Below are 113,721 nucleotides of genomic sequence, written 5' to 3'. Positions count from 1 at the left end.
ACGGCCTGATCCTGCTGCGTCTCGGTCAGCGCAAGCCCGCTCGGCAGATAGAAACCGCGGCGACCCATACGCTCGGCAACGGGATAACGTTCTCCCTCGAACAGACCTTGCTTGCGAAACACGGGCTGCTCGTGCATAGGCCAGAAGAACGGCCGCGCGCTGACGCCCGCGTCGGCCAATATGGCGCGCGCTTCGTCGGCATCGATCGGCAACGCGTCATCCAGCATGACGCCAAAGACCCAATAGATATTCTCTGCAAAGGCGCATGTCACCGGCGCCAGTTCCAGTCCCCGCACACCGCGCAGCAGCGCGTCGTAACGCCGCCCCAGCTCCCGCTTTCTGGTGACATGCGCATCGAGCTTCTCGAACTGCGCGAGACCTACCGCCGCCTGGAGGCTGCTCATGCGATAGTTCCAACCCAGTTCTTCATGAACAAAGCGCCTTTCCGGCTTGAAGCACAGGTTTCGCAGACTTCTTGCGCGCGCGGCGAGCGCGTCGTCGTCGCAAAGGATCATGCCTCCTTCGCCGGTCGTGATGTGCTTGTTTGCATAAAAGCTGAAGCACGATATCTCGCCGAAGCTGCCGCACGCCTTTCCGTTATAAGTCTGCCCGATGGCCTGCGCGGCATCTTCGATCACGGCCAGGCCATGTTTCTTCGCGAGCTCAAGCACGGGCGTCATGTCCACGGGCAGACCGAAGATATGCACCGCCATGATCGCGCGGGTACGGCTCGTGATGGCATCCTCGATTTTCGTGACGTCCATGTTCCACGTATCCGCGCTCGAGTCCACGAATCGCAGACGCGCGCCGGTGCGAACGATCGCCGATGCGCAGGAGATGATCGTATGCGTGGGGATGATGACTTCATCTTCCGGACCGAGTTTCAGCGCCGCTGCGGCGACGTCGAGGGCCGCGCTGCCGTTGGCCACGGCGATCGCATGCTTGCGACCCACGTATGCCGCCATCGCGTGCTCGAAGCGCTCGACGAATGCACCATCCGATGAAATCCAGCCGCTCTCAATGCATTCGTTCAGGTAGATCCTCTCGTTTCCGTCGAGCAGGGGTTCGTTTACCGGAATCATCGTGTGCTTCTCCTGGTTTCAGGCCCGACGCCCATTGACTGGTCCGAGCCGGTCCGCTCGGCGAACAGGATGCTCACGCGAGCGGGCTGCACGCGTTCACGCAGCATAGAAGTCACCCGAGGCTCGTCTGCCGGGCTGGCCGAATATGCCATGACGTTGGCCGGATCAGGTGCCGCGTAAGACGTCGCGCCACGCATGCTCTCGAGACCATGACAATGCCGGTGCGAAAGCGCGGACCGCGCCAATACCTTGGCACCGTCCGCCACCACCTGAAAAATGTCGATGGCGATCGCTAATCTGGGAACCGCACATCGTGCCTCCCGCATCCCGTGTCTCTCGGGAAATGACGGTCCGACAACGCATCCCAATGGACGATCGAGCACCAACATGAACAAAGGCTCTCGCATCTATGTCGCCGGACACAATGGCATGGTCGGCTCAGCCCTCGTCCGGTGTCTTGCCAGTCACGGCTATCACCACCTGGTCACGCGATCCCGACCGGAGCTCGACCTGCTGGATCAGCGTGCAGTGAGGGACTTTTTCGCACAGGAGCACATCGACGTCGTGCTCCTCGCTGCCGCGAAGGTTGGCGGCATACACGCCAACTCGACCCAGCCGGCGTCGTTTCTCTATGAGAACCTCGTCATCGAAACCAATGTGATTCACGCAGCGTTTACGAGCGGCACGCCCGAACTGGTCTTCTTCGGCTCCTCATGCATCTACCCGAAATATTGCCCTCAGCCGATCAAGGAAGAGTACCTGCTCACGAGCGCCTTCGAGCAGACCAACGAAGCCTATGCGATCGCGAAGATCGCCGGGCTCAAACTGTGCGAAGCCTATAACCGGCAGCACGGCATGCGCTACCTGTCCGTGATGCCCACCAATCTTTACGGTCCGAACGACAACTATGATCTTCAGAACGGGCACGTTCTGGCCGCGCTCATTCGCAAGACGCACGAGGCAAAGCTGAACGGACTGAAATCGGTCGGCGTCTGGGGATCAGGTTCGCCACGACGCGAATTCCTGCATGTGGACGACCTCGCGTCGGCGGTGCTCGCGTTGCTAGAAAGCGGTCGGACCGACGGCGTGTTCAATATCGGCACCGGACGTGACATCACGATCGCGGACCTCGCCCGTCTCGTCTGCGACATCATAGGCTTTACCGGAACGCTGGATTTCGACGGATCGAAACCCGACGGTACGCCGAGAAAATTGCTCGATGTGTCGAAGCTGGCCGAACTGGGATGGAAGCCCACGATCGCGCTCGGAGACGGCATCGCGGCCACGTATGCCGACTTCGCAAAGCGGGAACAGCGCACCGGTTACGTCAACGCGTGATTCGCGGCAGACGTTCTTCGGCCTGCCGCGTTCCCCCTATTGCGGTTCTCATGCCGACAGGATCGGCGACAGTGTGCGCCTCAGCGCCCCTTGCGAGAGCAGCGCCGCTGCCGCCTCTATTGCCCTCTCTATCTCCGTGCGCTTGCGCAGATACATCTGCTCCGCGCCCGCCAGCGCATCGGCAATGGCAGCCGCTTCCGGCGCCGCGAAGCATATTGCTTCGTGAATCTCCTTCATGCTGATGGCCGGAAGTTCCGTAGATATGACGAGTCTTCCGGACGCGACATACTCGATGACCTTGAAGGGAAAAACACCGTTGCCCATCTTCTCGATTGAAGCGTGCGGATTGACCAGCACATCGCACTCGGAGATCAACGTGAGCAGCGTCTCGTCGTCCACCCGGCCGTGAAAGTGCACCGCGTGCCCTTCGGCACCGAGGTTCGCGAACGCTGATGCCAGCGGGCCCGCCCCGCACACATGAAAGGTGAAGCGTCCGCGCGAAAGGCGTATCAGATCGAGAACGATGTCCGCACCTTTTTCCGCGCTCAGGCCGCCAAAGTAGCCGATCACGGTTGGCGCGCCTTCGCGTGAGAATGGCCGGCGCCGTCTGCATACCTCGACCAGTTCGTCGGACACCACGCCTGGACACAACACGACGGGGCAGCCGCTGCGTCGGTGCTCGCGCGCGGACAACGACTCGTTGACGGCAAGGCATACAGTCGGAGCCGGCAAAAGAAAGCGCCATGCAATGAAGTCGAGCATCGGCTTGGGATGCCAGCGCCGCCGCGAGAACAGCCAGTCTTCGAACTGAAGAACGAGACGCGCGCCGAAGCGTTTGGTCAGCTCGCGCGCCAGCATCGATTCGAACGCGTAGGGGTTGTAAATCCATACGGTATCGGGTTTGCCCAGCATCGAAATCTCGCGGCTCACCGCGGCCACTTCGAACAAGTTGAGCATCTTGCCGATGGTTCGCACCGGATACCGGCGCAGTGCAATCTCACGAATGGGCCTGTCGCCAATGCGCGCGTCGCGCACTTCTCTCGGCAACCATTCCTGCTCTTCGTGCGCGGAGTTGATCAACACGACATCGCGCGCCAGATGGACTGCCAGCGTCAGGAAGAATTCGACTTTGCGCGCAGCACCCAGATCGCGGTTCCTCTCGCGATTGGCGGCGCTGTACGGTGCGATGAACACTAACATGTCGACTCCCAGATCACATGTTCAGGAAAGGCGCTTCGTCGACGCCGACTTTGGGTCGCGCGCGACCGGGCGCTGCCTGAAGGCGCACGCCCGTCTTATGAACCGCGCGCCAGTACGTGTCCCCGAAACAGACGAACAGCGTCGTCACGAGCGGATATTGCTCCAGCAGATTGATATCCATGCAAGCGCCTAATGTGATGCCCACGAACACCAGATGACGCGCCCGCAGATACCCTGAATGGCGCGGACGCAGCCGCCACAGGAAAGCCGCGGCGCCCGTGACGAAGAGCAATGTTCCGATCGTCCCAAGCTGAAACTGCATCGTGACAAAGGCATTGTCGATGAGCAGGTTGAAACGATACTGCTCGGGTTCGGCGCCTGCTTGCTGCACCATCGAGTACGCGGTGTTCGTGCCCACGCCGAGCCCACGTCCGATCAGCAGCTCCGGCACATTCGCTTGCGACAGCTGATCTGCGATCTGCACGAGGTTGTACAGCCGCCCTCCTTCGGCGATCTGGTTGTCCAGAACGTCGCCACGGCCGACCGCGTCGACCATGTGTGCGTAGCCGCCCGTCACCAGAGACGCAGCGATAGGCAACGCGCTCATCACGAGCAGCATCCGGGCACGTCGATCGAGCCTGCCCGCCAGCACTTCCCAGAACACGAGGCCGGTCACCGGCGCGACGCACAGCATCGCGAAACGCGTACCGGACGACACTGCAATCCCCACCGCCAAGCCGATCAGCAGGAGCCGAAAGAGAAGCCGCGCCCGGTCGAGAATCAGCGTCATGCACGCGAGGGAAATCGCATACATGCCTGCCAGCGTTGCGTTGCTGAGAAGACCCGTGTAGCGATCGCCCGCAAATGAAACCACCCGCCCCTGCCCAAGATCCATCCATTGCCGCAGCACGACGTAGAAGTCGAGCGCGGCGAGCGCGAGCAACGCGATCACGAAGGCCGTCTGCCCCCGTACACCGTCGGGCAGCCATCGCCCGAACAGGAACAGCCCGAACGACGCATGAAGCAGCAGCACCCAACGCATTCCTGCTGCAAGAAAGAACAGCGGGGTCCAGCCCAGGATGAACGGCACGAGTCCGATCGATATCACGCAGAAAAGCCAGACAAAGTACAGAAGAACTAACTTGCTCATGTCGTATGGAAAGCGGCCCCTTCCCAGCGCGATGGGCCAGCCGACACCGATGACGACCGTGAGCACGTCCTTCACATACCGGACCGCGCCGGCCTCGTTCATTCCGGCCGTGCTCATGTTCCATACGTCGATGGAGCGGGTTCCAAGCGCACTGAACGCCTGGTCCGCGTATTGCGCCAGCGCTGCGGCGAAAAGCGTGTAGACGACGAGTGCGAATACCCAACGGGTCCACATGGCATACGCTCCGGTGCTTGCCGTTCGGCTCAACGCAGGCTCGTCCTCATTCGTGATGCTCCAGCGCGCGGTATCCGGCCAGCGTGATCAGCGCATCCCGCTTCGCGATCTGATAATCGGACAGCACCATCTCCTTGACGAGCGCGGCGAATGTCACCGTCGGCGCCCATCCGAGTTTCGCGTGAGCCTTCGACGGATCGCCGAGCAAGGTCTCGACCTCGGTTGGCCTGAAATAGCGCGCGTCCACTCGCACGATCACCGTCCCCGGGGCGACCCGGCATTCCTTGCTCGTGATGCTGTCCACGATGCCGACCTCGTCGACGCCGCTGCCCTCGAAGCGAAGCGTGATGCCGAGCTCCGACGCCGCCTGCTGCACGAACTCCCTCACGCTGTATTGCACGCCCGACGCAATGACGAAATCTTCCGGCTCCGGCTGCTGCAACATGAGCCACTGCATCTGGACGTAATCGCGCGCGTGTCCCCAGTCGCGCATCGCCCCGAGATTGCCGAGGTACAGGCAGTCCTGTGACCCGATCGCAATGCGGGCGATGGCTCGCGTGATCTTGCGCGTTACGAATGTCTCTCCGCGAACCGGCGATTCGTGATTGAACAGAATCCCGTTGCATGCATATATGTCGTACGCCTCGCGATAGTTCACCGTGATCCAGTATGCGTATAGCTTCGCGACGGCATAAGGACTGCGCGGATAGAACGGCGTGGACTCGCGCTGAGGCACTTCCCTGACCAGTCCATACAACTCGGATGTGGAGGCCTGGTAGAAGCGCGCGCTCTTTTGCAGGCCCAATATGCGTATTGCTTCGAGAATTCGCAGAGCGCCGAGGCCGTCTGCGTTGGCCGTGTACTCGGGTTCTTCGAAGGACACCGCTACGTGGCTTTGCGCCGCCAGATTGTAGATTTCGTCGGGCTGCACGCGCTGGATGATGCGCAGAATGCTGGTCGAGTCCGTCAGGTCGCCGTGATGCAAGTGAAAACGCCGCTTTGCGACATGATCATCCTCATAGAGATGATCGATCCGGTCGGTATTGAAGAGCGAGGAACGGCGCTTCACGCCATGCACCTCGTATCCTTTGTCGAGCAGGAATTGAGCGAGATAGGAACCATCCTGACCGGTGATCCCGGTGACCAGCGCGACCTTCTTCGACATCGCTTCTTCTCCTCGTTTGCGTACGCGACTTTCGAAATGCATCAGGCAGGCTTGATGTTGCTCTCGCCGCGGTCCTTGCCATACCCGTAGGTCGTGACGTAGCCGGAGCCATAGCGGGATCTTTCGGCGGGAACATCGGTGAACAGGATGCCGCTCACGCTCACGTCGCTGTTTTGCAGTCGGCTCAGCGCCTCGTGCACTTCGGCGACGGACTGCCGCCCGTGCCGCACCACGAGCAGCGTGGTCCCTGCCTGCCGTCCGATGAGCGAGGCGTCGGTGACGGCGAGCACTGGCGGCGTGTCGATGACGACGGAGTCGTAACGCCGGGACGCCGCGTCGAGCAGTTCGTTGAGGCGCCCGCTCATGAGAATGTCCGCCGGATTGGCCGAGTCGGCGCCACGCGGAATCAGATCGACGCCTTCGATGACGTCGCGCCTCACCACGTCGTCGAATGGCGCGCCGTTGAGGAGCTCGCGCAGTCCGGGTCCGTCGCTCGGTCCGAAAGATGCATGCATGTTGCCCATGCGCATATCCGCATCGATCAGCAGCACCCGCTTGCCGCCGGCCGCCTGAACGGCCGCGAGATTGGCCGAGAGGAACGACTTGCCCGCGCCAGGCGTCGAACTCGTGATCATGATCACGTTGTTTCTGTGCGCTCCGCTGATCGATTGCAGCACGGTGCGCAGACTTCGCACGCCTTCGACCGCCACGTCGCCAGGCGAGCGCGCCGCCAGCACATGCACGCCAGGGAGCTTGCGGCGCATGTCCTCCTGCAACCTGACTTGCCGGACGCTGTGCGGCACGACCGCGCAGACCGGAATGCCGAGGGCGCGCTCGATCTCGACGCTGCGCTCCACGCCACCGAAGAGCGCCCTTCGCAAGAATGCGGCGACGATGCCGAGCACGACGCCGAGCACCGCGGACAGCGCCAGCAGGACACGCCAATTGGGCTTGATCGCTTTCTCGGGCGGCATGGCGCGATCGACGATGCGCACATTGCCGACGTTGCCCGCCTTGATGACGCGTAACTGCTGCGCGCTGTTGAGGAGATTCGTATAGAGGTCGGTGTCCACGCGAACGTTGCGCATAAGGCGCAGCGCCGTCTGCTCGGTATCCGGCAATGAAGCCACGCGCCGGCTCAGGGCGTCGCGATCCTGTTGCAAGCGGCTGATCTTGGCATTGATCGCCGTGAGCGACGGATAACCCGGCTGATAATGCCCGGCGATATCGTCGCGCTGCTGCATCAGCGCGCGCATGCTGGTGTCGAGTTCGATAACTTGTTGCAATAGCAGGCGGCTTTCGATGCCGAGATCGACGGTGCCCTTGCTGTTGCGAAACGCGTTGTACTGGTCCTCCGCCTGCTGCAACTCCTCGCGCAGCTTCGGCAACTGCTCCTCGAGAAAGAGCAGCGAATGTTCGGCTTCGGATGATCTCCTCGCGAAATCCTGAGCCAGATACTCTTGCGCGATCGCATTCACGACATTGGCAACGCGCGTCGGATCGGAGCCTTCGAGCGCCACGCCGATCATGCCCGACTGTGTCTTGCGCTCCGCGATGGCCAGCTTGCTCTGGAGCGCCAGAGTGGTCGCCTGGCTCGATTGTGCCGTCAGCGTGAATTCGCAGCCGGGAGGCGCCTCGAGCGTGTTGACGAGGACGCGCGCCTCGCCATTGTCGTAGGGCACGGTCAGTTCCTGACCGACCGCTCCTCGTCCGAGGACGATGCCATCGGGCGATAGCAGTTCGAATGAACCGCCCTCTCCCGCCTTGATCGTGAATGCGCGACCGAGGGCCTTGCGCGGCACGTCGAACACCTTTACGTCAATGTTCTCGTCGCCCCATGCGAAGCGCCGCAAGCCGAAGAGCGGTTTTGAGTCGCCCATCCCCCTGTTCAGCCTGGCTATCCAATGACCGATGAGCGGAAAGTAGCGCGGCTGCGCGGTTACTTCCAGATGCAATTGCCGCACCGCCTCACCTACGACGAGCCGCGAGCGGATCAACTCCATTTCGGTGTCGGCGCCCGCCTTGACTTTCGAATCGAAGATCGATGCGAGCCGCCCCAATGCTTCGGCTTCGGGAGAACTCGAAGTCTGCGCGCCGATCTGAACCAGCGCGTCGGCACGGTACACGGGCTGGATGACCGCTCCATATAGCGCACCGAGCGCGAGCGTGCCGAGCGCGACCACGCATACGAGACGACGGCCATCGATGATGACCCGAACGTAGTCGGATATCGACACGCCATCCCCGTGCATCGAATCGTCGTGCATGCCTTGCTTCATCGAGGTCATGTGTTTGCCGATAAGGTCCATTGCCCCCGACAGCGGTGCTCGCCCGGGAGGCGCGATTTCATAGGAGCGACGCATCCGGTGTGCGTCCGTTCTGACTGTTACCCTTGTTCTTATCAATGGACAAACAAAGCAGCGCAGCACGCCTGGTTCGAGAAAGCCCCCGGGTCTCCCGTGTCCGTCGCCGTTGAGAACTTTACATACGCCTCTGTCATGCAGGACATCGCGACGGAAATCGCCAAGATGTTGTCGGTCGCCTGAGTCATGTCGGTAAGAATGGAACCCGGTGTCGAAGCGGTGGCGTGTCTCGGCAAGCCTTTGTCGGCTGGAGTGAACAAGTGGCTTGTACCATTCGCCGGATAGCTTGATGCCGATTTCTTCTACGCGCGCATGCGAGCAAGAAATTTCATTCAATTCCAATACAGGCTATCGAATGAAGATCCTCATGATTTCACTGAACTATGCTCCCGAGGTTTCCGGTATCGGGAAGTATTCGTCCGAGCTGGCCGAGTGGTTCGCAAGAAAGGGGCATATAGTGCGCGTGATCACGGCATCGCCCTATTATCCTGGCTGGCGCGTGCAGGAAGGTTATAGCGCGCGCAAGTTCTCCACCGAATCGATCAACGACGTGTCGGTAACGCGCGTGCCGTTCTGGTGTCCGCGCCGGCCGAATGGCGTGAAGCGTCTCATTCACCTGATGAGTTTCTCCCTCGCTGCCGCGCTGCCAGCCATCGCCCGCGTACGCTGGCGTCCCGATCTCGTGTGGGTGGTCGAGCCGCCTTTGTTCGCGAGCCCGTTTGCACTGCTCACTGCGCGCTTGAGCGGCGCACTGTGCTGGCTGCAGATTCAGGACTATGAAGTCGACGCTGCATTCAAGCTCGGCATGCTCAAGGGTAATGCCGTGAAGAAGCTTTGCCTCAAGTTCGAGCGATCGCTTCTCGCACGCATGGACGGAGTGTCGGCCCCTTCGGCTGCGATGACGCAAATCGCAGCCGCCAAAGGCGTGCCTAACGAAAAGCTGTCTCTCGTACCGAACTGGGTCGACACCGGGCGCATCCGCCCGCTCGGCAGAGCCAGCGCTTTTCGCGCCCGGCTGGGTATTGGCGAAAATGTCATCGTCGTGCTGTATTCCGGAAATCTCGGCGCCAAGCAAGGACTCGAACTGCTTCCTGAAGCCGCGCACAGGCTGGTGCATCGTCGCGACATCGTGTTTGTCATTTGCGGCAATGGTCCTGCAAAGGACTATCTGAGCGCCAAGGCGGCGGAGCTTCCGAACATCAAACTGATCGACATGCAGCCGAACAAGCGCTTCAATGAATTGATGGGGCTTGCGGACATCCACGCTCTTCCGCAGCGCGCGGACGCCGCCGACATCGTGATGCCATCCAAGCTCGGCGGCATGCTGTCGAGCGCACGCCCGGTCATCGCGACCGCCGCGGAACATACGGAGCTATGGAACATCGTTCGGTCGGTCGGCGTCGTGACCGAACCGGGCAATGCGACCGCCCTGGCGGAAGCGATCGTCCATCTGGCGAACGATCCCGCGCTGCGCGAGCGACTCGGCTCGCTCGGACGCAGCTATGCCACGACCCATCTCTCGCGGGAGAAGATTCTCGCTGCATTCGAGAGCCGCGTCGTCATCGAGCTGCAGAAAAAGCGCGACGTGTCGGACCGCGTCATTACCTGAGCCCTTGCTCGCGCCACGCGCGCCGCTCGCCTGCGCACCGATGCGGCTATTCGAAAGGGCGATTGCCGAGCATGAGCGCGCGATGCGCGCCCGCGGTCGAGGCGACGAGTCCAAGCGTTCCTTTCTGGGTCACCGAGAAGCGGACCAGGTCGCTTCCCGATACCAGCGTTCGGGCGGGCTCGCCAGCGCCGCGTCGTGGCAGATGGAGCAGATACAGACCCGACAAAGCCTGATGTGACCGGTCCGCGTTACGCGACACGAGCACGATCACGGCATGGGCCTTGTCGTCGCGTGGAAGCGTCAGACCGGTGTCGAAGCTCGCGCCGTCGAAATCCATGCTGAAGAGGCCGAGCCCGCCGATCTCATGCCTGACCTCCTCCACGGCGCGGAACGCTCCACGCTGTATCGTCACATCGTCGGCGAACGTTGCGGCGCCCAGGGCAAAGTGATCCTGCGCATTCGTGAGCGTGCAATCCCACGACTGCACGGGCGCGACCGGACCGTCCGACGCCACGGCCGATGCGCCGTAGGCTTGCTGGACGTTGACGCCGAAGACGGAGGAAGCGCCGTCGAGTGTCCCGACAAATGCCGGAACGAGTACACCGTCGCCCAGATACGGGTCGTTCCAGCCGGCGCCGACGGGTCCCGTGCGAGCCGGACTGTCGCGATAGCCGACGCGCTCCAGATAAACGCCGTTGAAGACGGCGGACTGACATGCATCGACGAGCACGGCGGGTCGCGGCGACATCGCGTGCGATATCTGCATGAAGACGTTGGCGTTCGACGGGCGCGCATAACGCGACATGACCCTGATGCAGAAACCGCAGATGCCCCTGTAGGGATAAGCCTTCGCCTGCGACGCGGCGTTGAGTTGCGCACTCAGTCTCGACTCGTTGTTTCGCGTCTTGAAGAACGCGGCGTCGAACCAGGTGTCGATACGCCGCTCGTCATCGCCATAGGCCCGGCTGTAGATGTTGCGCACGTTGATGAAGGTGCACTTGTCCGCAAAGCCGCCTCGCTCGTTATAGTCGTCGTTGCGGTCCGCCCATTGCCCTCCGACGAGAACCGGCACGCCCGTGCCCTGGGCCTCGATATTGCTGAACATGCATTGCTCCAGCACCGCTGCATAGATGCCGATGCCGCAGCCGAGAAAGCGAAGCTTGTCGAAGATGCAGCAGGCGAGTGTCGCGGAAAGCGCACCGAAAGCCATGAAGCAATCGATGAAAGTCAGGTTCTCCAGGCCCGCTTCGAACGCGGTGTCGTGTCCATCGAGTAGGCCGAAGGTGATCGGCTGACGCGCGTCCGCCATGCCGTAGCGATACCCTCCCTTCACCACGGCGTTGATGCCGCATACCTTGACTCCGGGCCACGCGCCCACGCAGTAAGCCTGGCGCAATGCCGGCTCGGGCGCAAGCCGCTTGTCCTTTGCGCTTCTCGTGCGGCCGTCGTCGTGACAAGGAATGGCGAGCGTCCCCGATGCGGCTGCGATGCGGAACGTGCCGTTATCGAGCACCACACGCTGCGCGCGTCCTGTCGACGCATAACATGCGCCCGCGAAAGCGACGGCGCGGTTGATGGCGTCGGCGTCATCTGCGATGCCGTCACCTTGCGCACCGAACCAGCGCGCGTAGATGTCGCCCTCGAACACGCGTTTCCAGCGCTTTCCGGACTTCGACACGATAATCGTGCCGCCATTGTCCGCACTCGACGCATCGTCCGGATCGAGCCGATAACACGCGATGTCCGACGCGCGACGGCCTGCCGGATGCTGCGACACGAGCAGGCGCGTGAGCGTTCCGGTGTACTGACGCAACATCGCGTAGCCCTGGATCGGACCTTCGTTCAGGATGAAGCCGGACACATCTGCGATGCGCGCCTGAAGCAGCGCCCCCCTGATGACGACCATCCTGTCGTCGGGTGCAAGGCTTTCCGCAAGCTGCATCGAAGCGGCTGCACCCTGAATCTGCGTGGGCTCGCTTTTCGCGGCCTGCGCACGACGCGCCTCGCCGGCCACGCCCGAGACGCCGCAGCAGGCGACGATGATCTTCTTGAGCGCCCGTCGTCTCGTCTTGAGCGCCTCGCCGGCGGCCTGCCACTTGCTCCGGAGCTGGACCATGACGTCTCGAGGCCTGTGGGAAGCGCTACGACAGCGGCTTCAGCGAAGCATGGGCAAAAATCTGCTTTCTGCAGATGCCGATATACACGGAGTAGTCCACCGCGACGCTGGCAATGATGGTCGACCAGATCACCCAGTCCACCGTGCCGAACTTCGTGAGCAGATAAACCTTGAGCGGAATGGAAACAGTGCAAAAGACCAGCACGGCGAGCAACTGCGGACGCAATTCCTTCACGCCGTTCAGAAAGATGGCGAAGGCGCTGGCCATCGCGTCGACCACGGCGAGCACCGCCGCGGCGCAACGCAACTCGAACGGCACGTCGAGCTGATTGCCCGTCCATATCTTCAGGAGCCACGGCGACGCTATCAGGATCAGCGCGCTCATCAGCAGGGCGGTACCTGTCGTCACGCACATGGACAGCTTCAGCGTGTTCCTGATGAAGGTCCTTTCACCTCGCGATCGGGCATCAGCGTACAAGCCCCACAATGGTCCCGACAACATCGACATTGCAACGGTGACCACCTGAAACAGCCGTTGTGCGACGGCCAGTCGCGCGACTTCCTTGGCGCCGAGAATGTTCGAGACGATCAACGGGTCACACGCGCTGCCACATATGAAGCCGAGTTGAACGATGAGAAATATGCCCGCCGTCTTCGTCAGCACGGAATAGTCGAGCCAACCGGTGCCGGCCCAGATGCCGCGATGGAATCTGAAGATCCCCTCCCGGCGCAGGCGCACGAGCAGAATCATCGCGCTCGCGACCTGAACGCCATAGGTGGACAGGACGAGATAGGGCATGGGTGCGCGCACGCGCGCACAGAGATAGAGAAGCGGCAACGAACACAGGTATCCGATTGCCGCGGCCGTATGCGGTTCCCATGCGCGCTGCAAGCCCACGAAGACCTTTCTAACGCCACCGAGCGGAATGTTCAGGCAGAACAGCCCGATGAACGTGAGCGTCGCCAGCACGGTCTCTTTCGCGACGATCGTCGACTCGACCTTGAGCAGGCGCTGAAAATCCAGCAGCAAGACGAGCCCGACGAGTACCCCCGCCGCGGCGACGCCGATCACGGCGAGCAGCATGATGCCCCGCGTAACGATGGTCTGCAGCGCGTCGCGGTCGGCGGACGATTCCGCATCCGCAACGAGATTCACGAGTCCGTTCGCCACGCCGAGATCCAGCACCGATAACATCACCGCGAGGCTCGATATCGTCATCCAGATGCCGAAGCGCTCTTGTCCCAGATATGGCAGCGTGAACGAGACCGAGAGCAGGACGACCGCGAAGCCCAACGCCGCACTCACCGAATTGCAGGCGACCGACCGTGCTGCGCGGACATAGCGCTCCCGGTCGCGCGCCTCGGAGCTGCCGACGCCGAATGGCAGGTAACGAAAGCAGTGCCTCAGGAAGAAGGCGGGGGCGCGCGCAAAAGAACGCTCTGAAGGCGGCATGGGGCGTTTCATCCTTTAGCTGATCGCCGGAAACGCTGTGGCCTAAACGCGCGGTTCGAATCGCACCTTGTCCTGATCGCCCACGTAGGGTCCCTGCTTCACTTCGATGAACGCCGCGTCTTCGAGTATCTCGAAGCCATGCCCGCCCGAGGACAGCAAGATGACGTCGCCGGGCCCGAGCGTGCGGCTCGTCACATAGTGCAGATTCGAGCCGTAAAAATCGACACGCACGCGGCCTTTCTTGATGAACAGAACCTCTTGCGTCAACTTGACCTCGCGCACCACGACGTTGTGTACGTGAGCGGGAATCTTCTTTCCGGCCGGATGCGTCATGTGCGCGAGTTGCTGCGAGTACTCATGCGGCGTAAAGAAGTTGATGCCTTCTTTTGAGAACGAGTCCCGGACGATCAGAGCCAGTGTGACGCCGTCGTGAACGATGGTTTCCAGCTCCTTATCGACCACGGTGTCCTGTTCGGCTACGAGTAGCGTCATGATGTGCCCCGGCGGGATTGTTCGACATGGACCGCTGCATGCGCAGCGGCATGTAAGCATGATTTCCGATGAATCGCCTTGAGACGCGACAAAGGCGCAGGCCCGATACGCCGTGTAGTCCGAGCATAGCGGCGAGCGCCCTTCGCCGGTCAGCCGGTGACGGAATCTGGCAAGGTGTTGACCGATTCGCGTCGCGGTCCGTATAGCAATGCGATATAGCTTTGCGCAACGTGGGAGATATGAAAGCGGCTATCGAAACACTGCTTCGCCGCCGCCCTCATCGTCGCCTTCGCCTCTTCTGGCAAGTTCGTCCATTTCAGAAAGAGCCGGGTTATGCCTCGCTGTGTGTCTTCGTCCGCGAATCCCGCGCCGTCGGCGACGACCTCCTGCCAGATGCCGACCTTGTCGGTCAGAAGCACCGGGACGCCACACGCGAGCGCTTCGGCCACCACGATGCCGAAATTCTCCTGATGCGAGGGCAAGACCAGGACGTCGGCTGCTCGCAACAAGGACCACTTGTCGTTACCCGTGACGAGATCGAGCCAGCTGATTCGCCCACCAAGCCCGAGCTGCTCCGCTTCGCGACGCAGCTTGGGAGCAAGGCCGTTATTGTCCGGCCCCGCAATGACGAGTTGATAATCGTCCCTCGCGTCCTTCAGATCGTGAAACGAGCGGATCAGCAGATCGCAGCCCTTCTTTTCATGGATGCGCCCGAGGAAAAGAATGACTTTCCTGCCTCCCCAATCCGCGCGGGTGCGCCATTTCCCCGGGTCCGAATTTGCTATCGAAGGCGCCGGCGCGGTTCCGTACGTCACCGTGAATTCCTTTGCCCGGTATAGCGGAAAAGATTTGCGCGCGAGTTTGCGCTCGCTATCGGCGGTGAACAGAACGCCTTGCGCATTGCTGAGAACGTGACGTTCCACCAACATCCAATAGAGAAGCTTCTTTGTGTACTTCAGCGGACGACCGACGTTAAACCACGGATCGAGCATGCCGTGCGGTATCACGTAATAAGGAACGCCCTGCGAGCGCAGTGCGATCATCGCCGCCGCGCTGTGAAACTGCCAGATGCCGTCCACGACGATCGCATCATATTGCCTGCCGTGCTGCATCAGCCACCGCACCAGACGAAAGCTGAATGAATACTTGCCTGCATGGTGTCCCAGACGGATGACACTGTCGAACGCCGCGTCATCGGACTTATCCGGATGCGCCGAAGAGTCGAGGCAGACGACATCCACGGCGTGCCCGCAACGCCGGATTTCGGCCGCGATTCTCTTGATGGCCTCGGCCGGCCCGCCAGACCGGGCCTCGATCGTCGGAATGATGTGGAGCGTTTTCAATGAAAATCCTCCGATGAACCATGACGCGTGCGCGAGCCGCGTGAACGCGCAAGACAGCTTCATGGCGGTTGCCACGGGGCGTCACGACCCGCGCTCGAATCGCAATCGTAGTGGCTCGTCTGACGCCGCCCGTTCACTTGGCGGAAATCATCAAGCTTTTGGCCGGCTGTCCGCGCGCGCAATGCATGATCCGATCGAGCCGCCACGCTCATCGTTCAGCCAACGTCTTGCCGAGTTCCGTCAGAACGAGCTGGTCCATATCACACGGGCTACCGTTGGACAAACGTGAAATCGCTGTCAGCGTCTACCTGTGCATCCTTTTCCGGGGGCTGAGAATATGCTGTTCAACAGAGTCGCTTCAAATCCCGAATACGACAGTAGTCTTGCAGAGCCGGGCCCCGCCCACCACGGCGCCGGCGAGCACGGGCAAGCGAACGACGTGGATCGCGTGGTTGACCGCTTTCGGGTTCGGCCGATCCGGATCGTGGTGCTTCTCGAGCAGGACAATTCGACGGGCGGAGGATTTCAGCAGGCAATAAACGCCGCGCTGCTGTTCAGGCGTCTGCCGCCTGAGCTCTGCGACGTAACCTTCGTCACGACGCGGCAATCGGCAATCGAGGAATTGCAGAGGAGCGGCCTCGACGCACATTACCTTCCGGTTCGAAAATGGCAACGCGCGCTCGCCCGCTTTGAGGTGCTGTGGCGGCAGCTCAGTGTGTCCCGCCCGCTCATGGGAAACCTCCACTCCAGCTGGCTGGACCGGTCGCTGCGGGATATGGGCGCCGATCTCGTCTATTTCACGTGCCCGTCCTATCTTGCGCTCGTGACCACGCAGTTCAGCTATCTCTTCACTGTCTGGGACCTTTCGCACCGGGACGACCCGGACTTTCCCGAGGTGCGTGCCAACGGCGAGTTCGAGCGTCGTGAACAGATCTATCAACATGCGTTAAAGAAGGCGACAGGCATCGTCGTCGATTCGCAGGCGGGGCGCGATAACGTGGTCCGGCGCTATGGCATCGATGAGGAACGCGTGCATGTGATTCCCTTCTGTCCCGCCGTCGGCACGATGCTATCGGAGGAAGAGTTGTCCCGGCCCGAGCGCTTCATCGACGTCAAACTCAAATATGACCTGGCCTGCGACTACATCTACTATCCCGCGCAGTTCTGGCCGCACAAGAACCACGTGTACATCTTGCGCGGACTCCGCCGTCTGGAAGACCGCTTCGGGATCAAGGCCGGTGCCATCTTCTCGGGACGCGACTTCGGCAATCTGGCTTACGTTCGTTCCGTCGCCTCGGACCTCGGGCTGACCGACAGGGTCCGCTTTGCCGGCTTCGTGCCCGACGGCGAAGTGCCCTGCCTCTATCGCCAGTCGATCGCCCTCGTCATGCCCACTTATTTCGGTCCGACGAACCTGCCGCCCTACGAGGCGTTTCAGCTCGGTGTCCCGGTTCTGTATTCCGATCTCGTGAACCTGCGCGACCAGGTCGGCGACGCGGGCCTTCTCGTCGACCTGCTGAGACCGGACACGATGGCCGACGCGCTTCGAAGACTCATCACGGATGTCGAACTGAGGAATACGCTCGTCGAGCGAGGCAAGCGGCGTATCGAATCACTCACGGACGAGCAGCGGCTCTCGACACTCAGAGGCGCACTGGAAGCATTCCAGGCACGGCGCATGTGCTGGGCGCCCTCCACGCAGACTTCTCGCAACCGCAATTCCTGAACCCAACGGGAACTCTAAATGGCCTCGGAACTCTTTCGCGACGAGCATGTGTCGCCGCCTGAAACTCCTCCGCACGACATCGAGCGCGATCGCGAACCTGGCGGCGTCATCGATCTGAGTCGCGCCGACCAGGGCAACTATGTAAAGGTCCGTTCGACGTTGATCGAGACGCTATGGTTCATCGCCGAAGCCACCATCATCAGTAACAAGCTCGTGCCGTTCTCGGCTCTGCGCGTGGCGTTGTTGCGGCTCTTTGGCGCGAAGATCGGCGTGGGTTGCCGGTTCCTGCACGCTGTGCATGTCAAAGCGCCCTGGAATCTCGTGGTCGGCGATCACTCCTGGTTCGGCGCCGATGCGTGGATCTATAACCAGGCGCCCATTCGGATCGGCTCGAATGTCTGCATCTCGCAAAGGACTTTCCTGACGACCGGCTCACATGAGATGAGCACGACGATGAACCTGCGCGTCGCGCCGATCGTCATCGAAGACGGCGTGTGGATCACGGCGAACTGCGTCGTGCAGATGGGCGTGACGATCGGCCGTTCCACCGTGGTCACGCCGCTGTCCGTCGTGCATCGTTCGCTCGCGCCTGAGGGCGTCTATGGTGGCAATCCATGCCGATTCATTCGCAAGCGCTTCGACTGAAGAAAGGCAGCCTCAGGGGTTCACTGCACGCCCCGCTCCGAAAATTGGGAGTATCAGCTTACCTTACTCAAGGTATCGAAAAGCGAATCAGCGGTTAGCAACTGCTTTACATAGGCAGCTTGATTACTACACTTGGTTGTTGTGGCGACGGCCGGTCTTGCCGTGTTCGTAGCCGCTACTGAGCAATGATGAGACGGAATGCATCGTTGTATGTTCTCGGGCGCCTTATCTTGCTGAATTGGAGGAACCAATCATGCAAACTGTTCTAAGACGATATTCCGGAAAGGGCGCGACAGAATTGTTTGATTTGCTCGAGAAGCATAACGCTGAGGTCGAAGAATGGATGGGTGGTGTCAAAGGCTTGGTCACATACACGCTCGTGCGCACCGGCGAGGGCGGATTTTCCGTGACTGTGTGTCGGGACAAGGCGGGTATTGATGAGAGCGTGCAAAAAGCGAAGGAGTGGATCGCGAAGAATGCGGGAAGCATTGGAGCGGCCGCGCCGGACGTGACGGAGGGTGCGGTCATTGCTCATTTGAACAAGTCTTAGTTCTGACGCTTACGACGCACGCGCCAGATGGCTGCATGGGCGTGCGTCGCTCATGGCGTCGAGAGAATCAACCGGTTTGAATCACTCATCGCCTTTATCGAGTCGTCTTGTTCGCCAGGCGCAGGAACATCGCTCTCATTCGTAAGTCATCACCGCTGTCGCATTGAGCACGACCGGACCTGTCAACGCCTGAACACTGATCCCAGCATCAAGCCCCGATAGGTATAAGAAATTCGAACCGTGAGTGTATTTCCCGGACTGGTCCCGCTTGCATTGTTCACGGTAACGCTTGGTGAATTGCCTGCGTTCCCGAAACTGAGAAGCTCATTGCAATTGGCGCTAGCGACCGCGGAAATCTGGGTCGCAGAGAGCGCAGGCACCGCCACCATCGTCCCGGCTCTGGCTGCCGCGCGCGCTGCGGCGGCAAGCGCTGCCTTGTCGTAAATCATCAAGCCGACATCGACGATGCCAACTAGCACCATGAGCAAAAACGGAAGCAGGATGGCGAATTCCAGCGCGACACTGCCCGCTTGTGTGGCAGACCGCCGTCCACCTCTCCGGATTTGCAAGTGACTGGAACGGTCCTCATTTCTTCGCATATTTTTTTTGATAACTTTGGCGCGCTCGACACAACGTTCTGGGAGCGTGAATGTATCGCGTAGAAAATTATGAAATGCTTAAGGATTGCGATCCAGCCAGCTGAAATGACCGCAGTACATGTTGTTTTAGAAGTTACAGTTTTAAAGCTCACGGTTACAATCGTCGGACGATTTCAAAGCTAAGCTTCCGCCCACCTCGAATAAAAAAACAAAGGGTGCGAAGATGACTAGAAAAATTTGGAAAGCGCTGGTTCTTGCAGCGCTGCTGCCTTTGGCGCTCGCGGCTTGCGGCGGAGGCGGGAGTGATGGCGCTTCTAGCACGCCGTCCGGCACGCTGCACGTCGCGATAACGGACGCGCCGTCTTGCGGTTTCGATCACGTCTACGTGACCGTTTCAAAGGTGCGCGTCAATGCGAGCGCACAGGCGGGCGACAACGACGCGGGTTGGACTACAGTCGCCTTGCCCGCGCCGCAGAAGATCGATCTGCTGTCATTGACCAACGGCGTGCTCGCCGATCTCGGCCAAAGCGCGCTGCCCGCCGGCGAATACCAGCAGGTTCGCCTGGTGCTCGCCTCGAACGCAGGCAACACGATTGCCAATTCCGTGGTGCCCTCCGGCGGCACCGAGCAGCCGCTCGATACCCCGAGCGCGACGCAGAGCGGCTACAAGATCATCCAGCCCTTCACTGTTCAACCAAACACGCTGGTCGACCTCGTGCTCGACTTCAACGCGTGCAAGTCGGTCGTCACGCGCGGCAACGGCTCCTACGCCCTCAAGCCGGTCGTGACAGCAACGCCGACGACCGTGAGCGGGCAAATCGCGGGTTATGTCGCGCGCGCGCAGGCAGGCGCCACCGTCTATGCCGAGCAGGGCGGGAAGGTCGTCAAGGGCACCCTCGCCGACAGCACCGGCAAATTCGTGCTGTCGCCGCTCATTCAAAGCTCCACACAAGGCAACTACGATGTAGTCATCGTCCAGAACAACGTGGCCACCGGTGTCATACGGTCCGTGCCGGTCGTCGTCAACACGAGCACGGCTGTGTCCACCTCTGACGCACCCATCGCGCTGCCTTCGTCGTCGATGAGTACGGTAAGCGGGAAGGTGACGCCGACCGCCGATGCCCTCGTCCGTGCGTTGCAGCCGGTCAATGCGGCCGCGTTCGAGATCGGCTCCATCAACGCGAATCTCGACACGGGCGTCTACGCGCTATCGTTGCCGGCCGCTGCGCCCATCGTCAGCACCTACTCTGCTGCGCTGCCTCTGAGCTTCGCCGCCGCACCGGCCGCAGCCGGCCAATACACGCTCGAGGCAGACGCCGCATCGGGCGCCACGCAATCGACGGGTGTCACCGCGACAACCGGTCAGGCCAACGTGAATTTCAACTTCTAACGCATCCAACGTGGCGGCGATGAACCGCCAGGCCCCCTTCAACCAGGAGAACATGATGAAGAGAGTCGCAGCCCTCGCTGCGCTGTTGATCGCCGCCGGCGTCACAAGCGCATGCGCCGTGTACGTTCCCGACCCCGCACCTGTTGCAGTCAAGCCGCAAGGCGGTGTCGGCAATGGCTTTTGCCCGCCCGGTCAAGGCAAGAAAGGCAACTGTTGAGCGATGACCGATCTGCGACTAGCTCGCAAAAAAAGCCCGCATGACAAAGAACAGCTCGCTCGGCTCGCGCCGATCGGGCTGTTTTCTTGCGTGGCGCGCTTCAGGGCCAACGATGCCGGTTTAGCTGGACCGGGACGTGGGACGCCCCAAGAATGGAACTCGGGCGCCGCCCATTGTGGGTTGTCAGCGCGCCAGCCGGGGCGGGACGTATGCGCCATAGTAAGGTCCGACCTGACCGGCAGACGCCGTGATCTTGTAGCCGGCGATGAAGTGGCCCTCGATGTACTTGCCGCTTCCGCCCGTCGCATTGTCAATGTGGAAAGCTGCGAAGGCGATGACGGGCTGACTCGACGTCGTGGCCTGTTCGACCACCGGCACCAGTACATCAATGTTGGATGGCACGTTGGCGTAGATGGAAGTCTTTACGCCCGGCTCGATCCAGATCGCATCCCCGATGCTCAGCCCGGTCGGATTGCCGCCGCTGATCAGTCCCCGCACCGTCGTGACATCGTTGTTATCGGTCTGGAACGAAGTCCACTGACCGGCTTCGCAGCCGCGGTAGGTCGCGCCATTGCCGATCTGGATTGTGAAGGGCTTGCCCGTAGCGGGATCGATTGCGGGCGTACCCGACTGGACGTTCCAGTACTGGCTGTAAATGCACTTGCCGATCGCGACTGGAAAATGCCCGCCGGGGGCGACATAGCCGGGTGCCGCCACGATGGCTACCGCCGTCGCGCTCGCCGGTCCACTGCCGACGCCGAATAGCTTGGCAAACCAGAAACCAATAGCGCCGCCGTTGAGTCCCGCGGCTCGGGACACGATAACCTGCACGGCGGGGGCGTCGTAGGCGCCCGGTGTGATGTTCGTCGCCTTGAGGCCGGATGACGCGTTTGCAAGATTCCAGAACCCGGTCTGCACCGATGCATTCTTTAGAGTGACGCCATCTGACGAATTCAGGCTCACCGCAGTCGCAGCCGATGCGCTGGCGGAACTCCAGTTCGGGGTCGAACCGCCGGCCAGCAGCGTGCCAGCGCCCGTCAGCGCGGACGCCTCGGCCGCTGTTTGCAGTTCGGTCCTTGCCAGAAAGACATGCCCCAGATCGACCGCGAAAGCACCGAAGGCGAGCGCTGCAATCAATGCGAAAGGCATGGTGATCGCCATCGCACCACGCTGACGCTCAAGAGATGAGGCAGTCACTCGGAGTCTGACAGCGGACATTTCCATGATGTGTCGTCGGCAGTAGAAGATGAGATCGGCGGTGCCTTGCAGACGTGCGATCGGTAAGGAACAACTACGACCGAAGTCGACGAAACTTTAGGATGGTCCGAAAATTTGCGAAGCTCGCGCCATGTCGTATCGCTCTTGCGTGGTCCTTGCAATATCAGCGATAGCGGCTAAAGCTCGCTCGGAGTTCCTGCGTGAAGGCTTGCGGCTGCTCCCACGCTGCGAAGTGACCGCCCTTTCGAAGGACGTTGTATCGAATCAGCTTCGGACAAGCCTTTTCCGTCCAGCTTTTCGAAGCGGCGTAGATCTCATCGGGTATGCGCGCGATCTCCGATGATCTGGCCGAGCTATCACGAGGTATGCGTGGCGCCGCTCGAAAGCTGCTCGATGGTTGGCGCACGCAGGCTCGTACGATGCTACGCCGGACGTTGACCGGATGCCCCCTTCACGCGCGTGCGCTTCGCCGGCGCGACGACATCAGCCAGCAACTCTTCATGCAGTCCGCGCAACACCTCGACGAATGCCGACGCCAGCCGCTCACGCGGCCTGTGCGGAGGAAACAGCAGATAGGTGGGAAAGCGCGTCGCCGGCAGAAACGGACGGATGGCGGTATCCGGTCCCCTGTAGTCGCGCGCGACGATCGGATGCGCGAGCGTCACGCCCATGCCGTGCCGCACCATCTCGCAGCACATCGCCGTGTACTGCGCCTCGATGGCGAGCACACGCTTCACGCCCGCGCGCTGAAACACTTCGTCCATCAATGCGCGCGTGCCGTCGCCGTGACACAGCGAGATGAACGACTCGCCTTCCAGATCCTCCGGCCTGATCACGCGCTTCGCCGCGAGCCGATGCGCCGCCGGCATCACGCACACCGCGGCGACGCTCGACAACTGTTCCACTTCGCAATCCGACGCCTCGCTCACGTACACGGCGACACCCAGATCGCAGAACTGCGAAGCCGTCCAGTGGTTGACCGTGCCCGACGTGTTGACGTGCAGCGACACCGTGACTTCCGGATACAGCTCGACGAAACGCTTGATGGCGTGCGGCACGAGCGTGATGCCCGCCGAAGGCATCGCCGCGATGCGCAGACGCCCGCTGCCGAGATTGCGGATCTGCGCGGCCGCATTGGCCAGTCCCTGCAAGCCGACGAATGCACGTTCGACCTCGCGGAAAAAAGCGGTGCCCTCGCTCGTCGGAATCAGCCGCACGCCGCTGCGCTGAAATAACTGCAAGCCCGTTTCGCGCTCGAGTTGCGAGATGAGACGGCTCACGTTGGGCTGCGACGTGAAGAGCGCCTTGGCCGCGGCGGTCATCGATCCCGACACCATGACGGCGCGAAACGCCTCGATGTGCTTGAGATTCATTGCGTGTTTTCCCTATTCTCGCTGTCCCCAGTCCATATCAACCAGGTATGGGTTTGTATTTTATTCGTATTGGACGATATGAATCGCCCGCGCGACACTGCTTTCATCGACGGGCCCTCAGCCCGCGCCCCACGTACCGGAACACTGGAGATCATCGTCATGAGAAGCACGCTGCATCGCCGTCTGTCCTGCCTGTCCCGCACCGCTTTCGCCGGACTGTCGATTACCGGCGCGCTCGCCGTGCCGCTTCTGGCCCACGCTGAAACCACCCTCTATGTCGCCAATGTCGGCGGCTCGAACGAGCAGCTTTATCGGCAGAAGATCATTCCGCCGTTCGAGAAGGCGCACAACGTCAAGATCGTCTACGTCGCGGGCAATTCGAGCGACACGCTCGCCAAGCTGCAGGCGCAGAAGGGCCATCAGCAGATCAATGTCGCCGTGATGGACGACGGCCCCATGTATCAGGCGATGCAGATGAACCTGTGCGCGAAGCTCGACGATGCGCCCATCATGAAAGACGTCTATCCGCTCGCGAAGCTCGGGGAGACGTCGGTGGGCGTGGGCATGGTAGCGACCGGCATCGGCTACAACGAGGAAGCGTTCAAGAAAGCCGGGCTGCCGCCGCCCGATTCGTGGAAGGCGCTCACCGACAAGCGCATCAAGGGCAAGCTCGGCGTGCCGCCGATCACCAATACCTACGGCCTGCATACGCTCGTGATGCTGGCGCGCCTCTCCGGCGGCGGCGAGAAGAACATCGATCCGGGCTTCACCGAGATGACGAAGCAGGTTGCGCCCAACGTGCTCTCCTGGGCGCCGACGCCCGGCGAGATGGACGGCCAGATGCAGTCCGGCGACGTCATCCTCGCGCCCTACGGCAGCGGCCGCGCCGTCGCATTGCAGAACACCGGCTTTCCGCTCAAGTTCATCTACCCGAAGGAAGGCGCGGTCGCGTTGCAGGTGGCGGCGTGCGTCGTGGCGGAGAATGCGCAGCCGCAGTTGTCGCAACAGTTCGTGCAGTACCTGCTCACGCCTGAAGTGCAGACCTTGCAGGCGCAGAACATCGGCCTCGGTCCCGTCAACAAGACGGTGAAGCTCACACCCGATGTCGCCGCCCGCGTGCCGTACGGTCCCGACCAGATCAGCAAGCTCACCGCGATGGACTGGGCCACGATCAACCAGCATCGCACCGAATGGACCGAGCGCTGGAATCGTTCGGTCGAGCGCTGATTCGCGGCCCGGCATCCGTTGACGTGACGAAGGAGCAAGGCGCATGGCCTTTCTGACTCTGCAAGGCATTTCGAAACGCTACGGCGATTTCACGGCGATCGAACGGCTCGATCTTTCGGTCGAGCGCGGCGAGCTGTTGTCGCTGCTCGGCCCGTCCGGCTGCGGCAAGACCACCACGCTGCAAATGGTCGCGGGCTTCGTCACGCCGACCACCGGCCGCATCCTGCTCGATGGCCGCGACATCACGAACGAGCGCCCGGAAAAGCGCGGCATCGGCGTGGTGTTTCAGAGCTACGCGCTCTTCCCGCATATGACGGTGGCGGGCAACGTCGGCTTCGGGCTGGAGATGCGCAAGGTGAAGCGCAAGGAACGCGGAGAGCGCGTCGAGGAAGCGCTCGCGCTCGTGCGCCTGAAGGGGCTCGGGCATCGCTTTCCGAAGGAACTGTCGGGCGGCCAGCGCCAGCGCGTCGCGATCGCGCGCGCCATCGCGATGCAGCCCGAGCTGCTGCTGCTCGACGAACCGATGTCCAACCTCGACGCCAAGTTGCGCGAGGAAATGCATATCGAACTGCGCGCCATCCAGAAGCGCCTCGGCATCACGACGATCCTCGTCACGCACGATCAGGTGGAAGCCATGACCATGAGCGACCGCATCGCGGTGATGCATCGCGGGGCCATTGCACAGCTTTCCACACCTTACGACGCCTACGAGCGCCCCGCCACGCAGTTCACCTCGACCTTCCTCGGCCGCACCAACGCGTTCGCCGGCGAAGTGTTGCAGCGCAATCCGCGCTGCGCGATCGTCGATGTCGCCGGCACGACGCTGCACGTGCCGCACGAAGGCCGTCACGTCGATGGCGCCGTGAACGTCTATATCCGCCCGGAGAAGGTCCACCTTGCGAACGGCAATGGGGCGAACGCCCGCGTGCGCGGCCGCATCGCGACGCGTGTTTTCGTCGGCAATCAATGGCTGCTCGAAGTCGAAACCGGGCTCGGCAAGCTGCGTGTCGCACAGCCGAATCATGGCGCGCCGCCGCCCGAGGAAGGCGACGAAGTGGGCCTCGACTGGACCGATGACGATCTGCGCGTGCTCACGCAGGATATCCGGGAGAACGCGAATGGCCACGCTTGACGACGCCCGTCCCGGCGCCGCGCCGTGGCTGTTGTCGGGGCCCGCGCTGCTGCTGTTCATCGGCTTGTTGCTGGTGCCGCTGCTGCTCACGCTGCTGCTGTCGTTTCGCGTGTTCAGCGACACGGCCGGCGTGTTGCCGAGCTTCACGCTCGGAAACTACTGGGAAGTGGTGAGCGACCCGTACTACGGCACCATCTTCCTGCGCACCGCCGGCCTCGCCTTCGCGGTCACGCTGTTGTCCATCGTGCTGGGCGTGCCGGAAACCATCGTGCTCGCGCGCATGAAGCGGCCGTGGCAATCGCTGTGTCTGTTGATCGTGCTCGGCCCGCTGCTCATTTCGGTGGTCGTGCGCACGCTCGGCTGGCAGATCCTGCTCGGTAACAACGGCGTCCTGAACAACGTGCTGCAGGCGCTACACATCACGGACGAGCCGGTGCGCCTCGTCTTCACGATGACCGGGGTCATCATCGCGCTGACACACGTGCTCGTGCCCTTCATGGTGATGTCGGTCTGGGCGACGATGCAAAAGCTCGACCCGCAAATGGAATGGGCCGGCCGCTCGCTCGGCGGCTCGCCGCTCGCGGTGTTTCGCCGCGTGATCCTGCCGCAGATCATGCCGGGCGTGCTCTCGGGGTCGATCATCGTATTCGCGCTGTCGGCTTCCGCGTTCGCGACACCGGCGCTGATCGGCGGACGACGCTTGAAAGTGGTCGCGACCGCCGCCTACGACGAATTCCTCGGCACGCTCAACTGGCCGCTCGGCGCGAGCATCGCGGTGTTGCTGCTGATTGCGAACGTCGCGATCGTGATGGGCTGCAGCCGCCTCGCGGAACGCCGCTTCCGGCACATTTTCGATTGAGCGGAGAACGAACATGAAAGAAAACGGCTGGCTCGGGCTCACTTTCAACGCCTGCTTCCTGACCTTCATTCTCGCGCCGCTGGTCGTGGTGATGCTCGTGGCTTTCACCGACAAGGGCTTCATTTCGATGCCCTTCGACGGCGCGTCGCTGCGCTGGTTCCGCGCGATCGTCGAGAACGGCGACATCGTCTCTGCGTTCTGGCTGTCGGTCCGTCTTGCCTTCGCCGCGGCCACCATCGGCGTGCTGCTCGCGGTGCCCGCCGCGCTCGCCATCGCGCGCTACCGCTTTCCCGGCCGCGCCGCGCTCACGAGCTTCTTCCTTTCGCCGATGATGATTCCGGCCGTCGTGCTCGGCATCGCGTTTTTGCGCTTCCTGTCGCTGCTGCATCTGTCCGGCTCGTTCTGGTCGCTCGTCGCGGCGCACGTGATCATCGTGCTGCCGTATGCGCTGCGGCTCGCGCTGTCGTCGGCAGTCGGCCTCGATCGCGATGCCGAGCGCGCGGCGCTCTCGTGCGGCGCGAGCCGCTTCACCGCGTTTCGCCGCGTCGTCCTGCCGATGATCCGCACCGGCGTCGCGGGCGGATGGGTGCTGTCGTTCATCCAGAGCTTCGACGAGCTGACGATGACGATCTTCGTCGCGACGCCCGGCACCACCACCTTGCCCGTCGCCATGTACAACCAGATCGCGCAGACGATCGATCCGCTGGTCGCATCGGTGTCGGCGGTGCTGATCGTCGGCACCGTGTTGCTGATGATGCTGCTCGACCGCATGGTCGGGCTGGATCGCATTCTGATCGGAGAAGCCCGATGACCCTTTCAAGTTCCGCCAGCCCCGACGTGCTCGTGCTCGGCGGCGGCCTCGTCGGCTCGGCCGTCGCTTACGGACTCGCCCGCGAAGGCGCGCGCGTGACGGTGCTCGACGAGGACGACGGCGGCTTTCGCGCTTCGCGCGGCAATTTCGGCCTCGTGTGGATTCAGGGCAAAGGCTACGGCCTCTCGCCTTACGCGCGCTGGTCGCGCTCGTCGGCCGTGCGCTGGCCCGGTTTCGCCGATGCGTTGCTCGCGGAAACGGGCATCGACGTGGCCTTGCGTCAGCCGGGCGGCTTTCACTTCTGCTTCAACGAAGCGGAACTCGCCGATCGCGAGAAACGCCTTTCGACGCTCAATGCCGAGCTTGGCGACTACCCGTATCAGATGCTCGACGCCGCCGAAGTGCGCGAGCGGATTGCGCAGGTCGGGCCGGCCGTGATCGGCGCGAGCTATACGCCGATGGACGGTCACGTGAATCCGCTCAAGCTGCTGCGCGGCCTGCATGCCGCGATGCAGACACGCGGCGTGCGGCTCGTTCCGGGCGAGCGCGCGGAGCGCATCGTGCCGGACGCGAACGGCTTCACGGTCCACGCGAGGCGCGGGACATATCGCGCGGCCCGCGTGGTGCTGGCCGCCGGCCTCGGCAATCGCGCGCTCGCGCCGTTCGTCGGGCTGAATGCGCCCGTCGCGCCCAATCGCGGCCAGGTGCTGGTGACCGAGCGCGTCGCGCCGTTTCTCCACTATCCGACCCTCAACGTGCGCCAGACCGACGAAGGCAGCGTGCAGTTCGGCGATTCGATGGAAGAAGTCGGCCTCAACGATTTCACGACGACGCACGTGCTCTCCGACATCGCCCGGCGCGGCGTGCGTGCCTTCCCGATGCTGAAGGACGTGCGCCTCGTGCGCATGTGGGCCGCGCTGCGCGTCTACAGCCCCGACGGTTTTCCGATCTACGACCGCTCGCAGACGCATCCGGGTGCGTTCGTCGTCACCTGCCACAGCGGCGTGACGCTCGCGGCCGCGCATGCGCTGCGCGTGGCGCCGTGGATTTCGGGCGCGCCGATGCCCGACGAACTGCCCAGCTTCTCCGCGCGCCGCTTTGAAAACGCCGCGGAACTGACTCCCGCTCACTGAATTCGCCATGACTTCCCAGACGATCCATACGCTCTTCAAACCGCTGCCGGGCGAGCAAGGCGCCGCAGCCATCGAAATCTGGTTCAACGACCGACCGCTCACCGTGGCCGCGGGCCGCTCCGTCGCGGCGGCGCTCTTCGCGGCGGGCATCTCGCGCTTTCGTGCGACGCCCGTCTCCGGTGCGCCGCGCGCACCCTACTGCATGATGGGCGCGTGCTTCGAATGCCTCGTCGAAATCGACGGCGTGCCGAGCCGCCAGAGCTGCATGGTCGAAGTGAAAGCCGGCATGCGCGTGCGTTCGCAGGAAGGCGCACGCGATCTGCCGCCCGCGGCGCCCATCGACGCCTCGCTGGAGAACGCGCATGGCCGCTGATTTCGCTTCGGAAGCCGTCGATGTCGTCGTGATCGGCGCCGGTCCCGCCGGCATGAGCGCCGCGACACGCGCCGCCCGCGCGGGCCTGAAAACGGTGCTGATCGACGAGCAGGACGCCGTCGGCGGACAGATTTATCGGGCGATCGGCAAGGCGGACGCGCGCCGCAAGGAGATTCTCGGGCCGGACTACGCGGCGGGCGCCGCCATCGCGGAAGCATTCGCCGCATCCGGCGCGCGTCACCTCACGAACGCGAGCGTCTGGCAGGTCACGCGCGAGCGCGGCGTCAATTTCCTGAAAGACGGCAAGATCGGCTCCTTCGACGCACAGCGCGTGATTCTGGCGAGCGGCGCGCTCGAGCGCCCCTTCCCGATTCCCGGCTGGACGCTGCCCGGCGTGCTGACCGCGGGCGCGGCGCAGATCCTTTTGAAGAGCGCGGGCGAAGTGCCCGCCGCGCCGCCGGTTCTCGCGGGCTGCGGCCCGCTCCTGTATCTGCTCGGCTGGCAATACGTGCGCGCCGGCGTGCCGATCCGCGCGCTCGTCGATACCACGCGCCACGAAGACCGCTGGCGCGCGAAGCGCCACCTGCTCTCGGCGCTGCGCGCGTGGCCGTTTCTCTCGAAGGGCCTGCAACTGATCCGTACGCTGCGCGAGGCGGGCGTGCCGATCTTCGAAGCAGCCGACGATCTGCGCGTGGAATCGCGCCTCGGCGCGGATCGGGTCGAACATGCGGCGGCGCTCAGTTTCACGACGCAGGGCACGGCGCACCGCATCGAGGCGGACGTGATACTGCTGCATCAGGGCGTCGTGCCGAATACGCAGTTCACGCAGGCGTTGCGCGCGTCGCATCGCTGGGACGACGCCCAGCTGTGCTTCACGCCGAACGTCGATGCGTGGGGCGAGCTCGATGTACCCGGCATCTTCGTCGCGGGCGATGGCGCCGGCATCGGCGGCGCGCAGGCGGCGGCGCTGCAGGGCACGCTCGCGGGGCTCGCGGCGGCGGCGCAACTGGGCGCGGTCGAACGTGCGAAGCGCGATGCCGAAGCGGCCGGACTGCGCCGCGCGCTCGCGGATGTCACGCGCATCCGCCCGTTTCTCGACAGCCTGTATCGCCCGCGCGACGTCAACCGCATTCCGCGCAGCGAGACCATCGTGTGCCGCTGCGAGGAAGTCACGGCGGGCGAGTTGCGCAAGTTCGTCGAACTGGGTTGCGTGGGACCGAATCAGGCGAAATCGTTCGGACGGTGCGGCATGGGACCGTGCCAGGGCCGCATGTGCGGCCTCACGGTGACGGAAGTCATCGCCGATGCGCGCCAGGTGTCGCCCGCCGAAGTCGGCTATTACCGCATTCGTCCGCCGATCAAGCCGCTCACGCTCGGAGAACTCGCCGGTGAATGACGCAACCGAATCGCAGGAAGCGGACGTGCTCGTCATCGGCGGCGGGCTGCACGGCACGAGCAGCGCGTTTCACCTGGCGCGGCGCGGCGCGAAGGTGATCGTGCTCGAAGCCGATTACGTCGCGCGTCATTCGTCGGGCGTCAATGCGGGCGGCGTGCGCACGCTCGGGCGCCCCGTGCCGGAGATTCCGCTCGCGCTGATGTCGCGCGAGATATGGCACGGCATGACCGATCTGATCGGCGAGGACGGCGGCTTCGTTGCCTCCGGCCAGTTGAAGATCGCCGAAACCGATGACGAACTCGAAGCGTGCCGCGCGCGCGTCGCGCTGCTCGAATCGCACGGCTTCACGCATGAGAAAGTAATCGACCGCGAAACCGTGCTCGAACTCGAACCCGCACTCGCGCGGCACGTCACGGGCGGCATCTGGGTCGAGCGCGACGGCTACGCGCTGCCGTTCAGAACCACGACCGCCTTTCGCCTCGCCGCGCAGAAGCTCGGCGTGCGCTTTCTGGAAGGCACGCCCGCGCGCCGCATCGAGCAGCGCGGTGCGCGCTGGCTCGCGCACACGCCGCGCGGCACCTTCAGCGCGGAAAAGCTGCTCGTCACGGCGGGCGCCTGGTCCGGCGAGCTTGCGAAACAAGTGGGCGAACCGGTCCCGGTGCATCCCGAAGGCCTGATGCTGATGGTCACGCATCGCGTCGCGCCGTTCTGCCGCGCGACGCTCGGCGCGACCGGCCGGCCGCTCTCGTTCAAGCAATTCGACAACGGCACCGTGGTGATCGGCGGCAAGCTGATCGGCATTGCGGATCTCGCACATCGTCACGGCGAAGTGGATTTCATCCGTCTCGTGAAGAGCGCGCGCACCGTGACGGAGCTCTTTCCGCATCTGCGCCATCTCGGGGTGAATCGCGCATGGGCCGGTGTCGAGGCCTTTACGGAAGACGAACTGCCGGTGATCTCGGCAAGCCGCCGGGCGTCGAATCTCTACTACTCGTTCGGCTATTGCGGCAGCGGTTTTCAGCTCGGGCCGGGCTGCGGCAAGCTCGTGTCGGAACTGATGGTCGACGGCGCGCCGTCGATTTCGATCGATGCCTTCGCCATCGATCGCTTCGGCCTCGACACCGCATCGTCGGATGTCGGCGGCTCGCAACTCGTCACTCACTGAACCCGTTTTCTTCTTGCCGCGCGCGGACCGGTCGGCCCGTGCGGCGCTTTCATTCCTTTATCGGAGAGATTTTCATGAGCGATATCGTTCGCATCGACACCAATCAGCGCATGAGCCGCGTCGTCAAGGCGGCGGGCCTCGTCTTCATCGGCGGGCAGACCTGCGCCGATCCGACGCCCGATGTGAAGCTGCAAACCGCGAAAGTGCTGGAGAAGATCGACGGCTTTCTGGAGAAAGCCGGCATCGACAAGACGCGCCTCGTATCCGCGCAAGTGTGGCTCGCGGATATCACGCGCGATTTCGCCGGCATGAACGAAGTCTGGGATGCGTGGGTGCCGCAAGGCTGCGCGCCGACGCGCGCGACCGTCGAAGCGAGACTTGCAGCGCCTCATCTGCTGGTCGAGATTGCGGTGGTTGCGCTTGCGTAACGAGTGAAAACGCGGCGCTTCGAAATCGAAGCGCCGCGCGGACGGACGTGAGGCGCAGCGCCTGCGTGCGCTGCGTGGAATGTGATCCGCTTACTTCGCGCCCAGCAGATGCGGCAGGAACTGCGGAATATGCGGGAAGAAGATGATCAGCAACAAGTCGATCACCAGCGCCAGGATGAACGGCAGGATCGCGCGTGTTGCCTTCTCCACCGATACGCCGCCGATCGACGCGGCCGTGAACAGACAGAAGCCGATCGGCGGCAGATTGATGCCGATGGCCGAGTTGATCAGCACGATCACGCCGAACACGATCGGGTCGATATGCATCTGCACGACGAGCGGCAGAAACACAGGAATCACCACCGCGATGCTCGAGATCGTTTCGAGCACGGTATGCGCCGCGATCAGGAACAGGTTGATCAGGATCAGCAACACGATTGCGCTCGTCGTGATTGCAAGAAAACTGTTCGCCACGTGGAGCGGAATCTGCGCCTCGATCAGATAGCGCCCGAGCACGAACGCCAGCCCGAGCAGGAACGACACGCGCGTGGTGTTCACCGAGGTGCGCACCAGAATGTCCTTGAAATGCGAGAGCTTGAGCGTACGGAAGATGAACGCGCTCACGAGCGTCACATAGACCGCCGCGACCACACCCGCCTCGACGGGCGTGAAGATGCCGCCGAGAATCCCGCCCAGAATGATGACCGGCGTGAGCAGCGCCCAGAAAGCCTCGCGGAAGGTCGTCCACAGCTTGCGCCCATCGAACGGCTCGACTGCGCTGTAGTCGTTCCTGACGGCGGTCACGTAATTGACGATCATGAACGACGCCACGACGAGCAGCATCGGAATGATGCCGGCGATGAACATCGTGCCGACCGAAACGTTGGCCGTGTACGCATAGACGAGCATGCTCATCGACACCGGTGAAAGCAGCCCGAGCGAGCCCGCCGCCGATTGCAGCGCCACCGCGAACGCGCGGTTATAGCCTTTCTTCACCATCCCCGGAATCATCACCGAGCCGATCGCGGCTGTGTCCGCCGTGGCCGAGCCGGAGAGGTCCGCGAAGAACATGCTCGCGACGATCGTCACCTGACCGATCCCGCCGCGCATGAAGCCCACGAGTGCCTGCGAGAACTCGATGATGCGCTTCGACACGCCGCCCGAGTCCATGATCGCGCCCGTCAGCATGAAAAACGGAATGGCGAGCAGACCGACGTTGTTCAGGTTCGAGAACAACTGCTGCGGAATCACGAGCAGCGGCGTGCCGTTGATCGACAGCGCGAGCGTCGCCGCAATGCCGATGCAGATGGCCACCGGCACGCCGAGCCCGAGCAGTCCTGCTCCAAAAGCGATTGCCCACATGATGTTTATCCTAGAGATGTTCCGACACGCCCTCGACCAGCGTGGCGTCTGTCTGCGCCTGCGGCGCGAGATGCGAGACGACGATGCGCACCAGCGAGTGAAACGCGAGCAGCGCTCCGCACACGGGAATCGAGAGGTACGGATAGACCATCGAGATCGGAATCGACGCGGCGGTTTCGGTGCCCATCAGCGCCAGCATGTCGGTGCCGTACAGCATGAACACCGCGCCGAGCGCGAGAATCGCGCAATCCGTGAAGTCCTTGAGCAACGGCGCGAACGCGGCCGGCACGCGATCGGCCAGCACGCGCACTTCCGGATGCGCGCGCAGCTTCACGCCCGCTGCCGCGCCGAGGCACGTGAGCCATACGAACAGATAGGCCGAGACCTCGTCGGACCACGACAGCGAATCGTGCAGCACGAAGCGGAAGATCACGCCGAGGCCGGCCACGATCACCGCCCCGAGCAGCAGGCAGCTACAGACGAACAGATTGATCTTCAGCACGATGTCGTCGACCGACATCAAGCCGCGCGCGAGCTTTTCCATGCGTGTCATCTCCGATGCCGGGTTCGAGCCTCGACCGTCGTTCGCGTCCGTCATTTCGATGCGACCGCGGACGCTTGCCTCGCCGTGTTGATCTCCTGATAGAGCGCCGGGCCGTCCGGAATCTTCGCGACCAGTTCGTCGCGCGCGGCCTTGGTGGCTTGCGCCCACGGCGCGGTATCGACGACCGTCACCTGTATGCCCTTGGACTTCATCGTGGCGATCGCGTCGTCGTATTCGTGCTTGTATTCCTTCAGGTCGTAGTCCGCCGCAATCTTCGCCGATTCCTGGAACGCCTTCTGATCCGCGGGCGACAGCTTGTCCCATGACGCCTTGCTCATCGCGAGCACGACCGGCAGATAGTTCACGTGCGTCACATAGAAATGCTTGGCGATATCGGAGAACTTGTCCTGCACGAACTGCTCGGGCGAGGTGTCGGCGCCATCGACGAGACCTTGCGAGAGCGCGAGGAACAACTGGTTATAGGCGAGCGGCGTCGGATTCGCGCCCAGCGCCTTGTAGCCCGCGATATACCCGGGGCTCTGCATCACGCGCACCTTGAGGTCTTTCATATCGGCAAGCGAGGTGACGGGGCGCTTGGTCGTGAAGAGGTTGCGCTCGCCCACCGCGAGCCAGGTGAGTCCGATCATGTTCACCGGCTTCATCATGTCGAGATACTTGCGGCCGACCGGACCTTGCAGCACGCGATTGGCTTCGTCCATGCCGGAGAAAAGATACGGCATGTCGAAGATCTGCCATTGCTTGATGGTGTTGTCGATCGGCGCCTGCGCGGAAATCATCAGGTCCTGCGTGCCGGTGCGCAATGCCTGCGCCATCTGCACTTCGCCGCCGAGCTGCGACTGCGGAAACAACTGGATCTCGATGTGACCATGCGTGCGTGTCGCCACTTCCTTCGCGAACACCTGCGCCGTGAGCTGATAGTGATTGTCGGGCGCGAGCGTATGGCCGAGTTTCATCACGACCTTGTCCTGCGCGATCGCGCTGGACGATGCGGCCACGCACATCGCGGCGAGCGCTGCGCTCATCGCCACGCGCAGCATGTTCTGCGCTTTGAAAAGCGAACTCATGTTGTCTCCTTGCTCGATATGGACACCGCCTCGCGTGTGACGTGCATCGCCCCGATGCTGACTGACGATGAACTTTCACAGGCCGGCGGGTTGAGGCAAGTATTTGTGATCGTGGCGATGATGCGTTAGGACCAGTCTTCGAATTTCTTGGACTTTTTAACGGTGCGCTCGCGCCTCGTGCGAAGCGCTGCAAAAAAGTCCAAAAGATCGCGCGAACCGTCCTACCGGTTCGCCGTGGCCTCTCTTTAAAGTGACTTCCATGCTGGCGGCACGGTGCCGGAACGCACCGTGTCACGTTCATCTCCACCGACAACGAAGACTCATCGACATGGCCAAACGTCCTCATATGGATTGCTATGCAATCGGCGACACCGCCGATTTCGCCAAGACCGTCTCCGAATACGACATCTACGGCTTTGCCGGCATCGTCGGCGATTTTTACGCCGTGCATCTCAACGAGGAATATGCAAAGAGCACGCGCTTCGAGAAGCGTATCGCGCAGGGCTGCCTGTCGGTCGGATTTCTGTCGACGGTGATGGGGTTGATGGCGCAGAAAGCGCCCAGCCCCGGCGCGGTTTCGTATCGCTATGACATCACCTTCAACGCACCGGTGTTCATCGGCGATACGGTTACCGCACGCCTGACGCTCGAGGACAAGGACGAGGAACGCAACGTGTGCGTGTTCGCCGCCGACGTGACCCGCCAAGACGGCGTGGTCGTCGCATCGGGCAAGACTTACCTGAAAGTGCTGTGAAGGCCATGGAGAACAACACGGACCCCGTCCTCGCCTCGCAGCACGGCACCTTGCGGCTCCTGACGCTCAATCGGGCCGACAAGCTCAACGCATTCACGCCCGAGATGCTGGCCGCGCTCACGGCCGCAATCGACGACGCCACGGCCGACGACGCCACGCGCGTGATCGCCGTCACCGGCCGCGGTGCGAAGGCATTCGCGGCCGGCAACGATATAGAACGGCTCGTCTCGCTCGATGGCGTCGCCGCCTATCGCGACATGGTCGCCGGTCAGCGCGCCTTGCTGCGCCTGCACGAGTGCGCGAAGCCGACCATCGCGATGGTCAACGGCTATGCGCTCGGCGGCGGCTTCGAGCTGGCGCTCGCGTGCGACTTCATCGTGGCATCGAATCATGCGAGCTTCGCGTTTCCGGAGATCACGCTCAACACGATGCCCGGCTGGGGCGGCACGCAACTCGCCGTCGCCAAGATGGGGCTCGCGTGCGCCAAGCGCTTCATCATGAGCGGCAGGCGTTTTTCCGCGGCGCAATGCGAGGCGTTCGGCTTCATCCATGAGCTTGCGGCCCCCGATGCGCTTTTCGATGCGGTGCAGTCCCTTGCTGCGACGCTGGCATCCTACGATCCGTTCGCAGTCGAGATGGCCAAACGCGCGTTGAATCGCGCGAGCGACATGCCGTTGTCGGCGGGACTCGATTTCGAAGCCGCGCAATACGCGGTCAACTTTTCGAGCGAAGGCGCGCGCGCCGGGCTGCGCCAATTCATGGAACAGAAGCTCACCCGGCGCACGGCGCGCCCCAACCCGGCACCGCTCACACCATGATGACAAGCCTGAAGCAGCCGCACTGGCTCGGCGAACAGCACGCGATGATCCGCGAAGCGGTGCGACGCTTCGCCGAAAAGGAAATCGCGCCGCAGTCGGAAACGCTCTGGGAACAGGAGGCGTTTCCCTACACGCTATGGCGTCAGGCTTGCGAACTCGGCTTCACGGGTTTGCCCTATCCCGAACAATTCGGCGGCGGCGGTGGCGACTGGCTGTCGTTCGTCATCGTGCTGGAGGAACTCGCGCGCGTGGATTGCGCCGTCGCCAATGCGCTGATGGCCAATGCGACGGTCGCGAGCCTGCTGACCAACTATGGCACGAGCGCTCAGAAAGAGCGCTTCCTGAAGCCCATCCTCGATGGCACGCAGATCGGGGCCATCGGCCTTTCCGAGCCGGACGCCGGATCGGATGCGGCCAACATCGCCACGCGCGCGCGTTTCGACGGCGAGCGCTGGGTCATCGATGGCGCGAAGACGTTCATCAGCAATTCGGGCACGGAGATAGGCGGCCCCACGGTGATCGCGGCGGTGACGGGCACGCGTCCCGATGGCCGCAAGGAGATTTCCAACTTCGTCGTGCCGCAGGGAACGCCGGGGTTCAGCAAGGGCCGCAAGCTGCGCAAGATCGGCTGGCGCGCTTCGATCACGCATGAGCTGTTCTTCGAGCAGTGCGCGATTCCCGCCGATCAACTGCTCGGCGAACGCGGCGCGGGCCTGCGTCAGACGCTCGCGCAGATCAGCACGGGCCGCATTCTCATCGGCGCGCTCGCGCTCGGCATCTTGCAAGGCTCGCTCGATCGTTCCATCGCATACATGAAGGAGCGTCGCGCGTTCGGGCGGCCCCTGGCCGAGTTTCAGGGACTGCAATTCAAGGTCGCCGACATCGCGACCCATGCGCATGCTGCACGCCTCATGCTCTACGACGCGGCCGCGCTCAAGGATGCGGGCGCGCCCTTCGATACGCAGGCGTCGCAGGCGAAGCTCTTCGCCTCGGAACACGCGATGACGGCGGCGCACCAGGCCTTGCAGATCCACGGCGGCTACGGCGTGATGGCCGAGTTTCCGGTCGCACGCGCGTTCGGCGATGCGAAGGTGCTCGAGATTGTCGAAGGAACGTCGGAAATACAACGCATGATCATCGCGCGCACGCTGCTCGCGTGAATTCGCGCTGAAACATCGAGGGGAGTGTTTATGCTGGAAGGCATCAAGGTACTGAGTTTCACGCACTTCTTGCAAGGCCCAGCCGCCGTGCAGATGCTCGCCGATGTCGGCGCCGACGTGATCAAGATCGAGCCGCCCGGCGGCGCATTCGAGCGTAGCTGGACCGGGGCGGATGCGTTCGTCGAAGGCGTGAGCGTCTTCTTTCTGCTCGGCAACCGCAATCAACGCAGCATTTCGCTCGATCTTCGCGAGCAAGCCGCGCGCGAGATCGTCTGGCGCCTGATTCGTGAGGCCGATGTCCTGATCGAAAACTATCGGCCGGGCGTGCTCGACAAGCTCGGCTTCGGTTATGCGCAGGTACATGAGGCCAACCCGCGTCTCGTCTACTGTTCGTGCACGGGGTACGGCTCGTCCGGACCTTATCTGAAGCGTCCGGGCCAGGACTTGCTGCTTCAGGCGATGAGCGGCATGACCATGCTTTCCGGCGATGCGGAGTCGCCGCCCACGCCGGTCGGCTCAGCCATCGTCGATCAGCATGCCGCCGTGCTCGCCGCGTTCGGCGTGGTCGCCGCGTTGCAGTCGCGCGAGCGCACGGGCGTCGGTACGCGCGTCGAGAGCAACCTGCTCAACGCCGCGCTCGATCTTCAGATCGAGCCGTTCACGTACTACATGAACAAGGGGCCGCTGTGGCCGCGCACGCATCCGCCTACCGGCAGCCGTTTCCACCCGGCGCCGTATGGCGTGTACCGGACGCGGGACGGCTACATTGCGATGTCGCTCACGCCGACCCAGAAGCTCGCCGGTGCGCTGTCTTGTCCCGCACTCGCCGGGTTCACGCATCCGAAGGACAATGTCATGCGCCGCGAGGAAATCAACCGCCTTGTCTACGACACGCTCACGACGCGCACGACCGAAGAATGGATGCGCATCTTCGAGGAACACGACATCTGGTTCGCGCCGGTCAACGATTACGAACAGGTCGAGCACGATCCGCAAGTCGCGCACAATCAGATGATCATGTCGTTCGAGCACGAGCAGGCCGGCCCGGTGCGCGTGCTGGCGCATCCGGTGCGCTATGACGGCGAGGCGCCGCCTCTGCGCCGGCATCCGCCGAAACACGGACAACATACCCGCGAGGTGCTCGCGGAACTGGGATATACGCCGCAAGAGATCGACGCCTTTGTCGAGGGGCGCATTGCACTGACTTCGAGGAGAGACGCATGAGCGCACAACCGAACAACTGGCCGGCGCTCCTGCGCTTCGACGATATCGAAATCGGCCGCACGCAGGTGGTCGTGCATACGGTCACCGAAGCCGAAGTGAACGCGTTCGGGCATCTGTCCGGCGACCTGAATCCGCTGCACATGGAAGACGCGTTCGCCGAATGCTCGCCCTTCGGCCGGCGCGTGGTGCATGGTCTTCTGACGGCGGCGCTGGTGTCGGCGGCGCATACGGAACTGACGGGGCCGGGTTTCGCGTATGTCGGACAGGAGCTGCGATTTCTCGGGCCGGTGTATATCGGCGATACGGCGACGATCAACGTCTGCGTCGTCGAGAAAAAGCCCGCCAAGCATATTCTCGTGATGGACACGACCGTTCGAAATCAGCACGGCCACGTGGTGTTGAGCGGGCTTTCCGCGTTGAAGGAACTGCGCTTCGACGAAGCAATGATGGCGCGCAACGTCGCGGCATGACCTCGCACGTCGCGCGTCGCATGGTGTAAGTGCCAATTACGCCCCGCTGGCTGCGCGGCTACGCTCGTGCAGCGGCCCGCGATCGCGCGGGCATGCTGCAGGCGCGAAGACACATCGCCGACGACGAGGAGGAGACAGTTGGATACCGCATGTTGCTGCCACGTTCCGGTCATCAGGATCGAGGACTACGAATACGGCGCGCACGTCAAGACGCCGGACTTTCATCTCGCGCCGATCGAAGCGCTCAAATCAACGCTCGTCTATCCGCATCGCCATGACTTCTATCACGTCATGTGGGTGATCGCGGGCAGCGGCTCTCACGTGATCGATTCGGTGCGCTACGAAGTGCGCCCGCATACGCTCTATTTCATGACGCCCGGACAGATCCACGATCTCGACCTGTCCGCCGACACGCTCGGCTATTCGATCAGCTTTTCGTCCGAGTTCTTTGCGTTTCGGGTGCAAAACCGTCATACCGCGACCGATGTACCCGTCTATGACTTCGAGCAACTCGGTGCCTGCCTGCATCTGAGCGATGCACAGGTGCGCGAACTGACGCGCGTGATGGACGGCATCCGCCAGGAGTATCAGGAGGAGCAGGTCGGCTACACGGATGCGATCTGGGCCTGGCTGCATGTATTTCTGATCAAGGTTGCGCGCATGTGCGATGCCGCCGCCATGCGCGATGCCGCCGCATCGCGCAGCGTGCTGCTGTCTCGTCGCTTCAAGAGCCTGCTCGAGAAGCACTTTCGATCGGTCAACGAAGCGGCGGACTATGCGCGCCTGCTCAACGTGACCGAACGCGCGCTCAACGAGTCGACCCGTCAGGCGCTCGGCAGCACGGCGCCCAAACTGATCCGCGAGCGCGTGATGCTCGAGGCAAAGCGTTTGCTGCTGCACTCCGAAGTGAATGTCGCCGAGATCGCCGCCATGCTCTCCTTCGACGATCCTGCCTATTTCAGCCGCTGCTTTCGCAAGCACACCGGCCGCTCACCGATCGACTATCGGCGCAGCCTCGAGAAGCTGCATATCTGATTCGTCACGCGCGCCGCGCCGGTGCGGAAATGTCCAACAGTTCACGCGTTTCATCCTAACGCCGTTGCGCAGGGGCTTTTTACAATCGTCCTGCGCATGACGAACTCAAGGAGACACCGTGTCGAACGCAACGCAAACGCTGGCGCTTTCCGACGAACAGACGAGACTGTTTCGCCAGACTCTCGATAAGACCGCGCAGAAAGTCGCCGCCGACGAGCTGACCTTCGGCGTCGAATTTCCGCAAGTGACCGGCCCCGATGGCCAATGGGTGCGTCTGCCCGCCTCGCTTTCCGCAGGCTACGACGGCGACGCATGGAGCCACGGCAACTGGTTCTGCGGCTTCTGGGTAGGGCTCCTGCTGACCTCGTATCTGCATACGGGCGAGACGCGTTTTCTCGAATGGGCGCGTGCCCGCATGTTGCTGGTCGAGCAGCGCGCACAGGACCCGAACACGCACGATATCGGCTTCATCTTCGACAGCAGCGCGGTGCCCGGGCATCACATCACGGGCGACGAACGGTTCGCGCGCATCGCGCTCGAAGCGGCCGACAAGCTGCGTGCGCGGCTCGTGACGACACGCGACGGCGCGTATCTCGCGTCATGGGGCCCGCTTTCCGATGCGCGCGGCCGAAGCGCGTCCGCGATCGACACGATGGCGAATCTGTCCTTGCTCTACTGGGCCGCAAATCACGCCGGCGACGGCAGCTACCGGCACGCCGCCGATGCTCATGCCGAGATGACCGCGCGCGCATTCGTGCGCAATGACGACTCGACTTATCACGCCGTCGAATACGACGTGGAAAGCGGCGCACGCAAGCGCGGCTACACGTTTCAGGGCGCCTTCGACGAATCCGCGTGGAGCCGTGGCCAGGCATGGGCGATCTACGGCTATGTCAACTCCGCGCGCGAGACGGGCAAGCGCACGTATCTCGATCTCGCCGAGCGTCTTGCCGATTACTACCTGCGCCGCCTCGATGGCCGCCAGGTGCCGCCGTGGGACTTCGACGCGACGGGCCGCGATGCGGAGATCAAGGATACGGCCGCTGCTGCGGTAACGGCATCGGCGCTGCTGGAAATGGCGCGTCTGCATCCGGATGCGCAAGCCGCCGCGAAGTGGCAGCGTCACGGTGTGGCGATGCTCGAAGCACTGTGCCGCGACGAGTTCACGAAGGACGGCCAACATGGCCTGCTGCATAACTCGTGCTATTCGAAGCCGCATAACATCGGCGTGGACGGCGCAACCATGTTCGGTGACTTCTTCTTTGTCGAAGCCTTGTGCCGCGTCGTGCATCCGGGCAAGCTGCGCCCGCTCGATGATGCGCGCATTCCGCTTGCCTGAAGGATCAGATGCAAATCCGCCGGGCCGGCCGAACCAGCGAATCGCCGCTCACTGGGCCGACAGATAGAACGCCTGGTCTCGTTGCGGGGTTACGCCGACGACCGTGAGCAGGCCGTTTATGACGGTCGCTTCGACGGACATCGACACGTTATTGAGCGCGCACGACGAACCCGCGAAATTCAGCGTGCCGTCGAGCAGGTGCTTGCCCGTCGATCGCGGTTTGAAGCTGCCGGTGAACGTACAGGCACTTTGCGCGCCTTTCGCTGTGCCGTCCGTGGCGAACGTGATAGTTGAGACCGGCGCAACGCCCGCCCCACTGTTCCACGTGCGCGCGACGTCGCTGATGGCGATCGGCGTGTCGTACGTCGCATTGTAGTTGCCGTTGAAGTTCGTGGCGGTCGTATCCGGCGCGACGAAGAGGCTCGTGGTCGCCGTGAGCGCGCTCTTCGTGGTGAAGTTGCCGGAGAGGGATCCAGCGCGAATCGCGCCAAGTGTGTGGAAGCCGACGGTCGCCGGATCGCTGAATGCGCCGTCGGTTGCCGTCATGATGCCCTCGATCAGCCAGACAAACGAACCGCCCTGCGTAAAGATGCTGTAGTACTGACCGGTTTCGAGAACGATGGTCTGCGCCGCAACCGACTGCGACGAATTCACCGATCCGTACCAGACGCCTTCCGGCAACGCATGGGAAGTCGTAGCGACGCAAGTTTTCTTCAGATTGCTGAGGTCGGACACGCAAGTCTGGTCGTCATTCCCGCCGCCGCAGGCAGCGAGTATCGGCAAAGCGAGCAGCGTGAGCTTCGATACGAGTTTCATGGCGTGTTTTTGGTATTCGGAGTGTGTTCAGGCCGCAACCCTTCGGGACGCGCCGACAATGAGATAACGGAAGATCGACGGAAAACTTTAGTGCGGGAGAACGCGTTGACGGGTTCAGGCATTGGCCATCAACTGAAGCGGCGACGTCACCGGAGCCGTGAGCGGCACGACACGCCAGGCGATCGACTCACGAAGGCGTCACCGCCCGTGCTCGCGTTTCATTTGCCGTTCGAAAGCGCACGGCGAACCAGATGCATCAGCAAGAAGAGCTTGCGCGGCGAGCCTTTCGCACGGTTCACGGCAAGCACGCGAGAAAAATCGGATTCATGTGGCAAGCGACGGATCGTTGGCGGAATCGCGGCAATTGCCGCACGCTTTCTTGAGCGATGCGCCGAAGCAGAGCCACAGCGCGAGCGAGCCCGTCGATACGGCGCCCAGTGCGAGAAACGCCCTCACATAGCCGAAATGTTGTGCGAGCGCGCCGCCCAGCGCGGGGCTGAGCGCGGCACCGATGCCCTGCACCGTCATCACGACGCCCTGCCCGACATTGACGCGCCCGGTGCCTTGCAGCAAACGCACGACGAGCGCGGGAACAGCCACGCTTTGCAGCCCCGCGCCGATGCCGTCGAGCGCCTGCACGGGCCACACCCCCCATGCCGTGATGAAGATCGCCGCGACGAGTCCGCGCAGCGGCAGCGCAAGGAAAGTGATCAAAATGACGCCCCAGTAGCCGGCGCGTTGAATCAGCCGGTTCGCGAAGAATGCCGCGGCGACCATCACGAGTTGCGCGACCACGATCGTCTGCGCGGTGAAGGCGCTCGGATCGCCCTGATGCGCGGCGACGACGGCGAGGCCATAGAGCGGCAGCATGGCCGCATTGCCGAGGTGGAACATCGCGAGCGCGGCGGCGAGCAACAGCAACGGCCTGCACGCGAGCAACATGCGAAAGCCGCTCGCGTGCTCATGCTCCGAAGAAGACGACGAAGACGACGAGGCGACGAGGCCGCGCGCGCTGTCGTGATCGATCGAATCCCGGCTGATGAGCAGCGTCGAGAGGACCGTCATCGCACCGAATACGCCCGCGAGCGCGAACACCGCACCGAATCCGAAGCGCCAGCCGAGCCAGCCCGAAAGCGCCGCGCCCACGACGTTGCCGGCGTGATTCGCCATCTGATTGCGCGCGAACTGCCGGTCGAAGCCGCGCTCGCGCACGATGCCGAGCGTCACGCCCGCGACCGCCGGCCCGAGCGCGGCACCGGTCACCGCCGTGAGGACCTGCGAGGCGGCGACCATCCAGAAGTCGTGCGACACCCACAGCGCGAGCGAAGCGAGCGTCGTCATGACGCCCGCAGCCACGATGAGGCGGCGCTTGTGATGCGTCGCATCGACGAGTGCGCCCGCCGGCGACGTCGTGAGCATGCCGGCGATGCCGCCGAGGGTCATCACCGTACCGATCGACTCGGGATGCCAGCCCTGCGCCTGCAGAAAGACGCCGAGAAAAGGGCCGATCCCCGCCTGGACATCGGCCATGAAGAAGTTGAGTCCTTCGAGTGCATAGAGAGGATTCATGGGCCGGTCATCCGCGACGTCTGTTCTTGTCGGGCTCGAGTTGCAAGCCTGTTTGCTTCGGGTTGCCCCCGGACGCGCTCACGGCCGGCAGCTTGTGTTGCGTCAGCCGGCGACCGGTGCGTCGATGAGCTCGGCGATCTCATCCACTTCGATCGTCCGCCCATGACGGTTCCGAATGCCGTGCCCCCACGCGTGTACGTGCGCGCCCGGCGCGAGATACGCCGCGAGTTCGGCGGCGGCATGCGGCGGCATCCGCAGCGATGTGCCTTCGTCGAGCAACGCGCCGCGCAGCTCGCCCTTCGGCCCGAAGAGCGACAGCACCACTTCGCCGAGCGCGTCCATCGGCTTGTGTTCGACGTACGGTTTGTGATGCTTTTCGCCGTCGTGATGCGGGCCTTCGTCCAGAATGACCTTGCCGTTCTTCGTCGCGAGCGAGACCGCCGCGATCATGTCCGCGCCGCGCGGCTTCACGCCGCGCACGCGAACCTCGTCGCCCACGGCGACCTGTCGCGCGATCTGTGGCGACAGATGAGGCGGAAAATGAACCTGCAGCGCCTGCCGCGCGCCGAGTACGATCCCGTCGATTTCACCGTGCGGGTTCAATAGAAAACGCGTCACCGTGCCGCGCGTTTCGGGAAGGCTTTCGGGGTCGATCCAATGCATGTCGTTGATCCTCGGTTGATGTCGATGAAAGCGTGTCGGCAGCCGACGCGCTCATGGGCCGGGCGCAACGCGGTCGTAGAGCCGGGTCAGGTTGCCCGGCGAACCGAACGACGTCGCCTGGAGCGCGGTGCCGTACTGGTTGCGCGTGCCGTAGCCTTGCGCGGACACGCGCGCGCCCGATTGAACGAGCCTCGGGAATTGCTGGGCGACGGGAGGCGTGAGCTTGATGACGGTGCCATCCGCGAGAATCACGCCGTCGGGCTCGCCGCGTGGCGCGGTGGTGATGTGCGCCACTTGTCCCTGCGCGCTCAGGCGTGAAAGGCCGGCGCCGCGCAGCTCACGCGGCAGCGTGCCCGGCAAGGGCGGCTGATCGGTGAGTTGCTGGCCGCTGCGTGCATCGGTGATGCGTTGCGCCTCGAGATTGCCGCCCGCAACGCGCCATCCGTCGATCTGCACGCTGTCACCCGGGCGTATCGCCGACGTGAGCTGGGCGCTCATATGCGGCGGGAAGTGAACGAGCGCGCCGTCGCCGGTCAGGAAGCCGTCGACATCGCCGTCCGGGTTGATGAGAAAGCGCGAAACCGTGGCTTGCGCGCTGACGGCCGTCCCTTCCACGAGCGGAGCCGCGCCGATGCGGGGCGCAGGCGGCGGCGCCAAGCCCGCTGCCGCAACAGGCGGTTCAGTCTGAGCAACGCAGCCCGCGCTCGTCGCCAGCAGCGCGACGAGATTGATCGCGCTCAGGACGCGTGCGGTGTCGCGGCGGACTCGCTTCGTCGATGTCGATTGCATGATTCACTCCCTCACATGGCGTGGAGGGATGTGCAAAGGCTATGCCATGGGACGAAAAACGTTGCTGGTCAAGGAATCGGCGGGATGAGGCAAGGAATGGTGTCAAGCGATCGGACGCCAGGTGTCCGATCGCTTGACACTCGCTCAGGCATCGGCGCCGGATATCCCGAGGCTCGCGAGCCGCGTATAGAGCGATTGACGGCTGATGCCGAGCCTGCGTGCCGCCTCGGCGCGATTGCCGTCGGTGAGCGCGAGGGCGCGCGCAATCAACGCGCGTTCGAGTTGCGCGAGTGCGTCGTTGAGCGGAAGTTCGGCGAGGCTGACTGGGATTGCGTCATTGCCGCCGGCGGTCGTGTCGACGAGGAAAGCGAAGTCCTCGCGCGTGAGCAACGCACCCGGCGCGAGTGCGCTCGCCCGCTCGATCGCGTTCGCCAGTTCACGCACGTTGCCGGGCCAGCCGAAGGTGACGAGCATGCGCTGCGCATCGGCTGAGAGCCGCTTGTGCGCCGCATCGGGCGATGCCCCCCGGAGTAGACAGGAAATGCTCCGCGAGCGGGAGGATATCCGCTACGCGCTCTCGCAGGGGCGGCAAGTGCAGCGGGATCACGTTCAGCCGATACAGCAGATCCTGCCGGAATGTTCCCGCCGCGACCATCGCCGCCAGATCGCGATGCGTCGCGGCGACAATGCGCACATCGACAGCGACGGGCCGGTTCGTGCCGAGCGGCGTGACCTGCCGTTCCTGAAGCACGCGCAGCAGCTTGGCCTGCATGGCGAGCGGCATGTCACCGACTTCATCGAGGAAGAGCGTTCCGCCGTGCGCCTCCTCGAAACGCCCTCGCCGCTCCGCATGTGCGCCGGTGAACGCGCCTTTGCCATGCCCGAAGAGCTCGCTTTCGAGCAAGTCCTCCGGTATCGCCGCGCAGTTCACGGCCACGAACGGCCTGCCCGCCCGCGCCGATGCGCGATGCAGCACGCGCGCCGCCACTTCCTTGCCCGTGCCCGTCTCCCCGGTGATGAGCACGGTCGAGCGGGTTCCCGCCGCGCGGCCCAGGCGCTTTTGCACGTCGCGCATGGCATCGCTCACGCCGAGCAGTTGCGGCTCGCAGGACGACGGTTCGTCCGCGAAGGCCGACGTTGCGGCGACAGGCGCATCGGGATGCGCCGCGAGCATGCGTCCGAGCAGCACCGCGATCTCGTCACGGCCGACGGGTTTGGTCAGGTGCTCGAACGCGCCGAGCCGCATCGCGCCGATGGTGTTGTCGCTCGTCGCATGCGCGGTCAGCATCACGACAGGCACGTGCTGCAGGCCCTCCATGCCGCGCAGCGATTCGAGCACGGCGAGACCGTCCGCGCCCGGCAGACGAAAGTCCAGAAAGATGCAGTCGGGCGCTCCGCGCTCGCGCAAGTGTTCCAGCGCCGCTTCGCCCGAGCGCGCTTCGAGCGGCGTGTGGCCGAGATCCTGCACGGTTTCGGCGAGGCCTTCGCGAAAGGCATCGTCGTCGTCGATGATCAGTATGGTCGCCATGGCAAGTCGATCACGAAGCATGTCACCTCTGAATCCTCGGCGAGATACGCGCGGCCTCCATGTGCCGACGCGATCTCGCGCACCACGGCGAGGCCGAGACCGGAGCCATCGGGCCGGCCCGTCACGAAAGGCTCGAAAATACGCTCGCGCTCGGCTGCGCTCACGCCGGGACCATCGTCCATCACTTCCAGCCGGAGGCGTTCGCCCTCTGTCCATCGTGCGCCCGTCGCGCGCACCGTCACGTGACCGCCCGGCGGCGCGTGGCGCAGCGCATTCACGATCAGGTTGTCGAGCGCACGCGCCAGTTGCGCGGGATCGAAGACGGGCTGCATCGCGCCCGTTTCGATCACCGCCCGCAACGCTATGTCGCGGTTCGCCGCGCCCGGTTCATGCGTATGCACGATGTCGCCGAGCCACGCGTGCAGATCGACTGCGCGCGCGTTCACGGTCACCGGCTGCGTGAGCGCGAGCAGACTGGTCACCTGCGCCTCGATGCGCCCCACCTGCTCGATGATCGTTCGCAGCGCGGCTTCGCGGCGCACGCTGTCGCCGGCGAGCGCGTTTTCTGCCTTGAGACGCATCGCGCCCGCGGGGTTGCGGATCTCGTGCGCAATCTGCGCGGCCATCTTGCCGAGCGCGCCGAATCGTTCGGCCTGCGCCAGCTGCGTGCCAAGCGCACTCGCCTCGCGCTGGAGGCGCTCGGCGCGCTCGACATAGCGATTGAGCGCATCGACGATAAGGTCCAGATCGCGCTCGCCGAGCCGTTCGAGCCGCCTGCCCTGCTCGAATCCGCCATCGGGCGCGAGCGCCTGTTCCAGCCGCGCGAGGTTGCGTCTCCAGCGCCTGAGCGCTACGGCCAGAAACAACGCCAGCACGACGATGATTGCGAGCACCCCGACCAGAATGGTCGCGGCACGCTCGCCGTACGGTCCGAGCGGCGGCCGCGCGCGCGTGAGCATCCACGCCAGCAGGCCCGCGTGGCGCGGCACGGGGCAAGCGACGGCGATGACGGCATCCGCACCGCTCGATACGACATCGACCTGCATCTGGCCCGCGCCCCCCGCTTTCCTCAGCGTGCGCAGAATGAGCGGCGTCTCGGCCTCGGGAATATCGCGCTTCACGCCGCTGCCTTCGTAGGTAGGAAACGCATAGGCCAGAAAGCCGCTGGGCGTGCCGGCCGCCGCCGTGCCGTTCCAGAAACCGCCTTCGATGCCATCGGTGCGGATCAGCACGAGATCAAGCACGGCGTGCATGAGATCGATGTTGGTTTCGCCGGGGCGCTGCATCGACAGATCGTAGCGCGATGCGACCGCCGTGCAGGCCGCAGCCGCCTGCTGCTTCGCGGTCGTGACGCGCTCGCCGAGCGCTGACGAAAGCATGAGCCACACGACCGCCGTCAGGAGGCCGCACAAAATGGCGACGAGAATCCAGAGCGCGAAGAGCTGAGTCGAGAACGACGGTCGCGGCATGAAGAGCCTGAACGCTGAGGGAGTTGGCGACTGTGCAAGCAAGTCTCTCGCCACCGTCTCGCCTTTCATCGTGTGAATACGGGCGGCTGACAGCGCTCCGAAAGTAAAAAAACGCCCGCGGGAAGCGGGCGCTCACGCTGCGCCGGGCCGCGCCATCGACGCGGCCCGGCTTCACGGGCCGGCAAGTCAGGGCTTCGCCGTGTCGTCAGTGGCGTCCTTCAGATCCTCTTTGGCGTCACCGAGATCCTTGCGTGCTTCGCCCTCGACCTGCTGGGCGTCGCCTTTTGCCTCCTGCACGGGGTCATCCGTCACCTTGCCGACGCCTTCGTTGATCTTACCTTTGACCTTCTCCCCGACGCCCTTCACCTGATCCTCATTCATGATCGCTCTCCGATATGCCCGCAATATGCAGGCGTAACCCTCCCCGCGCAAAAAGGATGCCGCGTCGTGGCCGGCAACGATCGTCGAATCAGGCTAGCGCCGGTCCGTACCGCGCACCCCGGCGGGAAAGCACGCCAGCAGCCAGTCGACGAACACCCGAAGCCTGTGTGTCACGTGACGGTTGTTCGGATACACGACATGGAACGGATAAGGCGGCGGACGCCATTTCTTCAGGATCTCCACGAGCGACCCATCGCGAATAGCCGGATTGGCGGCGTAGGCAAAGGTTTGAACGATGCCCAGTCCCGCGATGGAAGCCGCAAGATGCGCGTTGCTTTCGTTGATCCCGATATGACGCTGCGCCTGTATCTCGATCCTGTCGCCGTCACGCTCGAACCGGAATGGCATTGCCTTGCCGTTTTGCGGTGACAGGTAGCTGATCAATTTATGCCCGTTCTTCAGTTCCTCGGGGTAGGCGGGAACGCCGAACTGCTTAAGATATTTCGGCGTGGCGCATGTGACCATCACGGCATCGCCGATATGACGCGCGATGAGCGACGAGTCGTCCAACGGCCCGCCACGGATGACACAGTCGACGTTATCGCTTATCAAGTCCACCGGGCGATCGGACACGCCCAGATCGATCCTGATGTCCGGATAACGCGCGATGAAATCCGAAAGCAATGGAATCAGCACGTTTCGCGCGGGCAATCCGCCTACATCGACGCGCAGACGGCCGCGCGGATTGCTTCGTGCAACACTGAACGACGAGTCGATATCTTCGAGGTCTCTGAGAATACGCGTCGCCTTCGCGTAATAGTCTTGGCCTTCCGGCGTTACCGTGACCCGTCGCGTCGTCCGCTGTAACAGCCGCACGCCCAGATGCGCTTCGAGTTCCTGAACCAGCTTGCTCATCGTCGCGTTGGGCATATCGAGCGAGTCCGCCGCGCGCGTGAAGCTGCCCGCCTCGACCACGCGGGAGAAAGCGCGCATTGCCAGCAATTGATCCATTCGATTCGCGTCCCGTAGATGATCCGCGCCGATTATACATACGCGTGCATAGTCAATTCATTATTCACCATTTATCAAAAAACTCACCGCCGCTAAAGTTCACCCATGCCCAACGCGACTCGCATCGGAAGACCTTGAAGGCGCGACGCAACGGGCAAATCCTGGCACTTTCTAAAACTTCGAACTGGAGCAAGTCATGAACACGCAACTGAACGGAAAGATCGCGCTCGTCACCGGCGGCAGCACGGGCATCGGTCTCGCGGCGGCAAAGGAACTCGTGGAGCAAGGCGCGCGCGTATTCATTACGGGTCGCCGTCAGGCCGAACTGGATGCAGCCGTAGCCGCCATCGGCCCGTCGGCCACCGCGATTCGCGCGGATGCATCGGTGTTGTCCGACCTGGATGCCGTGTACGCCCAAATCGCCGAAACAGCGGGCAAGCTCGATGTCCTGTTCGCCAATGCGGGCGGTGGAGACATGATGCCGCTGGGCGCGATCACCGAAGAGCACTTCGATCGTATCTTCGACACGAATGTGCGCGGCGTGCTGTTCACCGTGCAGAAGGCGTTGCCGCTGCTCGTCGACGGCGCATCGGTCATTCTGACTTCGTCGATCACGTCCGTCACGGGGACCGCCAGCTTCAGCGTCTACAGCGCCAGCAAGGCGGCAGTCCGGAATTTCGCCCGGTCGTGGGCGCTCGATCTGAAAGATCGCGGCATCCGCGTCAACGTCGTCAGCCCCGGACCCGTCCGGACGCCGGGCCTGGGCGGTCTCGTGCCCGATGAAGCGCGTCAAGGCCTGTACGACGCGCTCGCCTCGCAAGTGCCGCTCGGCCGCCTCGGCGAACCCGAGGAAATCGGCAAGGCAGTCGCCTTCCTCGCATCCGAATCGGCGAGCTTCATCAACGGCATCGAACTTTTCATCGACGGCGGCATGGCTCAGGTTTGAGACACGGCTCGCGCGGCCCATGCGCTCGCTGATTCGCCGCGACTCATCGAGTGAGCGCGTGCAACACGAAGCGCATGGGCTTGCTGCCTTGCCGTTCGTGCCGGGCTCAAGATCCGCGTGCGTCGTCCGTTAAACAGGAGCAGGCCCGCACAACGGGTTCCCTCGTTGCACTGATCGAGCACCACGCATGACGAAGACGTCCGACGCAAGCATCCCTGAAATATTGGCTCCGAACCGTGGCTGTGCCGGTTGCAAAAGCGACACAGCCACGCCGTTCGAGTTCGCATTCGCCTTCCAGCCGATCGTCGATATGGCCGCCGGCCGCGCATACGCGCACGAAGCGCTCGTGCGCGGGCCGAACGGCGAGTCGGCGGGATCGGTGCTCGCGCAGGTCGACGCGACCAATCGCTATCACTTCGACCAGCGGTGCCGGACAACCGCGATCGCCCAGGCCGCCGCGTTGAGCATGGACGGGTTTCTGTCGATCAACTTCATGCCGAACGCCGTCTACCGGCCGGAAGCCTGTATCCGCAGCACGCTCGAGGCGGCCGAGCGGCACGGCTTTCCGATCGAGCGGATCATCTTCGAGACGGTCGAGGGCGAGAACATCATCAGCCGGCCGCATCTGGTCGACATATTCCGCGCGTACAAGCGCTTCGGCTTCCAGACCGCCATCGACGACTTCGGCGCGGGCTATTCCGGCCTCACCCTGCTGGCGGACTTTCAACCCGATCTGATCAAGCTCGACATGGAGCTCGTGCGCGGAATCGACACGGATTTCGTGCGCCAGCGGATCGCGTGCGGCGTGCTTGCAATATGCCGCGACCTGGGAATCCGGGTCATTGCCGAAGGGATCGAAACGCGTGGAGAGCGAGATTTCTTCGCAGCGAACGGCGTGACGCTGATGCAGGGCTATTTTTTTGCGAGGCCTGCGTTCAAGGCGGTCCCTGATATCGACCCGGCGATGTTCGCGGCTTGAGGAAGACTGACGCGTCAGCGACGGCCCGTCGGCGCGAATTCTGTGGCCTTCACGGCTTCGGCAAGATAGTCCACGAACGACGCGATGCGCGCGGAGATCGCCGTGTTGCGATAGTAGACGGCGCTGATCGGTTGCCGTACTTCCTGCGTTTGACGCGCGAGGATCTGCACGAGCTTGCCGTCGCGCCGATCGCGCAGCGTCATGAAGTCAGACAGACACACGATGCCCGCGCTCTCCAGCGCGAGATGCCGCAGCGTCTCGCCGCTCGATGAAGCGATGCTCGGCGTGATCCGGTATGGCTCGTCGTCGTGCCCCGAAAGCGGCCAGACATTGAGCGATTCGGGCTGCGTGAAGCCGAGCAGAGAGTGATTCGCGAGTTCGTCGACGCGCTTCGGAAGACCGTGAGTCTCGAGATACCGCGGCGTCGCGAGCACCCGAATGCGGCTGCTGCCGATCGGGCGGCTGTGCAGCGTCGAATCCTTCAGCCTGCCGATGCGAATTGCAACATCGGTGCGGCGCTCCAGCAGATCGATCACGCCTTCATTGCTGTTCAACTCGAGCTCGACATGCGGATAGCGCTCCCGATATCCCGCGACGAGCGGCACGATCACATGCAGCATGAACGGCGTCGCGGCATCGACGCGCAGCAGCCCCGAAGGCCGCTCGCGGCGCGCGGCGATCTGTTCCTCGGCGCTTTCCACCGCGCCGATGATCTCGCGCGCACTCTGCAGGAAGCTCTTGCCCTCCTCCGTCAGCTCGAGACGCCGCGTGGTTCTGCGCAGTAGCGTCGTCTGCAGCTTCTCTTCGAGCCGTCCGAGCGTGCGGCTCGCACCGGATACCGTCTGATCGAGTTGTTGCGCCGCCGCCGTGATGGAGCCTGTGTCGACTACCGTCGCAAAGGTTTGAAGCTCGTCGAGAGTGACTTTCATCGTTGACTTTAATTCAAGAGTAATCCCTTTATATCGCGGGTTTTACGCAAGAGTAAAGTCGGCGTGTCGTGGTGAGGGCGCTAAAAGCCTGAAGACGTTTCGGGCCCGGGACTTTCGTTCCCGGGCCCGCCTTGCTACTACCACTTCGCGCTCTTATGGCGATTGCGTCCGATCGCGTCCCACAGCTTGCGCGCCTGCTTCTGCACCGACTTCGCGTGGTCCTCGTGGTGAGGCTCCGCGTCACCGGTGTGAGCAGCCGTGGCGCCGCGTTTCGGGCGCTTGAACATGTCGGCGAATCTCATCGCAACCTCCTTTCGCGGCAAGCACACCGCAAAAACAGTTTACTCCGGCTAGCGCCGGCTTCGAAGGGGTAGCGGTACTTCGTGAGTCGGGCCCCGTCCGTCTGCGCGTTCTGCTCGCGGCCCCGGCTCCTTTCAGGCGGCGTGAGCCGCTCTCGTGCCGATCAGCGCGCACACGGCATCGGTCACTTGCGCGGTCGTCGCGACGCCGCCGAGGTCGCGCGTGTGCAGCGACTTGTCGGAGGTCACGGCTTCGATCGCCTGCATCACGCGTTTCGCGGCGTCGAATTCGCCGAGATGTTCCAGCAGCATCACCACCGACCAGAACGTGCCGACCGGATTCGCCAGGCCGTGGCCCATGATGTCGAAGGCGGAACCGTGAATCGGCTCGAACATCGACGGATAGCGGCGCTCCGGATCGATGTTGCCAGTCGGCGCGATGCCGAGGCTGCCCGCGAGCGCGGCGGCGAGGTCGCTGAGAATATCGGCATGAAGGTTCGTGGCGACGATCGTATCGAGCGACTCGGGACGGTTGACCATGCGCGCGGTCGATGCGTCGACCAGTTCCTTGTCCCATTTGACGTCGGGAAATTCTTTCGCGATTTCGCCGGCAATCTCGTCCCACATGACCATCGCGTGACGCTGCGCGTTGCTCTTCGTGATGACCGTCAGCAGCTTGCGCGGACGCGCCTGCGCGAGTTTGAATGCAAAACGCATGATGCGTTCGACACCGGCGCGCGTGAGGATCGAAACATCGGTCGCGGTCTCGATCGGATGGCCCTGATGCACGCGGCCGCCGACGCCCGAATATTCGCCTTCCGAGTTTTCGCGCACGATCACCCAGTTCAGGTCCTCCGGCTTGCAGCGCTTGAGCGGCGCGTCGATGCCCGGCAGGATGCGCGTCGGACGCACGTTGGCGTACTGGTCGAGCCCCTGGCAGATCTTCAGACGCAGGCCCCACAGCGTGATGTGATCGGGCACGTCCGGGTCGCCCGCCGAGCCGAATAGGATCGCGTCCTTGTCGCGAAGGGCGTCGAGGCCATCGGCGGGCATCATCACGCCGTGCTCGCGGTAGTAGTCCGCGCCCCAGTCGAAATTCTCGAACTGGAATGCAAAATCATGCGTGCTGCGTGCCAGCGCCTCCAGCACTTGACGGCCAGCGGGCACGACCTCCTTGCCGATGCCGTCGCCAGGAATGGTCGCGATGCGATAGGTCTTCATGTCTCCGTCCTCCAGATGGGTATGTCACCGGACTTTACTCACATCCGGGCGCGGAAACCGGCGCGAAACTTAAAGCATTATTAAGTTTTGTGCACGAATGAGGACTACCAGTTCGAACTGACGCGCGTCGGGCCGTCGGCATGCTGGCCCAGATAGTCGCGCAGGTGATCGACGAAGCACGCGACCTTGGCCGAGAGATTCAGGCGTTCCGGATAGACGGCGTAGACGTCGGCGGGCGGCGTGTCGTAGTCGCTCAGGACCTGCACCAGACGACCGCTGCGAAGGTATTTGGCGACGTCCCATTCCGCGCGCATAAGAATGCCGTGTCCTTCCAGCGCCCAGTTGAGCGCCACTTCGCCGTCGTTGGTGCTCAGCTTGCCGTGCACCTTGATCGTCTCCGTGCGCCCGCCGCGGCTCAGGCGCCAGTTGCCATAGGCGGATTCGTTCTGCCGCAGCACGATGCACTGATGATGCGTCAGGTCATGCGGATGAGCGGGTTCGCCCGCGCCACGGAGATAACCCGGCGACGACACCAGCAGCCGCCGGTTGGACGCGATCTTCTTCGCGATGAGTCGCGAATCCGGCATCTCGCCGAAACGCACGGACACGTCGATGCTCTCGTCGGGCAGGCCGATGGGCCGGTCGGTGAGATGCAACTGCACTTCGACATCGGGAAAACGCTGGCTGAACAGCGAGATCGACGGACCGATATACGAGCGCCCGAATCCCAGCGGCGCATTCACCCGCAGCAGTCCTTTCGGCGCGGCCCGGCTGCTGGAAACGAGCTGTTCCATGTCGTCGATGTCGCTCAGGATGCGCTGCGCATTCGCGAAATAGACCTCGCCCTCGCTCGTCAGGCTGATCCGCCGCGTCGTGCGGTTGAGAAGGCGCACGCCCAGACGATCTTCCATCGCCGAAAGCCGGCGGGAAACCGCGGGCGGCGTGAGGTTCAACTCGCGCGCGGTGGCGGCCAGACTGCCCTGCTTCACGAGCAGGCAGAAGAAGCCCAGTTCCGAGTCCATGTTCATTCGTGATTTTTTTGCAAGGATGTATTTAGTCTAGATCGATTCATACGCGATTCCATCGGTTTTAACCTTGGTTCCGACTAGAGCAAGGCCGCAAAAGACGGCTAAGACATTCGACTGGTCATCGGAATCAAGGAGACATTCGATGGATATCGATCTGGAAAAACGCACCCTGCGCAGGATCACCTGGCGCATCGTGCCGTTCATCATGCTGCTGTACTTCGTCGCTTATATCGACCGGGTCAACATCGGCTTCGCGTCGCTCACGATGAAGACGGACCTGGGCTTCACCGCCTCGATGCTCGGCTTCGGCGCCGGCATCTTCTTCTGGGGCTACTTCATGTTCGAAGTGCCCTCCAACATCATTCTTCACAAGGTCGGCGCGCGACTGTGGATAGCCCGCGTGATGGTCACGTGGGGCGTCATTTCCGCGGCGATGGCCTTCGTCGAAGGGCCGACCAGCTTCTACGTCATACGTTTTCTGCTCGGCGCGGCGGAAGCGGGTTTCTTCCCCGGCATCATCCTGTATCTCAGCTACTGGTTTCCAGCGCGGCATCGGGCGGGCGTGACGGCATTCTTCATGGCCGCCGCGCCGATCTCCACGGCGCTCGGCTCGCCGCTCTCCGCCGCTTTGCTCGAAATGAACGGCGTGATGGGTCTGCGCGGCTGGCAATGGATGTTCATTCTCGAAGCCGTGCCCGCGCTCATTCTGGGTGTCGTCGTGTTCTTCTACATGACCGACAGGCCCGAAAAGGCGAAGTGGCTGAAGGACGACGAGCGCGCATGGCTCGTCAACGTGATGAATGCGGAAACCGCGAGCAGAGCCACGGCGGGCGCCGCGCACGGCATCATCAGCGGCCTTGCGAATCCGCGTGTGCTGGCTTTGTCGCTGATCTACTTCGGCACGTCGGCGGGCCTCTACACGCTCGGCATCTGGGCGCCCCAGATCATCAGGCAACTCGGCGTTTCGTCGATGACGACAGGCCTGCTCAACGCGATTCCGCCGATCGTGTCCGTAGTCGCGATGATCTTCTGGTCGCGCCATTCCGACCGCACCGGCGAGCGCACCTGGCACGTCGTGCTGGCGTGCGTGGCGGCGGCGATCGGCCTCGTGGTGGCGGCTATGGCCAACAGCGTCGTCGGGCTCATCGCCGCGCTGACGCTCGTGAATATCGGCATCAGTTGCGCGAAGCCGCCCCTGTGGACCATGCCGACGATGTTCCTCTCGGGTGCCGCGGCCGCGACGGGCATCGCCACCATCAATTCGATCGGCAATCTCGGCGGCTTCGCCGGCCCGGCGATGATCGGCTGGGTGAAAGATCAGACCGGCAGCTTCACCGGCGGACTCTATTTCGTGGCGGGCCTGCTCATGCTCTCCGCCGTGCTCACGCTCTTGCTGGCCCGCACGCAGAAATCGCCGGTCGCGCCCGGCAATGCGGCCGCGCATTGAAAACACGCCTCCCCCAATCTCGTTACGTTGTCAGAGGAATGCAACATGGATAAGGAACTCGCCATTCAGTCCGTGACGGACACGATGGCCAAATTCACCGCCTATATCGGCAAGCGTCTGCCCCGCGACGTGACGGCAAAGCTCGCCGAGTTGCGCACGCTGGAAACCAATCCGCTCGCCAAGTCGATCTACGACTCGATGGACGGCAATCAGGAAGCGGCCGACAAGCTGGATCGCCCGAGCTGCCAGGACACCGGCGTCATTCAGTATTTCGTCGAGGCCGGCGCGAACTTTCCGCTGCTCGGCGAGCTGGAGGAAATCCTGCGCGAAGCCACCGCGGGCGCCACGCGGATGGGGCCGCTGCGCCACAACGCCGTCGAGACGTTCGACGAAAAGAACACCGGCACCAACACGGGCACACAGATTCCGTGGCTGGACTGGCGCATCGTCCCGGAAAAGGATAGCTGCACCATCGACGTCTACATGGCCGGCGGCGGTTGCACGCTGCCCGGTGCGGCCAAGGTGCTGATGCCGGGACAGGGCTACGAAGGTGTGGCCGAATTCGTGATGGATGTGATCACGGAGCGCGGCGTCAATGCGTGTCCGCCGCTGCTGGTCGGCATCGGCGTGTCGACTTCGGTCGAGACCGCGGCGCGCCTGTCCAAGCTGGCGATCCTGCGGCCGGTCGATTCGAAGAGCGACAACCCCCGCGCCGCGCTGATGGAGCAATTGCTGGAGGACGGACTCAACGAGATCGGCATCGGCCCGCAAGGCCTGAAGGGCAATAACAGCGTGATGGGCGTCAACATCGAGTCGTCGGCGCGTCATCCATCGACCATCGGCGTCGCCATCAATACCGGCTGCTGGGCGCACCGGCGCGGCAAGATCCGCATTCATGCCGACCTGTCCTATGAAATCCTTTCCCACGAAGGAGTGGTGCTGTGAAAAAGATTCTGACGACCCCCATCAAGAGCGAAGATCTCGAGGATCTCCAGGTCGGCGATGTCGTCTATCTGACGGGCCGGCTCGTGACGTGCCGCGATGTCGCGCATAGGCGACTGATCGAACAGGGCCGGCAACTGCCTGTCGATCTCGAAGGCGGTGCGATCTTTCACGCGGGTCCGATCGTCCGGAAGAAGGACGACGGCAGTTTCGAAATGGTGTCCATCGGCCCGACGACGAGCATGCGGATGGAGAAGTTCGAGCGCGAGTTCATCGAGCAGACCGGCGTGAAGCTGATCGTCGGCAAAGGCGGAATGGGCCCTGAAACGGCTGCGGGATGTGAGGAGCACAAGGCGGTGCACGCCATTTTTCCCGGCGGCTGCGCAGTGCTGGCAGCGACGCTGGTCGAGGAAATCGAAGGCGCGGAGTGGCAGGATCTCGGCATGCCCGAAACCCTGTGGATCAATCGCGTCCGCGAATTCGGGCCGTTGATCATTTCCATCGACACGAAGGGCAACAACCTGATTCAGCAGAACAAGGCCGCGTTCAACGAAAAGAAGAAGCCCGTTCTCGACAGGATCAGCGCGCAGCTCGGCTTCATCAGGTAAGCCGCGCGCCGCCGCCTAGTTCACCGGACGCAGGTACGCGAGCAACATGTCGAGATGCATGGCGGAAATCGACGCCTGATGGCGTTGCTCGACGTAATTCCGGCCCGTGAACATATCGATAGTGAAGCGGTTGGACACGATGTAGTAGCCCATGCCAACCAGCGTCACGTAGAAGTCCAGCGGATCGACGCCCTGACGGAACTGCCCCGCTGCCGCGCCACGCTCGAGCGTGACGCGCAGCAGGTCGACCACCGGCGAGATGGTCTCGCGCAAGTGGTTCGAACGCTCCAGATAGCGTCCTTCGTGCAGATTTTCATTATTGATGAGGCTCAGCCATTGCGGGTTTTCCCGCAAATGCGCCCAGATGGACTGCGCCAGCTCGCGGATCGCATCGGCCGGCTGCATGGCGGTGAGTTCGAGGCTTTGCTCCCGCTGCGCGAATTGCGCGTACATCGATTCGAGCACGGCGACGTACAGCCCTTCCTTGCTTGCGAAGTAGTAGTAAAGCATGCGCTCGTTCGTGCCCGCCGCCGTGGCGATGGCGTCGACCCGCGCGCCCGCGAGGCCGAATTTCGTGAATTGCTCGGTGGCGGCTTCGAGAATGCGCCGTCGCGTGCCTTCCGGGTCTCGTTTTGCTCGTTGTTCGCTCATATGTTTGCGGTTGCCGATCGTATTGCGATATTCATTTGATGGTCCACATTATGCCGACGGTCACGGGCACGGGATAGCTCCGAGTATAGGCATTGTTGCCGCCTTGACGACAAGAAAATGAAACGCTAGCGAAAATCTTCGAATTTTAGCGGCAAGTCGCCGTCTTTTGGCGGCTCGTCGCATGACTGGCCGAATTGTGGCGATGACATATTCCGTTTGAAGGCGGCGCGAATGAGAGACAGTTAGTTGCGTGAGAAACGAATAATAGTTAGTCTTCCGATTTATTCGATTCGGCACGCGCTATATCGCGCCGTGCCGATCCCTAGCGATGACGTTACTTTCCGTGCAGCGCCTCGCGATGCGCGTCCGCCAGTTCGGCCATGCTGTTGAAGCGGAAGTCGATTCTCGGCTGAGAACCTGGGTCCATCGTCGCGCCGAAGCCGGGCTTTGAATGACGGCGATAGATCCAGCACGACGCAAGACCGAAACCGTTCGCGGGTTTGTGATCGTGGAAAAGGCTTTCGGCCGTGTGCAGAATCTTTTCCTTCCGGATACCGCGTGCGCCTAGCTTTTCCAGCATGTATTCGAAATTGCGCGGCGAAGGCTTGTACGATCCGACATCCTCCGCCGTAATGATCGCGTCGAAATCCACCTGTAGTCTTGCGTTGCTATGGGCGAAGCTTTCGTTATCGACATTCGACAGGATCACGAGTTTGTAATGCTGCTTCAGATATCGGAGCGCATCGGCGGAATCCGCGAAGGCGGGCCATTCGCGAATCGAGCGACCATAGGCAATGCATTCTTCCTGAGTGAAGGGCACGCCCCACTCTTCGGCCAGCCGCTTATAGACGATGGCCAGAAGCGCCTGATAGCGTTTGCCCGGCGTGTACTTCTGTTGCGATGACTCGTGACGCGCATGGGCTTCCAGAACCTGATCGCGCGTCAATGCGGGCGCTACGCGCTCCAGCAACGGGCGCAGTCCTTCGAAAATTCCCGTTTCCCAGTCGATCAGCGTGCCGTAGCAGTCGAACGTCAGTGTGTCGAAGTCGGTCAGTTTCACAGTCGCTCCTGTCAGTCAAAAGGATGCTAAGGATCACAGCGTCGCGCTCGGCCTGATGTTACAAAGCCATGCCTTGTGAAGTGTTCGTTGCATCGAGTTGGTGTATCGTCAGTCCACTGCTTTCGCTCAAAGCGCGTGGAATACGTGAGCATATAATCGTATAAATCTTCAGGTTGCCTTTATCGCAGCCTTGATCCGCATCGGAGGACCAGATGGAATCTGCCTTTGACGTCTATGCGGGATTCGAAATCTCGGTTGCGGCGCGACGCAACGAACGCGGCGCATGGGTCGCGGACTTGTCGGTGAATCGCGATGGCAAGCCCGTGCTCGCTCCCTGGCCCGAGACCGTGCAACCGGAATGGCGCACACCGGACGAGGCGATACGCGACGGCATCGAACGGGCCCGGCGCGTGATCAGGCAGCACCTCGACGACCGCGCCCATCATTCCTGGGTTGCCACGCGCCGGCACGCCCAAACATGGTTCACCACCGAAACGGAACGACTTTCCGGGCACACCTTTACGCCCGGTCGATAAGACATTCGCTCGAGCCGGATGCTTCTTTTCCAAGGCGCCGGTGCCTCCGCTGGGATCCTGCGCGCGTCGCTTTTCAAAAAGCGACGCGCGCCGTGACTTGCAAATCGTTTTGACCAACCGCCTCACGCAATCGAACTCTTCAGATGCCCAACAACACACCCGAACCACAAGCCGTCTGTAATCCGATTTCCCGAAGCGCGATCTTCATCGTCGCGACCGTGGCCCGCGGCAAAGACAAAGCCGATGTCGTGCGCTCATGGTGCGGCGATATCGCGGCGCTGGTGCGCGCGGTCGCCACGCGTGCGCCTGCCGCGAACCTGTCATGCGTATGCGGCTTCGGCGCCGATGCGTGGGACCTTCTCTTCGGCGCACCGCGTCCCGCATCGCTGCATCCGTTTCGCGAGTTCGGCCAGGGCGATCGCCGCGCGATTGCAACGCCCGGCGACATCCTCCTGCATATCCGCGCCGATCACATGGACCTATGCTTCGAGCTTGCATCGCAAATGCTAAACAAGCTGGGCGATGCAGTCACGGTCGTCGATGAAGTGCATGGCTTTCGCTACTTCGATTTGCGCGACATGGTGGGCTTCGTCGACGGCACCGAAAATCCGACGGGCAAGAGCGCTGCGCATTACACGATCATCGACGAAGAAGATCCCGAGTTCGCCGGCGGCAGCTATGTGATCGTGCAGAAGTATTTGCATAACCTGGATGCATGGAACGGCCTCACCGTCGAACAGCAGGAGCGAATCATCGGACGCGAAAAGTTATCCGATGTCGAGCTCGACGAATCGATCAAGCCTTCCTGCTCGCACAGTTCGCTCACGACGATCGACGAGAACGGCAAGGAAGTGAAGATCCTGCGGCACAACATGGCTTTCGGCCGGCCGGGATCGAAGGAGTTTGGCACGTATTTCATCGGCTATGCGCGCACGCCCGCGCCGATCGAACAGATGATGGAGAACATGTTCGTCGGCAGGCCACCGGGCAACTATGACCGGCTGCTCGACTACAGCCGCGCGGTCACGGGCGGCCTGTTCTTCGTGCCGTCCAGCGATTTGCTCGACGAGCTTCCCGACCGGAACCCGGACGCCGCGCCGTCGTCCATCGGCGAAGGCCAGCAAAAGGATGAGCGAGAAGGCACGTTGAACATTGGCTCACTCAGAGGAACATCACAAGATGAATAACTTGCATAGAGAGCTTGCGCCGATCTCCGGCGCCGCATGGTCGCAGATCGAAGCGGAAGTGGCCCGCACCTTCAAGCGCGCGCTCGCGGGCCGCCGCGTCGTCGACGTGAAGAGTCCCGGCGGCGTCGCGTTGTCGGGCATCGGCACGGGACATCAGACGAACATCGCAGCGCCGAAGAAAGGCGTCCTGGCAAGCCTTTACGACGTGAAGCAACTCGTGCAACTCACCGTGCCCTTCACGCTGCAGCGTGAAGCTATCGACAGCGTGGAGCGCGGCTCGAACGACGGCGACTGGCAACCCGCGAAGACCGCCGCGAACGAGCTCGCACTCGCCGAAGACGCCGCGATCTTCGACGGCTTCGCGGCCGCCGGCATCACCGGCATTCGCGAAGGCAGTTCGAACGCCCCCACGCTTCTGCCCGCGGATGTGGCCGACTACCCCGCCGCGATCAGCCAGGCACTCGAAAAACTGCGGCTCGCCTGCGTCGATGGTCCCTACTCCGTGCTCCTCGGCGCAGATGCCTATACCGCGCTCGCCGAAGCAAGCGATCACGGATATCCGGTCATCCAGCACATCAAGCGCATCGTGAGCGGCGACCTCGTATGGGCGCCCGCGCTTCAGGGCGGCTGCGTGCTCTCGACACGCGGCGGCGATTATGAACTGCACATCGGACAGGACGTGTCGATCGGTTATACGAGCCATACGGATACAGCCGTACAACTCTATTTGCGCGAAACGCTCACGTTCCTTATGTTGACGAGCGAGGCCTCCGTTTCGATCGCGGCCGTCGAATAGCCGCATCAGAAGAATGGCCGATAAAAGACCTATGAAGGGGAATGCACTGCTCATCTGGCGGTGGTGCGGCCTGAGTCGACGATTGCATCGCGTGGCGCGTGATCGTTCGGGCCGGACATCGACCGTCCTGAACATGGAGATACTCGATCATGCCAGCCCTTTGCGAAATCTGTCATGCCCGGCCCGCGGTTGCGCAAGTGACCGTCGTGCAGAACGGCCAACGCAAGTCGATGTCGATTTGCGAGTACGACTACCGCCAGTTGATGCGGCATCAGAGCATGTTGAACCCGTTCGACTCGCTATTGGGCGGCGGCGGCCTGTCGCGCCTGATGGGCGGCATGCCCGACCACGGCGATGAGAACGATACCGAAGACATGGTGGCCTCGGTGCCGCGCGAATCCGTCGATGTCACCGACGCCTTCAGCGAACAAACGATGGAACTGCTGCAGCGTGCCGCAGAAAAAGCGCACGAACTGCAGAAGACCGAGCTCGACACCGAACAGGTGCTATACGTGCTCGCCGACACCGATGTCGTTCAGGCGCTCTTCAAGGAGATGAAGCTTTCGCCCGACGACATCAAGCGCTATATCGACGAGCACGCGCAGAAAGGTAAAGCGGAGCCCGACGCGCCGGTCGAGAAGATGACAATCTCGCCGCGTCTCAAGAAGGCGTTCCAGTTCGCGTTTCAGGCGTCACGCGAGCTCGGCCATTCTTATGTCGGTCCCGAGCATGTGCTGATCGGTCTTGCTTCCGTGCCCGACAGCATTGCGGGCACGCTCCTGAAGAAATACGGTGTTACGCCCGAGGCCTTGCGTCAGAAGGTCGTGAAAATCGTCGGCAAGGGCGCGGAAGACGGGCGCGTCGACACACCCACCGGCACGCCGACACTCGACAAGTTCGGCCGCGATCTCACCGCGATGGCGCGGCAAGGCAAGCTCGATCCGGTGCTCGGACGCGCGCAGGAAATCGAGAGCACGATCGAAGTGCTCGCGCGACGCAAGAAGAACAACCCCGTGCTGATCGGCGAGCCGGGCGTCGGCAAAACGGCGATCGTCGAAGGACTCGCGCAACGCATCGTCAACGACGACGTGCCCGAGGATCTGCGCAACAAGCGGCTCGTCGAGATCAACATCAATTCGATGGTCGCAGGCGCGAAGTATCGCGGCGAATTCGAGGAGCGCGCAAAGCAGCTCATCGACGAGATCACGGCCAAGCAGGATGAACTGATCGTGTTCATCGACGAGCTGCATACGATCGTCGGTGCGGGCCAGGGCGGCGGCGAAGGCGGACTCGATATCGCAAATGTGCTGAAGCCGGCGCTCGCGCGCGGCGAGCTGAGCTTGATCGGTGCGACGACGCTCAACGAGTATCAGAAGTACATCGAGAAGGACGCGGCGCTCGAGCGGCGCTTTCAGCCGGTGCTCGTGCCCGAGCCGACGGTCGAGCAGACCATCGTGATCCTGCGCGGCTTGCGCGACAAACTCGAAGCACATCATCAGGTGACCTTTGCCGACGATGCATTCGTCGCGGCGGCGGAGTTATCGGATCGCTACATCACGTCGCGTTTTCTGCCGGACAAGGCTATCGATCTTATCGATCAGGCCGCGGCGCGGGTACGTATCCGTTCGAAGTCGCGCCCGCCCGAGATGCAGGAGCTCGAAGCGGAGATCGCGCAACTGAAGCGCGAGCAGGATTATGCGTCGTCACGCAAGCGCTTCGACGAGGCGAAGGGGTTCGAAGAGCGCATCAACGAGAAGCAGGCGAAGCTCGATGAACTGACCGAAGCGTGGCAGCGCAAGACCGGATCGGAGACGCTCGAAGTGACCGTCGCATCGGTGGCGGAAGTCGTGTCGCGTCTCACGGGCATTCCCGTTACCGAACTCACGCAGGAAGAGCGTCAGAAGCTGCTCGACATGGAAAACAAGCTGCGCGAGCGCGTCGTCGGGCAAGACGAAGCCGTGGTCGCCGTCAGCGATGCGGTGCGCCTGTCGCGCGCGGGCATGGGCCAGATACATCGGCCGATCGCGACGTTCCTCTTCCTCGGCCCGACCGGCGTCGGCAAGACCGAACTCGCAAAGGCGCTCGCGGAAACCGTGTTCGGCGACGAACAGGCGGTGATTCGCATCGACATGTCGGAGTATATGGAGCGGCATGCCGTGGCGAGACTCATCGGCGCGCCGCCGGGGTACGTCGGTTATGACGAAGGCGGTCAGTTGACCGAGCGCGTGCGCCGCCGTCCGTATAGCGTGATCCTGCTCGATGAAATCGAAAAAGCGCATCCCGATGTGAACAACGTGCTGCTGCAGGTTTTCGACGATGGCCGCCTCACCGATGGCAAGGGCCGCGTGGTCGATTTCAGCAACACGATCATCATCGCGACGAGCAATCTCGGCGCGTCCATCATCATGGACAATCTCGAGAAGAGCGAGAAGGACCGCGAATCTGAGAAGGCGATGCGCGCGAAACTGATGGACGTGCTGAAAGGCCACTTTCGTCCCGAGTTTCTCAATCGCATCGACGAAATCATCGTGTTTCATGGGCTCTCGCGCGAGGTGATCCGCTCGATCGTCGAGATCCAGCTCGATCGCGTCACGCGCACCGCCGCGGCGCAGGACATCACGCTCAAGGTCGATGATTCGGTCATCGATCATCTCGCCGATGTCGGTTATCGGCCTGAGTTCGGCGCGCGTGAACTGAAACGCCAGATTCGTCAGGAACTGGAGACGCGTCTCGCGAAGGAAATCCTCGGCGACAAGCTCAAGTCAGGCGACACGGTCAACGTGAGCTTCGACAAGGAAACCGATAAGGTCAAGTTCACCAGGCTGGACGCACAGGCGCAACCGAAGGAAAAGAAAGGCCGGCCCGCCGCAAAGAAAAACGCGGCGAAGGGCGAAGGCAAGAAGGAATCCGCGAAGAGCGAACACTGATCGCCTGCATGGAGCGTGGCGGCACTATCGGCCGCCCCGCTTTCAACCATCCGTTTCATGGAGCATGACCATGGCCAATCAACAAAGCGGCTTGAGCGACGACTTCATCGCGACGCAGCGAGAACGCCTGCTCACGCTGAAGCGCGAACTGCTCGGCAACGAAGAAGGCGGTATCGCGGCCGAGCGTCGCTTGCAGGAAGAGCGCGGTTCGGAAGCAGAAGAGTACGAGGACGATGCTCAGCGCATGGAGCAGGACATCGCGAATCAGGCATTGCGCGATGTGAACGATCGGCGCATCGGCGATATCGAGCGCGCATTGCAGAAGATCGCGGAAGGCACCTATGGTCTTTCGGACGAAAGCGGCGTGCCCATTCCGAAAGCGCGCCTCGACGCGATGCCCGAAGCCATACTTACGGTCGAAGAACAGGAAAAGCGCGAAGCGGGCCGATGACGCTTCGGCATGCCCGCTCTATCGTCGAACGTGCCGTCGCTTCCGGCCGCAACTGCGGCGGCGCCACGCTAGGGCTGAACGGTTGCGCGATGGACGCTGGCTCATTCGTTTCTCCTCGTGGCATGCAGCGCGGATTGTCCAAGGCCCGGTCGAGCACGTTTGCGGTCGAACTGCTAACCTCGGGCGAATTCAATCCAATTGCAACGAGGAGCGTGAAGCATGAGCGCATTGCCCGAATACGTGCCGCCGGCCGTGTGGACATGGAGCAAGGAAAGCGGCGGACGCTTTGCCAGCATCAATCGGCCGATCTCCGGGCCGACGCATGAGAAGGCGTTGCCGGTCGGCCGTCATCCGCTGCAGCTCTATTCGCTGGCGACGCCCAATGGCGTGAAGGTCACCGTGATGCTCGAAGAACTGCTCGCGCTCGGCCATCGCGGCGCCGAGTACGATGCCTGGCTCATCCGCATCGGCGAAGGCGAACAGTTCGGCAGTGGCTTCGTCGAAGTCAATCCGAATTCGAAGATACCGGCGCTCGTGGATCGCAGCGGCGCGACACCCGTGCGTGTGTTCGAATCCGGCGCGATCCTGCTCTATCTCGCGGAAAAGTTCGGCGCGTTGGTGCCGACGGACCCGGCAACGCGTGCCGAATGCCTGTCGTGGCTCTTCTGGCAGATGGGCAGTGCGCCGTATCTCGGCGGCGGCTTCGGGCACTTCTATGCGTATGCGCCGAGCAAGATGGAGTATCCGATCGACCGCTTCGCGATGGAGGTGAAGCGTCAACTCGACGTGCTCGACAAGCGTCTCGCCGACAGCGCTTATATTGCCGGCGATGCCTACACGATCGCCGATATCGCGATCTTTCCGTGGTATGGCGGGCTCGTGAACGGCTGGCTGTATGACGCGGCCGAGTTCCTTTCCGTTCAGGAATACACGCACGTGCGACGCTGGGCCGACGTGATCGGCGCGCGTCCCGCCGTGCAGCGCGGCCGCATGGTCAACCGGACTTTCGGCGAGCCTTCGATGCAGTTGCACGAGCGCCACGATGCGTCGGACTTCGCCGCGCGGACGCAGGACAAAGTCGCCACGGAAAAGTGAGGCAGGGAACTGCGCCGTCTGCGCTGCTTCATCGCGGTGCGGAAACGGCGCAGCGTGCGCGGCGCGTCCATAACGACTTAATAAATTCCCGCAAGCCGCGCCGACTCATAAAAACAAATGCGCGTCACCATTTTCAAAAATGATTTCGCCGCTGCGGCGCGCAAAACGCGATTGACGCCGCCCCGGTGATGCTGTCACGATTCGTAGACCGTAAGATCCGCCGAAATATTTGTTACTGTACGACGAATGGCTGATCGATCCTGAGACTCTTAGTCGAGCGCCCCTACAACGCGATAGCCGACACACGGGAGAACGTCCATGCTGAACGCTCGGACTGGCGCCAGATCCGCTGACAATGTGCGGATCATTGCAGCTCTGCTCATGCTGGTCGCCGCAGGGTTTCTCGCAATCCGCATGGTCATCATCTATCACTATACGCTGACCTATGTGTCCGATCACCCACGGGCCTTCAGCGATTTCAACTTCTACTATTACGCGTTCAGCACCGTGCTGAACGCGCCGCACGATCCGTCGCTCATCTATAACAACGAGCATCTCGTTGCGTATCTGTCGAAACTCGGCGCGAATCTGGACGATATCCTCATCTACTGTTATCCGCCGCAGTTCGCAGTGATCTTTTCTCCATTCGCATTGCTTCCGTCGTTCACTGCAAAACTCGTCTGGGTCGCGATGTCCGTCGTACTGTGCATCGTCGGCGCGATCCTGCTTGCAAAGATGGCCTATCGCGGTGAAGACAGGCGCGTGACGGCGCTGCTTATCGCGGTGACCCTGTTGAGCTTTCCCGTGCTGCATGACGCGTATCTCGGGCAATCGAATCAGCTTCTGTTCTTTCTGCTCGCGACGTCGTTCTTCCTGATCGAACGTGGCAATCGCTGGCTGGCGGGTCTCTTTCTCGCGTTCGCAGTCGTATTCAAGGTGACGCCGCTCGCGGTCGTCGGCCTGCTTCTGTTGCGGCGTGAATGGCGCACGGTGATATCGACGGGCGTCTGCGCCATCGCAATCACGCTCTTCACCGCAAGCCGGCTCGGCTTTCGCGTGATCTGGGACTACCTGACCGTCGAGATCGGGCGGGCGCAGACGCAGATCCTGAGTGCGGGCGGCCTGCCCGGCAATAGCTCGGTCCGTGGCGCCCTGCAGACGATATCGGAGAAGCTCGGCATGCCCGCGTCCGAGGCAACGCTTCACGCAACATCGACGATCTTCGCCGCGATCATCTGTGTGTTCGCATGCTATCTCGTGCTCCGCCGCAGTCGCGAGAGGCGCATGGACTACGCGCTTGCCTGCATCACGATGCTGCTCGCCGCGCCGATCCTCGAGCCGATTCACATGGTCGTCGCGCTGATCCCTCTGGTGATTCTTCTCGGCACCGCGCTGGAGCGACCCGATGTGCAACAGTCCGCTATAGCGCCTCGTGCCGAGATGCTGCTTCTCGCGATTGCCGTGCTCCTTCTGTTTTTCATGGAGCGATCGGCAATGTACACCGTCTCGGCTTTGATTACCTATGTCCTTTGCATCGCGCGCTATTTCGCGCCTGCGTCGGTGGTACGACGTAACCGGGAATCTTCCACCGGTAGAAACCAATGCGCCAGGAGCGACGATAAGCAGAAGCAAGCAATCTAAATCTTGCTATGAGCAAGATGTTTTTTCTGCTGCCCGGTTTACATCTACATCAGAACAAAGTAACCTTGCCTCGCTGATTTACCCCCCGCGATACAGGCGCGGGGTTGCAAGTAACTCGCGCTATCGTCAGAAATTTTGACGCGCCCGAGACGCAGTCGCCGCATATGTTACCGAGGACAGGCAACGCCGAGTCGAGCCTGTCATCATCGAGCGCTTGCCACGCATGGCGCCGCGCTCCCGCTATCCGATTGCATGTCGATGGTGCACTCGGATTTTGCTTCAGACAATCTGTACTGCCTTGACTGTTGTGGCGCACTGATGTGCGCCCAATGCAGCAACTCATCTTCAGGCAGTCATTCGGATCACTAACGACGCTTCTCGACCATATCGAATACGTGATCGATGCTCGCGTCTCCGTTAGTCGTACTACTTGATATGCAGAACTCATCCATTCCCGCCTTCTCCCATTCCATCGCAGCAGCGATCGTCGCAAGTATGATGCTTGCCGCCTGCGGCGGCAGCGACAGCCCCGCCGACACCGCCGCGGCGAGCAAGCGCGCCGCATCACCCAAATCGACCGCGAAAGCCGCAAGCGGCAGCGGCTCGATCTTCTACGGCGCGAACGGCCATAACAGCAACGGCGGCGCATACGACTTCACGAGCGTGCAGACGCAGCTTTCGCAATTGCAGGATCTGGGCGCAACGATCTATCGCAATGACGTGTACAGCCAGACATCGGCGAAGATGGTCGCGGGCGTCGCGAAGACGATGGAACAAGCCGGCATCACGATGTATCCCGTGATGCTCATGAACCTCAACTACAACAGCGAGGACGACGCCTACAATGCAGGATTCACGCTCGGCCAGCAAACCGCGAGCAGCTATCCCTACAAGTACTACGAGGTCGGCAACGAGCTGGAGGCGAAGGCGCTCATCGGTAATGTCGACGGCACCGTCTGGTATCAATACGACAACTGGTCCTACACGCTCGCACGCGGCGCGATCCGCGGCCTGATCGCGGGCGTGAAGTCCGTCGACGGCTCGGCGAAGATCGTGCTGGGCGGCACGTGGATGCACACCGCCTTCTTTCAGATGCTCGCCGACGGCTCGCAACCCGATGGCACCTGGGGTCATCCGGCCGTGGGCTGGGACGTCACTTCGTGGCACTGGTATTCGAACGAAGGCGACATCACGCACGCCTGCGGGGGAACGGGATGTCATGACGTGCTCCAGTTACTCCACGACATGGGCAAGCCGATCTGGATCAACGAGTTCGGCGTGCGCCCGGACTTGGGCTCTTACGACCAGATCGCGACTTACATGACGGGCAACCTGATGATGGCGCAATTCGCGAGCGTCGCGTCGAAGTACAACATCCAGTCGATTCAGGCCTTTCAGCTCTATGACGATGGCGAAGGCGCCTACGGTCTTCTCGAGGGCGACGGCACGACGAAGAAAGCCGCCTACTGGGCGTACAAGGATTTCGTGCAGAACCATCCGATGTAAATCCATCGGCGGTAAGAAACGGAAAGGCGCTTGCGTTCAAGCCCGCGCGCGAAGCGGCCGTTATCGCGGCTTTGCAGACCGGATTGCGACGAGGGCAACGATGCAGATCAACAGTGCGTCCACGACCACTTACACGCGCGACGATGCGCTTTCTCCCCAACGCCCCGCTGACGTCACTCAAGAAGCCGACGCGCCATCGTCGGTGAAATCACTCGCGTATGGCGCACTCGGCCTCGAACGCCCCGAGATGCAGGCAACCGACACGAACGGCTTTTACACCGCGGGCAAATGGATGGCGGCGGCCGTGACCATCGGCGGCATTGTCTCCTTGTTCGTATGATGGAGTCGCGCGCGCGAATTAATAGCTGGAAATAACTTGCACGATTGGCGCTTTGCTCCGCATATCGAATCGCGGTGCATCGCGGGAAGATCTCGATGCGTGATGTCCGCTCTCGACATGACGCCCTCCTTCCTTCGACACTACGCCAGGTCATGCAAGCTCAACCTACAATCCGCCTCCGACTTTTCTCCGTGCGCCGCGCGCTCGTTGCCGTAGCGCTTTTTGCGCCCGTGCTGTCCGCATCCGCCGAAGATCTCCCCGACGTCTGTTCCGCGTTGAAGACCATCGTCGATGCACCCTCGTTCGATACGCTCGCCAAGGGTCGCGCGCTGATGCCGCCCGCTTCGCCGGGCCAGGGAGCATGCCGCGGCAGCGCGCACGTCTATGATTGCCGCTGGCGAGCGCATTGGGGCCCGGACGGCGTCCTTGCCGACCCGCTGCAGGAGTTGGGCGCGGACATTGCCGCCTGCTTTCCCGACGTCCGTCACGACGTGAACACGTCCACGCGCCAGCACTTCGCGCTGCGCGACGCGAACGGCAAGCGTGTGACCACGATGACCGCGACGATCGAAACGCCGAACACGATGCGCCTGCGCATCGTCCGCTGAGTCCTGAACGCGGATGACGGCAAGCGCATGTTCAGAACGCTCGCTTCTCGCGCGCTCCTTGCTGTCGTCGCAGGTGCGCTCTCCGGCTGCACATGGACGTTGATCACGGCCGCCGATGCGGCTGGCTCGCTGGTGCAGGCGGGCTTCACGGTTGCGTCGAACTATTCGTCGCCGACTTCGGTGACGGGCCCGCCCGCCACGCTGCAATCTGTCTGCATCGAACTGAATCAGACCGTCGCGACCGGCGACTTCGTGCCGGTGCTGCAAGTCGCCTTGCGCCGGCGCGGCGTGGATTCGGCGGTCTACAACCCCGGCACGTCACCGCCCGGTTGCGAGGCGATGCTCGTCTATGGCGCGACGACCAGTTGGGACCGGCACGCGTTCAGCAGCGAGCCGGTGTCGTATCTGTCGGCCATCGATCTGACACTCGTGCGGCAAGGGCAGATTCTCGTGACCGCGCGTTACGACACCAATGGTCTGAACATCGATCGTTTCGCGAGCGCGCGGCAGAAGCTGGATGCGCTGGTGGACCGCATGGTGGTCTCCCGCACACAGTAAGGCGCGCTTTCCTTACGGCATCTTTCCGATGCGATTTCGCGCATCGAAGCAATGCTAATCTGCCCACGCTGTAGTTATTGACCGATCCCTCTTGCGGCTCGCCATTGTTTTGCGGCGAGCCGTTTTTTTTGATCTGTTCGTACCGAACGGCCGAGCCTTCACACCGACGTCGACAATGCTAGGATTCTCCTGCAAGTGGTCGGACCAGTGAGGGTGCCATGCTCGAAGACAACCAGGAAGATGCATTACAGATCGCGGATGCCGTCGCCGGACGCATCGAAGGACTGATCGTCGACGGCGTGCTCAAGCCGGGCCAGGCGCTGCCTTCCGAGCGACGGCTCACGGCGAAACTCGGCGTGTCACGATCGGCGGTGCGAGAGGGGCTCAGGGTGCTGCGCACGCGCGGCATCATCGAAACGTCGCACGGACGCGGATCGTTCGTCGCCGCGCTGACCACGCAACCCGCACTCACGCCGATGATGCATCTGCTCGGCTCGCAGCCGCGCACCCTCTACGACATCTTCGAAGTGCGCGAAATGCTCGAGGCCGAATCGGCGCGTCTGGCGGCGCTGCGCGGCACGCAGGCGGATTTCGCCCTCATCACCCGCCGATACGAAGAGATGCTCGCCGCGAACGAAAGCGAGGTGGGCGAATCGACCCGCGCGCGGCTCGACTATAACTTCCATCTCTCGATCTGCGAGGCGTCGCACAATCCGGTGCTCGTACACAGGCTGAGCTCGCTCACGGATCTGCTGCTCAGCTCGGTCTTCGCTTCGGTCAATAACCTCTATCCTCGCGAGGCGCAAAAGCGCGTCATCGACAAACAGCACGCACGCCTCTACAAGGCCGTTCTCGGCAAACAGCCGGAGCAGGCGCGCAAGGCCGCCAGCACGCATATCTCGACGACGACCGCCTGCATGCGGGAAATCGAGGCGGAAGAGCAGCGTCTGGTGCGCGCGACCTTGCGGCTCAAAGGCTGGGCGTAATCTCGTACCGCCCGTCGGGCGTACAAACGTGCGGAAACCCGGGCGGCCGCACCGCCATTGATTCAAGCACGAAGCACATCTGGCACGGGAAAAATAAGTGGTAGGACCAGTGGCTCGACGTCTCGACAGTCTCTTGCTGGCACGGAACAATGCGCTCCAGCAAAGCCAGTAGCGGCACGAAGCCGCACGTTCAGGAGACTTTCACGATGCACCCAGACAGCCCGACAGCCACCGCCCAGTTCGAAAACGCGACGTACGCGAAAGTGACCTTGCGTCTGCTGCCCTTTCTTTTCATCTGCTACGTCGCGGCCTATCTGGATCGCGTCAACGTCGGATTCGCGAAGCTGCAGATGCTCAACGACCTGAAGTTCAGCGAATCCGTGTACGGGCTGGGCGCAGGCATTTTCTTCATCGGCTATTTCCTGTTCGAGGTACCGTATCGAACGGAATATAGACTAATCTATATTCGCACGAGACGGAGAATTCGAGATGGCACGGGCCAGAAAGAAAGCGACGCCGGCGCGATCCAGCGCGGCGGCGCGCGTTTATAGCTATCTGCGCTTCAGCAATATCAGGCAGAAATCCGGAACGAGTATCCAGCGACAGGAAGAATACGCCCTGACCTGGGCGCACGAGCATGGCATGGAACTCGATCGCAGTCTGATGCTACGCGACGAGGGACGATCCGCCTATCACGAGGATCACGTAACCAAAGGCGCATTCGGCGAATTTTTGCGCGAGGTCGAAGCCGGTCATGTCCCGCCCGGTTCGGTGCTGATTGTCGAATCGATGGACCGCATGTCGCGCGCGACGGTCATCAGCGCGCTCACGCAACTGCTCTCGATCATAAGTCGCGGGATTACGGTCGTGACGATGGCCGACAAGCGCGAATACAGTCAGGACGGGATCAACGAAAACCCGTTCGATCTCATGTTCTCGATCATGCTCATGGTACAGGCGCGCACCGAGATCGCGAGTCGAGCGAAACGTATCCGCGCAGCCGTCCGCACGCGCGCGACGAACTGGATCGAGAAAAACGAGCGCAAGCGTGTCGCCGTCGGCAAGGATCCGGGTTGGGTCGAATACGATAACGAGGCCAACGAATATCGATTCTGGGAGCCGTTCAAAACGCCCCTATTGGCCCTGATCGGCTTCTTTCGTCAAGGCTATTCCATGCGCTGCTGTTTCGATCAATTAACAGCCGCTGGCATCCATTTACCGCCCGATCGTATCGTTAATGGCAAGGTCAAAAAAGGCGGATTGGCTAATACTATGCGGCTGCACGAGATCATCCAGAATCGCGCACTGATCGGCGAGAAGGTCATCCAGATCGAAGGACAGGACTATCCGATGCCCAACTACTATCCGGCATTGATGACTGAAGCCGAATTCGTCGAACTGCAGGCGCTGCGCACGCAACGCGGACGAACAGCCGGTACACGCTCCGAGATCGTCAGCTTTCTCACAGGGATGAGACTGACCTACTGCATGAAATGCCGCAGCGCGATCGCGAATCAAAACATTCTCAAGGGACGATCGTTACGCGAGGACGGACTACCGCAGGACGGTCATCGTCGACTCTATTGCACGAGCGCGACGCAATCGGACAAAACGAAGCGATGCGGGATCGGTAGTGTATCGATCGTTCCCGTGGAACGCGCAATCATGGACTATTGCAGCGATCAGATCAAGCTGACCTCGCTGTTCGTCGAGAACGACGATATCGCGCGCAACCTCAACGGTCTGCTGGTGCTCGCGCGTGGCGAAGTCGAAAAGACGAAGGCGCAGATCGATCGCATCAACGACGCGATCGCGATATCGGGCGGCGAGCTACCTTCGCTCGTGACGAAGCTCAAGGAACTCGAAGCGCAACTGCGAACGAAACAGGCGAACGTGGCCAAGCATGAGTTCGAACTGGTCGCCCTCGATCGAACGACTAGGCCCGCGATGGCTGATCGATGGTTAGAACTACGCGATGACATTACGAAACTCGATACGACTGCCCGCACGCAAGCGCGTCAACTCGTGCTCGACACGTTCAAGCGAATCGATATCAAGCCGGTCACGGAACGCGGCGAAGAACTGATAGAACTACGGCTGACCTCCAAGCATGACGTGATCCGCGGCTTTCGTATCGATCGGAAGACCGGCGCGTGGCATAGCGAAGTCATCGTCGATGATCCGAAGCATCAGGCATTGAAGCCGCGTCGCCAGCCGCGCGCCCGCAAACCGGCGGTGACAGCGGTCGCAGCTTAGTCCGTAATACCGTTCAGTGGAGCTTCGCCAGACGCCGCGCTCAGACCTATGAGCGCGGCGTTTGTTTTTGTGCGACCGATCCTAGCCTTCGATGCGACCGTCTCTAGCCGACCCAATTCAGCCATCCGACATGCGCTTCTCTCGAGGCCGGCTTTCGAAGGTACAGCGGACAATTGAACCCGCGCAAAACCAGCAACGATCGCCCGGCTTGCTCGACTCGCGCAAAGCGATCAGGAACTCGCCGCACACGAGGTGCCTCGGTCGGCGCGGGATTGAACGCGTCGACGCACCATCGTAACTACACAATGGGAACTGGCTGGCCATGGTTCACGCGGCCACGCGGGAGTTGTTAGCGGCTCATCGTGAGCTGGTCTATGTACTTCGCGACACCAGAGAACGCAAAGCGAAGGTCAGAAAGGATGTGACGTTTAATGCGATAAGCTGCCAGCGCAGTATCGGGGCGGCGCGTTCATCGGGGAGCACGGTAGCTGGGCCCGCTCGCCGCTGAGCGGTTATGTGGTCTCGTACATGTCCTTCCAGAATGGCAAGCCGGTCGGCGCGCCGAAGGATGTCGTGACGGGATTCGCGTCGTCGGATCAGAAGGGACGCGAGCCGGTGACATGGACTTGCGGCGGCCGTGATCTGCTGAGCTTGCACCATTTACCAGTCGTGCGGCGTCGCGATGTCGCGATAGTGCGCCTAGCGGCAGGTGAGATTATTCACGGCCTCATGATGAAACGCATAGCCGTGAACGTCGCCCGAGGCGCCTTCACATTGAATGCCGTGTCCACTGTAGGACATCGCTCGTGATCGTTCCGTCACGTTCGCCATCACATTCGGCGCATCACACCGAGCAAAGAGTATGGTAGGCAATGGCGATCACAAGCCCCACCCGTTCGCTCAATGAGCTGGCGCAGGCGTGGCAGGCCGCGACTGGACCGTTTGCCGCAACACGACGTCCCGCTCGGGGTCAGGCATCGCAAGTATGGCGTGCATGGTCACCCGCATCGCCCAGCATGCGTCGACGGGAGGCACGCTTCGCGGATTGGCGGAAAAGGCCGAATAGCGCGCGACATTGCCGGGAGCATAGTCCAGCTCACGAAGCAGCGAGAGCTTGAGGCTTGTCTCCGCCTGCGCATATTGCTGCGGGCTCGGTGTGTCGAGCGTGGTCCCGGTTTGCGCCGCGCGAAGCGCTGCCAGCAGCATGCGGAAGTATCCGTCGATATCCGCGTCGGACATCGCGTCTAGCGAGACTCGATCAATCACCGCGTCCATCTCGTTTAGGCCGAAGCAGTCGGGAGGAACGAGGGTGTCAAGCACCTTGGCGATCAGCGCGACGTACTGCAGACGCAGTGCGGGCGCCATGCGTCCGAGTCCGTCGGCCAATGCCTCGGCGCGGGCGCCCGGGTTCAGCATGAGATCACTCTTGCGCTGGACGTTGCCGGCGACCGCCGGATCGCTGTTGATGCGCACGATCCACGCGAGAATCAGCTGCCCTTTTTCGGAAGCCGGATTAACGCCTTTCTCGACCAGCACTTCGTCATAGACAGACGACCTGGGATTCGACGTGGATGCCCCGGACTGAGCCATCGACGGCGCGACATAGCCCCAGAGTTCGTCGTACCGGAATGCGGCATTCGCCGCCGTTGCGCTGGCCAATGCAATAAGGCAGGCGGCCAGACCTGCGACCTTCGCTTTCATGTCTACCCCCCCGGGTCTCCTCAAACGCGTCTGCGCGCATGTCTTTATCAGGCTCTCACTATCACGATAGGTCAGCGCGCGCCATTGGCACAGCATTATCGAAGGTGGCGGGCTGGGAACAGTCCCTTCTAGTTGCCGCCTGCTCCTAAGGGACGCTGCTCAACAGCGTCATGTCGATGGCGTGGAAGATCGCGTGGGCGACGTGCCTCTAACCCTTCGCTCTCTGCGCCACATGCGCTATCCGGTCCCGCACGACCCCGATCGCCTGTTTCAGAGCATAGACATCCTGAAAATACCGATACGGAATCCGTATCCGGCTCGCGTTCGCGTCGATGCTCTCGATCTCGTCGCTCCATTGTGCAATTTGCAAGCGGGTCGGCTCGGTGCTGTTCCACACTTCATCTTCGAGTGCTTTGATCTCGCGATACCAAACCACGAGCCGCTTTCTCATCCGAGTCTCGATCATGCGCGGCAATGCCTGAAGCAGACCGATGAGGAGCGCCGCGAACGGCACGAGGATCAACAGCCGTCGTTCGATCAGACTCGCGAGCCAGAACGGCAGATTGCGGTACAGGAACGGCTGGCCGGATTTGAAGTAGCGAACGCTCTCATCGGAGATCGGGAATTCTTCGGTGTTCGTGTTCGGAAACGTGCCAAGCGGCGTGAAGTAATGTTCATGACCGTGGACGATGCGCGCCGCGTCGAGCAGCATATAGATGAGCGCCGGATGCATTGTGTCTTTCGATACGAGCAGCGCTGTTGCCGCGAGCAGCGTGACGTCGGTGCGCGGTAGGTCTTCGGCGATACTCGTTGATGCGCGCGGTAAGACGATTTTTGCAAGCGACGGGATTTTTTGAACCAGCGCATCGGCCTGCGAGAAACTCATCAACTTGAGACTGCTGTTCAGCAGCGTCTTCTGCATCTCGGCGTCCGGCCGCCCAATGAAGAAAGCAGCGTCGATTTGCCCGGTTTCGAGCCGCTGATAAGCCGCGGGCGCATCCATTTGCAGTAGTGTGGAATTCTGGCTCGTGACGCCGCTATAGCCGAGCAGCAACTGCGCGACGTTGAGCAGGCCACTGCCGGGCACGCCCATCGAAATTCTTTTGCCGCGCAATTGCGAGAGCTGGTCAACCGCACTCTCGCCACGATAGAACACCCAGATGGGTTCATACGACACAGCGGCAATCGTCTGCAGTTTGTCGGTCTCTTTCGGACTCACGGTTCCCGACTGGATGAAACCGACGTCGTAGACGCTCTTCGGCTCCCTCAATCGTTCGTAATTTTCCACCGAGCCGGAAGAACCGCGTATATCCAGCTTGATGCCCGCACGCTTTAAGATGGGCGCGTAGCGATCCGCAAAGCCGCGATAAATGCCGTTGTCCGCGCCACTGGTCATCACGATGGTGCGCTGGAAAGCGGGTTCGACCACGATCATCATCAGCCAGCCGGAGGCGGCCGACAGAGCGACCAGGCCGATGGCCAGCAGGCGCCGCCTCGCCGGGGTCATGGGAGTTTTCTGGCTGCGTTGCAGCGCTGGATTGTGTCTGGGCATCATTGCCCGGCGCTCCAGGTTTCGCCGCAGCACGGATCGCGGCGAAACCATGATCCGGTACGGGAGAAATGCCTACGTTACCAACGAATGGAACGGCTTGGGGCGCAGGCACGGGAGTGCTGTCAAACCTGGTATCGGCCAGGTAGTGCTTAACGGACCGGTCGGAGCTTTCCGGCAGTCCCGGGAGCTCGGCGCGTGAGACACTCTTAGGCGGCGCGATCGCCGTGCAGCGGTAGCGGCGGCATTTGCGTGATGTGCGGATCCGGAGCCACCCGCCGTACAACGGGCGTGTCCGGCGTAGGATATCCCGCTTCTTCGAAGGTCGCTATGATCGCGCGATTGGTGTCGAAATAGACCTGCCAGTAGCTCTCTGTGTTGGTGTACGGCCGCACGCAGAGTAGCGGTCCTTCCGGTGTGAAGGAGAGCACTTCGACGTCCGGCGCGGGCGATTCCGTGACGTTTGGGATTCGCGCGACCGCAGCTTTTAATCGCGCGATTGCATCGAGTACATCGACGCCATTCGCGACTTTTGCGGTCAGCTCGACTCGCCGATGCGGCAGCAGGCTGAAGTTCAAGATTGTGTCGGAAAAGATCTTGTTGTTGCCGACAATCGCCGCGACGTTGTCGGGCGTGGTGATCGTCGTGCCGAACAGGCCGAGTTCGGTGACGGTGCCTGTGACGCCGCCGGCCGTTACGAAGTCGCCCACTTTGAACGGCCGTAACACCTGCATGAACACGCCCGCCGCAAAGTGCGCCAACAGTCCTCCCCATGCGGTGCCGATCGCGAGGCCCAGGCCAGCGAGCAGCGCAGCGAAGGAGGTGGTCTGAACCCCGAAGATCTGAAGGATCGCAAGAACGAGCAGCAGATTGAGAATGACGCCGAGGATCGAGCCGAGGTAGTGCGCGAGTGTGGGATCGACTCGGCCGTTGCGTGCAAGAAGTTTCCGCAACGCGCGAATAACGAGATTGATGAGCCAGCGGCCGACGATCCACACTGCGATGGCGCCGACCAGCATGATCGCGAAATCGACGCCACGCGTCATGATGAAAGCACGTACGGTCTCGAGGTTCATGTCTCGCTCCCGTTCTTCGTTCAGCGACAAAGCTGGGTGAGGCCCGTAACTGTTATAGGCGACTCGCCGCATGGCCGCAAGCCGATTCCGGGCCGGAGTATCGCCGCGCCTCCGTGGCTCGAGGCGTCTGGCCAATTCGAGCAGACGACGAACGAGCGCATGCTTAAATGCTATGCCAAGGGCATGGAGGAACTTTTGGTCACCCTGCGCTCCCATCGGTCAGCGCTGGTCACTCAGCAACGCCGCGAACCGCGGATTGCCGGACGCGAGGGGCAGCGGCACGAAACACCGCCTAGCTCAATAACGCGTAGCCGCCACCTTGCCCCATAGCCGCGCCCACCGCCCCGCCTGCGCTTTTTCCGAAGGTGTTGTAGCAACAATCAAGCGCCCGACCGCCGCCGTTACACGGCGCTGCGGATAAGCTTGGCGCTGGTGCTACGTCTCATGGCAAAGCGCTCCCACAAATTCGATCCAACCTGGCTGCAAACTGACTGCTAGCCTTATAGGCCGCTGACGCTATCCCCATCACCTCTGCAACGCGCTGCTGCAAGTCGAGGCCCACGCGATCGGCAACGTTCTCTTACGACCTGACCTTTGTGCTCGTGGCCAACCAACCGCGCGAGCTCTCATTGGGTGCCCATGACGCCCGGCGCACAGGTCAACGGCTTTACGGCTAGTCCGCAGGCTCCCTGAGAGCCATCTTTTACGGTCATGTCTCACCGTGCGAGGCATGCATGAAAAACCCGCGCCCGCTCAGCCTCCGCTATCACCCGCTTCTTGATTACGGACCGGCTAGTCGACGCATACCCCAAAGCGACATTCACCAACTTCCTGCGGATGTGACCGTTCCCAGAGTGCAGCTGTCGTTCATCTCGTCGAGTCCCGTTAAATGCGGCGCGATGAAATCGTCCGCTTGGGCCGGTCAGTTCCAAAAGGACCAAATGACGACGTGTTCAATCCATCCACGCCGCCCCCGGCAGGCGATGCTTTGATGCGTCGGTAGCCCATCGGCAACAAGTTCATTTTGGCGTCGGCAGCAACATACAACGTTCATCGACGCGCACCGTCGCGTTGCTACCCGCCTCATCCAATTTAGGCTTGAGCCCCGCGTTGAAGGCGCCACGCTCCATTGTCGTTAAAGCGCATGCAATCTGCCGCCGTAGAAGTGCACCGCGAGAAATACATGCCGAGGGAGGGTGCGGTAGGGCGCTTTCCTGCGTTCACCCCATCGCACCCGATCCTCACCGTTGATTCGACGCACCGTATAGCCGTTCGGCTATCAGATATCGAGCTTGCTAACTTTTGTTCCTTCGAAGCTGAGATTGGCCATCAGGCCGGAGTTCGTCAGCACGAACCCAACAATCGGCGCATTCGTCGTTGCCGTGTCGAGCGCACCGTTGGCGCCGGTCTTGGCCACCGCTACCGAGCCATCCACGCCCGCTGTCCAACCCTTATCGCTCGTGCGGAATTTTTCGAGCGCGTCCTGGGTCATGAACATCATGATCACCGCCTTGGACTGGGCGCCAATCTGCAGGCCAAAGGAAGCGGTACTGGTCTTGTAGTAGCCGACGGACGTGCCTGCCTGACGGAGCGCGCCTTCGCCGTACTCGCCGCCGACCACCAGGCCTGCGGCAAGCACCGACGGAAAGACCAGGATACCCTTGGCCTTGGCGGCTTGCGCCTGCGCGCCCGGTGTCGAACTGTAGAGCTTGTTGAGGGCGCCATCGACGCCGGCATCGATTTCCTTGCGCTTGCTGGCTGCTTCGGTCGGCGTCGAGGTCGAGCCACAAGCGGCCAGCGAGCTGGCGAGGGCGATAGCAGTGAGCGAAAAGAAGGTGCGACGATTCATGAGACTCTCCTCGATCGAACTGTGCAAGATTGAGATTTGAAGCGTCTGGAGTTGCTGCTCATAGAGAAACGAAGACGCGTCGGCTGACGCACTGGCTAGAGGCAGCTGCCAACAGCGCCGCCGGCGTCGCCGCTACCTCCGGCACCCGGGCGAAAGCCCACCCACGTTTTGCTGTTGCCTGTCCAAGACGGCCGCACGAGCGCGGCTGCGCCATCCGGCGGCCGCTGGCCCGGAACATAGACGTCCATCGCCTGATTGTTCGCCACGATCACTTGCGATATCACTTGTTGCTGTGACTGATTCGCCCATCTCTGAGCGATGCATTGCGAGACTGCCGCGACCGACTGTTGACTTTCCCCGACCGATTGCGCGCTCGGAGGCATGGGTTGAGTTGCACAGGCTGACACGGCAATGGTTACGACGAGAAGCGGTAGCAATTTCATTTTTATCACCCTCCTGTTGAATTTCCATTTCCATCGCCTTATCGTAGGCTCTGGTTGACATGCGCAAAAGTTCGGAACGACGGCTGTTCGCACGCTTCTGGACAATGTGTTCGCATGATCGCCTGATGCGCGTTCACTGCGTTTTCCAGGAATGCGATCGGCCGTGAAGAAGCCGCTACCTGCTCCGTGGACATAGTGCTTTCTGGTTATTGCGCAACGTTGCACTTGAATAGCGCTCCCCTTTCTCGGCTAAGGCGACAACAAATCCGCGCAGATGTACGCGCGTTGCCTCATGGTCGCCCATCAGCATAAACGGGGCGATTCGAATTGAAGAACCAGCAGCACATATGGCTTGCCAATGAAAGCCGGCCGCTGATTTCGCGTTCGTAGCGCTCGTTTCGTTGTGTTGCAGCAGCGACCGCAGAAAGCAATTCCGTTCGCCGCCAGCGTCTACACGACAAAGCTCATAATCGGAACACCTGGCCCGAGTTCTCGCTCTCTTCGTTTTAATCAAGCCGGCGCGGGCTTTGAGCGAAACCGGAAGAAGCCGGTCGCACTCGGGCGGAGCCGTCTGTTTTACCAATGCAGTAGACCGTCACGCGATATGTCGACCAACCGAAAGCGTGGCTGCCGTCATCAACGTCCTTGAACAATCTGACTGTTGTAATAGGTCAGACAGTCCCGCGGTGCACAGAGCTCGTGGCTTTTAGACGACTGCTGAATTCTTCCAGGTTGATGGTATGAAAACGGGGGCGGGCAGGCGCTCATCTTTTCATGCAATATAGGCGGTATGCGTTTGGTTTTCCACCAAAGGCGTGCGAATTGTGCCCTTGACAAGTCCACCCGGAGGTCGGTGACTCCGTTCATACGAAGCGCTGCTCCTGGCGCTCGTTAATAGTGACGCGCGCCGGCCCGGACACTATAATCCATACGCATCACGAAAAACCTTGGCAGAGCGAATATCAATTCACACTAGCCCGCTGAGAGCCCCCCGACTCGCGGAAAAGAGGTGACGCGATGAACCGCATCGTGAATCGACTGCTGAGTGCAGTTGTTATCGCCTTGTTCCTGTGCAGTTGCGCCACTACACCGCAGAACGACAGCGCTCTGAACTATAAGAGCCGTGCCACGAGCCGCACGGAAGGCGGTCTCAGGGTTTACGCTTCGGTGCTTTCGGCCGAAGACAGCGTGGCGGTCTATGGCGCGCCATTAGCGCAAAAAGGAATTCAGCCCGTTTGGATCGAGGTGCAGAACGACGATCCGGTCAGCTATTTCCTGATGTCGCCAGGCCTCGATCCAAACTTCTTCCCGGCCTCCGAAGCGGCCGAAGCGTTTGCTGACAGCAAGGCCCTCGTTACCAAGGACGAACTCGACCAGCGCTTTCGCCGTCTCGCCTTTCACAACCCGGTCCTGCCTGGGCAAACCGTATCCGGATTCGTGCTCACGAACCTCCGTGAAGGTGCGAAGCTCGTTCAGCTCGATCTCGTTGCGAGCGGTGGCGCAAAGACATTCTCGATCCTGATGGTCGTGCCTGGCTTCCATGCCGATTATCATGTCAGCGCCGTGTTTCGCCGCGAGATCTATCCGCCTGAAAGAATCGTCGATTACACGGACGATGACGCCTTCCGCTCGGCGCTCGAAGCACTACCCTGTTGCGCGACCAACGAGGACGGTTCGAAAAATGGCGATCCGCTCAATCTCGTCATCGTGGGTGGCCTCGATGATGCGTTTCCCGCACTCGTGCGGCGCGGCTGGACTCCAACCGAAGAGAAATGGTCGGGCGCAATCACGAAGACAGTCACGTCCGCGCTCTCCGGCGAGCGTTACATCAATGCGCCGGTGAGCGATCTGTATCTCTTCGGCCGCGCGCAGGATCTTGCGCTGCAAAAAGCACGCGACACGATTCACCAGCGCAATCACTTGCGGCTCTGGCTAAGCCCGATGCGCTACCGGGGCAAGCCTGTGTGGGTCGGACAGATCAGCCGAGACATCGGCGTGCGGCTTACGTGGCACTCGCCGACATTCACGACGCACAAGATTGACCCGGATGTCGACGAGGCGCGCACGGCGCTCGCGGAGGACATGGCGTACTCCCAGAACCTGCAGAAGATCGGATTCGCTCGGGGCGTCGGCGCCGCCCCGCAGGGCACAACGCGTCAGAATCTCACGACGGATCCGTATTACACCGACGGCTATCGAACGGTGCTCGTGTTCGACCGGCAGCCGACGTCGCTCTCCGAAATCGAATTCTTTCCGTGGGAGGCGGCCGCCCGGCTCAACGCGCACCCCTCGGGAGCAAAACGATGAGCGTATCGGCGGCGCTGCGACAGGGGTTGAGGCGTGCCTCCGGCTGCGTTGTCCTCGCGCCGATTCTCGCGGGCTGCGCGACCTGGACGGCGCCGACCAGCATCGACGACGCGCCGCTGCGCGAGCGTGCGGTGAGCGCAACGAAGCAGGACGCGAATGTAAGCGTGGCCGTGCTAAGCACCGACGACAGCAAGCGCATGTTCGGCGCAGATATGACCAAGGCCAACATCCAGCCGGTGTGGGTGGAAGTCGAGAACCGGACGTCGCAGAACTTGTGGTTGCTGCACTCCGGAACCGATCCGGATTACTTCTCGCCGCTCGAAGTAGCGTGGTCCATGCACACGCTGCTCGGAGGTGCGACGAACGAAAGTATCGACGATCACCTGGACAAACTGGGATTCAGAAATCCCATCCCCGCTGGCGAAACGCGTACCGGGTTCCTGTTCACCAACCAGGACCGGCAGATCAAATTGGTCAATATCGATTTGTTCGGCAGCAAAACGCTGATCCCTTTCTCCGTGTTCGTGCCGGTACCGAACGACGCCGGAGACGCGCGCTTCGCGCTGACACCGTTCCGGTATTCCGAGTCAGCAATCACCGACTATCACGATCTTGCTTCGTTACGTGCGGCGCTCGAACGCATGCCGTGTTGCGCCACGGACGCAAAAGGCACGACCGAAGCGGACCCGCTGAACGTGATTATTATTGGTACCCTGGGCGATATAGGCACTGCAATGGTTCGGCGCGGCTATCGTCGAGAATTGCGTGACACGGACCTTGCGCAAGCGCTGTTTGGACGCAGACCCGACGTCGTCCTGCGCAAGGAAGCGCAAGCGGGCGCGCCTTCCACTACGTTGCGCGCATGGCTCGCGCCCATCCGGTTCAACGGCAGCTGGGTGTATCTGGCGCAATGTGGACGGCCCATCGGCGGCCGCTTCGCGCATCACGATGCGGCAAGCCCCGCGTTGCATGGCGACGTCGACGAGGCGCGCAACTTTCTGATCCAGGACATGATGTATTCGGGTGGTCTGGAGCAGCTCGGCTTCGTGTACGGCGTAGGGGCGGCGCCGCCCGCAAACCCGCGAGCAACGCTGAACGGCGCGTCGTATTACACCAATGGGCTGCGTGCCGTCATGTTCTTCGCCACCCGCCCGCTCAACTTCACCAACGTGCAAATTCTAGACTGGGTGCCTTACCTTGAGCAGCGCAAAACCGGTGCACGCGAGGAGCAGGGCGATGCCGGCGAATAGCTCCGTCATGAGGCCACGCAGAGGCGTCGCCCGTCTCGTGGCCGCCCTTGCCTGCGTTGCGCTCGTGGCGTGCGCAACGAAGCCGCTCGTCCCCTACACGACGAATACGCCTCCGCTCGCGCTCGTTCCCGCATCTCAAGCGGGTGTGCTGGACAAGCGGTCACGCTTTCGCGAGACATTCTGCGCGGTGCTCGAAGCACACGGCAAGGCGCTTCCCGACTACCGTCCCTGTGAAGACGCACTGACACGCGTCGGTACCGAGCCCGCTGGCATCGGCGCGCCTGTGGATCTGGGTGAATCGAAGCGTCACCTCATCGCGGCAGTGGTTCCCGGCATCGGTTATGACTGTTTCAAGCCGTGGTTGAATTCGCAGAACGCCGTCGCGAAACACGTGCAGCAATTTGGATACGACGCCATCATGCTCAACGTCGATGGCCTGTCGAGTTCGAAGAACAACGCACGTCAGATCCGCGACGCCATTCTGGCGATGCAACTGTCCAGCGAGCCAGGTGTACTCGTGCTGGTCGGTTACTCAAAGGGCGCCGCCGACATCCTGCAGGCTGTTGTCGAGTATCCGGAGATCCGAAGCCGAGTGGCGGCCGTCGTGAGCGCGGCGGGCGCGGTTGGCGGATCGGCGCTCGCCAACGATGCAGAGCAGTATCAGGCCGACATGCTGCGGTACTTTCCCAGCGCGACCTGTACGTCGGGCGACGGCGGCGCCGTAGAAAGCCTGCGTCCGGCGACACGCCAGGGCTGGATGGCGCAGCATCCCCTACCAAAAGAGCTACGCTATTTCTCGCTCGTGACGTTTCCCCAGCCGGAACGCATATCGTCGATACTCAAATCGAGCTACGACAAACTTTCGCAAATCGATGCGCGCAACGATAGCCAAGTCATCTTCTACGATCAAATCGTACCGGGAAGCGCGCTGCTCGCCTTTATGAATGCCGACCACTGGGCGCTGGCCGTGCCCATTGCCAGAACGCACAGCACAATCGCCGCGCTGTTCGTCACGCAGAACGCATATCCTCGTGAGGCGCTGACTGAAGCAATTCTGCGCTTCATCGAGGAAGATCTCGCGACCTCCGGAAAGTGACGCTGCGCACCTGCGCAAAGCCAGGTCTATACGGCGGACTCAAAGCATCATCCCCACCCGTTCTACTTCATTGTGGCCGGTTCGACAGATACGGCCAATGCTTCGGTGTAGACAGCTTTGATCTGATCGCCCTTCTTTATGCGCTTGAGACGCTCGGGGTCTTCGACATGAAGATCGATCGTGTCGCCCTTGGGGCCCTTGAGCATCACCATCTGCGTCTTGGCATTCACCGCGACGACGTCCGCGATAACCGTCACTTCGCGACCGACCGTTCCTCCCGGCTTGGCGCCCGGAACCGAGCGTTCCGCGGACTGGCTCTCAGTCCGCGACGCCTCGCTCTTCTTGTCGAGCAGGCTCAGGCTCAGCGATTCGTGATAGGCGACCTTCACGGTATCGCCCACAGCCAGTTGGTCGAAATTGCGTACCTCGTCCGTGACCTCCAGCTCGATCACCTTGCCGGAACGCGTCTTGAGCGTGACGGTGCGCGTGGCGGCGTCGATGCCGACGATGGTAGCCGTCACCTTCGAGGTGCCCTGCACGGATGCTCCATTCTCGCTCTTTGTGACGTTCACGCTGGTCTCGGGCTCGGCGGTCCATGCGGTTCCGGATAGCACTAGACAAGCTGCGACAAACAGGCTCCTGCTCATGCGCTTCATTATTGTTGCTCCTGGGTTGAATGAATGGGCAATTTCACTTGATCGTATAGCCACGGCCCTGCATGCAGGCCGCATAAGCGCGGTAGTACGTGTCCATCGCGCCCTGTGATTGCGCTTGCGTATTCGCCTGCTGCGCGCGACGGTTCTGTCGTGCGCGTGAACCGCCCACCATAGTGCCGGCTGTCGCGCCGACCGCCGCGCCCTTTCCCGCATCGCCCGCAATGGCCCCGACTACTGCGCCTCCCGCCGCACCGCGTGCGGCTCCCTGGACGCGTTCTCCGCCGCCCACCGCCGGACCGCTTTGCGGCGGGGGCGCTGCAGAAGCCGTCGCGGGGTCAATACCCGTGTTGCTCTTTGCCCAGCTGTAGCACGCACCGTCGTCCTTCTGTTGTTGCTGAGCGCTTTGGCCTTTCGCCGGATACGGTATCGGCTTGCTTTGCGCAATCGCATCCAGCGCGAGCAGCACCATCAGCGCGACACACAGCTGGTGAGTTTTCTTCGCATTCATGCCGACTCCTTTGACTCGTTTTAGAGCGATCGACATGCGACATGTAGGGTCCATTGGGCTCGTCCTCGCGGCCAGACGACCCATCGGGATCGCGTTCCGTCGGTGCTCGGGATTTCCCGCTATCCTTCTGATAAACGCCGCTGTTGCTGCTCAGATGAACGTCGTCACTTCGCTCGTGCCGTATTGCGCCGTGTAGGCGACCATCGCGAAGCCCGCGAGCAGCGACCGTTGATCACACAGCTGAAAGCACCGCCCGGTGCGTTCTGGCCTTGCAGCTTCGGATGCGAAAGTGGTAGCCGCGGTATGCGTCGCGGGAAGTGCGATGCGTAACGAATGCGCGCTCGAGGCTATCGGCGCAGCGAGCGGGTATTGCGGCACGCCGTCGCCCATCCGTCGCGCGAAGTGTACTCACGTTTCGCATCAAGATAGGCGCTCAACACCTTGATCGCTTCGCGCTCCTTCGCGCCGACGCGGGGATCTAATACGTAAGACTCGACGCGCAGCCGAATCTTCACGATCTCATCATTACTGCCACTGTGCGCCGCAGTGCTCCGTTTGTTCATATCGATCTGCGGCCGCGCCCATCGCGAATGAGATCACCGCAACTTCAATCGCTGGACTCACACGTTTCACGGCAGTCCCGGCATCTTGAGCTGACACGGACTTCCTCTTGTGCTTTTGTCTCGTCGGCAAAATAAAAGTGTCGAGCATCACTCCCGTAATTTAAGAACATATTCCGAGCAATACAAGCGATTTTTAGTGAACGGGACCGACACATTTTCCACGTTTTCGTGGCTCGCGATTCACCAATCAGCCCGTGTTCCAAATATGGAGGTCGCCCGCAACCAGTTCTCCCAAGCCGCTTAATAATCAATTCATTTAAACGTCACCTAATTCCCGCGGCGTCGCTGGGTAAGGGAATATTTGTGACACACTTATCATGCGGACCATGAGGAGTTGCTGTGCCAGTCAATGCGAGGACAATTCAGCGCATCAAACTCAAACGCAACCAGGTCACTGAATTCTTCGCTAGGCGCGAGCCTTTGTAGTTTGTGGTCGAAACGACCGGTGGCCGCACGCTGCAGGGCTGGACAACTGAAGAACCTCGACCACGACTTGAGGCTCATTGCCCCGCGCTCGGTGCCGTCCCTTCGTTTTGGGTGACAAGACTGACGCCGCCGCGCGGGCGATCTGGACAGCTGATCAGCAGCCCGATGCGCGGTTTGTTGCCGTTAAAACAGAAGCACAGTAGGCAATTCTCGCGCTACAGCGGGCAACTGATGAAGACCTGGCAAGGCGTGCAGCAAGTGATGGATTTCGTCGCCGGCCTCAAATACGCCCGCGGACCGGGCGGCTGACTTATGTTTGGTTAAAAAGCTTCCCGGTCTCGCGATCGGCGACGGAATTTTACGCACCGGCGAGAAACGCAGCCTATACTGAAAGACGGCGCGAATTCAGAGCACTGATGCGCGTCGACCGCTCACGGACGACTTTCGTCTTTGCAACCGTGACTCGCGGCTTTCCGGGCCCGCTTCTGCGGGCCTTTTTGTGCGGACCGACTTCACACGAAGGTCCTCGGCGTCGTGCAGTTCCGATATTCATACCGATTGTGTGAACGGGGACCAGGAGTTAAAAGCGCCGATTTGGGTGGGTGTGGGTCGGCAGTGCGCCAATGCGATCAATCCATGGAGAACACATCATGCTCAAACGTCTGATACTGACGCTCACAATCCTTTTGATGTTGCCTACTTCCGCCGCTCTTGCAGACGAATATACGGCCACGCTCAACCTGTTCAAAAACGCGGGAGAAAGCGGCAATCTTCTGCACAGTGCCTATGGCTACGCTGTGTTTCCGAAGATTGGCAAGGCCGGGGTCGGCATAGGCGGTGCCCACGGCAAGGGCCGCGTCTATGAGAAAGGGAAATATATCGGCGATACATCCATGACTCAGCTCACTGTCGGCTTGCAACTAGGCGGCCAAGTGTACAGTGAACTCATCTTGTTCCAGGACGAACGATCCCTCAAAGAATTCACCAATGGCAACTTTGAATTCGGTGCAGATGCCAATGCGATCGCGATCACTGCGGCAGCTGGCGCACAGGCAGGCACGGCGGGGACGTCTGCTAACGTAAGCGGCGGCAAGAAAGATGCCAAAACTACAGGCGCCTATCGAAAAGGGATGGCTGTATTCACGGTGGCCAAGGGTGGGCTGATGTATGAGGCAAGCGTTGGCGGCCAGAAATTCTCGTACAAGCCTCGTTGATTTTCGCTTGATAAAAGGTATGCGCCGACAAAGCGCGAAATTATATGAACGGCGCCGCCAGGCTGGAAGGTGCGCATGCGGTGGATCCTCACGTCAGAGTGCCGACATTGGAAGACCACGAGGTCTTCACTGGTAACCAGAGGATCCAAAGTGAACTATACGACAGTGGCCGTAATTATGGTCGAAACCGTGCACAGGTCGATCAAGCGGTCGGCGTGTCTCGAGCATTTGCGCACCGTGTCTCTAATCGGGATGGAAGCTCGCGGGAGCCCAGCGCCTGACCAGCGCGCTGTCCAAGATGGGGCACAGAGTCAAATTGATGCCCGCAAAGTTCATTAAGGCCTTCGACATCGGTAACAAGAACGATCCTGCAGATGCGCGGACGATCTGGATGGTGACAGATGCCGAGCAAGCCGTTACCGTCAAAACGAGGGCTAGCGAGCGGTCCTTGCCATGCATCGTACGCGCCAACAGATGTGCATGCGGCTTGCCAAACCGCGAAGACTCTGGTCTCTGCTGCAAATGGATCTTAGGGGAGAGCATACATGGGCTGGAATCGCTGGTACAGCTTAAAGAGCTACCTAAGATCCTCGCTGTGGGCTGTGCCGCTCATGGCAGTCGCGATCTATGCCGTGGTAAAACCTCTGACCGAAATGCTAGGAAGATGGATGATCAGGCAAGCGATCCTGGATCCGAAAACCGGCTTTCTTGGGCTTTCTATGACTGGGGCGCGGTCGTTGCTCGGTGACATCGTTTCCGCAGACCTAGGGTTTCTGGTGTTCACGTTTGGTTCGTTGCTCGTCGCAATCCAGGTCGCTGGCGGGCAGTATACTCCCCGGATAATCGCGACCACACTGCTGCGCGATAACGTGATCCGTACCATCTCCGGACTGTTCGTTTTCACGATGCTGTTCGCCGATAGAACACTGAGCTGGATGGGTGAAAACGAGGTACACCAACTTCAAGTGTTCATTGCAGCGATATTCGGATTCGCTTCAGTCGTCGCGTTCCTCTTTCTGATTGACTACGCCGCGAAATCTCTGCGTCCTGTAAGCCTCGTAGCACGCGTTGGGAAGCACGGGATGGCGGTCATAGAAAGCGTTTATCCCGCTCCGACTAGCGGTGCAACTATCCCGCTGGAAAGTGATAAAGAGCGAGGCGTACCTAATCGCATTGTCCTTCACCGCGGCGAATCTGGCATCGTTCTGGCCGTGAACTTGGAAAGGCTGGTGGCCAAGGCGCGGCGCACTGACTCAGTTATCGAATTTGTACCGCAAGTCGGTGATTTCGTCGCTGTGGGCGAACCCATGTTTTATTTGTACGGGAATTCTGGCGCAATCGATGAGGAAAGGCTACGCACACTGGTCGCTTTCGGGACGGAACGAACGATGGAGCAGGATCCTATGTTCGCGTTTCGCATCCTGGTCGATATTGCGCTCAAAGCGCTGTCGGCGGCCATCAACGATCCGACCACGGCCGTGCTTGCTATCGACCAGGTGCACCGACTATTGCGCGTGGTGGGGCAACGGTCGCTGCACATCGAGGAGATTGTGGATAGGTCAGGGCAGGTTCGGGTTATCCTACGGACGCCCAATTGGGAAGACTTCGTACATCTTAGTTTCCGCGAAATAAGACAATACGGCGCGGGCAGCATTCAAATCGCGCGTCGTTTGCGTGCTGCGATTGAGAATCTCGTCCAGTGCCTACCGGAACATCGACATGATGCATTACGCGTCGAGTTGGCACTGCTCGATCGCACGATCGTCTCGATGTTCTCGGTTCCCGAGGATCTGGCGTTGGCCCGTATCCCTGACTCGCAGGGGCTGGGAGGCTCCGCCACGTCGACAACACATGACTAGCCCTTTCGGAGGAAAAACATGGACAAACTCATAATGGGCATCGTTGAATTCCGCGAGAAACTGCTGCCGCAATACGCGGAACAGTTTACCAAACTGGCGCTCGCGCAGACACCTGATGCCCTCTTCATCACGTGCTCGGACAGTCGGGTTGTCCCGGACCTGCTTGCCTCGACCCATCCGGGCGATCTGTTCACGATGCGCAACGTTGGCAACCTGATTCCGCCGGCGACTGCGGAAGGAGTCTCTACCGGCGACCTTTCCGAGGCGAGCGCGATTGAGTACGCGGTGCTGGTGTTGAAAGTCTCGAATATTGTTGTGTGCGGGCATTCCGAGTGCGGTGCGATGAAAGCCGTGTATACACGCAACGCCAAGCTGAAAGCGCCGAACTTAGATAAATGGCTGTATCACGCCAACAACGCAGCGTTTCGCCTCGAACACGAAGGTCCGCTCGATGAAAGGCTGAAACCGCACGATCAATTGTCGCAACTCAACGTCCTTGTGCAGCTTGAGCATCTGATGACATACCCGATCGTCCACCAGCAAGTCGCCGCGGGCGCACTCGTGTTGAGCGGCTGGTGGTTCGATATTGCGAGTGGCGACATGTATGCCTATGAGCGCAGGAGCCGCTCATTTGAAGTCATCGACCGCGCGATGGCGGATCGGATGATAGCGCGCCTTGCTGCGCGGGCGCGGTGAAGTGCACGAAGATCTTCACCACAATTCCCATCACGGGTCGGCGGGCTAGCCACGGCGAGAATGGTTGTGCAATCAGGGCTCATTGGAAGCGCGACTGAAATGTTCTGCGCACGAAGGACCGCTGTCTGGTGCGGAGCCGACACTTGATTCCCGGTGAAGGGTCGGACTTGACGTCCGGAGATGGCCGGCTTTCTCCGCTCTCCGGAGAGCGACTTCAACCGACGTCCCGAAAAAAACGCTTACTGCGCTTAGTCCGGTTCTCGATCCGCGAAAAAGCCCTGGGGTCCGGACATGACCCGCAGGGCTTTCTTTCCAACCAGAAATCGGCGGTACGCTTCGACCGCAACGTCCCACACTTCCTCGGCCAGATCGTGACCGCTCTCGATGACTTCGCCGGTCGTTGGATCGATGACCGCGAGCGTCGCCGGCCGCCCGTCATCGGTCGTGATCGTGAAACCATCGCCTTCCTCGCCGACGATCACGGTATGCATGAGCGTTCCGTCGTCGAGCCGTTCCTGTTCGCGTTTTTCCATGGTCGTGCTGCCTACGGTGCGGTATGAATCAGATGCAGGATAGCCCACGACGCGGACGTGATGGCGAGCAGCAGCAGAACGATCACGAGCGCTGTAAGCAGCCCAATCGTTAGCTGCGCGAGGAGCGGCATCCGGCGCGGCCGCTGGCTGCTCAGCGAGCGCGGATCGAAGAACCTCTGATGATCGTCATTCATCTTCCTCGCCTCCGTCGATCGTTGCCTCGCTGATATCGAGCGTGCCCTTGATCGTGTGTTTCAACACTGTCATGACTTTGGCCGCTTCGTCTTCGTTCGGATGAACCTGCAGGCGCCAGACGAGCCCGCACGTCCCGCCCTCGTGCGGTGTGAGACGCAACTTGTTGAGCTTGCCATCGACGAGACGCAGTTCGTTTTTCTTCGCGCCGAGGTGCAGGACCAGCGCGACGGGCGACACACTGCCGTTCCACGATAGCGGGCCGAGTTCAGGAAAACGCAGATGCGGCATGTGCTGCGCGTTTTTCCCGAGCAAGTCGCCGTCGCCGTTCGCGCGATAGAGCGACGGTCGCAAGTTTGCATCGAGCTTGTCGAGGCAAGTGTTCGGCATGTCCATTTCGACACGTAAGTCCATCGCGAGACGTTCATCGTCGCCCGCGACTTCCGTCCTCACGTTCACATGCACGATGCGCAGTTCGGTTTGTTGAAAGTCGATCACGACCTCTCTCCCATGAAAATTGCCGCCGTCACGAACTGCCCGATCGCGAACGCATCCGCCTCGTTGCGTAGCTCCTCGAGCGCTTCGACCGCCTGGTCGTTGTTGAGCTGGCAGACAACCTCATGTAGCCGCATCAGCACGATCACGCCGCAATAGAACGCGCGCTGCATGTCGGCGTGCTGGCCTGGACTCGCGTCGCTCGGAATATTCGCTTTCGCAAAACGCTCGAACTCAGACGCGAGCACGTTTGATCCGAGAATCACGATTGCCCCCTGTCGCGCTGCATCGCCTCGATGAACGCGCGAAGCGCGTTGACCATGTCATCGGCGTTCGCGTTGGACAGATAGTTGAACCGCCCCGGCGCGTTCAGTTCGAACACGAACAGCGCGAAGCCGTAGCCGCGAAACACATCGCTCAGAATCGCGCCGGTCTCGCGCATCGTCTGGCGATGACCTTCCTCGATCGGTCCGTGCGAGTTCATCTGGCTCATGTCGTCGCCTCCGCTTCGCCCCCGTCTTCAAGCTTGTGCATGAAGCCCTCGAACATCGTGCGCAGTTCGCTCTGCTGCTGATCGTCCTTTACCTGGGCGATCAGATCAGCCGCGGCCGCGAGTGCGTCGGTGTCGCGCCGGCGCAATGCCGCTTCCATCGAACTGGCGACTTCGGCGAACGTGACCGCGATCGGCTCGCCCTTGCTTGCATCGTTCTGTGTGGCATTGTTTTGCGTACCATTCGTCTCGCCTTTCTTCGCCGCCGCGGCGGCGCGCTCGCGATCGATCTTCGCCTGATAGTGCTGACGCGCCTGTTCCTTTTCCTTGTCGTCGCTCAGGCGCTTGGCCATTTCGCCAGCCGCTTTGAGCGCGTCGCCGCTCGTCGCCGAGTCGATCGCCTTGATGACGGTTGCGAGCGACACAGGCTTGAGTTTCGACTTGATGCGATCGCGTGTCGAACGATTGGGCGGCGGACCCGCCGGGTGAATCTCGCCGGTATCCGGCTCGACTTCCTCCACGCGGCCCATGTCGATCGCTTCGCGCACGAGTTCGGTTATCGGTATACCGCGCAGCAGATCGGGAAACTGATCGCGCAGCGCGAAGCCACGGGCGCGCATCTGAAGCATGCGCTTCGGATACTTCTGCCAGACGTCCTTGCCGATCAGACCGGCCGTCTGCGCGTCTTGGACACTGAAGCTAGCCGTCTTGTCGGCTTTGTGGTGGCGCTTGGCGGTGCAATAGGCGGTCATCTCAGGTGTGTCTTCGTCTTCGAGCCATTCGATCACATCGACGCAGAGCGGACTGGACGTCACCAGCGCGAGCACGGCATCGCCCCATAGCGTCGGGCGGTTGCCGACCACCGCGACGTTCTGCAAACTTTGAAGCGGCTTCAATCCAAGTTCGTTGCCCCAATGCATCGCGACCGCGCACTTCTCGGGCTTGCCGTCATAGTCCTTGGGCGCGAGGCCGCTGGCCGCGACCATGCGCGCGAAGTCCATCAGTTCTTCATAGCTCTGCGGGCCGAAGTTCGCCGGCATGTTGTCGTCGTTGCGCGGAACCATGTCATTCGTCATGCTCGTCTCCCTTGATGGACTTGAACCTGAAATCGATGTACGAAGTCGGCTCGACCGTAAAGCCGCGCCGGTTCACGACCTTGCGCCGATACTCGCCGCCGACGTTGGGTAACGCGCCGATCGCAGCTTCGCCGAGCAGATCGAGCAGATGCGCCTTGCAGCCGTTCGCGATCGCTTCGTATTGCTTCACCTTCTTGGCCGCATCGACCAAGACCTGATGCCAGCCAAGCGCATCGAGCGGCAGTTCGACCGTCTCGCCGTTCGTGCCGGGATACAGTTTCTTGAGTAGCGGGATAGTGCTCTGATGGCCGTAGTCAAACGGCGGCGGTTCATCGCGCACGACGCAATCCCAGAATTCGCGCTCGCGATCGACGATCTCTTCGATAATCTCTTCGTCGCGCGGGATCTCATAGCGGCGCAGTTCGTTACCGCCCACGCACGCGATCAGCGTCCACACGTCGAACCTTGTGACTTCCAAGTAGTGCTGGCATTGCAGGTAGTGGCGCTCGGGTACATCGGCCGATCCTTCCTTGCCCCATTCGCCCGAACGCTCGACGATCAGACGATCGACGTTCTTTAGTTCGACGCCGTTCTTTTTGCCGACCACGACACGGTCGACGTTCGCGCGCATCCACGAAAAGCTCCGATGCACGAGCGCTTGATGACGCTGGCGCAAAGTCATGCCGTACTTCTCGGCCGCCCAGTCCGCGATCGCCCCTTCCATGAATCTGCCTGCCGCCATGCGATCGTTATCGGGCGTTTCGGGCAGACGGTTGCGTTTGCGCTCGAACAGTTCGCGGCGCGTCACCCAGGGATCGAGTCCGAGCGCGGCGGCGCATTCAGAACCGCCGAGGCCCTGCTGACGTTCGGCGAGCCATACGGCCCGGTCAACCTTATTCATCATTCGTCCTCCGAAGGTTTGAGCGCGAGGCCGTACAGCGCGAGCGCAACTTCAATCTCCATGATCGAGCGCCAGCCGAGCCCGCGAACGTGCATCAGCTGGTCCGACGACTGCCCGACGATGTCCGCGACCGTGCGCAGCCCGACGCGATCGAGCGCTGTGCAGATTCGCTTATCAAGATGCAATTCGCTTCGCGTCGGAAAGGAGTTCGCCATGTAGAACGCCCGATGCATTTGGCAATAAGAGTAGAAAAGCTAATGCAAGTGAAACACCAATAATCGAGCCCGCCGCGCGAAGGTGGCGATTAAAGGTTGGGTCGGAAAAGCAAGCGCGCGAACGGCGCTCCTTTATTAGCCTGATAAGCGTCTTCATCGGACGCGGGATTACAAAGTAGACCCGCGTCTTTTAAAAAGATAGGGGCGGTTTTGTCATTTTTGCTGCATTGCCAAAAATTGATTTGTAACAGAGAAGTTAAAGCAGAAGATTAGTTTCACCTTGCAGAAGTGCAACGGATTTGCCTTCGAGAGAGGTATTAGTAAGGAGAATGACCGTTCGTTTGTAGAAAGTGCTACAGATCGAACTAAGTATATGCGCTCGTGCGCGATGTATACGCCGAGGGCGGCATCGACCTAAACGACTATGAACGGCACTACGGCTGGTGGAATAGCGAGGACGGCTCGGACCTCTATCGCGAGAACTTCGCGCGTGAAGGCTTCGTGCCGATCGTCGAGCATTCGCCGACGAGCGACGATCTGAAGCTGCTGCGCCCGATGGATCTGATCTTGATGAATATCCGCGCGCGCCGTGAAAATCATATGGCGGTCTATCTCGGCGATGGCGTAATCCTTCATCACCTGATCGGCCACGCTTCACGGCGCGAAGCGTATCAGGAGTTCTATCAGCGGCGTACGACCGCGATCCTCAGGCATCGCGAACTCATGCGGGAGCCATCGTAATGCTCACGGTCCTCTTATACGGCGATCTGCGCGCCCGCTATGGCCGGCGCTACGACTTGGCCGTGCGCTCCCCCGCGGAGGCCATACACGCGCTGTGCGTGCAACTGCGGGGCCTTCGCGCGTACTTCATCGAGCACGGCGCGCAGCAGTTTCTAGTACGCGGCCCGCATCAGGACTATGACGCCGACGATCTGCACTTCCCGCAGTCCGAAGGGCTGCTGCGTATCGTGCCGCTCGTGCAGGGCTCGGGCGCGTTCGGCAAGATCATCGGCGGCGCTGCGCTCGCGGTCATCGGTCTGGTCGCGTCGCCTTATTCGGGCGGTTTGTCGATGGCGCTCGTCTCGATGGGCGCGGCAATGGCGATGGGCGGTGTCGCGCAGCTGCTCGCGCCACGTCAGAGCGGCACGGCGACCCCGGAGAAAGCCGACAATCAGCCGTCGCTCGCCTTCGATGGCGCGGTCAATACGATGGGCCAAGGCGGGCCGGTGCCGCTCGGCTACGGGCGCATGATCGTCGGCTCGCAGGTTATTTCGGTCGGTTTTAGCACTAACAACGAGATCATCGTGCGATGAGGCCCGACGACATGCAGAACCCGCCGATCATCGGCGCGGGCGGCGGCGGCGGCAAAGGTGGCGGCTCGGGCGGATCACGCGCGCCGGTCGAAGCACCCGATAGCCTGCGCTCGATCCAGTACGCGCGCGTCATCAACCTGATCGGCGAAGGCGAGTTCGAAGAACTCGGCAATCCGACGAAGGTATTTGTCGATGACACGCCGCTCCAGAACGCGGACGGCACTTGGAACTTCAGCGGCGCGGCGATCGACTATCGAAGCGGCACGGCGAACCAAGCGCCGATCAGTGGCTTCTCCGCGACCGAAAGCGAATCGACCGTCGGCGTGATCGTCACGGCCGCCGCGCCGGTGGTGCGCTCGGTGACCAATCCGAACATGACCTCGTTCCGGGTCACGCTCGGCTTTCCGCAGATGACCACGAGCGACCCGACGACCGGCGACCTCAACGGCGCGAGCGTGAGTATCGCACTCGAACTGCAGCGCAACGGCGGCGGCTTCCAGCGGATCTACACCGACACGATCACCGGCAAGACGACCTCGCGCTATCAGCGCAGTTACCGCATCGAACTGGCGAACCGCTTCAATCAAGCGGGCGGCACGTTCGATGTGCGCGTCGTGCGGCTGACGCCCGATGCGACCTCAGCGAACGTACAAGACAAATTCCAGTGGGAGACGTACACGGAGATTGTCGATTCGCAACTGATGTATCCCTACTCGGCGTTGTGCGGCGTGCAGATCGACGCGTCGAGCTTCAAGCAGATTCCGAAGCTGTCGTTCGATGTGAAGATGCGCCGCGTACAGGTGCCGAGCAACTATGATCCAATCGCGCGGACCTATGTCGGGACATGGGACGGCACGTTTAAGATCGCCTGGACAGACAATCCCGCGTGGATCGTCTACGACCTCGCGACGACCGCGCGCTTCGGGCTCGGCGGCTACATCAGCCCGAACCTGATCGATAAGTGGACGCTGTACGCGATCGCGCAATATTGCGATGGGCTCGTCTCCGATGGCTTCGGCGGCACGGAGCCGCGCTATACCTGCAACGTCTATATTCAGGAGCGCGCCGACGCGATCGCGCTGGTTCAGCAGTTCGCCAGCATCTTCAATGGCGTGTTGTTCTGGTCGGGCAATACCTTGTCGTTCGCCGCCGACATGCCGGGCGATATCACGGTCGTCTATGCCCCGGCCAACGTCATCGATGGCGTGTTCTCTTATGTCGGCACGCCGCTTAATCAACGGCACACGACCGCGCTGATTACGTGGAACGATCCCAAGAGCAAGTATCAGCAGGTAATCGAGTATGTCGAGGATCAGAGCGCCATCAATCTGTGGGGCGTGCGGTCGCTCGAAGTGCGGGCCTTCGGCTGTACCTCGCGCGGACAGGCGCATCGTATCGGACGCTGGGCGCTGCTGAGCGAACAGATACTGGGCGAGACGGTGAGCTTCAAGACCGGTCTGAATGGCGCATACAGCCGGCCTGGCGATATCTTCGCGACGACCGACCCGACGCGCGCGGGTCTGCGCATGGGCGGACGCGTTATCAGCGCCACCACCGACACGATCCAGATCGATGCGCCGATCACGGTCGGCATCGCGCAATTCTCCGTGATGCTGCCGAACGGCATGTTCGAGACGCGCTCGACCACTACCAACACGCACCAAGAAACGGACATTATCACCGTCGATCCGCCGTTCTCGGTCGCGCCGGTGCGCGGTAGCGTGTGGAGCGTATCGAGCATGACGCTCGTGAATGAACAGTGGCGCTGCGTCAGCGTGACCGAGGACGACGAGCACAACATCGAAATCTCGGGCGTCGCTTATCGGCCCGACAAGTTCGACGCGATCGAGAACAATCTCCAGCTTCAGCCGCTGCCCACTTCGGTAATCGATCCGTTCCATATCGCACCATGTACCGAACTGAAGATCACTGAGAGTAAGTACGCGATCAGCCCGGTCGTGGTCGGCGCGCGCGCGACGTTCTCATGGCTGCCGCCGCTCGGCGCCGTGCGTTTTACCGTCATCTATCAGAAGGCAACCGATGCGGCGGTGACGATCGATACGGCCATGCCGAGCGTCGATGTCCAGCCGACCTCTGAAGGCGCTTGTACCTTCAGCGTCATCGCGATCAATGCGATCGGCGCGCGCTCGTCGCCCGCGACCATCAGCGTGCAGCTGCGCGCCCTAAACCAGCCCCCGCAGGATATGCAGGGCTTCCAGATGGATATCTATAACGACGCGGCGCAACTGTCGTGGGTGCCCGCGACCGACCTTGATGTGATCGTCGGCGGGCAGGTCAATATCCGCTACTCGACACGGCTGACGACTGCCGTGACGTGGGAAGAAGCCAGCCCGATCACGCAGTATGCGGGGTCTCAGAACAACGGCTTCGCGCCGCTGATGAAGGGGACGTACCTCGGCAAGCTCGTGAATAGCTCGGACGCGTTCAGCGTGAACGCCGCCTATATCATCAGCACGACCGGCCCGCTGCGAGACTATAACCTCGTCGTGGACATGGCGCAGGACCCGGCTTTCGCGGGCGCGAAAAGCGGTATGGAAGTGCGGACCGGCGTGCTCTATATCTCGCAGAACGCGGACGGCACGGGCGTTACGACAACGCCAACCTATCTGTTCTCGCCGGCCTATATCGATCTTGGCAAGGTGTACACGATCCGCTGTCAAGCCTATATGGACGGGGCGGTCTACAACCTGCTCGACGATGTCGACAAGTGGCCCGACTTCGATCTGCGTCCCGATGTGGACGGATCGAAGATCGACGAAGGCGGCGCACTCGTGATGGTCTCGACAACGAATAAGGACCCGGCGACCGCAGTCGCCGCCGACTGGAACGCCTACAAGCGGCTGGTCGTCTCCGATCTGACGTTCCGCGCAGCACGCTTCAGGCTCAATGAATACGTGCCGGATGACACGACGGGCATGGGGATCATTGACCTCGGCGTGAAAGTCGATGTGCCCGATCGGATCGAGTCGCGCAATAACGTGCCGGTCGCGGCGGCCGGGACCACGATCAAGTTCACGGTGCCGTTCAAGGACGCGCCCGCGATCAGCATCATCGCGCAGGGCCTGGCCTCGGGTGATAAGTGGACGATCACCGGACAGACGGCCGCTCAGTTCACGATCCAGTTTCAGAACTCGTCCGGGACCGGCATCGCGAAGACATGCGACTGGATTGCGCGCGGCTATGGCTACGAGCACACGGCGCTCGCGGGTCTCGGCGCGCAAGACCTCGAACGGCTCGACCTCGATGTGCTGATGGCGCAGCGTTCCGCGATCGGCCCTGTTATGCGCCGCTCGAACGAAAACGGAGAATTGCAATGACTCAAGTCCCGAGCTATCAGGTTCCCGCGCATCCGTCCGGCCTGGACATGCGTACGCAGCTTAACGCGATCATCCTCGCGCTGATCGGCGACAACTCCGGACCGACCGCGCCGACAGTCACTTACCCCGGCATGATGTGGGGCGACACGACCGCGATGCGCCTGAAGCGGCGCTCGAACGCGAACGACGCCTGGATCGATCTTGGGCCCATCGACAACTTCATGAGCGACGTGACGACGAGCGTCGCGAACAAGGTCAACCGCACCGGCGACACGATGACCGGCGCACTGACGCTCTACGCGACCGGCTCCATCTCATATCAGCTATATCTGAAGGCAGGCAGCTATAGCCCGCATATTCGCAGTAACAACACCTTGTCCGGCTTCGAGTGGGTTAACGGTGCGAACAATGCGGTGCCGATGAGTCTGACCGATGCGGGCGCGCTCAACGTCGCGACGAAAGTCAATGTAAACAGCGGTGATGTGCAAGTCAATGGCTATGGACAAGTAGTATTAGCGGGGCCAGCGGGCAATGCGCGCATGCGTGCCGACGCAGCAATGTCGAACGGTTATGGCGCGGGCGCTATCGGTATGGGGATGATTAACAGCGCAGGCAATGCGTGGAACCTCATGATTGCCGACAACGGCAATTATGGATGGCGCGGATTTTCCTTCAACGATATTCAGCGCGTCGGACAGAATGGCGACGCCAACGGCTATCGCACTTGGTTAGGAGCGGGTTTCGTCAAGCAATGCGAATATAACTACGGGCCCTATCACGACTTCTCGCGGGCCGGCAGCGAAGACTATAAATGGCGCATCCACTATAACTTCAGTAATGCGTATCTTGAATTCCTGTTCAACGGACAAGGCAACATGCAGTTCTCTCCGGACGGCAATATCTATTCATCGTCGCAAGGCTGGATGTCCGGCAAAGCGGGTGCCGGTGCACGGGTGCAGTGGGACTCAGGCATCAACGAGTGGGGACCCATCAACGGACCGACCACGCTCGACATGGGCGCACCGTGGGTGATGGAGGGATGGCGCACGAACTCGAATGGCAACTGGGTGTCGGGCGCGCAATGGATTCGCGGCGTGGTGCTAAGGAACCAGTAAGATCATGAGCAACGAAGAACTGTTCTATCTGCTGCAAAAGTTCTGGCCCAACACGATCAACGGTACGCACTATCTCACCGGCCATCGACTCGATACGGAAGGCAAGCAACTGGGCGAAGCGTTCCTGCAGTTCTGGCGTTTGCCTGAGCCGCAACCTTCGCGCGCTCAGCTGCTTGACTGGTGGGAGCAGTATCGCGACGAGATACGCGCAACGATCGCGGGCGTCCATCATCGGTGGGAACGTGCCGAACGGCTGCTTAGAGCCGACGCGCTGGTCTATCGAGCCGAGGACGCAGGCGACGAAGAAAAGCTCGAGGCGGCCCGCCGATATCGTCAAGCCTTGCGAGACGTGCCGCAGCAGGCGGGCTTTCCATTCTCGTTCGACTGGCCTGTGCCGCCCGAAGATGACGAACTCGAAAACGTGACGCGGCGCGATGCCGTATTGAAGGCGGTCGAGCAAGCGCGTTCGATGCCGCGACCCCTTGCGACGATGCCCGCTGATCTGCTGCCGCCTGTCATACGGCTAAACGTGAACCGTGATGGTACGACCGGACCACTTTTGCCGGACCCGCCCGAGCCGATGTATCAATACGGCAATCTTGAAACGGGCAAGCCCATGAAGCCGCCCGAGCAACGCAAGCCGATCGTCCCGCGCCTGGGCGACGACGATACGAACAGCGACGGCGACGACGAGGAAGAACTGCCGCATTCACCCGGCTACGAAGAATCAATCCCGCCTAATCAAGGCACGTCCGAAAGCACGATCCCGGTCGACGAGCCGCCAGTATTCGAGGCGAGTCCGCAGCCGCCGATCGAGGCGGTCGGTCAGCCTGATGTGCAAGCGGCGATCGCGCTCGCTGATGATCCGGTCGTGAAGCTGCAAGCGTTCCTCGCGGCGAATCCTGATGTGCTGAGCTACATCGAGGCGAACGCGCCGCTGCCGGGACCGATGCCGTCATGAAACCCTCGCTCGTCCTGCTAACGATCTGCCTGGGCGGTTGTCAGATGCACACGCCGCCGCACGCGACCGCATGGCAACCGGTCTGCCTCGTCTTCTGTTTCACGCACGTCGAGGCGAGCGATTCATCGGTCAACACGATCCGCCGTTCGCCGCCGCCGAAGGCGAAGCCCAAAGCGGAACCGGCGAAGCCTGCTTCCCTGCCTGACGTCTCCCGCCCATGAAGCGACGCGAGCGCTTGATATTGCGCGCCGCGCTGCTCGTGATCGTTATCGCAGTCGGAGCCGCGGCGATCATCGCGGTTCTGACAGAGCGCGCGCACGCGCAGATCAACGGAGGCTGTCGTGACGAGGCGAACTGCACGACGACGACCGCCAATCCTAGCGCGAGCGCGACCGCCAGCCCGAGCGCGCCCGCGACGAACAATGTCACGGTCGGCGGCGGTGCGGGTGGTCTCGGTGGCGCTGGTGGTGCAGGCGGTCTCGGCGGCGCTGGCGGTATCGGCCAAGGCGGTGCGGGCGGATCGGTGACGGGATCTGGCAACAGCACGGCGACAGGCGGCACGAGCAGCGCGACGGGCGGCAGCAGCACGGCGGCGGGCGGCAACGCGACGGGCGGCAATGCGGCAGGCGGCAACAGCAGCAACGCCCTGACCGTCGAGGGCGATAGCAGCAGCACGAACTATCAAGCGCCGCGCATCCCGGTCGCGACCGCCTACGCGCCCAACGTCATGCCCACGGCGCTCTGCACGCTCGGGGTATCCGCAGGCGCACAGGGTGTCTCGTTCGGTCTGAGCTTCGGCAGCAGCTTCATCGACACGAACTGTCAGCAGCTCGAACAGATTCGCACGACCGCCGCCGTGCTCGGCGATCGCGCGACGGCCGCCGAAATGATGTGCAGCATCAGCGAGACCTACCGCGACGCGCGCGCGGCGACCGGGCGACCGTGTCTGATGCCGCAGGCGGCCGCGCGCTCTTTATCCGAGCATCAACCCGTGCAACCTATGGAGCGATCATGAAAGTGAAAATCGAGAATCAGAACGATGAACCTATCCGCGTCATCGTCGATTACGACAACGTCAATGAAACGATTCTGGATGCGGGCGCGTCGGACGTATTCGAGTCCGAGGACGAAGGCGTGATCGAGCTACGCGAAGGCGACGGTAGCGACGATATCCAGAGAGACGACGAGTAGCGCAAAAACGCGCCGGAATCGCCGCTGGCGCGACGAACAAAAAGGGCCGCGACGGTTTAGCACCGGCGCGGCCGCGAATCGGCTGTAGCGTGTTCTGGTCAGTTTTCAAATTTTCCGCTCTGCCTTGCTGTCGAGCGGCGCGCCGGCGAGCGCACGCCGCGCCGCGAGCGCATCCTCGATGTTCCCCTCAAGCGCCGTTGCAATCAGTTGCTTTACGAGCTTGCGCGATTCGCGCGCCGGTCGACGCGCCGCTTGCCGCGCTGCAAGTTTCATCGCGATTCGCTTCATCACAACCCCCTTCAGGTTCACGCTGCTGATGCAGATCGAGCACGGCCGCGATTATGCGATGGTAAGTGTGCGGCGCGCGCGCCCAATGCCATTCCCCCGACTTGCCGAGCTTTCGCATGTAGACCAGACCGCCGCGCACCTCATGCGCGCGGCCCTCAAAAAAAATCCGGCCCATTACTTGTCCTTAGTCGATCGCGCTCAGTATCGCTTCACGCTCGGCGTGATCGATCGCAAACGCGCGCAGCTGATGATAGTGATTCGAGAACTTCTCGCGCAGCGCTTCGTCGTCGATCCATACGAGCGCGCCGTAGACGAACAGCGTGACGATCACGCCGAATGCGTCGGCGCTAACGCTGCCTTCGTAGCCGTTACCACCGATCGCCACATCGAAGCGCTCGCGACCGGTCGGACGCAGATAGAACCCGCCGTTCGACAGCGTGAAGAACTCCCAATAGCCGCCGGTGTATTGCTTCGATAGCAGACACGCTTGATGGTAGACGAGCCCTTCGGCGCGCATCATCGTGCGCGGCGTGAACGCTTCGGGCAGGAAGGCAAGCCGACGATCGTCGGGCACTTTGGTTGCAACGACTTGTTGATTCATGGCGATCACTTCACCTCATAGAGCTTGTTCATCTTCATATCCATCATTCACAGTTGAAGTTCGATACCGTGCCGCTTACGCGGCCTTCTTACGCGCCGGCGCTTTCTTCGCGGCCGGTGCTGCTTTCTTAGCGGGCGCTTTCTTCGCGACAGGCGCGGCTTTCTTCGCTGCCGGTGCCGACTTCGTCGCTACGGTCTTCGTTGCCGCCGCTTTCTTCGCGGTGGGTTTTTTAACGGCTGCGTCGATCGCGTTCTGAATCGATGCGCCGATCGCGCCGATCGCGTCGCCCTTGCCATCGACGAGCATCGTTTGCGTCGGCGGCAGTTCCTTAGGCGTCGCGATGAAGCCGCCGAACTGTTGCGCCTTCGGCGATGCGAGCACGTCTGCACGGTTGTACAGGCTGCGCGTACCGACCTTGACCGGCAGAATCGAGAACGCCGTCGGCGTCATCTTCTTCGACGCCATCGAGCGCAGCGACGGCACGCCGTAGCCCGTGACCGCCGCGACTTCATCGATGGTCATATATTGCGCAGCTTCCTCGGCGGTCAACCTCAAGCTTTGCTTCGGACGCGCAGCTTTCGCGGCGGCTTGTTCTTCTGCATAGCGCCGGATTTCTTCGGCGACGATCGAGCGGATTGCGTTCAGCGTGACGTCGTTCAGGTTCAGGTTAGACATGGTAGGGTTCCTAAGTGTGTTTGTTTAGCGGCGATCGTCGCCGACAAGTTCATATTGCTGTGACTACGCTTGCTGAGACAGGCTTATCTGCAGTGCAAACACTCTACGAGTTAGGGCGTTGCAGCGTTCGAGCCGTCGCACAGACATAGTCGGCGACTTCAGACAGCGTCATCGTTTCGCGCATCACTTCCAACTCTTGCCAATTCCCGCTGATGAACCAGTTCGCGTTACCGGGGACGTCCATCCCGATTCGCTTCATCTCGAGAAGTTCAGCGCGCAAATCGGTGACGATTTTTGCAGTACCGGTTTTCATGTCGATCACCAATTCGCGCCGTGTTTCTTAACGCACTGATTTTGGACGATCAGCTGCGTGTCACTCGGGCTGAAGTTCTTCAACTGCGCATCGTGATAGATCATCGCGATTAGCGCGGACTTATCTTTTGCAGTGTCGTGAGCCTCTTGCTCGGGCATGCCAATATCGCGCCCTTGTGTCACTAGCGCCGCATATCGGCCTTCCGTATAACAGACCGGACCGGCATGAACGGGCGCGGCGGCGACGATAGTAGCGGCGGCGATGATTGCGGTAAGCAGCGTTTTCATCTGAGGTTCCTCGTTATTCGGTGATGGTTTTTTGCACGACCCAAAAACGGCCGTAGTATGCCGACATCGACATGCCGACCTTGTAGGGCTTGCCGCCGTTCGCGACAACGTGTTCGTCGATCAGCATGTACGGGTTCGCGTCGTCCTCGACGATCTGATCGTACGTCGGATATATGCCGCGCCTGTCGGTTATCGTTACTCGTTTCATGCATGCCTCGCGGTCAGTAATTTTTGTTTCGCGGCCGTCATCGCCGCCGACAACTACATATTGTCAAGCGAGGTCAGGAAAGCACACGACTTCAGCAGTGCAAACACTCTAAAACCCGCGCCCAACAAAAACCCCGCTCGGCGGCGGGGTTCAGGTTGTACGACTAAGCGAGCGCGCGTCAGTCGTCTTCGAGAAAAACGATGCAGCGCGACGCAATCGCGAGCGGCGTGTCGGGATCGGCTTCCTCGCCGTCTGCAGTCGAGCCTACCCATAACGCGCGGCCGACGATCAACGGAGCAGGTATGCGCGAACAGGCGAAGGCGCCGCGGCCTTCGCGCTGATACTCGTCGACATAGAGCACATCGGGACCCGTGTCCCCAAGTTGATAACCATCGACATACTTGCAGTCGAGCAGCGCATAAACAGGGGCAAGCGAGTTGCGATCGCCGCGGTCAACGAGCGTGACCGTTCGTGCAAGCGGATCGATCAGATAGGCCCCGTTCAACATGCCTTCCGCTTATGCAGCGTGGTACGCGCCTCAACAAGGTGTTCGACCGGCAGCACCTTTCCAATAGGTTCATCGGGCGCGCAGGCGTTCTGCGTGTAGTCGATCCGGTCGAGCAGGAGCGCGAGCGTCGCGATGCACGCATGCGAGTCGGCTTTGATGACCGTATCGACTAGCTGCTTGAACCGCGCCATCGGTACGGCGGCCAGACCGAAGCCCGCGATTAGCGGCGTAATCTGCGCGACGCGTTCGAGGTCTCGGCGTGCAACTAGTATGTTCTCGGATTGAGGCGCGGTCGTATCGAGCAAGCCGCGCAAGGTAACGGATAGCTCGTACGCTTCGAGCATCGTTTCTCGGAGTTGTTCATCGGCATTGTTCATTATTACTCTCTCAGTCTGTACGCGTCTAATGCGGCGCGGGCTTGATGTATTACAGGGGCAGGCAGTACAGCGCCGATCTGTTCTGTCAACGTACAACGTCGGCTTGTATAGTCCACATGCGAAAGTATGAGCGCAAGCGCTTCGGAACACAGTATCGGATCGGCGTTCACGGTCTCTTTCTGAAGGCGGTTTTTGCGCCTTGAAGGTTTGGGTTTAGGGGGCAGCTTTTTTAGCGCCATTGCGTAACCCGCTACCAATGGCACGATGGACAGAAACCGACTGATTTTGGCACGCGGGACACTCACGAATTCGGGATCAGCTTTAGCGCTACGCACTACCATCCCGAGTTCGACGCATAACTCGTATAGTTCGAATATGTAATCGCGCATGACTAGATCAGGTGATGACTTTTCCATCGAAACTCCGTTCTATGGTTGAAAATACTCTCGCGCGGGATCGCCGTTGTCACGTCGCCGGCCGGTTTGTGGATGGCGAATCCATTGCTGTGGTTCGCCTTCACCGCTCCAGCTTTCGAGGGCGTGCTTAGCTGCGGCGCGGGTTCGATAGTAGTAGGCATCCGTGTGGCCATACGCGTGGACGCCAACGACCAGCGCGACAAGCCAAGGGTTGATAATCTGCAACGCGGCGATGCGGCCATCGTCGAGCACCTTGAACGGACGCTCGTATCCCATTGCGAGCAGGTTGTCGTCGATTGCATCGCCGCAAAACGCTGGGGTTAATACATCGAAGGTTGAAGCGAGTTTGATATCGAGCGGAGCGAACCCGTCAAATATTGGAGTGCCGCTGTCATGCTTTAGTTTGACTTCGTCCCATCGTCCTTCTGAATCGCGATATACGAGGCGCACGGCTGGCGTAAGTATCGCAGCGAGGTCATCTTTAATGATGCGGTCCATATCGTTGGTCACGCTTCGACAGCCGCTGCAATCACGATCGACGAGACAGATATAGTCGGTCACAAAGAACGTATAGTAGCGAGCGTTCATGGCTTGCCTCTCGCCTCTGATCTGCCCTTACTCGTCATCATCGTTCTCCGTTGGATTAACTGTTGGACGATCGAAGCCCCCCAAGACTTTTAGAAGGCCGGGAAAATAGACATCGCATCGCTCAGTCATTGAGGCGTTGCGCCTCGGACAATCCGCGAGTTCTGAGCCTAGATCGGTCATTGGGAAGTGTTCGCCAAACCTAGCAACCAGCCTGGACAACCGATATCGACCGAGCCTCTCACAACGGGAACAAGCGACCTCGATATGGGTCGCTCGCGTGGCAACGTCGCCAAGACTTACGCTTCCGTTTGCCATATGCTTATTTCCGCCCCCATCCAAGTGCAGCAGGCCGACTATAGGACGCGTATTTAATTTTTAGCCAATCGTTTGATCGTCCGCGCTGATAGGGAGCGTCGAGCCGCTTTGCAACCATCCCTTCAAAGTCGTGCGCTTCGACTTGCTCGAACACCCACGCGCCGGCCCCGACAACGCCGGTCACATAGGCCAGCGTATGGGCATTCTCGAATGAGTCGCGAAGCGCTTCCTTTCTGGCAAACAGTGGCAACGCGCGTAAGTCTCGTGCCCCGGCCGCGAGCATATCGAAGACATACAACCGGGCGGGATGCTCACGCAAGGCCGCGCGTACGCGCATCTCGACCTTTGTGCCGGCGCGCAACTGCAGGCGTTCGAACGAGGACTTGCCGGACATTTCGTCAACGGTTAGCTCTGCGTCCCATACGAAGTCGCCGGGGACAGCGCTAACGGCTTCGACAATATCGGGGAACGAGGGATTCATCATGTTGCCTTGACGTGAAATCAACTCAACGCGCGTGCCGACCTTGCGAGCGAGGCAACGATAGCCGTCGTAGTTCAACTCATAAAGCCAGTTCTCTCGCGCGAACGGCGCACGCGTAAGGGTGGCTAACAAGTCTTTGGCATCGATCAGCGGGATCGAGGTCATGCCGTCGCTGGCGGTACTCGAGCGCTGATGTAGCCATATTTGGCCCAAGCGTTGTTTGGGTCGCAGCCTGAGTAGGCGCAGAAGTGTTCGAAGTCGTCTAACGCGGTATGCCCATGTTCGTTAGGCACGAGGGGGCGAGCTTGAAGCAGATCGGCCAGTAACTGATCCGGGTTTCCGTAGCACATTGCGCGACTCCGGTATGTCCGGGCGCCGTACGCGTGAACGGTCACGGTGGTGGCGTGAACGTTCGCGGTGGTGGGTACGAGCCAGACACTTTGTCGAATTAAATCAAACGTCTGTTCGCCATTTATGCCGCTTGACGAATCGCGATTCTATCGTATAGGTTACAGCAGACCGCGAGTGCGGGTTAGTACCTATAAACGCTCATCGCCTTTTTTTTGTCTTTCTGCTAACTCATCGTTCCCGTCCTGCTAACTCGTCTCGACGTGCGGTTTACATTCCGTCCGTTAGCGTGTGCCGAGCAATATCCTCCTGCATCGCGTGGGTGCGCGCGTGTGGATCAGCCGCATCATGGTGACATGGGCGCTGGTGTCGGCGGCGTCGCTCTTCGTGAAGACGCCCGCGATGTTCTATACGCTCCGCTTTCTGCTCGGCGTCGCCGAGGCCGGGTTCTTTCCGGGCATCGTGCTGTATCTGACGTACTGGTATCCGGGTACGCGACGCGGCCGCATGAACGCGCTCTTCATGATCGGCATTCCGGTGGCGGGTGTGGTCGGCGGGCCGCTTTCGGGCTGGATCATGCAGGCGTTCAATGGCGTCCACGGCTTGTCGAACTGGCAATGGCTCTTTCTGCTCGAAGCGCTGCCGTCGCTCGTGCTCGGCATCCTGACGTTGTTCTTGCTGCCGAACGGCATCCGCGCTGCGTCCTGGCTCGGCGAGCAGGAAAAGCAGCTTCTGGAAGCCAACATCGCACGCGATGATTCCGCCGGCGCGGATCATTCGCTCAAGCGCGTCGTGTCGAACGGCCGCGTGTGGCGGCTCGCCGCGATCTACTTCTGCTGCATGATGGGCCTCTATGGCGTGAGCTTCTATCTGCCGACGCTCATCAAGACGGCGGGCGTGAAGGACGCACTCGACGTCGGCCTGTTCACCGCGATTCCCTATGCGGTCGCGATCGTGTCGATGATGCTCGTCGCGCGCTCTTCCGACCGCCGCAACGAACGCCACTGGCATCTCGCGCTCGCGGGCATCGCGGCCGCAGCGGGCTTTTACGCGAGCACGCTCCATACGGGAAACCTCGCGCTCGCGCTTGTCACGCTGTCGCTCGGCACGGCCGGCGTATTGTCGATGATGCCGGTTTTCTGGACCTATCCGAGCAGCGTGCTGACCGGCACCGCCGCGGCAGCCGGCATTGCGATGATCAATTCGATCGGCAACCTCGCCGGCTTCGTGAGCCCGTCGATCATCGGCTGGATGAAGGATGTCACGCACAGCACGAACGCCGGTCTCGTCGTCGTTGCGGGAGCGCTCGTCGTCGGCGCGGTGCTGACGCTCACGCAGCGCGCAACGGCGGGGGCGCCGCAAGAGTCGTCTTCGGAACCGCGCCGCGCGTGAGGCCATCATGTCCGATACCGCCCTCTCCGCCCTTTCGTTCGGCGCGTCGCGTGCGAGCTTGCTCGCATCGCTCGGCGATGTCGCCGGCACGCACAACGTGCTCACAGGCGACGATGAAACGCGCCGCTATCGCACCGGCTACCGCTTCGGCAGCGGCCGCGTTCTGGCGGTGGTGCGGCCCGGCACGCTCGTCGAGCAATGGCGCGTGCTCGCCGCATGCGTCGCCGCGCGCGCAATCGTCATCACGCAGGCGTCGAACACGGGTCTGACGGGCGGTTCGACACCCGATGGCGACGACTACGATCGCGACGTCGTCATTGTCAGCACGACGCGCATCAAACGCGTGCATCTGATCGAGGGCGGAAAGCAGGTGGTGTGCATCGGCGGCACGACGCTCGATCAACTCGAACGGGCGCTCAAGCCCCTCGGACGCGAGCCGCATTCGGTGATCGGCTCGTCGTGCATCGGCGCATCGGTGCTCGGCGGTATCAGCAACAATTCGGGCGGCTCGCTCGTGCATCGCGGGCCGGCTTATACGGAGATGGCGCTGTTCGCCGCCGTCGATGCATCGGGCGTGCTGCGCCTCGTGAATCATCTGGGCATCGAACTCGGCAGCACGCCCGATGAGATTCTGTCGCGCATCGAAAACGGGACATTCACCGATGCCGATGTTCGTGATGGCGCGGCCGCTTCGGATCACGATTACGCGACGCACGTCCGCGATATCGACGCACCCACGCCCGCGCGCTTCAATGCGGACCCGCGCCGCCTGTTCGAAGCATCCGGTTCGGCAGGCAAGGTGATGACGTTCGCGGTGCGTCTCGACACGTTCGCCGCGGAGCCAGGCGCGAAGGTGTTCTACATCGGCACGAACGATACGAACGTGCTGACCGACATTCGACGGCATGCGCTCGCGAACTTCACGCATTTGCCGATTGCGGGCGAGTATCTGCATCGCGATGCGTTCGACATCGCGAAGAGATACGGCAAGGATCTCTTCGTCATCATCGACAGGTTCGGCACGGATCGATTGCCCCTCTTCTTCAATCTGAAGACGCGATGCGATGCGTGGTTCGAGCGCCTCGGTGTCCTGCCGAAGCATATGAGCGATCGCATGCTGCAGTGGGTGAGCGAGCGTCTGCCCGACCATCTGCCGGCGCGGCTCAACGCGTATCGCGCACAGTACGAGCATCATCTGATGCTGAAGGTGCCGGCAGCGGGCATCGAGGAAGCACGCGCGTTCCTGGCCCAGCGTTTCGCGAACGGCGGCGGCGCGTATTTCGAATGCACCGACGAAGAGGGCCGCAAAGCCTTTCTGCATCGGTTCGCGGCGGCAAGCGCGGCGGTGCGTTATCGCGCGGTGCATCACCGCGAGGTCGAGGATATCGTCGCGCTCGATATCGCGCTACGGCGCAACGACCGCGACTGGTACGAGCGCTTGCCGGAGAAGATCGAGCGCCCGATCATTCTGAAGCTGTATTACGGGCACTTTCTGTGTCATGTGTTCCATCAGGATTACATCGTCGCCAAGGGCAACGACTGCATGGCGCTCGAGCACGAGATGCTCGCATTGCTCGATGAGCGTGGCGCCGAGTATCCCGCCGAGCACAACGTAGGGCATCTGTACGAGGCGAAGCCGCAGCTCGCCGCGTTCTACAAGCAACTCGATCCGTGCAATTGCTTCAATCCGGGCATCGGGAAAACGTCGAAATTTGCGGCGTATCGGGAGCATGCGCAAGCCTGAGCGTCCCGTCTACGCAATCAGCTTCGCCCGCAACATCGCCACATCCGCACTATTCATCGACAAGCCCTGCGCGAGATAGCGGCCGAGCGTGCCGAATTCGCGATGCATTTCTTCGAACGCCGCTTCGAGCGTCGCGCTTTGCGCCTGATACAGCGGCGCGACCGTCTGCGTATCGGTGCCGAGTCGCGCCGCATGCGCCGTCATGCGTGCGTCGATCTGCGTCTGTGCCGCCGTGTTCGTCAGCAGATAGTCCTGGATGATCACGTCGAGCGGCACGCCCGCGATGGAGAGCAGAAGCGCCGCCGCCCAGCCGGTGCGGTCCTTGCCCGCCGTGCCGTGGATCACCTGCGGCCCCGACACGCGCGCGAGCCGCGTCAGGAGCAAGCCGAACTGCAAACGCGCGACCGGGTCCGTGACGAGCTGACGCTCACGCTCCACGATCCACGCGCTCGCGGCAGCGGCGTCGGCCGGACTCGCCGCGGCAACGTCGATCGGCGCGATCTCGTGCGTCTCGCGCACGGCGCCCGATGGCAGGTGATCCGGCGCGATCGAAGCTTCTCCTAGGACGCGAAGATCATGCACCGCGCGCAGCGACAGGCGCGCGAGCGCAGCCGCGTCCGCATCGTCGGGCGTGAGCGCGCCCGAGCGATAGAACATGCCGCGCCGCAAGCGTGCGCCATCGACGGTCGGATAGCCCTCGCCCATCCCGGCAATATCGCGGAAGTTTTCGATCGTGGACAGCTTCGGCGTGTCGGTCACGTTCTGGCCGTCGCTCGCGCCGCCGCACGCCGATAGCAGCGCGCCTGCGCCGAACGTGGTCGAAAGCAGCGCCGCACGCGCGCCGCGGCGAATGAAAGCACGGCGCGACAACGGCGTCGTGCACATGGACGAAACGAGCATCATGTTTCTTCGAAGGGAATGACGATGCGCACGATCAGCCCGCCGCCTTCGGCATTGCCGATCTCGCAGCGGCCGCGCTGCTCGCGCGCAAGACGTTCGACGATGGTGAGCCCGAGCCCGCAATGCCCGTTGCCGCTGCGCGCTGGGTCGAGCCGCACGAAGGGCCGCAGCACGTCATCGAGACGCTCATCGGGAATGCCGGGTCCGTGGTCGCGCACTTCGATCAGCCAGTCTCCGCCCTGCCGCGCGGTGCGGATTTCGACAGGCGGCTCGCCATGCTCGAGCGCGTTGTCGACGAGATTGGTCATCAGGCGATCTATGAAGGTCCGCGGCAACCTGAATGTCTCGCCCGCTTCGAGCGACAGCGCGAACAAGGGTTCGTCGCCATCTTCGGGCGATGCGAACT

Annotated in this window: 114 protein-coding genes and 4 pseudogenes (2 of these 118 running past the window's edge); 60 read left to right on the top strand and 58 right to left on the bottom strand. The window is 61.8% G+C overall.

The genetic code is table 11. The annotated features are described in order from the left end of the window. On the bottom strand, positions 1-1,082 hold the 5' portion of the coding sequence (locus NCS58_RS29885) for a DegT/DnrJ/EryC1/StrS aminotransferase family protein (RefSeq protein WP_061118987.1). Its footprint begins 37 nt before the window's first position; 1,082 of the gene's 1,119 nt are visible here — the first part of the coding sequence; the start codon lies at positions 1,080-1,082; its stop codon lies beyond the left edge, outside the window. Positions 1,083-1,469: 387 nt separating this feature from the next. On the opposite strand from NCS58_RS29885, the gene NCS58_RS29880 reads away from it, so the two are divergent. Next, entirely contained in the window at positions 1,470-2,420 is a 951-nt protein-coding gene (locus tag NCS58_RS29880; protein ID WP_061118985.1) for a GDP-L-fucose synthase, read from the top strand. Between the two features lie 48 nt (positions 2,421-2,468). On the opposite strand, the gene NCS58_RS29875 is transcribed toward NCS58_RS29880, so the two are convergent. From NCS58_RS29875 to NCS58_RS29860, 4 genes are read right to left on the bottom strand one after another with little or no spacing between them, the layout of a single operon-like run. After that, positions 2,469-3,620, bottom strand: coding sequence for a glycosyltransferase (locus NCS58_RS29875; RefSeq protein WP_061118984.1), 1,152 nt, complete (start codon positions 3,618-3,620; stop codon positions 2,469-2,471). Between the two features lie 13 nt (positions 3,621-3,633). After that, positions 3,634-5,004: a hypothetical protein gene (locus tag NCS58_RS29870; RefSeq protein ID WP_061118983.1), complete on the bottom strand. Its 1,371-nt coding sequence runs from the start codon at positions 5,002-5,004 to the stop codon at positions 3,634-3,636. Between the two features lie 46 nt (positions 5,005-5,050). Further along, positions 5,051-6,169, bottom strand: coding sequence for a GDP-mannose 4,6-dehydratase (gene gmd / locus NCS58_RS29865; protein WP_061118982.1), 1,119 nt, complete (start codon positions 6,167-6,169; stop codon positions 5,051-5,053). Positions 6,170-6,210: 41 nt separating this feature from the next. Beyond that, on the bottom strand, positions 6,211-8,457 hold the full coding sequence (locus tag NCS58_RS29860; protein WP_061119083.1) for a polysaccharide biosynthesis tyrosine autokinase: 2,247 nt from the start codon (positions 8,455-8,457) through the stop codon (positions 6,211-6,213). A gap of 442 nt (positions 8,458-8,899) precedes the next feature. Here NCS58_RS29860 and NCS58_RS29855 point away from each other — a divergent pair, with 442 nt between their 5' ends. Next, positions 8,900-10,141, top strand: a complete 1,242-nt coding sequence (locus NCS58_RS29855) for a glycosyltransferase WbuB (protein WP_250477582.1) — start codon at positions 8,900-8,902, stop codon at positions 10,139-10,141. A 46-nt stretch (positions 10,142-10,187) separates the two neighbouring features. On the opposite strand, the gene NCS58_RS29850 is transcribed toward NCS58_RS29855, so the two are convergent. From NCS58_RS29850 to NCS58_RS29835, 4 genes are all read right to left on the bottom strand, one after another. Beyond that, positions 10,188-12,257 carry a hypothetical protein gene (locus NCS58_RS29850; protein WP_061118980.1) on the bottom strand — a complete coding sequence of 690 codons (2,070 nt, stop codon included), beginning with the start codon at positions 12,255-12,257 and terminating at the stop codon, positions 10,188-10,190. 25 nt (positions 12,258-12,282) lie between these two features. Continuing rightward, a complete protein-coding gene (locus NCS58_RS29845) occupies positions 12,283-13,710 on the bottom strand; it encodes a lipopolysaccharide biosynthesis protein (protein ID WP_250477583.1) in 1,428 nt (475 codons plus the stop codon). Positions 13,711-13,752: 42 nt separating this feature from the next. After that, entirely contained in the window at positions 13,753-14,202 is a 450-nt protein-coding gene (locus tag NCS58_RS29840; protein ID WP_061118978.1) for a hypothetical protein, read from the bottom strand. A gap of 149 nt (positions 14,203-14,351) precedes the next feature. Continuing rightward, positions 14,352-15,620 (bottom strand): glycosyltransferase, encoded by a 1,269-nt coding sequence (locus NCS58_RS29835; protein WP_250477584.1) that lies wholly within the window; start codon positions 15,618-15,620, stop codon positions 14,352-14,354. A gap of 262 nt (positions 15,621-15,882) precedes the next feature. On the opposite strand from NCS58_RS29835, the gene NCS58_RS29830 reads away from it, so the two are divergent. From NCS58_RS29830 to NCS58_RS29820, 3 genes are all read left to right on the top strand, one after another. Next, the gene (locus NCS58_RS29830) at positions 15,883-17,271 is read left to right on the top strand and encodes a glycosyltransferase family 1 protein (protein WP_086961192.1); all 1,389 of its coding nucleotides are present in this window, start codon (positions 15,883-15,885) and stop codon (positions 17,269-17,271) included. 18 nt (positions 17,272-17,289) lie between these two features. Continuing rightward, the gene (locus tag NCS58_RS29825; protein WP_143756354.1) at positions 17,290-17,916 is read left to right on the top strand and encodes a putative colanic acid biosynthesis acetyltransferase; all 627 of its coding nucleotides are present in this window, start codon (positions 17,290-17,292) and stop codon (positions 17,914-17,916) included. Between the two features lie 253 nt (positions 17,917-18,169). Further along, the gene (locus NCS58_RS29820; protein WP_061119079.1) at positions 18,170-18,466 is read left to right on the top strand and encodes a hypothetical protein; all 297 of its coding nucleotides are present in this window, start codon (positions 18,170-18,172) and stop codon (positions 18,464-18,466) included. Between the two features lie 182 nt (positions 18,467-18,648). Here the strand turns inward: NCS58_RS29820 and NCS58_RS29815 are convergent, their stop codons facing one another. After that, entirely contained in the window at positions 18,649-18,948 is a 300-nt protein-coding gene (locus NCS58_RS29815) for a TadE/TadG family type IV pilus assembly protein (protein ID WP_250477585.1), read from the bottom strand. 340 nt (positions 18,949-19,288) lie between these two features. Here NCS58_RS29815 and NCS58_RS29810 point away from each other — a divergent pair, with 340 nt between their 5' ends. Both NCS58_RS29810 and NCS58_RS29805 read left to right on the top strand, forming a co-directional pair. Continuing rightward, on the top strand, positions 19,289-20,455 hold the full coding sequence (locus tag NCS58_RS29810) for a DUF4382 domain-containing protein (protein ID WP_061118977.1): 1,167 nt from the start codon (positions 19,289-19,291) through the stop codon (positions 20,453-20,455). A gap of 19 nt (positions 20,456-20,474) precedes the next feature. Further along, positions 20,475-20,672: a hypothetical protein gene (locus NCS58_RS29805; protein WP_061118976.1), complete on the top strand. Its 198-nt coding sequence runs from the start codon at positions 20,475-20,477 to the stop codon at positions 20,670-20,672. Positions 20,673-20,855: 183 nt separating this feature from the next. Here the strand turns inward: NCS58_RS29805 and NCS58_RS29800 are convergent, their stop codons facing one another. From NCS58_RS29800 to NCS58_RS29790, 3 genes and pseudogenes are all read right to left on the bottom strand, one after another. After that, a complete protein-coding gene (locus NCS58_RS29800) occupies positions 20,856-21,833 on the bottom strand; it encodes a TadG family pilus assembly protein (protein WP_250477586.1) in 978 nt (325 codons plus the stop codon). Between the two features lie 220 nt (positions 21,834-22,053). After that, a pseudogene (locus NCS58_RS29795) lies at positions 22,054-22,224 on the bottom strand (epoxide hydrolase); the annotation flags it as partial. 88 nt (positions 22,225-22,312) lie between these two features. Next, positions 22,313-23,263, bottom strand: coding sequence for a LysR substrate-binding domain-containing protein (locus tag NCS58_RS29790; protein ID WP_061118975.1), 951 nt, complete (start codon positions 23,261-23,263; stop codon positions 22,313-22,315). A 159-nt stretch (positions 23,264-23,422) separates the two neighbouring features. Between NCS58_RS29790 and NCS58_RS29785 the strand changes: the two genes are divergently transcribed. The 9 genes from NCS58_RS29785 to NCS58_RS29745 all read left to right on the top strand — a co-directional run bounded on the left by NCS58_RS29785 (position 23,423) and on the right by NCS58_RS29745 (position 31,787). Further along, complete coding sequence (locus NCS58_RS29785) at positions 23,423-24,490, top strand: ABC transporter substrate-binding protein (protein WP_061118974.1); 1,068 nt, start codon at positions 23,423-23,425, stop codon at positions 24,488-24,490. A gap of 43 nt (positions 24,491-24,533) precedes the next feature. Next, positions 24,534-25,622 (top strand): ABC transporter ATP-binding protein, encoded by a 1,089-nt coding sequence (locus NCS58_RS29780; RefSeq protein ID WP_250477587.1) that lies wholly within the window; start codon positions 24,534-24,536, stop codon positions 25,620-25,622. Beyond that, positions 25,609-26,481 (top strand): ABC transporter permease, encoded by an 873-nt coding sequence (locus tag NCS58_RS29775; RefSeq protein ID WP_061118972.1) that lies wholly within the window; start codon positions 25,609-25,611, stop codon positions 26,479-26,481. Before NCS58_RS29780 ends, NCS58_RS29775 begins: the two co-directional genes overlap by 14 nt. Positions 26,482-26,494: 13 nt before the next feature. After that, the gene (locus NCS58_RS29770) at positions 26,495-27,292 is read left to right on the top strand and encodes an ABC transporter permease (protein WP_061118971.1); all 798 of its coding nucleotides are present in this window, start codon (positions 26,495-26,497) and stop codon (positions 27,290-27,292) included. Continuing rightward, on the top strand, positions 27,289-28,425 hold the full coding sequence (locus tag NCS58_RS29765; protein WP_061118970.1) for an FAD-binding oxidoreductase: 1,137 nt from the start codon (positions 27,289-27,291) through the stop codon (positions 28,423-28,425). Before NCS58_RS29770 ends, NCS58_RS29765 begins: the two co-directional genes overlap by 4 nt. Before the next feature lie 7 nt (positions 28,426-28,432). Further along, complete coding sequence (locus NCS58_RS29760) at positions 28,433-28,798, top strand: (2Fe-2S)-binding protein (RefSeq protein ID WP_250477588.1); 366 nt, start codon at positions 28,433-28,435, stop codon at positions 28,796-28,798. Next, complete coding sequence (locus NCS58_RS29755) at positions 28,788-30,194, top strand: NAD(P)/FAD-dependent oxidoreductase (protein WP_061118968.1); 1,407 nt, start codon at positions 28,788-28,790, stop codon at positions 30,192-30,194. Before NCS58_RS29760 ends, NCS58_RS29755 begins: the two co-directional genes overlap by 11 nt. Then, on the top strand, positions 30,187-31,359 hold the full coding sequence (locus NCS58_RS29750; RefSeq protein WP_061118967.1) for an FAD-binding oxidoreductase: 1,173 nt from the start codon (positions 30,187-30,189) through the stop codon (positions 31,357-31,359). Before NCS58_RS29755 ends, NCS58_RS29750 begins: the two co-directional genes overlap by 8 nt. Before the next feature lie 74 nt (positions 31,360-31,433). Continuing rightward, positions 31,434-31,787 carry a RidA family protein gene (locus tag NCS58_RS29745; protein ID WP_061118966.1) on the top strand — a complete coding sequence of 118 codons (354 nt, stop codon included), beginning with the start codon at positions 31,434-31,436 and terminating at the stop codon, positions 31,785-31,787. 90 nt (positions 31,788-31,877) lie between these two features. Here NCS58_RS29745 and NCS58_RS29740 read toward each other — a convergent pair whose 3' ends face one another. The 3 genes from NCS58_RS29740 to NCS58_RS29730 are packed head-to-tail and all read right to left on the bottom strand — an operon-like array spanning position 31,878 to position 34,778. Continuing rightward, on the bottom strand, positions 31,878-33,149 hold the full coding sequence (locus NCS58_RS29740) for a TRAP transporter large permease (RefSeq protein ID WP_061118965.1): 1,272 nt from the start codon (positions 33,147-33,149) through the stop codon (positions 31,878-31,880). A 10-nt stretch (positions 33,150-33,159) separates the two neighbouring features. Beyond that, positions 33,160-33,693, bottom strand: coding sequence for a TRAP transporter small permease (locus tag NCS58_RS29735; RefSeq protein ID WP_061119076.1), 534 nt, complete (start codon positions 33,691-33,693; stop codon positions 33,160-33,162). A 50-nt stretch (positions 33,694-33,743) separates the two neighbouring features. Next, entirely contained in the window at positions 33,744-34,778 is a 1,035-nt protein-coding gene (locus NCS58_RS29730) for a TRAP transporter substrate-binding protein (protein WP_250477589.1), read from the bottom strand. A gap of 328 nt (positions 34,779-35,106) precedes the next feature. On the opposite strand from NCS58_RS29730, the gene NCS58_RS29725 reads away from it, so the two are divergent. From NCS58_RS29725 to NCS58_RS29695, 7 genes are all read left to right on the top strand, one after another. Further along, positions 35,107-35,532 carry a MaoC family dehydratase gene (locus tag NCS58_RS29725; RefSeq protein WP_061118963.1) on the top strand — a complete coding sequence of 142 codons (426 nt, stop codon included), beginning with the start codon at positions 35,107-35,109 and terminating at the stop codon, positions 35,530-35,532. 5 nt (positions 35,533-35,537) lie between these two features. Next, a complete protein-coding gene (locus NCS58_RS29720; protein WP_061118962.1) occupies positions 35,538-36,350 on the top strand; it encodes an enoyl-CoA hydratase/isomerase family protein in 813 nt (270 codons plus the stop codon). Further along, positions 36,347-37,510 carry an acyl-CoA dehydrogenase family protein gene (locus NCS58_RS29715; protein WP_086961182.1) on the top strand — a complete coding sequence of 388 codons (1,164 nt, stop codon included), beginning with the start codon at positions 36,347-36,349 and terminating at the stop codon, positions 37,508-37,510. Before NCS58_RS29720 ends, NCS58_RS29715 begins: the two co-directional genes overlap by 4 nt. Positions 37,511-37,540: 30 nt before the next feature. Beyond that, positions 37,541-38,734 carry a CaiB/BaiF CoA-transferase family protein gene (locus NCS58_RS29710; RefSeq protein WP_061118961.1) on the top strand — a complete coding sequence of 398 codons (1,194 nt, stop codon included), beginning with the start codon at positions 37,541-37,543 and terminating at the stop codon, positions 38,732-38,734. Then, the gene (locus NCS58_RS29705; protein WP_061118960.1) at positions 38,731-39,204 is read left to right on the top strand and encodes a MaoC family dehydratase; all 474 of its coding nucleotides are present in this window, start codon (positions 38,731-38,733) and stop codon (positions 39,202-39,204) included. The genes NCS58_RS29710 and NCS58_RS29705 overlap by 4 nt, the downstream gene beginning before the upstream one ends. A 138-nt stretch (positions 39,205-39,342) precedes the next feature. Then, positions 39,343-40,239, top strand: coding sequence for a helix-turn-helix domain-containing protein (locus NCS58_RS29700; RefSeq protein WP_061118959.1), 897 nt, complete (start codon positions 39,343-39,345; stop codon positions 40,237-40,239). A 118-nt stretch (positions 40,240-40,357) separates the two neighbouring features. Continuing rightward, positions 40,358-41,578 (top strand): glycoside hydrolase family 88 protein, encoded by a 1,221-nt coding sequence (locus NCS58_RS29695; RefSeq protein WP_061118958.1) that lies wholly within the window; start codon positions 40,358-40,360, stop codon positions 41,576-41,578. 48 nt (positions 41,579-41,626) lie between these two features. Here the strand turns inward: NCS58_RS29695 and NCS58_RS29690 are convergent, their stop codons facing one another. The 8 genes and pseudogenes from NCS58_RS29690 to NCS58_RS29655 all read right to left on the bottom strand — a co-directional run bounded on the left by NCS58_RS29690 (position 41,627) and on the right by NCS58_RS29655 (position 49,804). Then, a complete protein-coding gene (locus NCS58_RS29690; protein ID WP_061118957.1) occupies positions 41,627-42,394 on the bottom strand; it encodes a hypothetical protein in 768 nt (255 codons plus the stop codon). A gap of 324 nt (positions 42,395-42,718) precedes the next feature. Further along, complete coding sequence (locus NCS58_RS29685) at positions 42,719-43,963, bottom strand: MFS transporter (protein ID WP_061118956.1); 1,245 nt, start codon at positions 43,961-43,963, stop codon at positions 42,719-42,721. 102 nt (positions 43,964-44,065) lie between these two features. Next, positions 44,066-44,626: a hypothetical protein gene (locus NCS58_RS29680; RefSeq protein ID WP_061118955.1), complete on the bottom strand. Its 561-nt coding sequence runs from the start codon at positions 44,624-44,626 to the stop codon at positions 44,066-44,068. A 51-nt stretch (positions 44,627-44,677) separates the two neighbouring features. Next, a complete protein-coding gene (locus NCS58_RS29675; RefSeq protein WP_061118954.1) occupies positions 44,678-45,415 on the bottom strand; it encodes a hypothetical protein in 738 nt (245 codons plus the stop codon). Positions 45,416-45,559: 144 nt separating this feature from the next. Next, positions 45,560-46,943: pseudogene (locus NCS58_RS29670) on the bottom strand (sigma-54-dependent transcriptional regulator). After that, positions 46,928-48,412, bottom strand: a complete 1,485-nt coding sequence (locus NCS58_RS29665; protein ID WP_061118952.1) for a HAMP domain-containing sensor histidine kinase — start codon at positions 48,410-48,412, stop codon at positions 46,928-46,930. Before NCS58_RS29665 ends, NCS58_RS29670 begins: the two are co-directional and overlap by 16 nt. Before the next feature lie 186 nt (positions 48,413-48,598). Continuing rightward, positions 48,599-48,793 carry a CsbD family protein gene (locus NCS58_RS29660; protein ID WP_061118951.1) on the bottom strand — a complete coding sequence of 65 codons (195 nt, stop codon included), beginning with the start codon at positions 48,791-48,793 and terminating at the stop codon, positions 48,599-48,601. Positions 48,794-48,886: 93 nt separating this feature from the next. After that, positions 48,887-49,804: a LysR family transcriptional regulator gene (locus tag NCS58_RS29655; RefSeq protein WP_061118950.1), complete on the bottom strand. Its 918-nt coding sequence runs from the start codon at positions 49,802-49,804 to the stop codon at positions 48,887-48,889. 196 nt (positions 49,805-50,000) lie between these two features. Here NCS58_RS29655 and NCS58_RS29650 point away from each other — a divergent pair, with 196 nt between their 5' ends. Together NCS58_RS29650 and NCS58_RS29645 are read left to right on the top strand one after the other, a co-directional pair. Next, on the top strand, positions 50,001-50,750 hold the full coding sequence (locus NCS58_RS29650) for a glucose 1-dehydrogenase (protein ID WP_061118949.1): 750 nt from the start codon (positions 50,001-50,003) through the stop codon (positions 50,748-50,750). A gap of 187 nt (positions 50,751-50,937) precedes the next feature. After that, positions 50,938-51,729 (top strand): EAL domain-containing protein, encoded by a 792-nt coding sequence (locus NCS58_RS29645; RefSeq protein ID WP_250477591.1) that lies wholly within the window; start codon positions 50,938-50,940, stop codon positions 51,727-51,729. A gap of 14 nt (positions 51,730-51,743) precedes the next feature. Here the strand turns inward: NCS58_RS29645 and NCS58_RS29640 are convergent, their stop codons facing one another. The 4 genes from NCS58_RS29640 to NCS58_RS29625 form a co-directional block, all read right to left on the bottom strand. Further along, the gene (locus NCS58_RS29640) at positions 51,744-52,658 is read right to left on the bottom strand and encodes a LysR family transcriptional regulator (protein WP_061118947.1); all 915 of its coding nucleotides are present in this window, start codon (positions 52,656-52,658) and stop codon (positions 51,744-51,746) included. Between the two features lie 137 nt (positions 52,659-52,795). Next, entirely contained in the window at positions 52,796-52,960 is a 165-nt protein-coding gene (locus NCS58_RS29635) for a hypothetical protein (RefSeq protein WP_250477592.1), read from the bottom strand. A gap of 132 nt (positions 52,961-53,092) precedes the next feature. Beyond that, positions 53,093-54,178, bottom strand: coding sequence for a tartrate dehydrogenase (locus tag NCS58_RS29630; RefSeq protein WP_061118946.1), 1,086 nt, complete (start codon positions 54,176-54,178; stop codon positions 53,093-53,095). Between the two features lie 104 nt (positions 54,179-54,282). Then, a complete protein-coding gene (locus tag NCS58_RS29625; protein ID WP_061118945.1) occupies positions 54,283-55,206 on the bottom strand; it encodes a LysR family transcriptional regulator in 924 nt (307 codons plus the stop codon). A 142-nt stretch (positions 55,207-55,348) separates the two neighbouring features. Between NCS58_RS29625 and NCS58_RS29620 the strand changes: the two genes are divergently transcribed. Genes NCS58_RS29620 through ttdB form a run of 3 tightly spaced genes read left to right on the top strand, consistent with a single transcriptional unit; the run spans position 55,349 to position 58,203 of the window. Continuing rightward, positions 55,349-56,653 carry an MFS transporter gene (locus NCS58_RS29620; protein ID WP_061118944.1) on the top strand — a complete coding sequence of 435 codons (1,305 nt, stop codon included), beginning with the start codon at positions 55,349-55,351 and terminating at the stop codon, positions 56,651-56,653. 45 nt (positions 56,654-56,698) lie between these two features. Continuing rightward, positions 56,699-57,598, top strand: coding sequence for a L(+)-tartrate dehydratase subunit alpha (ttdA, locus tag NCS58_RS29615; RefSeq protein WP_061118943.1), 900 nt, complete (start codon positions 56,699-56,701; stop codon positions 57,596-57,598). Further along, positions 57,595-58,203, top strand: a complete 609-nt coding sequence (ttdB, locus tag NCS58_RS29610) for a L(+)-tartrate dehydratase subunit beta (RefSeq protein ID WP_061118942.1) — start codon at positions 57,595-57,597, stop codon at positions 58,201-58,203. The genes ttdA and ttdB overlap by 4 nt, the downstream gene beginning before the upstream one ends. Positions 58,204-58,218: 15 nt before the next feature. On the opposite strand, the gene NCS58_RS29605 is transcribed toward ttdB, so the two are convergent. Together NCS58_RS29605 and NCS58_RS29600 are read right to left on the bottom strand one after the other, a co-directional pair. After that, positions 58,219-58,854 (bottom strand): TetR/AcrR family transcriptional regulator, encoded by a 636-nt coding sequence (locus tag NCS58_RS29605; RefSeq protein ID WP_061118941.1) that lies wholly within the window; start codon positions 58,852-58,854, stop codon positions 58,219-58,221. Between the two features lie 334 nt (positions 58,855-59,188). Continuing rightward, a complete protein-coding gene (locus NCS58_RS29600) occupies positions 59,189-59,914 on the bottom strand; it encodes a haloacid dehalogenase type II (protein WP_061118940.1) in 726 nt (241 codons plus the stop codon). Between the two features lie 212 nt (positions 59,915-60,126). On the opposite strand from NCS58_RS29600, the gene NCS58_RS29595 reads away from it, so the two are divergent. The 15 genes and pseudogenes from NCS58_RS29595 to NCS58_RS29525 form a co-directional block, all read left to right on the top strand. Then, positions 60,127-60,450: a DUF6566 family protein gene (locus NCS58_RS29595; RefSeq protein ID WP_061118939.1), complete on the top strand. Its 324-nt coding sequence runs from the start codon at positions 60,127-60,129 to the stop codon at positions 60,448-60,450. Positions 60,451-60,593: 143 nt separating this feature from the next. After that, positions 60,594-61,637, top strand: a complete 1,044-nt coding sequence (locus NCS58_RS29590; protein ID WP_061118938.1) for a Dyp-type peroxidase — start codon at positions 60,594-60,596, stop codon at positions 61,635-61,637. Beyond that, positions 61,630-62,433, top strand: coding sequence for a family 1 encapsulin nanocompartment shell protein (locus NCS58_RS29585; protein ID WP_061118937.1), 804 nt, complete (start codon positions 61,630-61,632; stop codon positions 62,431-62,433). The genes NCS58_RS29590 and NCS58_RS29585 overlap by 8 nt, the downstream gene beginning before the upstream one ends. Before the next feature lie 149 nt (positions 62,434-62,582). Then, a complete protein-coding gene (locus NCS58_RS29580) occupies positions 62,583-65,360 on the top strand; it encodes an ATP-dependent Clp protease ATP-binding subunit (protein WP_061118936.1) in 2,778 nt (925 codons plus the stop codon). 70 nt (positions 65,361-65,430) lie between these two features. Continuing rightward, positions 65,431-65,811, top strand: coding sequence for a hypothetical protein (locus tag NCS58_RS29575; RefSeq protein WP_061118935.1), 381 nt, complete (start codon positions 65,431-65,433; stop codon positions 65,809-65,811). Between the two features lie 219 nt (positions 65,812-66,030). Then, positions 66,031-66,906, top strand: a complete 876-nt coding sequence (gene yghU / locus NCS58_RS29570; protein ID WP_061118934.1) for a glutathione-dependent disulfide-bond oxidoreductase — start codon at positions 66,031-66,033, stop codon at positions 66,904-66,906. A gap of 381 nt (positions 66,907-67,287) precedes the next feature. Then, positions 67,288-68,547 (top strand): glycosyltransferase family 87 protein, encoded by a 1,260-nt coding sequence (locus tag NCS58_RS29565; RefSeq protein ID WP_086961180.1) that lies wholly within the window; start codon positions 67,288-67,290, stop codon positions 68,545-68,547. Positions 68,548-69,042: 495 nt separating this feature from the next. Next, positions 69,043-70,053, top strand: coding sequence for a lipopolysaccharide biosynthesis protein (locus NCS58_RS29560; protein WP_086961178.1), 1,011 nt, complete (start codon positions 69,043-69,045; stop codon positions 70,051-70,053). 100 nt (positions 70,054-70,153) lie between these two features. Beyond that, positions 70,154-70,393 (top strand): hypothetical protein, encoded by a 240-nt coding sequence (locus NCS58_RS29555; protein ID WP_250477593.1) that lies wholly within the window; start codon positions 70,154-70,156, stop codon positions 70,391-70,393. A 152-nt stretch (positions 70,394-70,545) separates the two neighbouring features. Next, on the top strand, positions 70,546-71,001 hold the full coding sequence (locus tag NCS58_RS29550) for a hypothetical protein (RefSeq protein ID WP_250477594.1): 456 nt from the start codon (positions 70,546-70,548) through the stop codon (positions 70,999-71,001). A 27-nt stretch (positions 71,002-71,028) separates the two neighbouring features. After that, a complete protein-coding gene (locus NCS58_RS29545; protein ID WP_061118930.1) occupies positions 71,029-71,559 on the top strand; it encodes a hypothetical protein in 531 nt (176 codons plus the stop codon). Positions 71,560-71,777: 218 nt separating this feature from the next. Then, on the top strand, positions 71,778-72,545 hold the full coding sequence (glcC, locus tag NCS58_RS29540; protein ID WP_250477595.1) for a transcriptional regulator GlcC: 768 nt from the start codon (positions 71,778-71,780) through the stop codon (positions 72,543-72,545). A 206-nt stretch (positions 72,546-72,751) separates the two neighbouring features. After that, positions 72,752-72,982: pseudogene (locus NCS58_RS29535) on the top strand (MFS transporter); the annotation flags it as partial. A gap of 52 nt (positions 72,983-73,034) precedes the next feature. Next, the gene (locus NCS58_RS29530) at positions 73,035-74,801 is read left to right on the top strand and encodes a recombinase family protein (RefSeq protein WP_250538948.1); all 1,767 of its coding nucleotides are present in this window, start codon (positions 73,035-73,037) and stop codon (positions 74,799-74,801) included. 441 nt (positions 74,802-75,242) lie between these two features. Next, positions 75,243-75,404: pseudogene (locus tag NCS58_RS29525) on the top strand (sorbosone dehydrogenase family protein); the annotation flags it as partial. A 297-nt stretch (positions 75,405-75,701) separates the two neighbouring features. Here the strand turns inward: NCS58_RS29525 and NCS58_RS29520 are convergent. From NCS58_RS29520 to NCS58_RS29500, 5 genes are all read right to left on the bottom strand, one after another. Next, entirely contained in the window at positions 75,702-76,502 is an 801-nt protein-coding gene (locus NCS58_RS29520; protein WP_250477597.1) for a hypothetical protein, read from the bottom strand. A gap of 208 nt (positions 76,503-76,710) precedes the next feature. After that, entirely contained in the window at positions 76,711-78,009 is a 1,299-nt protein-coding gene (locus NCS58_RS29515) for a TAXI family TRAP transporter solute-binding subunit (protein WP_250538953.1), read from the bottom strand. A gap of 251 nt (positions 78,010-78,260) precedes the next feature. After that, entirely contained in the window at positions 78,261-79,127 is an 867-nt protein-coding gene (locus NCS58_RS29510; protein WP_061118576.1) for a mechanosensitive ion channel family protein, read from the bottom strand. 1,279 nt (positions 79,128-80,406) lie between these two features. Then, the gene (locus NCS58_RS29505; RefSeq protein ID WP_061168043.1) at positions 80,407-80,976 is read right to left on the bottom strand and encodes a YSC84-related protein; all 570 of its coding nucleotides are present in this window, start codon (positions 80,974-80,976) and stop codon (positions 80,407-80,409) included. A 95-nt stretch (positions 80,977-81,071) separates the two neighbouring features. Continuing rightward, complete coding sequence (locus tag NCS58_RS29500) at positions 81,072-81,419, bottom strand: hypothetical protein (protein ID WP_061167848.1); 348 nt, start codon at positions 81,417-81,419, stop codon at positions 81,072-81,074. 1,017 nt (positions 81,420-82,436) lie between these two features. Between NCS58_RS29500 and NCS58_RS29495 the strand changes: the two genes are divergently transcribed. From NCS58_RS29495 to NCS58_RS29485, 3 genes are read left to right on the top strand one after another with little or no spacing between them, the layout of a single operon-like run. Further along, positions 82,437-83,726: an LssY C-terminal domain-containing protein gene (locus NCS58_RS29495; RefSeq protein WP_061118578.1), complete on the top strand. Its 1,290-nt coding sequence runs from the start codon at positions 82,437-82,439 to the stop codon at positions 83,724-83,726. Then, positions 83,723-84,976 carry an LssY C-terminal domain-containing protein gene (locus NCS58_RS29490; RefSeq protein ID WP_250477598.1) on the top strand — a complete coding sequence of 418 codons (1,254 nt, stop codon included), beginning with the start codon at positions 83,723-83,725 and terminating at the stop codon, positions 84,974-84,976. The genes NCS58_RS29495 and NCS58_RS29490 overlap by 4 nt, the downstream gene beginning before the upstream one ends. Positions 84,977-84,983: 7 nt before the next feature. Continuing rightward, on the top strand, positions 84,984-86,072 hold the full coding sequence (locus NCS58_RS29485; RefSeq protein ID WP_284502461.1) for a hypothetical protein: 1,089 nt from the start codon (positions 84,984-84,986) through the stop codon (positions 86,070-86,072). 62 nt (positions 86,073-86,134) lie between these two features. Here the strand turns inward: NCS58_RS29485 and NCS58_RS29480 are convergent, their stop codons facing one another. The 3 genes from NCS58_RS29480 to NCS58_RS29470 all read right to left on the bottom strand — a co-directional run bounded on the left by NCS58_RS29480 (position 86,135) and on the right by NCS58_RS29470 (position 87,799). Continuing rightward, the gene (locus NCS58_RS29480; protein WP_061118581.1) at positions 86,135-86,728 is read right to left on the bottom strand and encodes a hypothetical protein; all 594 of its coding nucleotides are present in this window, start codon (positions 86,726-86,728) and stop codon (positions 86,135-86,137) included. A 34-nt stretch (positions 86,729-86,762) separates the two neighbouring features. Beyond that, positions 86,763-87,236: a glycine zipper family protein gene (locus NCS58_RS29475; RefSeq protein ID WP_250477600.1), complete on the bottom strand. Its 474-nt coding sequence runs from the start codon at positions 87,234-87,236 to the stop codon at positions 86,763-86,765. Positions 87,237-87,583: 347 nt separating this feature from the next. Then, positions 87,584-87,799, bottom strand: a complete 216-nt coding sequence (locus NCS58_RS29470; RefSeq protein ID WP_250538947.1) for a DUF2950 family protein — start codon at positions 87,797-87,799, stop codon at positions 87,584-87,586. A gap of 489 nt (positions 87,800-88,288) precedes the next feature. Here NCS58_RS29470 and NCS58_RS34540 point away from each other — a divergent pair, with 489 nt between their 5' ends. The 4 genes from NCS58_RS34540 to NCS58_RS29450 all read left to right on the top strand — a co-directional run bounded on the left by NCS58_RS34540 (position 88,289) and on the right by NCS58_RS29450 (position 92,054). Then, a complete protein-coding gene (locus NCS58_RS34540; protein WP_409241436.1) occupies positions 88,289-88,594 on the top strand; it encodes a hypothetical protein in 306 nt (101 codons plus the stop codon). Between the two features lie 341 nt (positions 88,595-88,935). Next, positions 88,936-89,499 (top strand): YSC84-related protein, encoded by a 564-nt coding sequence (locus NCS58_RS29460; protein ID WP_250477601.1) that lies wholly within the window; start codon positions 88,936-88,938, stop codon positions 89,497-89,499. 545 nt (positions 89,500-90,044) lie between these two features. After that, the gene (locus NCS58_RS29455; protein ID WP_250538946.1) at positions 90,045-91,358 is read left to right on the top strand and encodes a DUF2254 domain-containing protein; all 1,314 of its coding nucleotides are present in this window, start codon (positions 90,045-90,047) and stop codon (positions 91,356-91,358) included. 18 nt (positions 91,359-91,376) lie between these two features. Beyond that, positions 91,377-92,054, top strand: coding sequence for a carbonic anhydrase (locus NCS58_RS29450; protein ID WP_250477603.1), 678 nt, complete (start codon positions 91,377-91,379; stop codon positions 92,052-92,054). A 248-nt stretch (positions 92,055-92,302) separates the two neighbouring features. On the opposite strand, the gene NCS58_RS29445 is transcribed toward NCS58_RS29450, so the two are convergent. Genes NCS58_RS29445 through NCS58_RS29410 form a run of 8 tightly spaced genes read right to left on the bottom strand, consistent with a single transcriptional unit; the run spans position 92,303 to position 95,956 of the window. Further along, positions 92,303-92,587: a hypothetical protein gene (locus NCS58_RS29445; protein ID WP_250477604.1), complete on the bottom strand. Its 285-nt coding sequence runs from the start codon at positions 92,585-92,587 to the stop codon at positions 92,303-92,305. An 11-nt stretch (positions 92,588-92,598) separates the two neighbouring features. Then, a complete protein-coding gene (locus tag NCS58_RS29440; protein WP_250477605.1) occupies positions 92,599-92,781 on the bottom strand; it encodes a hypothetical protein in 183 nt (60 codons plus the stop codon). Next, entirely contained in the window at positions 92,774-93,277 is a 504-nt protein-coding gene (locus NCS58_RS29435) for a hypothetical protein (RefSeq protein WP_250477606.1), read from the bottom strand. The genes NCS58_RS29440 and NCS58_RS29435 overlap by 8 nt, the downstream gene beginning before the upstream one ends. Further along, positions 93,274-93,540 (bottom strand): hypothetical protein, encoded by a 267-nt coding sequence (locus tag NCS58_RS29430; RefSeq protein ID WP_250477607.1) that lies wholly within the window; start codon positions 93,538-93,540, stop codon positions 93,274-93,276. The genes NCS58_RS29435 and NCS58_RS29430 overlap by 4 nt, the downstream gene beginning before the upstream one ends. After that, positions 93,537-93,767 carry a hypothetical protein gene (locus tag NCS58_RS29425; RefSeq protein WP_250477608.1) on the bottom strand — a complete coding sequence of 77 codons (231 nt, stop codon included), beginning with the start codon at positions 93,765-93,767 and terminating at the stop codon, positions 93,537-93,539. The genes NCS58_RS29430 and NCS58_RS29425 overlap by 4 nt, the downstream gene beginning before the upstream one ends. Next, complete coding sequence (locus tag NCS58_RS29420) at positions 93,764-94,840, bottom strand: hypothetical protein (protein WP_250538945.1); 1,077 nt, start codon at positions 94,838-94,840, stop codon at positions 93,764-93,766. Before NCS58_RS29420 ends, NCS58_RS29425 begins: the two co-directional genes overlap by 4 nt. Further along, the gene (locus NCS58_RS29415; protein ID WP_250477610.1) at positions 94,830-95,744 is read right to left on the bottom strand and encodes a YqaJ viral recombinase family protein; all 915 of its coding nucleotides are present in this window, start codon (positions 95,742-95,744) and stop codon (positions 94,830-94,832) included. The genes NCS58_RS29420 and NCS58_RS29415 overlap by 11 nt, the downstream gene beginning before the upstream one ends. Further along, positions 95,741-95,956 (bottom strand): DNA-directed RNA polymerase subunit alpha C-terminal domain-containing protein, encoded by a 216-nt coding sequence (locus NCS58_RS29410; RefSeq protein WP_250477611.1) that lies wholly within the window; start codon positions 95,954-95,956, stop codon positions 95,741-95,743. The genes NCS58_RS29415 and NCS58_RS29410 overlap by 4 nt, the downstream gene beginning before the upstream one ends. 381 nt (positions 95,957-96,337) lie before the next feature. Between NCS58_RS29410 and NCS58_RS29405 the strand changes: the two genes are divergently transcribed. The 8 genes from NCS58_RS29405 to NCS58_RS29370 are packed head-to-tail and all read left to right on the top strand — an operon-like array spanning position 96,338 to position 103,874. Then, positions 96,338-96,697 (top strand): NlpC/P60 family protein, encoded by a 360-nt coding sequence (locus NCS58_RS29405; RefSeq protein WP_250538944.1) that lies wholly within the window; start codon positions 96,338-96,340, stop codon positions 96,695-96,697. Beyond that, positions 96,697-97,269: a tail assembly protein gene (locus NCS58_RS29400; protein ID WP_250538943.1), complete on the top strand. Its 573-nt coding sequence runs from the start codon at positions 96,697-96,699 to the stop codon at positions 97,267-97,269. Before NCS58_RS29405 ends, NCS58_RS29400 begins: the two co-directional genes overlap by 1 nt. Further along, positions 97,266-100,607, top strand: coding sequence for a host specificity protein J (locus NCS58_RS29395; protein ID WP_250538942.1), 3,342 nt, complete (start codon positions 97,266-97,268; stop codon positions 100,605-100,607). The genes NCS58_RS29400 and NCS58_RS29395 overlap by 4 nt, the downstream gene beginning before the upstream one ends. Then, positions 100,604-101,722: a hypothetical protein gene (locus NCS58_RS29390; RefSeq protein WP_250538941.1), complete on the top strand. Its 1,119-nt coding sequence runs from the start codon at positions 100,604-100,606 to the stop codon at positions 101,720-101,722. The genes NCS58_RS29395 and NCS58_RS29390 overlap by 4 nt, the downstream gene beginning before the upstream one ends. Positions 101,723-101,726: 4 nt before the next feature. Further along, positions 101,727-102,683, top strand: coding sequence for a phage tail assembly chaperone (locus tag NCS58_RS29385; RefSeq protein WP_250538940.1), 957 nt, complete (start codon positions 101,727-101,729; stop codon positions 102,681-102,683). Next, positions 102,680-102,904, top strand: a complete 225-nt coding sequence (locus tag NCS58_RS29380) for a hypothetical protein (RefSeq protein ID WP_250538939.1) — start codon at positions 102,680-102,682, stop codon at positions 102,902-102,904. The genes NCS58_RS29385 and NCS58_RS29380 overlap by 4 nt, the downstream gene beginning before the upstream one ends. Further along, positions 102,901-103,698, top strand: a complete 798-nt coding sequence (locus NCS58_RS29375; protein ID WP_250538938.1) for a hypothetical protein — start codon at positions 102,901-102,903, stop codon at positions 103,696-103,698. The genes NCS58_RS29380 and NCS58_RS29375 overlap by 4 nt, the downstream gene beginning before the upstream one ends. After that, on the top strand, positions 103,695-103,874 hold the full coding sequence (locus NCS58_RS29370) for a hypothetical protein (RefSeq protein ID WP_250477637.1): 180 nt from the start codon (positions 103,695-103,697) through the stop codon (positions 103,872-103,874). The genes NCS58_RS29375 and NCS58_RS29370 overlap by 4 nt, the downstream gene beginning before the upstream one ends. A gap of 187 nt (positions 103,875-104,061) precedes the next feature. Here NCS58_RS29370 and NCS58_RS29365 read toward each other — a convergent pair whose 3' ends face one another. From NCS58_RS29365 to NCS58_RS29320, 10 genes are all read right to left on the bottom strand, one after another. After that, complete coding sequence (locus NCS58_RS29365; RefSeq protein ID WP_250477638.1) at positions 104,062-104,337, bottom strand: hypothetical protein; 276 nt, start codon at positions 104,335-104,337, stop codon at positions 104,062-104,064. A gap of 9 nt (positions 104,338-104,346) precedes the next feature. Then, positions 104,347-104,763, bottom strand: a complete 417-nt coding sequence (locus NCS58_RS29360; RefSeq protein ID WP_250477639.1) for an antirestriction protein — start codon at positions 104,761-104,763, stop codon at positions 104,347-104,349. A 75-nt stretch (positions 104,764-104,838) separates the two neighbouring features. Continuing rightward, on the bottom strand, positions 104,839-105,438 hold the full coding sequence (locus tag NCS58_RS29355) for a helix-turn-helix domain-containing protein (RefSeq protein ID WP_250477640.1): 600 nt from the start codon (positions 105,436-105,438) through the stop codon (positions 104,839-104,841). 103 nt (positions 105,439-105,541) lie between these two features. Then, complete coding sequence (locus NCS58_RS29350; protein WP_250538937.1) at positions 105,542-105,760, bottom strand: hypothetical protein; 219 nt, start codon at positions 105,758-105,760, stop codon at positions 105,542-105,544. Next, entirely contained in the window at positions 105,757-106,038 is a 282-nt protein-coding gene (locus NCS58_RS29345) for a hypothetical protein (protein ID WP_250477642.1), read from the bottom strand. Before NCS58_RS29345 ends, NCS58_RS29350 begins: the two co-directional genes overlap by 4 nt. 13 nt (positions 106,039-106,051) lie before the next feature. Beyond that, positions 106,052-106,246 carry a hypothetical protein gene (locus NCS58_RS29340; RefSeq protein ID WP_250477643.1) on the bottom strand — a complete coding sequence of 65 codons (195 nt, stop codon included), beginning with the start codon at positions 106,244-106,246 and terminating at the stop codon, positions 106,052-106,054. Positions 106,247-106,424: 178 nt separating this feature from the next. Continuing rightward, positions 106,425-106,754: a hypothetical protein gene (locus tag NCS58_RS29335; protein ID WP_250477645.1), complete on the bottom strand. Its 330-nt coding sequence runs from the start codon at positions 106,752-106,754 to the stop codon at positions 106,425-106,427. Beyond that, complete coding sequence (locus NCS58_RS29330; RefSeq protein WP_250477646.1) at positions 106,748-107,131, bottom strand: hypothetical protein; 384 nt, start codon at positions 107,129-107,131, stop codon at positions 106,748-106,750. Before NCS58_RS29330 ends, NCS58_RS29335 begins: the two co-directional genes overlap by 7 nt. A gap of 428 nt (positions 107,132-107,559) precedes the next feature. Beyond that, positions 107,560-108,135: a hypothetical protein gene (locus tag NCS58_RS29325; RefSeq protein ID WP_250477647.1), complete on the bottom strand. Its 576-nt coding sequence runs from the start codon at positions 108,133-108,135 to the stop codon at positions 107,560-107,562. A 319-nt stretch (positions 108,136-108,454) separates the two neighbouring features. Then, positions 108,455-109,096 carry a DNA ligase gene (locus NCS58_RS29320; protein WP_250538936.1) on the bottom strand — a complete coding sequence of 214 codons (642 nt, stop codon included), beginning with the start codon at positions 109,094-109,096 and terminating at the stop codon, positions 108,455-108,457. Positions 109,097-109,570: 474 nt separating this feature from the next. Between NCS58_RS29320 and NCS58_RS29315 the strand changes: the two genes are divergently transcribed. After that, positions 109,571-110,671, top strand: a complete 1,101-nt coding sequence (locus NCS58_RS29315; protein WP_311766302.1) for an MFS transporter — start codon at positions 109,571-109,573, stop codon at positions 110,669-110,671. Positions 110,672-110,678: 7 nt separating this feature from the next. After that, positions 110,679-112,415, top strand: a complete 1,737-nt coding sequence (gene dld / locus NCS58_RS29310) for a D-lactate dehydrogenase (RefSeq protein WP_061118927.1) — start codon at positions 110,679-110,681, stop codon at positions 112,413-112,415. A 9-nt stretch (positions 112,416-112,424) separates the two neighbouring features. Here dld and NCS58_RS29305 read toward each other — a convergent pair whose 3' ends face one another. Then, positions 112,425-113,318 (bottom strand): tyrosine-protein phosphatase, encoded by an 894-nt coding sequence (locus NCS58_RS29305; protein ID WP_061118926.1) that lies wholly within the window; start codon positions 113,316-113,318, stop codon positions 112,425-112,427. Beyond that, a protein-coding gene (locus tag NCS58_RS29300) for an ATP-binding protein (protein WP_061118925.1) crosses the window boundary here: on the bottom strand, positions 113,315-113,721 show its 3' portion. Its footprint extends 901 nt past the window's final position; the window shows 407 of its 1,308 coding nt (coding positions 902-1,308); the start codon falls outside the window, past its right edge; its stop codon occupies positions 113,315-113,317. The genes NCS58_RS29305 and NCS58_RS29300 overlap by 4 nt, the downstream gene beginning before the upstream one ends.

Origin of the sequence: Caballeronia sp. INML3B (assembly GCF_023631305.1) — a bacterium.
Classification (GTDB): Bacteria; Pseudomonadota; Gammaproteobacteria; order Burkholderiales; family Burkholderiaceae; genus Caballeronia; species Caballeronia turbans.
Note: the sequence above shows the minus strand (reverse complement) of the source record. Positions and strands in the feature narration are given on the sequence as shown.

Coding starts and splice junctions, on each gene's coding strand:
- NCS58_RS29880 (WP_061118985.1), top strand. CDS start 1,470: ATGAACAAAGGCTCTCGCATCTATGTCGCCGGACACAATGGCATGGTC.
- NCS58_RS29875 (WP_061118984.1), bottom strand. CDS start 3,620: ATGTTAGTGTTCATCGCACCGTACAGCGCCGCCAATCGCGAGAGGAAC.
- NCS58_RS29870 (WP_061118983.1), bottom strand. CDS start 5,004: ATGTGGACCCGTTGGGTATTCGCACTCGTCGTCTACACGCTTTTCGCC.
- gmd (WP_061118982.1), bottom strand. CDS start 6,169: ATGTCGAAGAAGGTCGCGCTGGTCACCGGGATCACCGGTCAGGATGGT.
- NCS58_RS29860 (WP_061119083.1), bottom strand. CDS start 8,457: ATGACCTCGATGAAGCAAGGCATGCACGACGATTCGATGCACGGGGAT.
- NCS58_RS29855 (WP_250477582.1), top strand. CDS start 8,900: ATGATTTCACTGAACTATGCTCCCGAGGTTTCCGGTATCGGGAAGTAT.
- NCS58_RS29850 (WP_061118980.1), bottom strand. CDS start 12,257: ATGGTCCAGCTCCGGAGCAAGTGGCAGGCCGCCGGCGAGGCGCTCAAG.
- NCS58_RS29845 (WP_250477583.1), bottom strand. CDS start 13,710: ATGCCGCCTTCAGAGCGTTCTTTTGCGCGCGCCCCCGCCTTCTTCCTG.
- NCS58_RS29840 (WP_061118978.1), bottom strand. CDS start 14,202: ATGACGCTACTCGTAGCCGAACAGGACACCGTGGTCGATAAGGAGCTG.
- NCS58_RS29830 (WP_086961192.1), top strand. CDS start 15,883: ATGCTGTTCAACAGAGTCGCTTCAAATCCCGAATACGACAGTAGTCTT.
- NCS58_RS29825 (WP_143756354.1), top strand. CDS start 17,290: ATGGCCTCGGAACTCTTTCGCGACGAGCATGTGTCGCCGCCTGAAACT.
- NCS58_RS29820 (WP_061119079.1), top strand. CDS start 18,170: ATGCAAACTGTTCTAAGACGATATTCCGGAAAGGGCGCGACAGAATTG.
- NCS58_RS29815 (WP_250477585.1), bottom strand. CDS start 18,948: ATGGTGCTAGTTGGCATCGTCGATGTCGGCTTGATGATTTACGACAAG.
- NCS58_RS29810 (WP_061118977.1), top strand. CDS start 19,289: ATGACTAGAAAAATTTGGAAAGCGCTGGTTCTTGCAGCGCTGCTGCCT.
- NCS58_RS29805 (WP_061118976.1), top strand. CDS start 20,475: ATGAACCGCCAGGCCCCCTTCAACCAGGAGAACATGATGAAGAGAGTC.
- NCS58_RS29800 (WP_250477586.1), bottom strand. CDS start 21,833: ATGGCGATCACCATGCCTTTCGCATTGATTGCAGCGCTCGCCTTCGGT.
- NCS58_RS29790 (WP_061118975.1), bottom strand. CDS start 23,263: ATGAATCTCAAGCACATCGAGGCGTTTCGCGCCGTCATGGTGTCGGGA.
- NCS58_RS29785 (WP_061118974.1), top strand. CDS start 23,423: ATGAGAAGCACGCTGCATCGCCGTCTGTCCTGCCTGTCCCGCACCGCT.
- NCS58_RS29780 (WP_250477587.1), top strand. CDS start 24,534: ATGGCCTTTCTGACTCTGCAAGGCATTTCGAAACGCTACGGCGATTTC.
- NCS58_RS29775 (WP_061118972.1), top strand. CDS start 25,609: ATGGCCACGCTTGACGACGCCCGTCCCGGCGCCGCGCCGTGGCTGTTG.
- NCS58_RS29770 (WP_061118971.1), top strand. CDS start 26,495: ATGAAAGAAAACGGCTGGCTCGGGCTCACTTTCAACGCCTGCTTCCTG.
- NCS58_RS29765 (WP_061118970.1), top strand. CDS start 27,289: ATGACCCTTTCAAGTTCCGCCAGCCCCGACGTGCTCGTGCTCGGCGGC.
- NCS58_RS29760 (WP_250477588.1), top strand. CDS start 28,433: ATGACTTCCCAGACGATCCATACGCTCTTCAAACCGCTGCCGGGCGAG.
- NCS58_RS29755 (WP_061118968.1), top strand. CDS start 28,788: ATGGCCGCTGATTTCGCTTCGGAAGCCGTCGATGTCGTCGTGATCGGC.
- NCS58_RS29745 (WP_061118966.1), top strand. CDS start 31,434: ATGAGCGATATCGTTCGCATCGACACCAATCAGCGCATGAGCCGCGTC.
- NCS58_RS29740 (WP_061118965.1), bottom strand. CDS start 33,149: ATGTGGGCAATCGCTTTTGGAGCAGGACTGCTCGGGCTCGGCGTGCCG.
- NCS58_RS29735 (WP_061119076.1), bottom strand. CDS start 33,693: ATGGAAAAGCTCGCGCGCGGCTTGATGTCGGTCGACGACATCGTGCTG.
- NCS58_RS29730 (WP_250477589.1), bottom strand. CDS start 34,778: ATGAGTTCGCTTTTCAAAGCGCAGAACATGCTGCGCGTGGCGATGAGC.
- NCS58_RS29725 (WP_061118963.1), top strand. CDS start 35,107: ATGGCCAAACGTCCTCATATGGATTGCTATGCAATCGGCGACACCGCC.
- NCS58_RS29720 (WP_061118962.1), top strand. CDS start 35,538: ATGGAGAACAACACGGACCCCGTCCTCGCCTCGCAGCACGGCACCTTG.
- NCS58_RS29715 (WP_086961182.1), top strand. CDS start 36,347: ATGATGACAAGCCTGAAGCAGCCGCACTGGCTCGGCGAACAGCACGCG.
- NCS58_RS29710 (WP_061118961.1), top strand. CDS start 37,541: ATGCTGGAAGGCATCAAGGTACTGAGTTTCACGCACTTCTTGCAAGGC.
- NCS58_RS29705 (WP_061118960.1), top strand. CDS start 38,731: ATGAGCGCACAACCGAACAACTGGCCGGCGCTCCTGCGCTTCGACGAT.
- NCS58_RS29690 (WP_061118957.1), bottom strand. CDS start 42,394: ATGAAACTCGTATCGAAGCTCACGCTGCTCGCTTTGCCGATACTCGCT.
- NCS58_RS29685 (WP_061118956.1), bottom strand. CDS start 43,963: ATGAATCCTCTCTATGCACTCGAAGGACTCAACTTCTTCATGGCCGAT.
- NCS58_RS29680 (WP_061118955.1), bottom strand. CDS start 44,626: ATGCATTGGATCGACCCCGAAAGCCTTCCCGAAACGCGCGGCACGGTG.
- NCS58_RS29675 (WP_061118954.1), bottom strand. CDS start 45,415: ATGCAATCGACATCGACGAAGCGAGTCCGCCGCGACACCGCACGCGTC.
- NCS58_RS29665 (WP_061118952.1), bottom strand. CDS start 48,412: ATGCCGCGACCGTCGTTCTCGACTCAGCTCTTCGCGCTCTGGATTCTC.
- NCS58_RS29660 (WP_061118951.1), bottom strand. CDS start 48,793: ATGAATGAGGATCAGGTGAAGGGCGTCGGGGAGAAGGTCAAAGGTAAG.
- NCS58_RS29655 (WP_061118950.1), bottom strand. CDS start 49,804: ATGGATCAATTGCTGGCAATGCGCGCTTTCTCCCGCGTGGTCGAGGCG.
- NCS58_RS29650 (WP_061118949.1), top strand. CDS start 50,001: ATGAACACGCAACTGAACGGAAAGATCGCGCTCGTCACCGGCGGCAGC.
- NCS58_RS29645 (WP_250477591.1), top strand. CDS start 50,938: ATGACGAAGACGTCCGACGCAAGCATCCCTGAAATATTGGCTCCGAAC.
- NCS58_RS29640 (WP_061118947.1), bottom strand. CDS start 52,658: ATGAAAGTCACTCTCGACGAGCTTCAAACCTTTGCGACGGTAGTCGAC.
- NCS58_RS29635 (WP_250477592.1), bottom strand. CDS start 52,960: ATGAGATTCGCCGACATGTTCAAGCGCCCGAAACGCGGCGCCACGGCT.
- NCS58_RS29630 (WP_061118946.1), bottom strand. CDS start 54,178: ATGAAGACCTATCGCATCGCGACCATTCCTGGCGACGGCATCGGCAAG.
- NCS58_RS29625 (WP_061118945.1), bottom strand. CDS start 55,206: ATGAACATGGACTCGGAACTGGGCTTCTTCTGCCTGCTCGTGAAGCAG.
- NCS58_RS29620 (WP_061118944.1), top strand. CDS start 55,349: ATGGATATCGATCTGGAAAAACGCACCCTGCGCAGGATCACCTGGCGC.
- ttdA (WP_061118943.1), top strand. CDS start 56,699: ATGGATAAGGAACTCGCCATTCAGTCCGTGACGGACACGATGGCCAAA.
- NCS58_RS29605 (WP_061118941.1), bottom strand. CDS start 58,854: ATGAGCGAACAACGAGCAAAACGAGACCCGGAAGGCACGCGACGGCGC.
- NCS58_RS29595 (WP_061118939.1), top strand. CDS start 60,127: ATGGAATCTGCCTTTGACGTCTATGCGGGATTCGAAATCTCGGTTGCG.
- NCS58_RS29590 (WP_061118938.1), top strand. CDS start 60,594: ATGCCCAACAACACACCCGAACCACAAGCCGTCTGTAATCCGATTTCC.
- NCS58_RS29585 (WP_061118937.1), top strand. CDS start 61,630: ATGAATAACTTGCATAGAGAGCTTGCGCCGATCTCCGGCGCCGCATGG.
- NCS58_RS29580 (WP_061118936.1), top strand. CDS start 62,583: ATGCCAGCCCTTTGCGAAATCTGTCATGCCCGGCCCGCGGTTGCGCAA.
- NCS58_RS29575 (WP_061118935.1), top strand. CDS start 65,431: ATGGCCAATCAACAAAGCGGCTTGAGCGACGACTTCATCGCGACGCAG.
- yghU (WP_061118934.1), top strand. CDS start 66,031: ATGAGCGCATTGCCCGAATACGTGCCGCCGGCCGTGTGGACATGGAGC.
- NCS58_RS29565 (WP_086961180.1), top strand. CDS start 67,288: ATGCTGGTCGCCGCAGGGTTTCTCGCAATCCGCATGGTCATCATCTAT.
- NCS58_RS29560 (WP_086961178.1), top strand. CDS start 69,043: ATGATGCTTGCCGCCTGCGGCGGCAGCGACAGCCCCGCCGACACCGCC.
- NCS58_RS29555 (WP_250477593.1), top strand. CDS start 70,154: ATGCAGATCAACAGTGCGTCCACGACCACTTACACGCGCGACGATGCG.
- NCS58_RS29550 (WP_250477594.1), top strand. CDS start 70,546: ATGCAAGCTCAACCTACAATCCGCCTCCGACTTTTCTCCGTGCGCCGC.
- NCS58_RS29545 (WP_061118930.1), top strand. CDS start 71,029: ATGTTCAGAACGCTCGCTTCTCGCGCGCTCCTTGCTGTCGTCGCAGGT.
- glcC (WP_250477595.1), top strand. CDS start 71,778: ATGCTCGAAGACAACCAGGAAGATGCATTACAGATCGCGGATGCCGTC.
- NCS58_RS29530 (WP_250538948.1), top strand. CDS start 73,035: ATGGCACGGGCCAGAAAGAAAGCGACGCCGGCGCGATCCAGCGCGGCG.
- NCS58_RS29520 (WP_250477597.1), bottom strand. CDS start 76,502: ATGAAAGCGAAGGTCGCAGGTCTGGCCGCCTGCCTTATTGCATTGGCC.
- NCS58_RS29515 (WP_250538953.1), bottom strand. CDS start 78,009: ATGACCCCGGCGAGGCGGCGCCTGCTGGCCATCGGCCTGGTCGCTCTG.
- NCS58_RS29510 (WP_061118576.1), bottom strand. CDS start 79,127: ATGAACCTCGAGACCGTACGTGCTTTCATCATGACGCGTGGCGTCGAT.
- NCS58_RS29505 (WP_061168043.1), bottom strand. CDS start 80,976: ATGAATCGTCGCACCTTCTTTTCGCTCACTGCTATCGCCCTCGCCAGC.
- NCS58_RS29500 (WP_061167848.1), bottom strand. CDS start 81,419: ATGAAATTGCTACCGCTTCTCGTCGTAACCATTGCCGTGTCAGCCTGT.
- NCS58_RS29495 (WP_061118578.1), top strand. CDS start 82,437: ATGAACCGCATCGTGAATCGACTGCTGAGTGCAGTTGTTATCGCCTTG.
- NCS58_RS29490 (WP_250477598.1), top strand. CDS start 83,723: ATGAGCGTATCGGCGGCGCTGCGACAGGGGTTGAGGCGTGCCTCCGGC.
- NCS58_RS29485 (WP_284502461.1), top strand. CDS start 84,984: ATGAGGCCACGCAGAGGCGTCGCCCGTCTCGTGGCCGCCCTTGCCTGC.
- NCS58_RS29480 (WP_061118581.1), bottom strand. CDS start 86,728: ATGAAGCGCATGAGCAGGAGCCTGTTTGTCGCAGCTTGTCTAGTGCTA.
- NCS58_RS29475 (WP_250477600.1), bottom strand. CDS start 87,236: ATGAATGCGAAGAAAACTCACCAGCTGTGTGTCGCGCTGATGGTGCTG.
- NCS58_RS29470 (WP_250538947.1), bottom strand. CDS start 87,799: ATGAACAAACGGAGCACTGCGGCGCACAGTGGCAGTAATGATGAGATC.
- NCS58_RS29460 (WP_250477601.1), top strand. CDS start 88,936: ATGCTCAAACGTCTGATACTGACGCTCACAATCCTTTTGATGTTGCCT.
- NCS58_RS29455 (WP_250538946.1), top strand. CDS start 90,045: ATGGGCTGGAATCGCTGGTACAGCTTAAAGAGCTACCTAAGATCCTCG.
- NCS58_RS29450 (WP_250477603.1), top strand. CDS start 91,377: ATGGACAAACTCATAATGGGCATCGTTGAATTCCGCGAGAAACTGCTG.
- NCS58_RS29445 (WP_250477604.1), bottom strand. CDS start 92,587: ATGGAAAAACGCGAACAGGAACGGCTCGACGACGGAACGCTCATGCAT.
- NCS58_RS29440 (WP_250477605.1), bottom strand. CDS start 92,781: ATGAATGACGATCATCAGAGGTTCTTCGATCCGCGCTCGCTGAGCAGC.
- NCS58_RS29425 (WP_250477608.1), bottom strand. CDS start 93,767: ATGAGCCAGATGAACTCGCACGGACCGATCGAGGAAGGTCATCGCCAG.
- NCS58_RS29420 (WP_250538945.1), bottom strand. CDS start 94,840: ATGACGAATGACATGGTTCCGCGCAACGACGACAACATGCCGGCGAAC.
- NCS58_RS29415 (WP_250477610.1), bottom strand. CDS start 95,744: ATGATGAATAAGGTTGACCGGGCCGTATGGCTCGCCGAACGTCAGCAG.
- NCS58_RS29410 (WP_250477611.1), bottom strand. CDS start 95,956: ATGGCGAACTCCTTTCCGACGCGAAGCGAATTGCATCTTGATAAGCGA.
- NCS58_RS29400 (WP_250538943.1), top strand. CDS start 96,697: ATGCTCACGGTCCTCTTATACGGCGATCTGCGCGCCCGCTATGGCCGG.
- NCS58_RS29395 (WP_250538942.1), top strand. CDS start 97,266: ATGAGGCCCGACGACATGCAGAACCCGCCGATCATCGGCGCGGGCGGC.
- NCS58_RS29390 (WP_250538941.1), top strand. CDS start 100,604: ATGACTCAAGTCCCGAGCTATCAGGTTCCCGCGCATCCGTCCGGCCTG.
- NCS58_RS29385 (WP_250538940.1), top strand. CDS start 101,727: ATGAGCAACGAAGAACTGTTCTATCTGCTGCAAAAGTTCTGGCCCAAC.
- NCS58_RS29380 (WP_250538939.1), top strand. CDS start 102,680: ATGAAACCCTCGCTCGTCCTGCTAACGATCTGCCTGGGCGGTTGTCAG.
- NCS58_RS29375 (WP_250538938.1), top strand. CDS start 102,901: ATGAAGCGACGCGAGCGCTTGATATTGCGCGCCGCGCTGCTCGTGATC.
- NCS58_RS29370 (WP_250477637.1), top strand. CDS start 103,695: ATGAAAGTGAAAATCGAGAATCAGAACGATGAACCTATCCGCGTCATC.
- NCS58_RS29365 (WP_250477638.1), bottom strand. CDS start 104,337: ATGGGCCGGATTTTTTTTGAGGGCCGCGCGCATGAGGTGCGCGGCGGT.
- NCS58_RS29360 (WP_250477639.1), bottom strand. CDS start 104,763: ATGAATCAACAAGTCGTTGCAACCAAAGTGCCCGACGATCGTCGGCTT.
- NCS58_RS29355 (WP_250477640.1), bottom strand. CDS start 105,438: ATGTCTAACCTGAACCTGAACGACGTCACGCTGAACGCAATCCGCTCG.
- NCS58_RS29345 (WP_250477642.1), bottom strand. CDS start 106,038: ATGAAAACGCTGCTTACCGCAATCATCGCCGCCGCTACTATCGTCGCC.
- NCS58_RS29340 (WP_250477643.1), bottom strand. CDS start 106,246: ATGAAACGAGTAACGATAACCGACAGGCGCGGCATATATCCGACGTAC.
- NCS58_RS29335 (WP_250477645.1), bottom strand. CDS start 106,754: ATGTTGAACGGGGCCTATCTGATCGATCCGCTTGCACGAACGGTCACG.
- NCS58_RS29330 (WP_250477646.1), bottom strand. CDS start 107,131: ATGAACAATGCCGATGAACAACTCCGAGAAACGATGCTCGAAGCGTAC.
- NCS58_RS29325 (WP_250477647.1), bottom strand. CDS start 108,135: ATGAACGCTCGCTACTATACGTTCTTTGTGACCGACTATATCTGTCTC.
- NCS58_RS29320 (WP_250538936.1), bottom strand. CDS start 109,096: ATGACCTCGATCCCGCTGATCGATGCCAAAGACTTGTTAGCCACCCTT.
- dld (WP_061118927.1), top strand. CDS start 110,679: ATGTCCGATACCGCCCTCTCCGCCCTTTCGTTCGGCGCGTCGCGTGCG.
- NCS58_RS29305 (WP_061118926.1), bottom strand. CDS start 113,318: ATGATGCTCGTTTCGTCCATGTGCACGACGCCGTTGTCGCGCCGTGCT.